Raw genomic sequence first — 102,299 nt, 5'->3', positions numbered from 1 at the left:
TGGGTCCACGCCACGGACCTGCGGTCGGGGCAGTGGTTGCGGACCAGCGCCGGGACTCACGTGCAGGTCACCGCCGTCGAGCGGTGGACCGTCCTACAGGCCAGAGTCCACAACCTGACCGTCGCCAACTCCCACACGTACTATGTGCTGGCCGGTACAACGCCGGTGCTCGTACACAACTGCACGCCAAAGCAGGTGGCGGCTGACTATCGGGCCGATGCTGCTAATGGAGTCGGCGGTCGGAGGAACGTTGCCGTAGCACAGCATGATATTGACGGTGTACCTGGACAGCACATCGGTGTTAGCGGGCAGCACACCAATCCTGGCTCGGTGGCGGCACCTACAAATCGAGTGTTCGATCCGGGTGAGCGACCGTTCGACTCGGAAAACAAGATATTCGAACATTACGCAGCGAACCTTGGGTCAGACGCAAGAGGAACTATCAACCTGTACTCCGAGAGGGTCCCCTGCCCGAGTTGCTCGTCAGTTATCGATCAATTTCGGGAGAGGTTCCCCGGTGTTCAAGTAAATGTGAGTTGGGGGTAGTGGTGGGGTCGCTCGTAGAGGATCTTGGCATGTCGGCATCTGCCGAACTCATCGGCATATCGGCTGCGGAGGTAGATGAGGTCGCAGAAGACCAATCGGTTGCCTCAATGCCGAGTCGGTACGTTGAGTTCCTTCGAGTGATGGGCAGGACGGCTGGCCCTCTTCTTGTCGGAACGGACGCATTCTATCCCGACATTCTCGGCATCAAGCGGGATGGACTCGAGTTGCTTACTGATAACGGCGTTTCCGGATTCGCGCCACCTGATGCGATAGTTTTTGCAATGCATCAGGGCTATCAGATTTATTGGATGTCGAGCTCATTGTCGGATGACCCTCCAGTTTATATGTATCAGGAAGGCGACAAGGATGTGACTAGAGAGTGGAAATCATTTACTGAGTTCTTACGTCACGAGCTGTCGAAGACCGCGTAGAAGAGCAGCTGGACCCAGCGGGACGGTTGCACTACGTGGCGTCTGTCCGGCCAGATGCATGGTTGGTCGCCCGGGTTGCCGTCAGTCGGGTATTGGCATCGATACCTGCACATTCTTGCCTTGGGGCGCGAAACGTACGCGTGCGGGTGGCGTACCGCTTGGCGGTGCCTCGTCGATCCCCGGGACCGCTTCCACTGGGGTGGTTGGAGCGGTGTGCCAGGTGATGGCTCGGCCTCGCGCGGTCGGAAGGCCGGTGTTAGTCGGCGTGCGCGCGGGGCCGTAGGCCGTAGCGCGTGCGTGCGGCCCGGCGGTAGCCGGGCCGCCTTGATCCTGTTGAGCAGTTTTGGGCCAGTCGGATCTTGGTCGGATCTTGGTTGAGGGTCTTGGTCCGGCTGGCCTACTGCTTCGGTGCGCGGTCGCGGCTGCTGCGGGGACGCTTGGCGGGCGGCGAGGGCTGGTCGCCGTCGCCGGCCTGTTGGAGGCGTTCGGGTTGTGGGCGAAGTTGCCTCCGTCGGTCTGGTAGTCGATCACTTCGCATGCGCTACCTCGCCCGAGTCACCGCCGGCACGCTGATTGTCAGTGACGAGTCCACGGAGGTCCGCTTCATCCACCCCACCGAGTTCGACCACATCCCCATCCACGACACCGTCCGACTCCGCCTCCACCACCATGCCGAGCACCGCGACACCCCCTACCTCGGATAGCGCCGCCCATCGATGCCATGACACTGAAGGGCGTGGAGGTCTCCCCAGGTTGCCGTCAACACCGATAGATTTCGATGCGGCGAGTTCGTGCCACGCGCGAAAGGCCAGGTGAAACGCCATGAACGCGTAAGTCACACTGCGTGACGGGGTGAAAATCCCCCACGTATTATATGGTCGCCGGCAACACACCGGTCCTCGCCCACAACTGTGAGGGTCGGGAAAGCCTTAGCGATAACGGCTACGAATGGGATCACGACGAGACTGGCAGTCTTCTTTATGGTGAGGTTGATGCCCGATGGTGGATTAACTCGACTGGCCGACATGAAGAACGGTCCGGTGAGGGGGGCAAGTGATCTTCGGGCGGATGGTGGGTTCTCCAGGCAGCATGGTGCGGACAATCAATGGGGACCTTGCGGATGAGAGCAAGGCATCGTTCGCCGCAGCGCTTGCGGGCGGTACTCACCTTTGCGTGTGGATCGAGAGGTATCTGGTGGGGCGCCTGTTCGGCTAAAGTTCGGTAGGCCGTGATGCCCGCTGTAGGAGAGTGGCGCCACATGTTCCGTGTGTCGGTCGATTCTGGTGGCGAACTAGTTGATATTGCTCGCTTAATCAGACTTCACGGAGAGCCTAGTCAATACGTTCAGGCGGCAGCGGCATTGCGGAAAGAGTTCGGATTCAAGATCGTTGAAGCCTTGGCTGTTGTGGGATGGGCTGAAGGGGGCGACAACAGCGAAGCATCTCTGTTGGAAATGTGCCGCACGATACAAACGGGAATCAAGTAGCTGGGTCGGCGTCACGGCCCCGACATTCTCCTTCTATGTCAAGTGATTTTGTGACGACTCGTATAGCTTCGACGGGGTGGTTCCACCGAGCACTGCCAAGGTTGGCGTTGTGGCTGCAATCCTGGCTGTCGATCGCCATGATATTGATTCATCTTGGGGGCGTACTGGTTGCTTAGCTCGCGGCGGCAGCTGTCGTCTCGACTCGCCGGCTAGTGAGTTGCCGGTCGTGCTGAGGCCTGAGGCTCTGCCGCTTAAGCACTGGAAATATTCCGTCACTGCGGGGTTGAGAGGCCCTGTTATCCGCGCTGCCGTGGATTGTCGTCATCGCGGCTGACTCTCCATGGGGCCGACTGGAGGTATCGCTGGCTCAGTTCCATTGGTCCGCCGCGTGATCTTCGTCCTCTCTGGTGCCTTCGCGTACTCATTACGATCCCGGGGCATGACCGTGCTCACCACCACCAGGCTGACCATCCGAAACTGGACCGACAGCCCAGTCGACCTGGCCCGGATCTTCGACATCTACTCCCGCAACGAGGTGGTGCGCTGGCTGGGCGCGGTCCCCGGCCTGCCGTTGACCGACCCCAGGCAGGCGGCCGACCGGCTGGCGCTCTGGCGGGCCCGGCACGCCGACCACGGTGACCGGTACGGCACCTGGGCGGTGCAGACGCGCGACACCGGCCTGGTGGTGGGCACGATCCTGCTCAAACCGCTGCCCGGCCGGGACGAGGGCGTGCCCACCGATGACATCGAGGTGGGCTGGCACCTGCACCCCGACTCGTGGGGCCGCGGCTACGCCACCGAGGCGGCCCGCGCCCTGGTCGACCGGGAACTCGCCACCGGCGCCCCGCAGGTGTACGCGGTGGTGGCCCCCGGCAACGTGGCGTCGATGGCGGTGGCCCGCCGGCTCGGCATGACCCACCTGGGCCGCCGCACCGACTGGTACGGCGGCGAGGAGTTGGAGACCTTCGTCCGTCGGGCGTCGTTGCCGGCCTGATCAGCCGCCACCCCGCGCACCCGTACCTCAGGCGGTCATTAGCCGCAATCCGGACGACGCCTTGCGGTATCGATAGACGCCACCCTATTCTCGCTTGTGGAAAGCGCTTTCCAGATGCTCAGTGCGGGTGCCTCGGCGAGTTCCACCACCGCCGGAGGCGCCAGTTCGCCGTGCGCGGCAGCACGGCGAGCGGGTCGATCCGGTACACCGGCGCAGGCACCCCTGGCCGACCGGCGACTCCGCCTGACGGCCGCGAAGGCCCGGCCCGTCCCCGGCGCGCAGAGGTCCAACAGGATCACACCATCACCGCTGTCCGACCGGGCATCACACCACCCGGCAGCGGCACCACCACCAGGTAATGAGAAAGGTGACGTGAGGATGAGACGACCAGTTGCACGACGAGTCCAGGCGGGGCTGGCCACGGCGGCCGTCGGTGCCGCGATCTGCGTGGCCCTGCCGGTGCACCAGGCGTCGGCGGCGGCCGGCAGTGCCAGCGGCTACGCGACCCAGAACGGCGGCACCACCGGCGGCGCGGGCGGTCAGACGGTACGGGCCACCACCGGGACCGCGATCCACGCGGCCCTGTGTAACCGGGCCAGCAGCAGCACCCCGATCATCATCGAGGTGCAGGGCACCATCAACCACGGCAACACCACGAAGGTGTCCGGCAGTAGCTGCAACACCGCCGCCGACAAGATCGAGCTGAAGGAGATCAGCAACGTCACGATCATCGGGGTCGGCAGCGGTGCGGTCTTCGACCAGCTCGGCATCCACATCCGCGACTCCAGCAACATCATCATCCGGAACGTCACCGTCCGGAACGTCAAGAAGTCGGGGTCGCCCATCTCCAACGGCGGGGACGCCATCGGCATGGAGAGCACCGTCCGCAACGTCTGGGTCGACCACGCCACGCTGGAGGCGTCGGGCGGGGAGTCGGAGGGTTACGACGGACTCTTCGACATGAAGGACAACACCCAGTACGTGACGCTGTCGTACAGCATCCTGCGCAACTCCGGGCGGGGCGGCCTGATCGGGTCCAGTGAGAGCGACCGCTCGAACGGCTTCGTGACCTTCCACCACAACCTGTACGAGAACATCGACTCCCGTACGCCGTTGCTGCGGGGCGGGATCGCGCACATCTACAACAACTCGTACGTCAGCCTGAACGAGTCGGGGATCAACTCCCGGGCCGGTGCCAAGGCCAAGGTGGAGAACAACTACTTCAAGAACTCCAAGGACGTGCTGGGCACCTTCTACACCAGTGAGGCCGGCTACTGGCAGGCCAGCGGCAACATCCTGGACAACGTGACCTGGTCCAGCCCCGGCAGCGAGACCAACCCGGCCGGGCCGAGCATGCCGTCGACCACCAGCGTCAGCATTCCGTACTCGTACCGTCTCGACGGGGCGAGCTGCGTGCCGGACATCGTCCGGCAGACGGCCGGCGCGAACACCGGCCTGAAGGAGTCGAACGGGAGCTGCTCGCCGCAGACCCCGACGCCGACCACCCCCGGACCGACCACGCCCGCGCCGACCACCCCGGCCCCGACCACGCCGCCGCCGACCAGCAACCCCGGCGGGACCAACCTCAGCATCGGGGCCGGCTCCGACGGCTCCAGCAAGGCCAGCGGTACGAGCTATGGCGACGTAAGAGACGGCAACCTGAGCACCTTCTGGTCGCCGGCCGGAGCGACCGGTGACATCTCGATCAAGTGGAGCACCGCGACCAGCGTCTCCTCGATCAACATCCGGGAGGCGTCCGGTTCGGCCGGCAGCGTCACCTCCTGGCAGGTGCTCAACGGCGACACCGGTGCGGTGCTGGCCTCCGGCAGCCGGGCCGGCGTCATCACCTTCGCCCGGACCTCGCTGAAGAAGGTCACCTTCCGGATCAACAGCTCCACCGCCACCCCGAAGGTCGCCGAGTTCGAGACCTACGCCTGACCGTCGTTCCCCAGCGGTCCTGGGCGGTGATCGCCTTCCCCAGCCGTCCCGGGGGCGGTGATCGCCTTCCCCGGCTGGCGCGGGTCCAAGCCCGACCCGTCGAAGCGGTGATCAACTCAATGGGGTCGATGTGGGGGGTGTCCGATCGGCGTGGACACCCCCACATCGGCCCCGTTGTGATGATCAACCCTCTCCTGCACGTGGTGCCGGCGGATGCGGGGATGCACGCCGGGCTGGCCGGCCCGTTCATCCTGGTCCGCGTGCCCGACGGCGGAGAGGTGGCGCATCTGGACAGCGCGCTGCGCGCTCACATCACGGACCGGCCGGATGACGTTGATAGCCTTCAGCGCAGATGGGAGAGCCTTCGCGGCGAAGCACTGCCACGCAGGGCGTCCCGGGATCTCATACGGGAGTTGGCGAAGTCATGGACTTGAGCGGCGCAGTCTGGCGCAAGTCGACCCGCAGCGACAACGGTGGCTCCACCTGCGTGGAGGTGGCGACGAACCTGCCGCAGGTGGTGGGGGTGCGGGACAGCAAGGATCGGCGCGGCCCGGTGTTGACCTTCCAGCCCGTCGCCTGGGTCGACTTCGTCGCCGCGACCAGGGCGGGCACCCTCGGCTCCCGCAGGTGATCGACCCGGCGGGGCCCGGTGTTGACCTTCGCACCTGCCGCCTGGGTCGGCTTCGTCGCCGCGACCAGGTCGGGTGACCTGACCTCCGCCAGCAACTGATCCCCACGCCCAGCCCGACGGCCTGTGGCCTGGTGGCCCGATGGCCTGCGGCTCGGTGGCCGGGCGGTCTGCGGCGTTCATCTTCTCCCGGGTGCTGCGCCGTTGCGGGCGGCTCCGCGCCGTATCGGTCGGTTGATCGACTCAGTGGGGCCGATGTAGGGGTGTCCGGTCGGCGTGGACACCCCTACATCGGCTCCGTGGTGTTGATCAAGCGGGCGGGGCGGGCGTCCGACGCCGCTGGCCGGGGAGGAGCCGGGCGGGGAGGGTGACGTCGGGGGGTGAGGCTCCCAGCGGGGGCACAGCGTGCTCGGGGCAGAATGGCCGCGTGACAACTCCCCGCGACCTAGTCCTGCTCGGCTCGACCGGTTCGATCGGCACCCAGGCGATCGACATCGTCAAGCGCAACCCGGACCGGTTCCGGGTGGTGGCGCTCGGTGCCGGCGGCGGCAACGTCGCGCTGCTCGCCACGCAGGCCCTCGAACTGGGCGTGGACGCGGTCGGGGTGGCGAAGGCGTCCGCCGCGCAGGATCTCCAGCTCGCCTTCTACGCCGAGGCGAGCCGACGCGGCTGGGCCACCGGGGACTTCAAGCTGCCGAAGATCGTCGCCGGCCCGGACGCGATGACCGAGCTGGCGCAGTGGCCCGGCGACGTCGTCCTCAACGGGGTGGTCGGGTCGCTCGGGCTCGCGCCGACGCTGGCCGCGCTGGGCTGTGGTCGTACCCTCGCGTTGGCCAACAAGGAGTCGTTGGTGGCCGGCGGCCCGCTGGTCAAGGCTGCGGTGACGCGGCCGGGGCAGATCGTGCCGGTGGACTCGGAGCATTCGGCGCTGGCCCAGTGCCTGCGCGGCGGCACCCGCGGCGAGGTGCGGCGGCTGGTCGTCACCGCCAGCGGCGGGCCGTTCCGGGGGCGGCGGCGCGACGAGCTGACCGGGGTCACCCCGGAGCAGGCGCTGGCCCATCCGACCTGGAACATGGGGCCGGTCGTCACGATCAACTCGGCCACCATGGTCAACAAGGCGCTGGAGGTGATCGAGGCGCACGAGCTGTTCGACGTGCCCTACGCCGACATCACCGTGATGGTGCACCCCCAGTCGGTGATCCACTCGATGGTCGAGTTCGTCGACGGCTCCACCCTCGCCCAGGCCAGCCCGCCGGACATGCGGCTGCCCATCGCGCTCGGCATCGGCTGGCCCGACCGGGTGCCCGGGGCCGCCGCCGCGGTGGACTGGACGACCGCCCACACCTGGGAGTTCGCCCCGCTCGACGACGAGGCGTTCCCGGCGGTGGCGCTGGCCAAGGCGGCCGGCGAGGCCGGCTGCTGCCGCCCGGCGGTCTACAACGCGGCCAACGAGGAGTGCGTCGCGGCGTTCGTCGCCGGCCGGTTACCGTTCCTCGGCATCGTCGACACCCTGGAGCGGGTGTTGGAGGAGGCCCCCGATTTCGGTGAACCAGGTACCGTCGAGGACGTGCTCGCCGCCGAGTCGTGGGCGCGCGCGCATGCGCAGGAGATCATCTCGGGGTCGGGGAAGGAAGCCTGATGCTCTATCTGCTCGGGGTGGTGGTGATCGCCCTGGCGATCCTCGTCTCGGTGAGCCTGCACGAGGCCGGTCACATGCTGACCGCCAAGGCCTTCGGGATGAAGGTCACCCGCTACTTCGTCGGCTTCGGGCCGACGATCTGGTCGTTCCGCCGGGGTGAGACGGAGTACGGCCTCAAGGCCATCCCGCTCGGCGGCTTCTGCAAGATCGTTGGCATGACGCCGCAGGACGACGACGTCGAGCCGGGCGACGAGCAGCGGGCGATGTGGCGCTACCCGGTCTGGAAGCGGACGATCGTGATGTCCGCCGGCTCGGTCACCCACTTCGCGCTGGCCGTCATCGCGATCTGGCTGGCCGCCATGTTCATGGGCCTGCCCAACAAGGACATCCCCGACCCGCTGCCGGCGCACGTCAAGGTCGTCGACTGCGTCGTACCCACCGACGAGCAGCGCGAGTGCGCACCGGGCGACCCGGTCAGCCCCGCCAAGCAGGCCGGCCTGCGCGACGACGACAAGATCGTCGCGGTGAACGGGGTCTCGATCGCCGACTACACCGCGCTGGTCAAGACCATCCGGGAGCTGCCCCCGGGCCAGCCGGCGACGATCAGCTACGAGCGCGACGGCGTGCCGGGCCAGGTCCGGGCCGCGCTCACCGGCGTGCAGCGCAAGCCGTTGGACGACCCGAACGGCGCTCCGGTCACCGTCTCCGCGCTCGGTGTCGCCGGCCCGATGCTCCCGCCCGGCGTCCCGGCGAACGTCACCTACGGCCCGGTCGAGGCGATCCCGGCGACCGCCGGCTACACCAAGGACCTGGCCGTCGGCACCTACCAGGCGATCAAGCGGATTCCCGACAAGGTCCCCGCCCTGTGGACCGCCATCACCGGCGGCGAGCGGGACAAGGACACCCCGATCAGCGTGGTCGGCGCCAGCCGGCTCGGCGGTGAGGCGCTGGAGAACGGCGTCTGGCAGATGCTGGTCCTGCTGTTCATCTCGCTGAACTTCTTCGTCGGCGTGTTCAACCTGCTGCCGCTGCTGCCCCTCGACGGCGGCCACATCGCCATCGCCTGGTTCGAACGGGCCCGCTCGTGGCTGTATGCCAAGATCGGGCGGCGCGACCCGGGCCGGGTCGACTACCTCAAGCTGATGCCCCTCACGTACGTGGTGATCCTGATCGGTGGCGCGTTCACGCTGCTCACCGCCACCGCGGACATCATCAACCCGATCACGCTCTTCACAAGGTGAGTGCCTGAAGTGACCGCTGTCAGTCTCGGTATGCCCGCCGTACCGCCCCCGCCGCTCGCCCCGCGCCGGGCCAGCCGCCAGATCATGGTCGGCTCGGTGCCGGTCGGTGGGGGTGCCCCGGTCTCGGTGCAGTCGATGACCACCACCCTCACCTCCGACGTCAACGCCACCCTCCAGCAGATCGCCGAGCTGACCGCGTCCGGCTGCCAGATCGTCCGGGTCGCCGTGCCCAGCCAGGACGACGTGGAGGCGCTGCCGGCGATCGCCCGCAAGTCGCAGATCCCGGTGATCGCCGACATCCACTTCCAACCGAAGTACGTCTTCGCCGCGATCGACGCCGGCTGCGCGGCGGTCCGGGTCAACCCGGGCAACATCCGGCAGTTCGACGACAAGGTCCGGGAGATCGCGGCAGCCGCCTCCGCCGCCGGTACGCCGATCCGGATCGGCGTCAACGCCGGCTCGCTCGACAAGCGGCTGCTCGCCAAGTACGGCAAGGCCACCGCCGAGGCGCTCGTCGAGTCGGCGCTCTGGGAGTGCTCGCTGTTCGAGGAGCACGGCTTCCGGGACATCAAGATCTCGGTCAAGCACAACGACCCGGTGGTGATGATCCGGGCCTACCGGCAGCTCGCCGAGCAGTGCGACTACCCGCTGCACCTGGGCGTGACCGAGGCCGGCCCGGCGTTCCAGGGCACCATCAAGTCGGCGGTCGCCTTCGGCGCGCTGCTCGCCGAGGGGATCGGCGACACCATCCGGGTGTCGCTGTCCGCCCCGCCGGTCGAGGAGATCAAGGTCGGCAACCAGATCCTGGAGTCGTTGGGCCTGCGCGAGCGGGGCCTGGAGATCGTCTCCTGCCCGTCCTGCGGCCGGGCCCAGGTGGACGTCTACAAGCTCGCCGAGGAGGTCACCGCCGGCCTGGAAGGGCTGCCGGTGCCGCTGCGGGTCGCCGTGATGGGCTGCGTGGTGAACGGTCCCGGGGAGGCCCGCGAGGCCGACCTGGGGGTCGCCTCCGGCAACGGCAAGGGGCAGATCTTCGTCAAGGGGAAGGTCGTCAAGACCGTCCCCGAGGGGCAGATCGTGGAGACCCTGATCGAGGAGGCGCTGCGGATCGCCGACGAGATGGGCGCGGAGATCCCCGAGGAGCTGCGCGACCTGGTACCCGGCGCCACCGTCACCGTGCACTGACCCGGTCACCGTCGGAAGGGGCGGCCATCCCCGCTGGGGGACGGCCGCCCTTTCCGCGTACGCGTCGTGCCGTTGCCGGGGGTGCCTCCGGCCAGGCCGCGGCGGGAGGCGTATCCGTTGCCGGGGTCGCCTCCGTCCGGGCCGGCGGCGGGGGCGTACCCGGTGGTCATTCGGATTCGGCGAGGATGGCGTACAACTTGCGCCGGGTCTCGTCGAGCACCTGGGCGGCGCGTTCCCGCTGGTCGTCGGTGCCGGTCGTCATCACCTGCCGCAGCGCGTGCATGGCCTGCGCTCCGGCGTCCCGGATGTCGTGCCAACTGTTGACGGTGTCCTCGGCGAACTCCGCCCAGGGCGGGGTCTGCGCGGCCGTGGTGGCCTCCTCCCGGCCGGCGTCGGTCAGGCCGAACCGCTTGCGCCCGCCGCCGGCCGGATCGGTGCTGGCGGCGATGACGCCCTCGTCCTCCAGCAGTTGCAGGGTCGGGTAGATCGAACCCGGGCTGGGCCGCCAGGCCCCGCCGGTGCGGGAGTCGATCTCCTGGATCATCTCGTAGCCGTGCATCGGCCGCTCGGTGAGCAGGGCCAGCACGGCGTGCCGGACGTTCGGTCGCGGTCGACCCCGGCCCCGCCCGCGACCGCCCCGGCCGCCGCCCCAACCCCCGTGCCCGTGCGGGCCGGGTGGTACGGGCGGGAAGCCGAAGCCGCGTCGCCGGGCCTCGTGCAGCGCGTGGATCTGTTGGTGGAATCCCATCGTGTCGTCCTCCCTTGGACTGTCGGTGATGCATCAACGATATATCGCCAACGTGTCGCCGACAACTCCTCGGGCGGCTGCGCCGGTCGCCCGGCGAAGCACCGCCCGCATCTGGCAGGCTGGTAACCGTGCTGACGGTGCCGGTACGCCAACTGGGAGAGTCGGAGCGCCGCGCGGTCGAGCGGTTGCTCGACCTCGACCCGATCGCGGGCGCGCAGGTCGCCGAGCGGGTCGCGGCCCGTGGGCTGGCCTGGTGGCGTGCCGAGGGGCGGATCCTCGGCTACGGCACCCGCCGCAACCTGGAATCGATCTGCTGGCTCGGCGGCAACCTCACCCCGGTGCTCGCCACCGACTCGGCCGTCGCCGCCTTCGCCGAGCAGCTCTGCGCCGAGGAGCGGCTCTGCTCCTCCATCGTCGGGCGGGCCGACGCGGTGCTCGGCCTCTGGGACCGGCTCGCCGACCACTGGGGCCCGGCCCGCGACGTACGCCCCAACCAACCGCTACTGGCCACCGACGCCCTGCCCCGGGTACCGGTCGACCCCGAGGTACGTCGGGTCCGGCTCAGCGAGGTGCACCGGCTCTTCCCGGCGGCGGTCGCCATGTACGCCGAGGAGGTCGGCGTCTCACCGCTGGCCGACGACGACGGCCGGGCCTACCGCCGGCGGGTCGAGGACCTGGTCCGGGCCGGCCGGGCGTACGCCCGCCTGGTCGACGGGGAGGTCGTCTTCAAGGCCGAGCTGGCAGTGGTGACCCGCCGGACCGCCCAGATCCAGGGCGTCTGGGTGGCGCCGCAGTGGCGCGGACGCGGCATCGCCACTGCCGCGATGGCCGCCGTGGTACGCGACGCGTTGCTCCGGGTCGCCCCCACGGTCAGCCTCTACGTCAACGACTTCAACCTGCCCGCCCGCCGGGTCTACGAACGCTGCGGCTTCCACCCCATAGGCACCCTAGCCACCATCCTCTTCTAACACCCCCACCCCCACCCCACCCCCCTCCCACCCCCCTGCCTGTCGGCGGTGATCAAGAGGTTTCTGTCACCGATGAGGTGTTCCCGTGACAGAAACCTCTTGATCACCGTTTAGAGCGGGTGGGGTGGGGTGGGGGTGGGGGTGGGGTGGGGTAAATGTGTTGAGTGGGGGCGGGGGAGAGGTAAGGCTGGGGGGACCGCCACCCGAGTCCGGAGGGAATCTCCATGCGTCTGCTCCGTGATCTCTGGGCCTCTGCGCCGCGCCGCGTGTCGGCCGTGATCGTCCTCGTCGTGCTCGGCGCCGCCGGTCAGGCCGCCGCCTCGGCGGTGGCCGGTCCGGTGCTGGTGCACCGCTCCACCGGCTGGTTCGTCGCGCTGGTCGTCGCGCTGGTCGTCGCCGTCTTCACCGAGCTGGTGATCGCGCTGCTGATGGCCGGCCTCACCGCCGACTGGTCCGCCGACGTGCGCCGCCGGCTCTGCCGGGTCGCCCTCGGGCAGGACCTGCCCACTCTGGAGGGCACCCCCGTCGGCGAGCTGCTCGACCGGATCGACAACGACGTCTACCAGGTCGCCGCCGAGCTGCGCAACACCGGCGTACGGCTGCTCCAGGGGTTGGTGCTCTGCCTGCTCGCCACGGTCAGCGCGCTGTTCGTCTGGTGGCCGGCCGGCGTCGCCATGCTGCTGCTCACCGCGCTGCTCGGGGTGCTGCTGCACCGCCCCACCGCCGCCATCGCGCCGGCCCGAATGGCCGAGGAGGAAGCCTGGTCCGACCTGGCCGCCGTGATGGAGGAGGCGGTGCACGGCCAGGACGACGTACGCACCAGCCTCGCCCAGCCGTACGTGCTGCGTCTCTACGCCCGGCGGGCCGCCGAGGTGCTCACCCGCTGTCGCCGGGTCTTCCTGATGTCGGCACGGGTCACCGCCGTCGCCGCCGGCACCGTCCGGGTCGGGATCGCCGGGGTGGTGCTCGCCGGGGCCTGGGCGCTGGTCACCGGTCGGGTCGACGGGGCCCGGTTGACCGCGATCTGGCTGCTCGCGCTGAGCTTCGGCGCCACCGTCGAACACCTCGCCCGCTGGGTGCCGCACCTCCAGTACGCGCTCGGAGCCTGGGCCCGGGTGCTGCTGCTCTCCGACGCCCGGCAGGAACCGTCCGGCGGGGTCGTCCCCACCGACGGCGACCTGACCCTGCGGGGGCTCACCTTCCGCTACCCGACCACCGGGGAGGGGGAGCGGGGGCCCGCGTTGCGCGACCTCCGGCTCACCTTCGTCCGGGGCCGGTCGTACGCGCTGGTGGGGCGCACCGGGTCGGGCAAGTCCACCCTGGCCAAGGTGCTCACCCGGGCGGTCGAGGTGCCGCGCGGGACCGTCCTGCTCGGTGACACCGACCTGTGTGACCTGGACGTCGAGGAACTGCGCCGGTGGATCGCCGTGGTGCCGCAGCGTACCGAGATCCTGGCCGGCACCCTGGCCGAGAACGTCGCCCTGTTCGACCCGGACCTGCTCGACGACGCCCCCCGGGCGCTGGCCGAGCTGGGCCTCACCGGCTGGGTCGCGGAGCTGCCGGACGGCATCCGGACCCGGCTCGGCGAGGGCGGGTACGTGCTCTCCGCCGGCCAGGAACAGCTGGTGGCGTTCGCCCGGATCCTGGTCCGCGACCCGCACGTGGTGGTCCTCGACGAGGCCACCGCGCGGCTCGACCCGGTCACCGAGATCCGGGTACGCGAAGCCACCGAACGGCTGCTCACCGACCGGATCGGCATCATCATCGCGCACCGGCTCTCCTCCGTGCGGCGCTGTGACGAGGTGGTGGTGATGGCCGACGGGGCGGTCCTGGAAGCCGGGCCGCTGCGCTCCTCGGCCCGCTTCGCCGAGCTGCTCGCCACCAGCCATGCCGCTGCGTACACCTCGATCGGCATGGCCCCGGCCGGGGGCGGGGTGGGCCTGCTCGACGGGCCGGGCGAGAGGTGGCCGGCAGTCGACGACCCGGCCGGCACCTGGCCGGAGGCCGACGGGCCGGCCCGAGGTGGGCCGGGTGGTGCCTGGCCGGGGGCCGACGGGCCGGCCCGAGGTGGATCGGTCGGCACCTGGGCGGAGGCCGACGGGCCGGCCGGCGCGTGGCCGGGGGCCGACGGATCGTCCCGGGGCGAGCCGGCCGGCTCCGGGCCGGAGGTCGACGGTCCGGTCCGGGACGGAGCTGCCGATGGAGCTGCCGATGGAGCCGGGGCGTCCCGGCGGGCGGCGGTGGCCGTACCGAAGGGGGAGCCGCCGCCGCTGCCACCGGCCGCCCCCGCGCGGACCATGCGGGAGATCCTGCGGCTGGGCACCAACGACCCGCGCTACGGTCTGCTGTCGATCGCGATGTTCATGGTGATGATGGTGTTCGGCCTGGACGGCACGGTGCTGCCCTGGCTCTGGGCGGACGTCGTCGACGGCGGCAGCCCGTGGCTGCCGGCGATCGGCATCGCGGGTGCGCTGGTGATCGTCCTGCCGCTGCCCTACTGGACCAACGCGTGGTTCCCGCAGTGGTGGGTACGGCAGATGCTGCGGATGAGCCTGCGGCTGGTGCACGGGCAGACCGGCCCGCGCCGGACCAGTACGCACACCCCGGCCGAGGTGGTGGCCCAGAGCGGCGACACCGAACGGGTCGTGCAGCTCGCCGACAACCTGATGGACCAGTTCATCGCCCTGGTGACCATGGTGGTCATGACCCTGGTGACGGGCAGCCTCGTACCGGCGTTGTTCTTCCTCGGCACGATGGTCGTCTCCGGGCTCGCCGCCACCCTGTTCGGCCCCCGGCTGGAACGCTCCGCCCGGGACACCGTCGCCGCGCGGGCGGCCTTCGCCACCGCGCTGGTCTCCTCGCTGTCGGCGGCCCGGACGGTCAAGCTGGCCGGCGCTACCCGGCCCGTGCTGGCCCACCTCTCCGCACTGGACCTGGTCCGCAGTGACCGGCAGCGGCGGGAGATCGCCGCGCAGGTGTGGGCCCGGTCCACCCCGTCGGTGGCCAGCGGACTGCTGCCGATCGGCGCGTGGGCGCTCTTCCTGGCCGGTGGGCTCTCCGCCGGTGCCACCCTGGTCGCCGTCTCCACCCTCGGGGCGGCCCGCTGGTTCGCCTGGACCACTGCTTCACTGGTCTCGCAGTACCCGTCGGCGCGGGTCTGGACCCGTCGGACGGTGTCGATGACCGGGATCGGGGCGTACTCGGCGCAGGTGCCCGGGGTGGATCTCGCCGCCGGCACCGCCCCCGCGCCGGAGCCGCCGCCCCGCCGGCCACTGCGTCGGCTGGAACTGGCCGGCTTCGGGGCGCTGCACTCCGACGGCACCCTCGCCGTCCGGGACGTCGACCTGACCATGGACCGGGGCCAACTGGTGCTGGTGGTCGGACCGGTCGGCGCCGGCAAGTCGTCGCTGCTGCGGGCGCTGGCCGGGATCGTGCACCACGTCGGCGAGCTGCGCTGGAACGGCGAACCGGTGACCGAGCCGGAGCTGTTCCTCCGCCCCCAGCAGGTCGGCTACGTCGGTCAGCTGCCCCGGGTGCTCTCCGGCACGGTCGCCGACAACATCGCCCTCGGGCACGACGTGGACGCCGCCGGGGCGGTGAGCACCGCCCAGCTGGAGCACGACCTGGCCGCTGCCGGGGGCGGGTTGGGGCTGCTCATCGGCCACAAGGGCACCCGGCTCTCCGGTGGGCAGTTGCAGCGGCTGGCGTTGGCGCGGGCGCTCGCGCCGCGTACCGAGCTGCTGGTCGCCGACGACGTGTCGTCCGCCCTGGACGTCACCACCGAGCTGGCGCTCTGGGCGGCGCTGCGCGAGCACGGGGTGACCGTGGTCGGCTCCACCTCCAAACGGGCGGCGCTGGTCCGCGCCGACCATGTGGTGGTGCTGGTCGACGGCACGGTCGCCGCCCAGGGCCCGTGGCGTGACCTGGAGGACGACTGGGGTCACCTGGCCGGCTGACCCAGCCGGGCGAGGTGGTCGTGGCGGGGGCGGTTGCGCGGGTTCGGGGAGAGTTGTTGTCGCTCCAGCGACAACAACTCTCCCCAATGCGGTAACCCGGCGTGGGTCAGAAGGCGCGGGCGTACGGGGCGGGCCAGTCGGGGGTCGCGCCGAGCTTGGCGGCGGCGCGGCGCGGCCAGTACGGGTCGCGGAGCAGCTCCCGACCGAGCAGCACCAGGTCGGCCTCGCCGGCGGCGACGATCTGCTCGGCCTGCTCCGGCTCGACGATCAGGCCGACCGCACCCGTCGGTACGCCCGCCTCGCGGCGGATCTGCGCCGCCAACGGCACCTGGTAACCCGGCCCGACCGGAATGGCCGCACTGGTCGCCGCCCCGCCGGACGAGGCGTCCACCAGGTCCACCCCGGTCGCGGCCAGTTCGGCGGCGAGGGCCACGCTGTCGTCCACCGTCCAACCGCCGTCGACCCAGTCGGTGGCGGAGATCCGGGTGAGCACCGGCACCTGCTCGCCGACGGCGGCGCGGACCGCGCGGGCCACCTCCAGGGTGAGCCGCATCCGGGCGGCCCGGTCGCCGCCGTAGCCGTCGGTACGGTGGTTGGTCAGCGGGGACAGGAACTCGTGCAGCAGGTAGCCGTGCGCGGCGTGGATCTCCACGGCGGCGAAGCCGGCATCCACGGCCCGGCCGGCGGCGGTGGCGAAGGCCGACACCACCCCGGCGATCCCGGCCTCGTTCAGCGCGGTCGGCTGTCGGTAGTCGGGCAGGAACGGCTCGGTGCCGGGCCCGACCGGCGTCCAACCGCCCTCGGCGTCCGGCACCCCGCCGCGAGCCTCGGCCCAGGGCCGGTACGTGCTGGCCTTGAACCCGGCGTGCGCGAGCTGTACGGCGGGCACCGCCCCCTGGCCGGCGACGAACGCGGTGACCGGCCGCCACGCGTCGACGTGCGCGTCGGACCAGATGCCGGTGTCCTGGGGGCTGATCCGCCCCTCGGGGACGACCGCGGTGGCCTCGGTGACGACCAGGCCGGCGCCGCCGACGGCCCGGGAGCCGAGGTGCACCCGGTGCCAGTCGGTGGGCAGGCCGTCCGGGCCGGCGCTGTACTGGCACATCGGTGCCAGGGCGATCCGGTTGGGCAGGGTGACGCCGCGCAGGGCGAGCGGGGTGAACAAGGCACTCATGCGGTGATCCTCCGGTACCGGCGAGCAGGGGGTGTGTCGAAGGGGGACCGGAGGGGTCAGGCGGGTGCCGGCGTCAGCTCGTCCCTCCGGGCCGGTCGGTCGGCCTCGTCGGCGTCGGTCAGGTCGCGCCGGCCGGCGGTGGCGTAGGCGTCCCGGTCCAGGGTGCCCTCGCGGGCGGCCACGATGGTCGGTACGACGGCCTGCCCGGCCACGTTGGTGGCGGTGCGGATCATGTCCAGGATCGGGTCGATCGCCAGCAGCAGACCGGCGCCGGCCAGCGGCAGGCCCAGCGTGCTCAGGGTCAGGGTGAGCATCACGATCGCGCCGGTGAGGCCGGCGGTGGCGGCCGAGCCGACCACCGAGACGAAGGCGATCAGCAGGTAGTCACCGACGCCGAGGTCCACCCCGAAGACCTGCGCCACGAAGATCGCGGCGAGCGCCGGGTAGATCGCGGCGCAGCCGTCCATCTTGGTGGTGGCGCCGAACGGCACCGCGAAGGAGGCGTACTCGCGGGGGACGCCGAGCCGCTCGACGGAGCGCTGGGTCACCGGCATGGTGCCCACCGAGGAGCGGGAGACGAAGGCCAGCTCGATCGCCGGCCAGGCGCCGGCGAAGAAGCGCAGCGGGTTGAGCCGGCCGGCGGTCACCAGCAGCAGCGGATAGACCACGAACAGGACGATCGCGCAGCCGACGTAGACGGCGGTGGTGAACTTGGCCAGCGGGGCCAGCAGGTCCCAGCCGTACGAGGCGACCGCGTGACCGATCAGGCCGAGGGTGCCGATCGGGGCGAGCCGGATCACCCACCACAGCGCCTTCTGCACGATGCTCAGCACCGCGCGGTTGACCTCGACGAACGGTTCGGCGGCTGCGCCGACCAGCAGCGCGGCTGCGCCGACCACCAGGGCGAGGAAGACGATCTGGAGCACGTTGCCCTCGACGAACGCGCCGACCGGGTTGGTCGGCACGATGCCGGTGAGGAAGTCCGTCCACGAGCCGGTGGTCTTGGGCGGAGCGGCGCTGCCGACATCCAGGGTCACCCCCCGGCCAGGGTCGGTGAGCAGGCCGATGCCGATGCCGATGCTGACCGCGATCAACGCGGTGACGCCGAACCAGAGCAGCGTCTTCAGCGCCAGCCGGGCGGCGTTGGCCACCCCGCGCAGGCTGACCACGCTGACCACGATCGCGGTGAAGACCAGCGGCGGGACGGCCAGCTTGAGCAGCTGAACGAAGAGACCGCCGACGGTGTCGAGGGTGCTGGCCAGCCAACTCAGGTCGTTGGCGCGGGCGAGGAAGCCCAGCATCACCCCGAGTACGAGGCCGAGCAGGATCTGTGCGGAGAAGGGGAACTTGCGCAGGGTGGAAGCCATCAGGATGTGTCCAAGGTCGGTAGGGGTCGTCAACGGGCAGCGTCAGGAGCGCGGCTGCGCCGGACAGACTCCACTGGCCTGACGTCGGAGATCGACGTACAGGCGCACGGTGAGGTGCCAGACATTGGTCATCGCCTGCCGACGCTACTCCCGCCGGATCGGCAGATGGAAGGAGCGGTAGGCGTGAGGCTCCTTACATCAGCCGTTCACGACCGGGCGACCCGTTCGTCACTTCCGGCAGAACCGCCACCGCCACCGCCACGGCCACCGCCACGGCCACCGCCACCGGTGGTGGCGGCGGTGCAGGTGGGGTGGGTGGGCCGCCGGGCCGCCAGCAGCGTCGCGGTGGCCAGGCCCCAGCCGGTGCAGGCCAGCAACACCAGCCGTTCCAGCCCGCCCACCAGGCCACCCCGCCCCACCGTCAGCAGACCCAGGGCGATCACCACGGCCAGCGGCAACGCCACCGCCGCACCCATCCGGGCCACCCACCGCAGGGCCGGCGTCGCGGGCGCGGTGAACCCGATCGCCAGCATCGCGAGCACGGTCACCCCGACCGCCGCGATGCTCGCCCCGCCGTGCACCAGGTCCGCCACCGTCGTCGCCTCGAACGGCGGCAGCGGGCAGCCGGCGCTGCACGTCACCGCGCCCGAGAGCACCGTGCAGACCGCGCCGGCCGCCAGCAGCCAGGCCGCGACGCGCAGCGCCGCCGGCAGCGCCGCGGCCAGCAACAGCAGCGCCGCCGCCAGGGCGAAGACCCCTATCCGGTACGTCGGCGCGTACGCGCTGTCGACGATGCCGGCCTCACTGACGTACCCGGTCGGACCCGGACCCGGACCGGCGACCACGGCGACCGTCACCGCGACGGCGCCGGCCAGCACGCAGCCGGCGGCGGCCGACGCGGCGGCGGCGCGGAGCGGGCCGACGACCTGGTCAGCCACGGCCGTGCGGCGCGGTCCAACCGGAGAGGTCGGGGCCCAGCGGCACCAGACCGGTCGGGTTGATCTCGCGGTGGGTGGCGTAGTAGTGCCGCTTGATGTGGTCGAAGTCCACCGTCCCGCCGAAGCCCGGGGTCTGGAACAGGTCCCGGGCGTACGCCCACAGCACCGGCATCTCGGTCAGCTTCTGCCGGTTGCACTTGAAGTGCCCGTGGTACGCCACGTCGAAGCGGACCAGCGTGGTGAACAGCCGCACGTCCGCCTCGGTGATCGTGTCACCCATCAGGTAGCGCTGCCCGGACAGCCGTCGCGACAACGCGTCCAGCCGGTCGAACAGCGCCGTGTAAGCCTCGTCGTACGCCTGCTGGGAGGTGGCGAAGCCGCACCGGTACACGCCGTTGTTGACGTCGGCGTGGATCTCGGCCATCAGCGCGTCCAGTTCCGGCCGCAGCCGCACCGGGTAGAGGTCGGGCGCGTCCGGGGCGTGCAAGCGTCGCCACTCGGTCGACAGGTCGAGGGTGAGCTGCGGATAGTCGTTGGTGACCACCCGACCGGTGACGGTGTCCACCAGCGCCGGCACGGTCACCCGGCCGGTGTAGTCCGGATCGGTGGCCAGGTACGCCTCGGAGAGGAAGCCGATGCCCAAGGCCGGGTCGAAACCGTCCGGGTCGAGGGTGAACCGCCAGCCCCGCTCGTCGCGGATCGGGTCGACCGTGCCCAGCGAGATCACCTCGTCCAGGCCGAGCAGACCGCGCACGATCCGGGCCCGGTGTGCCCACGGGCAGGCCCGGCACCAGATCAACCGGTAGCGCCCGGCCTCCAGCGGCCAGCGACCCTGATCGTCCGGGCCGCCGCCCTCGGGGGAGGTGGAGTGCGGGGTGACCCGGCCGGTGAACCGGTTGGGCTGGCGGACGAACTCCCCGCCGCCGGAGGTCTCTGCGCTGAACTGGGCCCGGACCATACCGTCAACCTATCCGGCACGGGCGCGGATATCCTGACGCCGGCGTCCCCCGTGACCCGGATGACGCCGGCACCGCCAGCCCCTTCCACCCCCCGAAGGACGTGCGTCGATGACCGTGGCATACCTCGTGGCCGGAGTCCGTACCCCGATCGGCCGGTACGCCGGCGCCCTCGCCGGGGTCCGCCCGGACGACCTGGCCGCCCATGTGCTGCGTGAACTCGTCGCCCGGCACCCGACGGTGGACTGGGCCCGGGTCGACGACGTGGTGCTCGGCTGCGCCAACCAGGCCGGTGAGGACAACCGCAACGTGGCCCGGATGGCGGCGCTGCTGGCCGGCCTGCCGCAGGAGGTCCCCGGCAGCACCGTCAACCGGCTCTGCGGCTCCGGCCTGGACGCGCTGGCCACCGCCGCCCGTGCCGTGGTGGCCGGGGAGGCCGACCTGGTGCTCGCCGGTGGGGTGGAGAGCATGAGCCGGGCCCCCTTCGTCATGCCGAAGGCCGCCACCCCGTACTCCCGCGCCGCCGAGGTGTACGACACCACCCTCGGCTGGCGGCTGGTCAACCCTCTGATGGAGGCGGGCTGGGGCATCGACTCGATGCCGGAGACCGCCGAGAACGTGGCCGCCGAGTTCGGCGTGGACCGGAGGGCGCAGGACGAGTTCGCCCTGCGCTCCCAGCAGCGGGCCGCCAAGGCGCAGGCCGACGGCCGGTTCGCCGAGGAGATCGTGCCGGTGACCGTGCCGGCCGGCCGCCGGGAGACGAAGCTGGTCGAGGCCGACGAGCATCCCCGGGAGACCTCGCTGGAGAAGCTGGCCGCGCTGCCCACCCCGTTCCGGGCCGGCGGCACGGTCACCGCCGGCAACTCCTCCGGCGTCAACGACGGCGCGGTCGCCCTGCTGGTCGCCTCCGCAGCGGCGGTCGCCCGGTACGGCCTCACCCCGCTCGCCCGGATCAGCGGCGCGGCGGCGGCCGGCGTACCACCCCGGATCATGGGGATCGGGCCGGTGCCGGCCACCCGCCGGCTGCTGGACCGGCTCGGCGTCGGCCTGGCCGACGTCGACGTGATCGAGCTGAACGAGGCGTTCGCCGCGCAGGGTGTCGCGGTGCTCCGCGAGCTGGGCCTGCCGGAGGACGCCGAGCACGTCAACCCCAACGGCGGGGCGATCGCCCTGGGGCACCCGCTGGGGGCCAGCGGGGCCCGGCTGGCGTTGACTGCGGCCCTGGAGTTGCGCCGCCGGGGCGGCCGGCGGGCCCTGGCCACCATGTGCGTCGGTGTGGGGCAGGGCATCTCGCTGATGCTGGAATCGGCCGACTGAACCGCCCCTCGACCGCGAGCCCCGACCCTCGACTACCGACCGCCTATCCCGACCCCCGCCCCGGCCCCCGGCCGCCGCGCGCCTGTCGGCGGTGGCACCTGGTGTCCGGGTGGTGGCCCTGCGTGGACCGCAGGTCGGCCGGGGTCGCCCGACCGTCGGTACGGCCGCAGATCGGGGTCGGCTGATCTCCCCGTACCTGGACGGGCGGGCCTAGAGTGGTCAGCACCACACGATCCGCGGGTCGGCCGGTGCGGCTCCGCGTGCCCGCGCACGCCCGCCGACACCGGTGCCCTCCCGCACCGCGGCGACGAACTGGGGGCCAGGCAGGATGCAGACGCCGGACGGACTTCCCGCCGAGATCGACCTGAGTCGGCCCAGCGCCGCCCGGGTCTACGACTACTTCCTCGGCGGCGCGCACAACTTCGAGATCGACCGGCGGCTCGCCGAGCAGATCGCCAGCATGACCCCGAACCTCGCCGCCACCATGCGATCCGGCCGGGAGTTCCTGCGTCGCGCGGTCCGGGTGCTGCTCGACGCCGGTGTCGACCAGTTCCTCGACATCGGCTCGGGCATCCCCACCGTCGGCAACGTCCACGAGGTCGCCCAGGCCGCCAACCCGCGGGCCCGGATCGTGTACGTCGACATCGACCCGGTCGCCGTGGCGCACAGCCGGGAACTGCTCGCCGGCAACGACGGGGCCGTCGCCGTCCACGCCGACCTGCGCGAGCCGAAGCTGATCCTGGACGAGGCCCGGTCCAGCGGTCTGATCGACTTCGACCGCCCGGTCGGCATCCTGCTCGCCGGCGTCGTGCACTTCGTCCCCGACGCCGACCGGCCGGCCGACATCCTGGCCACCCTGCGGGCCGCCGCCGTGCCCGGCAGCTTCCTGGTGCTCTCCCACTCGACCTTCGAGGACCAGCCACAGGAGATGCTGGACGCGCAGCGCCTCTCGGCGCGTACCGACACCGAGATCACCCTCCGGTCCCGCGCCGAGGTCACCGGCTACTTCGGCGACTGGACGGTGCTGGAGCCCGGTGTGGTGCACATGCCGTTGTGGCGGCCCGACTCCCCGTCCGACGTGGACGAGCATCCCGAGCGGTTCGGGGCGTTCGGCGGCGTCGCCCGGTACGACCGTCCCGCCGGCTGAGCCCGACATGTCGGCCGTTCCGGCTTCCGGCGGCACCGACGCGGGCCGCCCGGGGGCCCAGGGCTACGCCGCCGACTGGGCCCGAGCGGTCCGCCGGCTCGGGTTCGTGCCGATGAGCGCGGACGAGACCGAACGGCTGCTGCTCGTGCACACCGTACGGCTGGCGCAGGCCCTGCTCGCCGACGACTTCTCCACCGCCCCGGCGGAGGAGGTCGGTCGGGCACTGGTGGAGGCCCATCTGACCGAACCGAGAATCCTGGACTGGTCGGTACGGGCGCTCGGCGAGCAGTTGCCGCAGCGGGTCCTGCCCCCGGTCGGCCAGCCGCCCGACCTGGCCGCCCGGGTGGCCGGGTTGCAGGGCGGGCTGGCTGCCGGGTTCGGCCGCGCCCTGCGGGACCGTACCTTCAGCCAGCAGGAGCGGATCGCCAGGTCCGCCTGGCAGGCCCGGGACGCGGTGGAGCGGGCGCTGCGGGACAGCGAGGCGCGGTTCCGGGCGGTCTTCACCGGCGCGGCGATCGGCATCGGCATCGCGGGTATCGACGGTCAGATCATCGACGTCAACCAGTCCTTCGCCGACATGCTCGGGTACACCCCCGAGGAGCTGCGGCAGACCAACGTCGCGTCGCTCTTCCACGCCGAGGACGTGGCCGGCATGTGGGAGCTGTACCAGGAGCTGATCGAGGGCAAGCACGACAGCGTCCGGGTGGAGAAGCGCTACTACCGCAAGGACGGCAGCGTCGTCTGGACCGACCTGGCCGTCTCGCTGATCCGGCACGACGACGGCCGGCCCCGGTTCACGGTCGCGATGATCGAGGACATCACCCAGCGGTACGAACTCCAGCAGCGGCTGCGCTTCCAGGCGTTGCACGACCCGCTCACCGGCCTGCCCAACCGGACGCTGTTCTTCGAGACCCTCGGTCAGCTCTTCGCCGACGCCGAGCCGGAGCAGCGGATCGGCATCTGCTTCCTCGACCTGGACGGCTTCAAGGCGGTCAACGACAGCCTCGGCCACGACCTCGGCGACCGGCTGCTGGTCACCATCGCCCGACGGCTCTCCGACTGTGTCAACGGTCAGGGGCACCTGGTGGCCCGGATGGGCGGTGACGAGTTCGTCATCCTGGTCAACGGCGGCGAGGGGATCGACGACGCGGTCGGCGTCGCCGAACTGGCCCTCGCCGCGGTGGCCGCGCCGGTGCTCGTCGGCGACCACCAGCTCGCCGTCTCCGCCAGCGTCGGGGTGGTCGAGTGCCCGGCCAGCGAGACCAGCGTCTCCGAGCTGATGAAGGCCGCCGACACCACGCTGTACTGGGCGAAGGCGGAGGGCCGGGGCCGGTGGGCGGTGTACGACCCGGAGCGCAGCGCCGCCGACATCGCCCGGTCCGCGCTCGCCGCCGGTCTGCCGGCGGCCCTGGACCGGGACGAGTTCGTGGTCCACTACCAACCGATCGTCTCCCTGCTGGACGGCTCGATGCTCGCGGTGGAGGCCCTGGTCCGCTGGCGTCACCCGGAGCTGGGCCTGGTCGGCCCGGACCGGTTCATCGGGCTGGCCGAGGAGACCGGGTTGATCGTCCGGCTGGGCGAATGGGTGCTCCGGCAGGCGTGCCGCGACGCCCGCGCCTGGCACCGCGAGTTCCCGGAGGCGAAGCTGGTGGTCAGCGTCAACCTGGCCGCCCGGCAGGCCGACGACCCGGACATCGTGGACACCGTGGCCAGCGCGCTGAGCCGGACGGGCCTGCCGGCGGAGCTGTTGCAGCTGGAGCTGACCGAGAGCGCCGTGATGGGCACCGCCGGGGAGCCGTTGCGGTCGTTGTACCGGTTGGCCGAGCTCGGCGTACGGCTGGCCATCGACGACTTCGGCACCGGGTACTCCAACCTGGTGTACCTGCGGCGGCTGCCGATCCACTGTCTGAAGCTGGCCGGCCCGTTCGTGGAGGGCATCCGTGGTGACGGTGGCGACTCCCCGCCCGACCACCGCGACGAACGGATCGTGGACGCCCTGGTCCGGTTGGCGCACGCATTGGAGCTGTGGGTGACCGCCGAGGCGGTGGAGACCGAGGAGCAGGCCGAACGGTTGCGGGCGCTGCGCTGCGACACCGGGCAGGGCCGCTGGTTCGGCGCGCCCGCCCCGGCGGACCAGATCACCGCCCGGCTGCGCGGCGAGCCGCTGGGGTGACCTGGCCGGGCCACGTCGGTCGGGTGTGCTGGTCGGTCGGTGCGGGTGCCAGCGGGCTGGCATGGTGACGGTGTGACCGGGGTCCGACCCGGCGGGGGAGAGGTGGCGGGGTGAGCCTGACCGACGGCGGGGCGGCGGTCTCGGTGGTCGCGGCGATCGCGATCGTCGCGGGGCTGGCCGGGGTGGTGGTGCCCGGCCTGCCGGCGCTGCCGCTGTGCTGGGGCGGGGTGCTGGTCTGGGCGGTCTTCGGCGGTGCCGGGCCGGGCCGCTGGGCGGTGCTCGGCGTGGCCACCGTGGTCGCCGCCGGCGGTACGGTGATCAAGTACGCCTGGCCGGGGCGCAACCTCAAGCGCACCGGCGTGCCCACGTCGTCGCTGCTCGTCGGGGGTCTGCTCGGGCTGGTCGGGTTCTTCGTCATCCCGGTGATCGGCCTGGTGATCGGCTTCGTCGGCGGGGTGTGGGGGGCCGAACGGCTGCGGCTGGGCAGCAACCAGCTCGCCTGGCCGGCGACCGTGCAGGCGTTGAAGGCGGCCGGCCTGTCGATGATGGTGGAGTTCCTGGCCGGCCTGGTCATCGCCGCCATCTGGGTGGCCGGCCTCCTGCTCACCTGAAGCGGGCGGTCCGCAGCACGTCGATGCAGGTCGGTCCGCCGGTGTGCTCTTCGTCGACGACTTCCACCACGAGCGACAGGCGGTGTGGTCCATCGGTCACGCCCCAGTGCAGCAGGGCGAGTCCGGCGGTCCGGCCGAGGATGGCCGGCGGGACCAGCAGGGGGGCCGGTGACCGTCATGGGGGCCACCCTAGCCACCTGCTGGTGCCCGGGTGGTCACATTGAGCAGCGCGGGACTGGGTGTAGGGGCCGATGTAGATGTTGCGGGCGTACCCGTCGGCGACGTTGCGGTACTTGCGGCGGTTGGTGTTGTCGCAGCCCAGGCCACCGGAGGCGGACACGACCCGCGGAGAAGCGAGTGGTGTGACGGGTTGAGTTGGCTCCAGCTGGGCGATTCCTGGGCCCGGACTATGTCGCTCTGCATGCCTGCCAGGCTTGCCACCGGTCAGGCGTGCGGGAGGTTCACCGCGTGGTGGCGGACATCTCCACCATGCCCGACCGACCCGCCAGGCGGTAGCTCAGGATGGACAGGGAGGTCGCCCCCGCGAGGGCGGTGGGCTATCGCGGCGGCGAGAGCAGTGATCGCCAGTCCGATCAGGAGCGTTCGCAGGCCGGGGACGACGGTGTCCGGGAACGTGGCCGGATCGCGCAACGGCCAGGGCATCCAGGCGAGCGCGTCGTGCACTGGTGCGTCGACGCCTGCGCCGATGTCCCTACGCAGGAAGCCGTTGTCCTTGCGTAGAAAGAGGAGCAGCCCTTGATAGAGCCTCCCGGTCGGCGCGGCGAGGATCGCCACGCCGACGGCACCAACGACCACGGCCGGCACGCGATGGCGGGAAGCCGTCAGCCGGTGTGCCATCGCGGCACCCACCAGCCAGCCGGCGAGCAGCCCGACCAAAAGGCCACCGAAGACCAGGGGCAGGTAGGTGGCCGGGCGTACCGGATAGCCCAGGACCTCGATGGGACGGTTGGGGTCGGCGTACCCGGTGACCGAGACTCGCAGACCATGGGACCGCGCCGAGAAGCTCCATTGGTCGAGGCTGCGGTAGCGCTCGACGGCGGTGACGTCCCAGCCTGTCGCGGCCAGCCGGTCGTGGACGGCGTGCACCTGCTGTTCAAGCGTGCTGGAAGTGGTGGCTGCGCCGAGGTTCTGGGTGATCTCTAGGTAGAAGCGGTCGCGATGGAGCCGGTCGGGCTGGGCCTGCGGACCCAGGATCTGTGCGGCCAGCGGGGCTGTCGCCGGCATCGACGGGTACGTCTGCTCGCCGGCCAGCGAGCCGGCGGCGAGGCCGATCGCCCCGCCGACCAGTACGGCTGCCGCCATGGTGAGTACATCCAGTGGCCGTCGGGCCGGCAGCCGGAACCGCTCACGTACGCCGTCGGCGATCAACCGCAGGCGATCGGTGTGGGACGGGCGGCCGTCGGTCATCTCGGCCAGGGTGGTGATCAGTTCGGCCCCGTGGCGACGGCGGATGCGGGCCGGGAACGCGGCCAGGAGCACACGATGTGGCACCGTCACGCGGCACCACCCGAGAACTGCGGCCGGCGTCGCAGTTGCGCCTCTGCCGCGGCGCCCCGCTTGCGCAGCCTTTCGGCCTGCTCGGCGAGGGCGTCCACTCCAGAGTGACTGAGCTGGTAGTAGCGGCGCAGCCGCCCGTCGACGATCTCTTCGCGTTCGACGGCGATCAGTCCCTGGCTGGCGAGACGGTCGAGTGCGCCGTAGAGCGTGCCTGGCCGCAGCTTCACTTCGCCTTCGGAGAGAGCCTCGACCGACTGGATGATCCCGTATCCGTGCCGCGGCTGCGCTGCGAGCGCGGTGAGGATGAGGAAGGTGGCTTCTTGCATGACGGGCATAGTAAGTCGAGCGATGTATAACGTCAAACATGGCATCGTCCCGCCAGCGCAGATACTCCTGCAGATCACGAGCCGGTGTCCTCGTGCGCGGCGACCAGGCGAGCGATCGCCGGCACCGGCGTCCCGGACGCCGACGCCATGATGATCAACGCCCGACGCACCCGCACCGACTCGTGTCTTCCTCGGCGGACGAGTTGTTGCAGCTTGCGACCCTCGTCCTGCGTCAACCGCCGCGCCCGTACCGGCTCGGCCACAACCCGCCACCCCCGTTCAGCGGCCAACATGGCACCGTCGAGCGTGAGCCGTCACCGGCGACTAGGCGGGGACACCGGGTAGCAGGCGCTGACGTGGCCTGGTGCCGGGGCGGACTCGACGTGCCAGGTGCCCGTCGCGTCAACGGTGAGGCGCAGGCTGGCGGCAGGGGCCTCTGCACTGGTGGTGGCGGTGACGGTGGCGGAGGTCTGTGGGGTGGCCGTGTGGGCCGGAGCGGCGACGAGCAGGGCGGCGGCGGGGCCCTTCAGCAGCGCGCTGAGGGCCCAGTCGTGGTGTGAGGAGGTCAGGCAACCGGGCCGATCTGCTTGGCCAGGTCGACGAACGACTGCCAGGTGCCCGGCGCGAAGGTGAGGGTGCCGCCGTCACGGTCCTTGGTGTCGCGGACGAGGACGACGCCGGGCAGGTTGTCGGCGACCTCCACGCAGTCACCGCCGTTGTTGCCGCTCTTGGTGCTCTTGCGCCACTGCGCGCCGGTCATGTCCATGACGTTGCCGCTTCTCTGATGAGTTCCAGGGACTGCGCTCGTGACAGGGCCTCACCGCGAACACATTCCCATCGTCGGTCAAGGGTAGCAATGTCCTCTGTCTGCTGAAGGATCTGCGCCGGGGCCTGGCTATCGACGTGTGCGAGTCGTCCGCCGTCCGGCATCTCAGCGATGATGAAGGGTCCGCCGAGGCCGGGGTAGATCCCGGCGGAGGAGGGCACCACGTAGAGCTGAATCGATGGCATCGCTGCGCACTTGGCAAGGTGGTTGAGCTGTTCCGCCATCATGGCGCGGTCATTGGCAGCGGTGCGGCGTAGCGCGGACTCGTCCACAACCGCGATAAGCAGGGGTGCGCGTTCACGGGTCAGGATCGCTTGCCGGGCGATGCGAGCGGATACCAGCTCGTCAACCTCGGAGGGTGTCAGGGCTTCCCATGCGAGCGTGGCTCGCGCGTACGCCTCGGTCTGAAGCAGGCCGGGTACCCAGGCGAGTTGGAACGCCCGCAACGCGACGGCTTCTCGCTCGACGTCGACCCACCGACGGAACCACGCTGGTTCCCGCCGCTTGAGTACGTCCGGCCAAAGGTGTTCCACCTCGCGCCCGAGGATCGATGCGACCTGAGCGCGGTGGCGCGTCTGCGGGATGCGTCCAGGGTTCGCCCACTTGGCCGCTGTCTTCGGGTCGACGCCGATCTGAGCTGCAAGGCTGTCTGCTGTCTGACCCGTTGTCGCCATCGCTTCGACTACCGCGTGGTTCATCCGCTGCCTTCCTGAAACGTCCTGTACGTCTACAGAAGATAGTGCAACGCTGTGTGATCGTTCCGCAACCCACAGCAGGGTAGGTGAAGAGCGGCGCGGTCGGTGGAGGCGAGAGCCCGGCGACCGCGTACGTAGCGGCTCGCTCCACACAAGGGGGTGTGGGGCGAGCTTCGCAGGGGGCCGCTCCCCTTCTCCCCCGGAGGGAGCGGCCCCCTTCCCAGTCACGCGAGGAGGTCGACATGATGAGCCCGGTCACGTGGTCGAGGATCCGGCGGACACCGCCCTACCGGGTGGCCGGCGGCGTCCCTCTGCTCTGGGCTGCCGCCCTGACGGTGCGGTGATGGTGGTGGTCCGCCCGCCCGTCCCGCACGTCGCCATGCGCCCGCTCTGGCGCTGCCGGAACTGTGGCAGGGAGTGGCCCTGCCAGCCGGCCAAGCTCGCGCTCCTCACCGAGTACCGGGAGAACCGGATGTCCCTGCTGATCTACCTCGGCACCCTGATGCACGAGGCGACGAACCAGCTCGCCCAGCTCCACCCGGGCCACCCGCCGACGAAGATGACCGAGCGCTTCCTGTCCTGGGCCAGGGCCCGAGGCTGACCTACCTCCGCCCGGACGAAGAGGGCCTCCGCGTCGCTGGCGGCAACCAGCAGCACGGGGCCTCTTCATCTCCGCAGGTACCGGTACCGTCCCGTCCGGCTGGGGCCGGAGAGGACCGCCGTCCCGTTGCTGGTCCTGGCCCTTGACCTGGCCGCGCAACCTGGAGGGCAGGGATTTCACCTTCGGAGGCGAACATGCGCTGGCTCGTCATCCTCATCGTCGTACTGCTGGCCCTCGTGGCCCTGGCACTGTGGCGCCGCAGCCGGCGGACGGCGATCGACGGGGACCACCAGGTCCGAAACCTGGCGGCGTCGGCGGAGGCCCGCCGCCGTCTGGACGACCACCGGAACCCGACGGACGGCAGCAATCTCCGCAGCTCCGGTGGGAGCTTGTGACTGGACGGTTGACCCTTACCCGACAGCGACGGAAATGACGTCCGTCGGGTGCCTTCGACCTGCGGCGAGGGTGTGTCGTGCGGTGCGCGTGGTCGCCAGGCCGGCCGGCCCGGTGTCGATCGGGGATGGCGGGGCGGGACGCCCGTCGGGTACGGCAGCACGCCGTACGTGAGAGAGAGGTGGGCGTCCCGCGCCGCCGTGGGCCGGGCTCCTGCCGAGCGCCCGGCGTCGGCCCGTCGCGATCGGGCCTGGTCACAGGCACCAGCATGCGGCCCGGTGGGTCTCCCGGGCAACGCCATTTCTGCTTAACGAGTTCGGTACCCGCAACGTATTGACCATGGTGATCGGCGGGACGAGACTCGGGCGCACTCGCACCGGGATCACCCGGGAGTACCGGGTACCCCCTCAGGGAGGTGTGCTGTGGCCACGACGCCCCCGTCGACCGCCGGGCAACCGCCGGACGACGACGCCCGACGACTCGCCGAACTCGGCTACCAGCAGGAGCTGCACCGCAAGTGGAGCGGCTTCTCCAACTTCGCCATCTCGTTCTCGATCATCTCGATCCTGGCCGGCTGTTTCACCACCTTCGGCCAGGCGTGGAACAACGGCGGCCCGGTCGCCATCTCCTGGGGCTGGCCGCTGATCTCGCTGTTCATCCTGATCATCGGCTTCTGCCTGGCCGAGCTGGTCTCGGCGTACCCGACCGCCGGGGGGATCTACTGGTGGGCGGCGAAGATGGGCCGGCCGGTGCACGGCTGGTTCACCGGCTGGCTCAACCTGATCGGCCTGGTCGCGGTCACCGCGTCGGTGGACTACGGCTGCGCCACCTTCCTCAACCTCACCCTGTCGGCGCTCTTCGACGGGTGGGCGGGGACGCTGAGCCAGGCGTTCGTGCTCTTCGTGATCATCCTGGCCCTGCACGGGTTGATCAACATCTTCGGGCACCGGATCATCGACGTACTCCAGAACGTCTCGGTCTGGTGGCACGTGGCCGGCGCCGCCGTCGTGGTGGCCATCCTGCTGCTGGTGCCCGACGAGCACCAGAGCTTCCAGTTCGTCTTCACCGAACGGTTCAACAACTCCGGGTTCGGCGACGGCGACACCGGCGGGTTGACCTTCTGGTTCTACGTGCTGCCGCTGGGCTTCCTGCTCACCCAGTACACGATCACCGGCTTCGACGCCTGCGCGCACGTCTCCGAGGAGACCCGGGGCGCGTCGCAGGCCGCCGCCCAGGGGCTGTGGCGGTCGATCTTCTACTCGGCGGTGGGCGGCTGGATCCTGCTGCTGGCGTTCCTGTTCGCCGCCACCGACGTGGACGCCATCAATGCCGCCGGGGGATTCTCCGGGGCGATCTTCGAGACCGCGTTGACCCCGTTCTTCTTCAAGACGGTCATCATCATCTCCACCATCGGGCAGTTCTTCTGCGGAATGAGCTGCGTGACCTCGATGAGCCGGATGGCGTACGCGTTCAGTCGGGACCGCGCGGTGCCGGGCTGGCGGGCATGGTCGAAGGTCGACCGCAACGGCACCCCGGTCAACGCGATCATCGGGGCGACGTTCGCCGGCCTGGTGCTCACCCTGCCGGCGCTCTACCAGAACGACGGTGTCCCGGTCGCCTTCTACGCGGTGGTGTCGGTGGCGGTGATCGGGCTCTACCTGTCCTTCGTCATCCCGATCGCGCTGCGGCTGCGGATGGGGGACCGGTTCCAGCCGGGGCCGTGGACGCTCGGGCGCAAGTACAAGGTGTTCGGCTGGATCGCGGTGGTCGAGATCGCGATCATCGCGGTCTACTTCGTGCTGCCGATCGTGCCGGCCGGGGTGCCCGGCAATGCCGGGTTCAGCTGGTCGGCGGTGAACTACGCGCCGCTCGCCGTCGGCGGGGTGCTGCTCGGGGTGGGTATCTGGTGGTACGCCTCGGCCCGGAAGTGGTTCACCGGCCCGCGCCGTACCGTGGACGTACCGGAGCAGGTGCCGCGCGAGGCGGCGGACGACGCGCGGGCCGACGGACCGGCCTGACCCCGGACGTCCGGGGTCGCGCAGGCTACCGGGCAACCCCTGGTGGGGACCTCCGGGAGGAGGGCACTCGGCCAGGGCTGCCCAGTAGCCGGGCGGTGGTTCCGCCGGTGTGGGTCAGGGCACTGTCAGAGGTAGACGCTGTTGCTGAAGGTCAGCGGGATGAAGCTGGTGGAGCCGCCGTAGCTCCAGGTGATGTAGGCGTCCGCGCCCGTCTTGTATTCGCCCGAGGTCCGGGGGTACTCGGTGTCGACGGTCGCGAGGGTGGTGCTGTAAGCCGTACGGGTGTTGTAGGTGATCTGGGTGCCGTAGCGGAACAGGGCGACCTCGACCTGGATCGCGTAGACGGGATAGGTGCACTGCACTGACGCCAGGCCCTCCTCGCCGCCGCCGTACGGGCCGCCGTAGTAGACGAACGGGGTGCTCGGAGTCAGGGTGCAGGTGACGCTGATGGACCCGACGGTTCCCGTCACCGAGGTCGAGGCGAGCGTGCCGTAGGCGTTCGACGATCGGGGTGCGGTCCCCGGAGACAGGGGGGACAGGCGATCCGCCGTCGCGCCGCCGGCCGAGGGCTTCGATTCGGTGGCGTTCGCGGTGCGGGGTGCTGCCTGAGTCGGACTGGCCACGGTGAGCACCGCGGCGGAGACGGCAATCGCCAGCATCGCGGCGAATGCACGGGATTTCCCGCGCAGACTTACTTTCGTCATTGTGTGCCCTTCTGTGTGTCGAGATTGGGCAGTTCGGGCATTCCTGGATCCAGTCGGGTCCGACCAATATCGCCGATCGGCTGCTCTCCGCTGGGGCACAGGCGCATTGCATGCGTATGCGCAGGTGGTCATGCGAAGAGTGGGGGTGCGGATCAATCGGTGGAACTTCCGGCGGCGAACCCTATTGGTCAGATTCTGGCAAGGGGCCTGACTTCCGCGCAAGGCGACTGCGCGATTACTGATCCGCGTCGCGCTTTCTGTCCGAACGGATGATTTGGGTGTCGGATAATATCTGTCCCGTTCTCGGGAAGAATTGCTCGCCGATATTGCGCCTATTGCGAATCCCGCTGGATGCCACGGTGGCGGTCCGGGGGTGCCGGGGCGAAGCCGGGGACCGTGGTCGCCGGGTCCGGGCTGTCGTGGACGCCGACCACGCCGGGTTACGCTGTCGGGCCACCTCCACACACTCGACGTGCCGGGTCAGCCGGGTCGGGCCATGCCGGGTCGGCGGTGGCAGTGGCGGGTCGGCGGTGGCAGGTGGGCGGTGGCGGGTTTGCCGGGACGCCCGAACGGGGCATTGACGATGATCCGCTAGGCCGGTAGACCATTGGTGATGGAGGCGCGTGCCCGATGAAAAAAGCCCCGCTCACCCTGGAACAGCTCCGGGTCGCCGTCGCCGAGGGCGAGATCGACACGGTGGTGCTCGCCCTGACCGACATGCAGGGCCGCCTCCAGGGCAAACGGTTCCACGCCCCGTTCTTCCTCGACCAGGTGGTGGCCAACGGCAGCGAGGGCTGCAACTACCTGCTCGCCGTCGACGTCGACATGAACACCGTCGACGGGTACGCGATGTCGAGCTGGGAACGCGGCTACGGCGACTTCGCCATGCGGCCCGACCTGTCCACCCTGCGCCGGACCCCGTGGCAGCCGGGCAGCGTCATGCTCCTGGCCGACCTCGAGTGGCTGGACGGCTCCGGCCCGGTGGTCGCCTCGCCCCGGCAGATCCTGCGCCGGCAGCTCGACCGGCTGGCCGACCACGGGCTCACCGCGTACGCCGGCACCGAACTGGAGTTCGTCCTCTACCGCGACTCGTACGAGGACGCCTGGCGGCGCGGCTACCGCGACCTCACCCCGGCCAACCAGTACAACGTGGACTACTCGCTGCTCGGCACCGCCCGGGTCGAGCCGCTGCTGCGCCGCATCCGCACCGAGATGGCCGGCGCGGGGCTGACCCCGGAGAGCGCCAAGGGCGAGTGCAACCTCGGCCAGCACGAGATCGCCTTCCGGTACGACGAGGCGGTGACCTGCGCCGACCATCACGTGATCTACAAGAACGGGGCCAAGGAGATCGCTGCCCAGGAGGGCATGGCGATCACCTTCATGGCCAAGCCGAACGCCCGGGAGGGCAACTCCTGCCACATCCACTTCTCGCTGCGGGACGTCGACGGCCGCTCGGCGATGCTCGGTGACGGGCCGGCGCAGCTGAGCGTGACCGGGCAGCGGGTGCTGGCCGGGCTGCTCGCCACGATGCGGGAGATGAGCCTGCTGTTCGCCCCGAACATCAACTCCTACAAGCGCTACCAGCCCGGCTCGTTCGCGCCGACCGCGCTGCGCTGGGGCACCGACAACCGCACCTGCGCGTTGCGGCTGGTCGGCCACGGGCAGGGCATGCGGGTGGAGAACCGGGTGCCCGGCGCGGACGTCAACCCGTACCTGGCGATCGCCGCCCTGGTCGCCGGCGCGGTGCACGGCATCGAGCAGGAACTCGACCTGCCCGACGAGTGCACCGGCAACGCCTACGACGACCCCCACGCCGACCGCGTCCCCACCACCCTCCAGGACGCCCTCACCCTCTGGCACACCAGCGAGATCGCCCAGACAGCCTTCACCCCCGAAGTCCACGCCCACTACGCCAACATGGCGAAGATCGAACTGGCGGCCTTCCACGCCGCCGTAACCGACTGGGAACTGACCCGTGGCTTCGAACGCCTCTGACCCCACCCCACCCCGCGCCGATCATGGAGTGGTGGTGGGCGGGATGTGGCTGTTCGCGCGTTATGAGGGGCACCACAACTCCATGATCGACGGGGAAAGGGGTGGGGCGTGACGAGGGTGGTCGATCCGGCCAGCGGGGCGGTGGTGGCGGAGGTGGCGGCTAGCGGGGTGGGGGAGGTGGATGCGGCGATCGGGCGGGCGGGTGGCGCGTTTGAGACGTGGCGGCGGGTTGCGCCGGGGGAGCGGGGGCGGATCCTGCGGCGGTTCGCTGCGGAGGTGGACGCGCATCTGGAGGAGTTGGCGCGGCTGGAGGTGCGCAACTCGGGGCACACCATCGGCAACGCGCGGTGGGAGGCCGGCAACGTCCGCGACGTGCTCGACTACTACGCGGGGGCGCCGGAGCGGCTGACCGGGCAGCAGATCCCGGTGCCCGGCGGCTGGGACGTCACCTTCCACGAACCGCTCGGCGTGGTCGGGGTGATCGTGCCGTGGAACTTCCCGATGCCGATCGCCGGCTGGGGCTTCGCCCCGGCGCTGGCCGCCGGCAACACGGTGGTGCTCAAGCCCGCCGAGCTGACCCCGTTGACCGCGCTGCGCCTGGCCGAGCTGGGATCGGCCGCCGGCCTGCCGGAGGGGGTGTTCACCGTGCTGCCCGGTCGGGGCGACGTGGTCGGCGAACGGTTCGTCACCCACCCGGCCGTCCGCAAGGTCTGCTTCACCGGCTCCACCGAGGTCGGCACCCGGATCATGGCCGGCTGCGCCGCGCAGGTGAAGCGGGTCACCCTGGAGCTGGGCGGCAAGAGCGCCAACATCGTCTTCGCCGACGCCGACCTGGCGAAGGCGGCGGCAACCGCGCCGTACGCCGTCTTCGACAACGCCGGCCAGGACTGCTGCGCCCGCTCCCGGATCCTGGTCCAGCGGCCGGTCTACGACCGGTTCCTGGAGCTGCTCGAACCGGCGGTGAAGGGGCTGCGGGTGGAGGACCCGGCCGCCGAGACCGCCGAGATGGGTCCGCTGATCTCCGCCGCCCACCGCGACCGGGTCGCCGGGTACGTCGACGGGGCGAAGGTCGCGTTCACCGGCTCCCGCCCCGACGGCCCCGGCTTCTGGCACGCCCCGACGGTGCTGCTCGCCGACTCCCCGGCCGACCGGCACTGGCGGGAGGAGGTCTTCGGGCCGGTCGTCTCGGTGCTCCCCTTCGACGACGAGGCCGATGCGGTCCGGCTCGCCAACGACACCGAGTACGGCCTGTCCGGCTCGATCTGGACCCGCGACGTCGGCCGGGCGCTGCGGCTGGCCCGCGCGGTGGAGTCGGGCAACCTGAGCGTCAACTCGCACTCCTCGGTGCGCTACTGGACCCCGTTCGGTGGGATGAAGCGCTCCGGGCTCGGCCGTGAGCTGGGCCCGGACGCGCTGCACGCCTTCACCGACGTCAAGAACGTCTTCATCAGTACGGAGGAGTGACTCGTGCAGGGTCGGCTACAGGACCGGATCGCGGTGGTGACCGGGGCGGGCAGCGGGATCGGGTTGGCCACCGTGCGGCGGTTCGCCGCCGAGGGGGCCCAGGTGGTCTGCGTGGACATCGACGCGGAGGCCGGCGGGCGGGCCGCCGAGGAGGTCGGCGGGGAGTTCGTCGCCACCGACGTCGCCGACGAGTCGGCCGTCCGGGACCTCTTCGACGGGGTGGCGCAGCGACACGGCCGGGTCGACGTGGCGTTCAACAACGCCGGGATCTCCCCGCCCGACGACGACTCGATCCTCGACACCGGGCTGGACGCCTGGGAGCGGGTGCTGCGGGTCAACACCACGAGCGTCTACCTGTGCTGCAAGTACGCGATCCCGCACATGCGCCGGCAGGGCAAGGGCTCGATCATCAACACCGCTTCCTTCGTGGCGCTGATGGGGGCGGCCACCTCGCAGATCGCGTACACCGCGAGCAAGGGCGGGGTGCTGGCGATGACCCGGGAGCTGGGTGTGCAGTTCGCCCGGGAGGGCATCCGGGTCAACGCGCTCTGCCCCGGCCCGGTCGCCACTCCGCTGCTGCTGGAGCTGTTCGCCGCCGACCCGGAGCGGGCCGCCCGCCGGCTGGTGCACGTGCCGATGGGCCGGTTCGGCACCCCGGAGGAGATCGCCGCCGCGGTGGCCTTCCTGGCCAGCGACGACTCGTCGTTCATGACCGCCGCCCAGTTCGTGGTCGACGGCGGCATCACCGGCGCGTACGTCACCCCGCTGTGAGCCGGTCCGCCGCGCGCCGGGAGACCGGCCGGCGGGCCCGGCCGCTGATCGGGATCACCGGGTACGTCGAGCCGGCGAGCTGGGCGGTGTGGCGGGACGTCCCGGCGTCGCTGGTGCCGCAGGCGTACGTCCGTTCGGTGACCGCCGCCGGTGGCCGGGCCGTGGTGCTACCCCCGGACGACCTGGACGCCGACGTGGTCGACGTGCTCGACGGGCTGCTGCTGGCCGGCGGCGCGGACGTCGGCCCGGAGCGCTACGGCCGGCCGGTCGACCCGCGTACCGAGCCCCGACCGGACCGGGACGCCGGGGAGTCGACCCTGCTGGCCGCCGCGCTCGCCGTCGACCTGCCGGTGCTCGGGGTGTGCCGGGGGATGCAGTTGCTGGCCGTTGCGCACGGCGGGACGCTGCACCAGCACCTGCCGGACGTGGTCGGCCACGACCGGCACCGCCCGGCCCCCGGGGTGTACGGCGCACACCCGGTGCGGTTCGCCGCGGGGAGCCGGACGGCGGCGGTGCTGGCCGGGGTGGACCGGGTCAACTCGTACCACCATCAGGGGGTGGCCGATCCGGGGCGGCTCACCGTCACCGGCTGGGCGGACGACGGGGTGGTGGAGGCGGTGGAGGACCCGGCCCGGCGGTTCCTGCTGGGGGTGCAGTGGCATCCGGAGAACGACGACGACCCGCGCCCGGTGACCGCCCTGGTCCGGGCGGCCCGCGCCGGCTGAGCGCCGGCCTGGGCGGGGTGAGTGCCGGGTCGTGGCGGCTGGGTTGCCGGGCCGGGCGGGCTGGGCGCGCCGGGTCGGGGCGTCCTGTCTCTTGGGAAGTCCTTCCCGTATCGTGGTATACGGCGGGAGGATGGCGGCATGGGGACCGTGTATCCGGCGCTCGACGGGCGGCTGCGGGAGTTCGTCGAGGCGCAGCCGATGTTCTTCGTGGCCACCGCGCCCAGCGGCGCGGACGGGCACGTCAACGTCTCACCCAAGGGGATGCGGGGCACCTTCGTGGTGCTCGGCCCGCACCGGGTGGCCTGGCTCGACTACCACGGCAGCGGTGCGGAGACGATCGCCCACCTGCGGGACAACGGCCGGATCACGCTGATGTTCTGCGCCTTCGACGGCCCGCCGAAGATCCTCCGGCTGCACGGCCGGGGCGTCGCCACCCCGGTCACCGACCCGGGCTTCGGGGCGCTGCTGGCCGACTTTCCCGATCCGCCCGACGTGCACGCCGTCCGGGCCGTGATCGAGGTGGCGGTGGAGCGGGTCAGCGACTCCTGCGGCTTCGCGGTGCCCCTGATGGACTATCGGGGCGACCGGGACCTGTTACTCACCTCACACTCGCGGCGTACCGCCGACGACCTGGTCACCTACCGGGCGACGAAGAATGCCGCCAGCATCGACGGTCTGCCGGTTTTCTGAGCCCTGCCCGGCTCCGCACCACCCGACCTCACCGCGCGCCGTCCGGGGAACGACGGCAGGATGAAGCACGGGTTACCAGCGTCTGCCGGAACCCATGCGTTACGTTCCTGATCCGTCGGGGTAGAAGACGGGGCGCGGCCGGCATCTGCCGAGGCGTCGGGGGGAATGAACGGCCGGAGCGGGGGCGCGGATGAGCTCGGCCCAGGGGGGCGAGGCCGGACGAGGGCTGTCCGCCAAGCCGGCCACCGGCACCAAGCCGGCCACCGGCACCAAGCCGGTCGACGACGTCAAACTGCCGCCGGCGTTGGCCGCGTCCTTCGCGGCGGGTGGCGAGATGGGCCGCCGACTGCGCGAGTACGACTGGGCGGCCAGCCCGCTGGGCACCCCCGACACCTGGCCCACGGCGCTCGGCCACTCGATCGGCCTGATGCTCTCCTCGCGGGCCCAGATCGCGATGTTCTGGGGCCCCGACCACCTGGCCTTCTACAACGACGCCTACCGGCCCACCATCGGGGACAAGCACCCGTACGCGCTCGGCCAGCCGGCCCGGGAGCACTGGGCGGAGACCTGGGACGTGCTCGGCCCGCTGCTGGACGGGGTACGCCGCACCGGCGAGTCGTACGGCGGTGAGGACCATCCGTTCCTCATCGACCGGCACGGCTTCGCCGAACAGGTCTACTTCGACGTCTCCTACGACCCGGTCCGGGACGCCGACGGCAGCGTCAACGGCATCTTCTGTTTCGTCAACGAGACCACCGGCCGGGTCCTCGGAGAGCGCCGGCTGCGGGCGTTGGCCGCACTCGGCTCCCAGCTCGGCGCGGCGGGCAGCATGGCGGAGCTGGGGCGGGCTGCGGGGGTCGTGCTGGACGGGCACCGGGCGGACGTCCCCTTCGCCCTGATCCACCTGACCGACGAGACGGGCCGCTCGACGCTGGCCGGGGTCAGCGGCGTCGACCCGGCCCGGGTGCCGGCCGAACTGCCGAGCGTGCTGTCCCGGGTCGCCGCCGGTGGGGTCGCCGCCGAGATCGACGTGGCCGAGCTGCTGGGGGAGGTGCCGGCGGGCGTCGCCGAGCGGGCCATGGTGCTGCCGCTCACCGCCACCAGCGAGCCGGCCGGGGTGCTGGTGGCCGGCCTCTCCGCCCGGCTGCCGCTCAACGACGAGTACCGCGACTTCGTCGGCCTGATCGCCGCCCAGCTGTCCCGGGTGGTCGGCCAGCAGCGGGTGTACGAGCAGGAGCGGACCCGCGCCGCCGAGCTGGCCGCGCTGGACCGGGCCAAGACCAACTTCTTCGCGAACGTCAGCCACGAGTTCCGTACCCCGCTGACCCTGGTGCTCGGTCCGCTGGAGGACCTGCTGGCCGACCCGACGCTGTCCGCGTCGCACCTCGACCGGCTGACCGTGATGCACCGCAACGCGCTGCGCCTGCTCAAGCTGGTCAACACGGTGCTCGACTTCTCCCGGCTGGAGTCCGGTCGGCTGGCCGCCCACTACCAGCCCACCGACCTCGCCGTGTACACCTCCCGGCTGGCCAGCACCTTCCGCTCCGCGACGGAGCGGGCCGGGCTGCGGCTCGTGGTGGACTGTCCGCCGCTGCCCGCACCGGTCTTCCTGGACCGGGACATGTGGGAGAAGATCGTTCTCAACCTGCTCTCCAACGCGCTGAAGTTCACCTTCGACGGTGAGATCCGGGTCCGGGTGGCCGCGGTGGACGGCGCGGCCCGGCTGGAGGTGTCCGACACCGGGGTGGGCATCGTCGCCGAGGAGCTGCCGCACGTCTTCGAGCGGTTCCACCGGGTGCCGGGGGTGCGCTCGCGGACCCATGAGGGCACCGGGATCGGCCTGGCCCTGGTCCGCGAGCTGGTCGAGATGCACGGCGGCACCGTCGCGGCCGAGAGCCGGATCGACCACGGAACCACCTTCACGGTGACCGTCCCGTTCGGCTCCACGCACCTACCCGCCGACCGGGTCGCCGTCGCCGCGCCGTTGCCCACCGCCGAGTCGCAGCAGGCGCCGCTCTACGTCGCGGAGACCGCGCTGTGGACCGACGGCGGTCAGTCCGCACCGGCCAACGGCGGCACCGGCCGGGCGGGCCGGGTCCTGCTCGCCGACGACAACGCCGACCTGCGCGAACACGTCACCCGCCTGCTCGGCTCCGAATACGAGGTGGTGGCCGTGCCGGACGGCGCGGTGGCCCTCCAGGAGGCCACCACGAGCACCTTCGATCTGGTGCTCACCGACGTGATGATGCCCCGACTGGACGGATTCGGCCTGGTCACCGCGTTGCGGTCGAACCCGCGTACCCGGCACGTGCCGATCGTGCTGCTCTCCGCGCGGGCCGGCTCCGCCGAGGCGGTCGCCGGCCTCTCGGTGGGCGCCGACGACTACCTGACCAAGCCCTTCTCCGGTACGGAGCTGATCGCCCGGGTCCGGGCCAACGTCGAGCTGGGCCAGCTCCGCGGGCAGATCATCCGACGGCTCCGGGCGCTCGCCGACGCCGCCGTGGCGGTGAACACCGCGAAGTCGACCGCCGAGGTGGTCCAGGTCGCCGCCCGACACGCCCTGCACCTCGCCGAGGCGGCCCGGGTGGTGGTCACCACCGTCACCGGCGCGCGTCACGAGGCCGACGGCGGTGGCACCGCCCCCGACGAGCCATCCCATGCGCTGCCGCTGACCGGCACCTCCGGCGGGCAGCTCGGCGAGCTGCGGGTCTGGCGTCGCGAGGGCGACGGCACCGAGCAGGCAGCCGTCGGCGAACTGGCCCGCCTGGTCGGGGTACGGCTGGAGAACGCCCAGCTCGACGAGGCCGAACACCGCATCGCCACCACCCTCCAGCACAGCCTGCTGCCCCGCTCGCTGCCCCAGCTGCCCGGGGCGGTGGTGGCCAGCCGCTACCTGCCCGGCAGCACCGACGTCGAGGTCGGCGGCGACTGGTACGACGTGATCGGAATCGGTGACGACGAGGTGGTGCTGGTCATCGGTGACGTGGTCGGTAAGGGTGTCCGGGCCGCCGCCGCGATGGGCCAGCTCCGCAACGGCCTGCGGGCGTACCTGCTGGAGGGGTACGACCCGGGCCAGTCGTTGAGCCGGCTCAACCGGCTGGTCGGCTCGACCGAGCGGCAGTCGTTCGCCACCGTGTTCTGCCTCTCCTTCTCTCCGCGCACCGGCCGGTTGCGGTACGCCAGCGCCGGTCATCCGTCCCCCCTGCTGATCCGAGGAGACGACGTGGCCTTCCTGCACGAGCGGGCACTCGGACCGCTCATCGGTGCGATCTCCGGCACCAGCTACCGCACCGTGGAGGGTGAACTCGCCCCCGGTGGTCGGCTGCTGCTCTACACCGACGGGCTGATCGAGGACCGGCAGGCCGGCATCGACGCGGCGCTCGCCCAGCTCAGGGCGGACGCCGGCGCCGGCGGTGAGCACATCACCGACCTGGTGGACGCGGTGGTCGCGCGGGTCGACGGGCGCAATCGGCACGACGACGTCGCGGTGCTGGCCCTGGAGGCCGCCGAGCTGAACCGGTTCGCGCTGCGGCTGCCCGCCGACCCGACCCGACTCAGCGTGCTGCGCAAACGGCTGGAGGACTTCCTGGTCGCCCACGGCGTCGGCGAGAACGACCTGTTCGACCTGATCGTCGCCGTCTCCGAGGCCGCCGCCAACGCCATCGAGCACCCGGTCGCGCCGGTCCAGCCGACGATCGCCGTCGAGGTCTGGATCGCCGATCGCACCGTGGTGGCGACGGTGCGCGACAGCGGTCGGTGGCGGGAGTCGACCGGGCCGGGCTTCCGGGGCCGGGGGCTCGCGCTGATCGAGGCGCTGGGCGAGCTGACGGTACGTCGTACCGAGGAAGGGACCGAGGTGTCGCTGCGCCGCCGGCTGACCGACTGAGCCGGCCCGGTGGGAGCCGGCCGGGTGCCGGTGCGGCGGTGCCGGCCGGTCTGGGGCCGCGGCGGCGCGGTGCCGGCCCGGCCCGGTGCCGGGCTCCGGGTCAGGCAGGGCGGAGCCACTCCTGACCGCCGAGGCCGGAGATCTCCAGCACCCGGCTGACCTGCCGGGAGGGCAGGACGGTCAACGCGCCCGGGAACCGCTGGGCGAGCTGGACCACCGCGTGGATGGCGGCCGAGTCGAAGAAGGTCACCGCCCGCAGGTCCAGGGTGACCTGCCGGGCCGGCTCCCGCAGCGTGGTCTGGATCATGGTGTCGGCGGTGGCCATGTCGACCTCACCGGTCACCGTGACGTGAACGTGATCACCGGCGAACTCCGCGCTCGCGGAGAAAACGGGAGGTACGCCCCCTAGATCCACGCAGCCACAATGACACAGCCTGGTTGGCGCGGCAACAACCGTCGGGCCGGGCCGCGCCGAGGGTCGCCCGGGGTCCGGAGATAGTCTGTCGTCATGACCGTTCGTGCCCCGCTCACCCCAGGCACGCTCTCCCCGTGGCGAGCGGTCCCTGACCACATCGCCCGACCGGAGTACGTGGGCAGGAAGCAGCCGCAGCAGTGGCGCGGCTCGCACGTGCAGACCCCGGAGACCATCGAGAAGATGCGGGTCGCCGGCCGGTTGGCGGCCCAGGCCACCCAGCTCGCCGGAGAGCACTGCAAGCCCGGGGTGACCACCGACGAGATCGACCGGGTGGTGCACGAGTTCCTGGTCGACCACGGCGCCTACCCGTCGACGCTGGGTTACCGGGGCTTCCCCAAGTCCTGCTGCACCAGCCTCAACGAGGTCATCTGTCACGGCATCCCCGACTCCACCGTGCTCGCCGACGGCGACATCATCAACGTCGACGTCACGGCCTACCTCGACGGGGTGCACGGCGACACCGACGCCACCTTCTGCGTGGGCGAGGTGAGCGAGGAGGCCCGGGTGCTGGTCGAGCGCACCCACGAGGCGATGATGCGGGGCATCCGGGCGGTCCGCCCCGGTCGGCAGATCAACGTGATCGGCCGGGTCATCGAGTCGTACGCCAAGCGCTTCGGCTACGGGGTGGTCCGCGACTTCACCGGTCACGGCATCGGTGAGGCGTTCCACAGCGGCCTCTACGTGCCGCACTACGACAGTCCCCGGCCGACGGACATCATGGAACCGGGCATGACCTTCACCATCGAGCCGATGATCACTCTCGGCACCTACCAGTACGACACCTGGGACGACGGCTGGACGGTCGTCACCAAGGACCGGAAGTGGACGGCCCAGTTCGAGCACACCATCGTCGTCACCGACGACGGTCACGAGATCCTGACCCTGCCGTGACCGAGACCCCGGCCGCGCTGCGGGAGGCGCACCACGCGGACGTGTCCGGCGGCTGGCTCCGGCCGGCCGTGTTCGGCGCGATGGACGGTCTGGTCACCAACATCGCCCTGATCGCCGGGGTCGGTGGCGGCGGGGTGTCGCCGCACAGCATCGTGCTGACCGGCACCGCCGGCCTGGTCGCCGGGGCCATCTCGATGGGCCTGGGCGAGTACACCAGCGTCCGCTCGGCCAACGAGCAGGTCGCCGCCGAGGTGGCCAAGGAGCGCCGTGAGCTGGAACGGCACCCGGAGGCGGAGGCCCGGGAGCTGGCCGACGCCTGGGTGGCCCGGGGCCTGCCCCGCGACCTGGCCAACCAGGTCGCCGAGGCGGTACGACGCAACCCGGAGGAGGCGCTGCGGGTGCACGTACGGGAGGAGTTGGGTGTCGACCCCGACGAGCAGCCCAGCCCCTGGGCGGCGGCGATCTCGTCGTTCCTCTGCTTCTCGGTCGGCGCGCTGATCCCGCTGCTGAGCTACCTGCTCGGCTTCACCAGCCTCGCGTTGGCGCTCGCCGTCGGCGGGGTGGGGCTCTTCGTGGCCGGGGCGATCGTGGCCCGGTTCACCCACCGCCCGTGGTGGTCCGGCGGGCTGCGTCAGCTGCTGCTCGGCGCGGCGGCGGCCGGTGCGACGTACCTCGTCGGCATGCTGATCGGCGTCCAGGGCGGTCTCGGCTGACGCTCAGCCGGTGAGTGCCCCGGCCGAAGGCCCGGTCACGGTCGGCCGGGGTCGGTCGGGACCAGGCGGAAGATGTGGATCTCCCGGCCCCCGGCCCGCCGCACGTACGTCCGGTACGCCGGCCACTCGGTGACCAGCAGCTGCCAGAGCCGGTCCCGCTCGGCCCCGGTGGCCAGGTCGGCCCGGACGGCGATCCGGCGACCCCTGACGGCCACCTCCGCCTGCGGCCGGGCGAGCAGGTTCAGCACCCAGCCCGGCTGGTGCGGTTGGCCCCAGTTGGACCCGATCACCACGAAACCCGCACCGTCCGGCACGAACAACAGGGGATTGCTGCGCGGCAACCCGGAACGGTGCCCGGTGGTGGTGATGACCAGCGACGGGACCAGCCCCAGCGCGACCACCCGGCCCCGGGTGAGCCGCCCGACCAACCGGTCGGCGGGGACCAGCAGACGCATGGTGGCACCGAACCACTCGTGGTGACCGAGCCGGCGGGTGAGGGTTCCGAGTACGGGCACCCGGCCAGTGTGCCTGGTCGACACGACGTCCGCACCCACCGCCCGGGGCGGATCGGGTGCGCTCAGTCCAAGCGGCGCTCGACCGCGAGGCGGGAGCGGGTGAACAGGCCGGCGCCGAGCATCGCCACCAGCGGCACGACCACCAGCACGCCGAGGGTCTGCCAGGGCACCACCACCGGGTACGGCGTCTCGACCGGCCACGCCTGGGCGTACTGGCGGTTCACCGAGGTCAGGATGATCAACGCGGAGCCGAGGCCGGCCGCGATGCCGAGCACCGAGCCCACCCCGGCGATCACCCCCGCCTGGCAGAGCGAGAGCACCCGGCGTACCCGGGGACTGGCACCCACCGCGGCCAGCGTGGAGAGGTCCCGGCGGCCCTCCGCCGCGGCGAGGCCGGTGGCCACCCCGGCGGCACCCACCGTGATCACCCCGGCGCCGGCGGCCAACAGGAGCAGCACGGGCCGTTGCTCGGAGGCGGGCGGGCCACGCTCCACCTCCACCGATACCGGCAGCACCGGCCGCAGCGCGGTGACGACCCGGTCGAGGTGCCCGGAGGCGGGCGCGGTGGGGGTGTCGACGGCGTAGCCGATCGGCTGCGCGGTCAGGCCAGCCCGGCCGGCGGCGGCCGGGGAGAGCACCAGCCGGTCGACCGGCACCCCACCGCGCAGCAGGTGTCCGGGAAGGGACACGGTGGCCGCCGTCGGCCGTGGGGATCCGTCGGCCGATCGGTCGATCTGGACCGTGACCCGGCCGTCGACCAGGTACCGGGGGTCGGTCACCACCACGCCACCGGCGCGCAGCACGGCGGTCGCCGCCGCCAGCTCGGCCGGCGGGGCACCGCTGACCACCCCGAGGGCGGCACCGTCGTCGACCAGGACGGGCAGGGTGGACCCGTAGATCGTGCGCACCGACGAGATGCAGCGCGGGTCGGCCAGGGCCTGCCGGCGCAACTCGGCCGAATCGTAGGACTGCTCGTCGTACGGGCAGGTCCGTTCCGGGGGCAGCACCGGCGTGACCGTGCAGTAGTCGTCCGGGCTCTCGTCGCCGCAGGCCGGCACCGCCAGGGGCCGCACCGCGTCGGTCCCCAACTCGGCCCGGACCTGCTCGGTCACCAGCGGCAGCGGGGGTAGCGGACCGGTACCGTCCCGGTCCGCCCGCAACAGCAGCACCCGACCCGGTGGCAGGGTCGGTTCCCAGTCGGCCCGGTTCCGGGCGTCGTCGCTGGCCACGTAGACACCGAGGGCGACGCTGCCGGCGACGGCGGCCATCACCGCCGAGATGGCCGGGGCGGCCGAGGAACGGTTACGGCTGGCGTCGCGCAACGCGATCCGGGGCGCGGGCGGCAGCAGCCGGCCCAACTGGGCGAGCAGCCCGATCAGCGTGGGGGTGCCGAAGACCAGGCCCAGCTCACCCAGGATCAGCCCGGTGAGGACCACCGGGGTGTTGCTCCGGCCGGCCCCGAGGGCGGCGGCCCCGGTGCCCAGCACGGTGAGCACCACCCCGAGGACCAGCCAGCGGCGGCGGTGCGGCGGCACGGACCGCCGACCGGCCAACCCGGCCACCACGTCCTGCCGGGCGGCGGTCAGCGCCGGGTTGAGCGCGGCCAGCACCCCGGCCAGCACCGCGACCGCCGCGATCGCGGCGAGCGCCGCCGGGAAGACCCGGTAACCGCCGCTGCGCGAGCCCAGCACGTACTCCTCGACCAGCGGCCGACCGGCGATCGCGGCGGTGACCCCGAGCAGCAGTCCGAGCGCCGCCCCGAGTCCACCGAGGACCACCCCGTCGGCGAGCACGATCCGACGCAGGTGTACCGGGTCGCCGCCGGCCACCGCGACCAGCGCCAGGTCCCGGCGTCGACGGCGGACCCCGACCGCGAAGGCCGGACCGACCAGCAGGACGACCTCCAGCAGGCCGAGCCCACCGACCAGCACCGAGTTGCTCGCCAGCACCGGGTCGGGCAGGTCGACGCCCGATCCCTGCCTGCCGAGGGACCGGCCGCCGGGCACCGGTGTCCGGGCGCTGACCGTGATGCCGTGCGTGGTGAGCCGGTCCACCAGGGCGGCGTCCACCGGGCCGGGGAGGTCGACCAGCCAGCTCTGGTCGTAGCCCTGACCGGTCCGGGGCAGCCCGCCGGGGGCCAGCGCGACCACCTCACCCAGTTGGTCGGGGAACTCCACCAGCCCGACCACCCGCCAGCGGGTGGTGCCGTCGGCCGAGGCGACCGTCCCACCGACCCGGACGCCCAGCCGTCCACCGGCCCGCGAGCTGACCGCGACCTCGTCGGAGGCGGTGGGTACCCGGCCGGCCCGCAGCCGCACCATCGACCGGGGCAGCGGGTCCGTGAGGTCCAGCGCCCGCCCGTCCAGCGTCCTGGTCCGATCGCCGATCCGAACCTCGAAGGGTACCCACCGGCTGACCTGACTGACCCGGCTTCCGGGAGGCAGCAGGGCCTCGACCTCCGCCCGGTTCACCGGCCGCCGCCGGCTCACCTGTTCACCCTGCCGGGCCCAGTTCGACTCACCCCAGGCGTCCTGGTACAGCGGGTTCTCCGTGGCCCAGCGCAGCACGACGTCGGCGGCACCGTACTGCTGGTCGAAGCGTTCCGCCCGGGTGAGGTCGGCCATGTCGTACGTGGCCGCCACGAAGCTCAACGCCAGCACCGGCAGCGCGATCATCGCCAGCACCAACGCGGTACGCCCACGCGCCCGGCGGGCCTCCCGCCGGGCGATCCGCAGTGCCGCCCGCCAGGACCCGACCGCCGCGCCGAGCCGACCGGGTCGTTCGGGCCGTAGCCACCCGGCGGGCCGGTCGGGCGGTAGCGGAGCAGCGGGGCGTTCCACCCGGCGGGACCGGTCGAGCCGGCCGGGGCGGTGCGGTCGGTTCACCGTCCGCTGCCGGAGAGCAGGTGCTCGACCCCGGCCAGCGGCGCGGTGGAGTCGACCATGACACCGTCGCGGAGGAAGACCACCCGGTCCGCCCAGCCCGCGTGCCGGGCCTCGTGGGTCACCAGCACCCCGGCCGCGCCCGCGTCGACCCGACGGCGCAGCAGGTGCAGCACCGCCTCCCCGGTCTGCGAGTCCAACGCCCCGGTCGGCTCGTCGGCCAGCACCAGCCGCCGCTCGCCGACCAGCGCGCGGGCGATCGCCACCCGCTGCTGCTGTCCCCCGGACATCTGGTCCGGAAAGCGTCCGCCGAGCCCGGTGAGGCCCACCTCCTCCAGGGCCGCCAGGGCCGCCCGCCGGGACTGCCGTACCCCGACGCCGTCGAGTTCGAGGGGGAGGGCGACGTTCTCCGCGGCGGTGAGGCTGCCGAGCAGGTTCAGATCCTGGAAGACGTAACCGATCCGCCGACGGCGCAGTTGGGCCAGCCGCCGCCCGTTCAACGCCCCGAGCGGCTCCCCCTCGACCAGCACCTCCCCGGCGGTCGGCCGGTCGAGCCCGCCGGCCAGGGTGAGCAGGGTCGACTTGCCCGATCCGGAGGGGCCCATCACGGCCACCAGCTCACCCGGTCGTACGGTGAGGCTCACCCCGCGCAGCGCGTGGACCGCGGCCTCCCCATCGCCGTGGGTGCGATGGACGTCGCGCAGGTCGAGCACCGCGGGGCCGGTCACCGGCGTGCCTCCTCGTCGGCCCGGTCCACCACCTCCGGTGGTGACCCGCTGCGGGCGGTGGGCGCCGCCGGTCGGTGCCGGACCAGGCTCGTCTCGCAGTGGTCGAGCCAGCGGATCTCCGCCTCGGCCTGGAACATCATGGCGTCCAGCACCAGCCGCCAGGGCAGGTCCTCCGGCCGGTCGCTGGTGTACTTCAGCCGGGTCAACTCCTGGAGGGTGCGCATGGTCGCGGTGCGCTGGGTCTGCACCACGGCCCGGACGTCCACCCCGGGGGTGGTCAGCGCCAGGGCCAGCTTGATGGAGAGTTCGTCGCGGGGGCGGTCGTTGCGGCTGATCGGGGTGACGAACCACAGCGCCAGGTCCGCCCGTCCGGCATCGGTGATCTCGTACGGCCGCTGGCCGCCCTCGTGCTCGGGCAACGAGCGGACCAGACCGTCACGTTCCAGCCGGTTGAGGGTGGTGTAGACCTGCCCGATGTTCAGCGGCCAGGTCGAGCCGGTCGACTCCTCGAACGCGGCCCGGAGCTGGTAGCCGTACATCTGGCCGCGCTCGAGCAGGGCGAGCAGGCCGTGACGGATGGACATGGCAACGGAGTATGCATACCCCGTATGCGGAGCGCAACCGCAGCTCCTGCGGGACCGGCCGGCCGGCATCCCGAACCGGTCGACTCCGGTCGATCCGTGTCGTCACCGCCGGGAGGTGTCGTCACCGCCGATCCGTCTCGTCCACCATCGGGACGTGTCGGCACCGTCGGGGCGGGCCTGCCCGGGGGGTCCGGCGTGGGACGGGCGACCGGTGTCGGTCAATGTGGGTGCGCCGGTGGTGCCGGTCAGGTGGGCCGTCCGGGGAACGGGACGGTCAGCGGGGTGATGCCGGCGCTGCGCCGCCACCGGGTGGCCCGTAGCGCGCAGTCGGTCAGCGCGTTGAGTGCCCGGGTGCGGTCCGCGCCGGTGGTGACCGGCAGCGCCGCCCGCCAGAACGCCGCGGTGCGCTCCTCCACCTGCACCGCCAGCCGCAGCGCGCTGGCCCGGTCGGTGACCGGGAACGGCAGCGCGTAGCCGGCCTGGTCGGCGGGGAACGTGCCACCTGCGGCGCTGAGCTGGAGCACCAGCGCGTCGCGGCGGGACCGGTGGGCCGCCTCGGCGGCGCGGGCCGCGCGCCGCTCGGCCTCGCCGAGTCGTACCCCGATCGGGCCGTAGGCGTAGATCGCGGCGTACTCGGCGGTCAGCGCGTCGGCGAGCGCCTCGCCGGAGTTGGCCGGGGCGGTACGACGGTTCACTTGAGCGCCTCCAGGTGGGTGGCCCGCGCGGCGGCGATCGAACCGAGCAGCGCGGCCCGGTCGCCCGGTGCGTCGGCGCACGCCTTCGTCGCGTTGTCCCGACCGCTCTGCTCGGCGGTCCGCAGCTCGGTCAGGAGGGCGGCCCGGCCGCCGCCGGCGACGGTCGGGCTCGGCGTGGCCGAACCGGTGGGTTCGGGGCGGCCGATCAACCGGCGCAGCTCGTCGGCGTGCGCGGTGTGCGCGTCGGCGATCGGGGTGAGCCGGTCGGTCAGCCCCGGGTCGGCGGCGATCGCGGCGCGGTACCGGGCGGCCAGCGCCCGGGACTCGCCCACGAGGGGTTCCAGCGGGTCGGGCGGTGGGCTGGGTTCGTCGCGGTCGAGAAGACCACAGCCGGTCAACGGTACGGCGGCGGCACCGACCGCCAGGAGCGCGCCGGTGCGCAGTACCATGCGCCGGGATTGCCCCGTTCCGTCGTGGTGCGTTGTCGTTCTGCCGGTGGCCACCGGACAAGTCAACACCATGCGCGCCGACCGGCGGTCGACCGCCGTCGGTGCGCCGCCGGGGCCGCCGTGCCGACGGCGCGTTACGCTCTGCGCAGCCGCCGGTGCTGTCGCCCCGGTGGCGTCCCGGCATGCCGGTCCGACGACCGCCGCCGACCAGGAGAAGGGTGCTCAGATGACGCAGCGTGGCCGTGCTACCAGGCCGACGGCGCCGGCGGGACGATCCCGTCGCACCGACGGCCCCCGGGGCGGGGACCGCGCGGGCGCACCCCGGGGCGACCTGGCCGCCCGCCGCGCCAGGTTGCGCGACGTGATCGCGCCGGTGGTCGCCGAGGCGGGCTACGACCTGGAGGACGTCTCCGTCTCCCGAGCCGGTCGCCGGCACGTGGTCCGGGTGATCGTGGATGCCGACGGCGGGATCAACCTGGACGCCGTCGCGGACGTCTCCCGGGTGGTCTCGGCGGCGCTGGACGCGGCCGAGGAGTCCGGCGGGGACATCGTGGCGGGGGAGTACCAGCTGGAGGTCAGCTCCCCGGGGGTGGACCGCCCGTTGACCCTGCCCCGGCACTGGCGGCGCAACGCCGGCCGGCTGGTCAAGGTGACCGTCCGGGCCGAGCGGCCCGATGCGCAGCCCGCCGTGGACCGTCAGGTCACCGGCCGGGTGGTGACTGCCGACGACGAGCGCGTGGTGTTGGAGACCGAGTCCGGCCGGGTGGAGCACCGCTACGCCGAACTCGGCCCCGGCCGGGTGCAGGTCGAGTTCCACCGCCTCGACGAGATCGACGAGGCGGACGAGGTCGGCGAGTACGACGAGGCCGGCGACGACCCCGACGACGAAGATGACGACGACGATGATGTGGAGGACGAGGAGAGGTGAACATCGACCTCGCGGCGCTGCGCGCACTGGAGCGCGAGCGGGAGATCCCGTTCGACACGATCCTCGCGGCGATCGAGACCGCGTTGCTGACCGCCTACCGGCACACCGACGGTGCCGAGTCGCACGCCCGGGTGGAGATCGACCGTAAGAACGGGGCCGCCCTGGTCTACGCCCAGGAGCTGGACGACGACGGCAGCGTGGTGCGGGAGTGGGACGACACCCCGCACGACTTCGGCCGGATCGCGGCGATGACCGCCAAGCAGGTGATCCTCCAGCGGTTGCGGGAGGCCACCGACGAGGTGCACTTCGGCGAGTACGTCGGCCGCGACGGTGATCTGGTCACCGGCGTGGTGCAGGCGCACGAGGCCCGCAGTGAGAAGGGCATCGTCAGCGTCGACCTCGGCAAGCTGGAGGGCGTGCTGCCGCAGTCCGAGCAGGTGCCGGGCGAGCGTTACCACCACGGCGAGCGGGTCCGCTGCGTGGTGGTGCACGTGACCAAGGGGATGCGTGGTCCGCAGATCACCCTGTCCCGGTCCCACCCCGCACTGGTGAAGAAGCTCTTCGCGCTGGAGGTGCCGGAGATCGCCGACGGCACGGTGGAGATCGGGGCGATCGCCCGTGAGGCAGGTCACCGCACCAAGATCGCCGTACGCTCCACCACCCCGGGCGTGAACGCCAAGGGTGCCTGCATCGGCCCGATGGGCCAGCGGGTCCGCGCGGTGATGAGCGAGCTGCACGGCGAGAAGATCGACATCATCGACTGGTCGGACGATCCGGCGACCTTCGTCGGCAACGCGCTCTCGCCGGCCAAGGCGCTCCGGGTCGAGGTGGTCGACCTGGCCACCCGGACGGCCCGGGTGACCGTCCCGGACTTCCAGCTCTCCCTCGCCATCGGGCGGGAGGGGCAGAATGCCCGGCTTGCCGCGCGATTGACCGGTTGGCGGATCGACATCCGGTCCGATGCGGAGCAGGCGGGCACCGGCGGTCGGGGTGGGGCCGAGCCCGTCCCGGAGCCGGGCGGAGCGATCTCGGGCGGCTAGGGGTAGACTTCTTCCAGTGGTACGACGCGCGCAGCCGGAGCGCACCTGTGTGGGTTGCCGGAAACGTGCGCCGGCCAGCGAATTGCTGCGGATCGTCGCGGTCGGTGACGAGGATGGTCACAGTCTCCGACCTGATCCGAGCCGCAGTCTGCCGGGTCGGGGGGCGAACATGCACCCAGATCCGGCCTGCTTCGCGCTGGCGGTGCGGCGTCGCGCCTTCGGGCGGGCGCTGCGACTCACCGAGGTCCCTGACCACGGTGCCGTCGCGGAGCACGTCGATGCGCCAACCACTACGTCCGGTCAACCCGATCGGGCGAGGGTCGCTAGCAAGGTAGGACGACCGACATGAGCACACGATGAAGTCCCTGAAATGACCAGGCTTCAAGTGCACGAGTGAGGTCGCTGCGGGTACTGCCCGCACGACCTCGGAGTGAGGAGTGCAGTGGCAGGTAAGGCCCGCGTACACGAGCTTGCTAAGGAGCTCGGGGTCGAGAGCAAGACAGTACTCGCCAAGCTGAAGGAAATGGGCGAGTTCGTGAAGTCCGCGTCCAGCACCGTCGAGGCGCCCGTCGCCCGACGACTGCGTGGCGCATTCGTCGCGTCCGCCGGTGGTTCGTCGGCACCGACCGCTCCGGCGGCGGCCCCGAGCCCGGCACCGACCCCGACGCCGTCCCCGACCCCAGGTGCCCCCCGGGTCTCGGCCCGGCCGATGCCGCCCCGGCGGCCGACCGCGCCGACCCCTGGACCGAAGCCCAAGGGCCCGGTCCCCGGCCCGCCGCAGCCGGTGACTCCGGTCGCCAAGCCGGCGAGCGCACACGACATCGAGGTGGCGGCCGCGGAGGCGCGCGCCGCCGCGCTGAAGGCCGAGCAGGAGGCGGCGGTCAAGGCCGCCCAGGCTGCCCGGCAGCAGCAGCGGGACAACGTCCGACGGGAGCCCCCGACCGAGGGTGGTCCCCGTCCGGGTCCGCGTCCCGGTCCGAACGCCGTACCGCCGCGTCCGGGTACCCCGGCCGCCGGTCGTCCCGGTGGTGCCCCGGCAGGTCCGGGTGCCCGGCCCGGTGGTCGTCCGCCGGCGCGCGGTGCCGGTAACAACCCGTTCGGCATCCAGGGTGGCCAGCCGCAGCGGCCTCCGGCCGCGGGTGCCGGTGGTCCCCGACCGGGCAATCCGGCCGGCATGCCGCCGCGTCCGAGCCCGGCCTCCATGCCGCCCCGCCCCAGCCCGGCCTCCATGCCGAGCCAGCGGCCCACCACCGGTCGTCCCGGTGGCCCGGGTGCCGGCCGTGGTGGTCCCGGTGGCGGCGCCGGTCGTCCCGGTGGCGGCGGCGGTGGCTTCCGTCCCGGTGGCGCCGGTGGCGGTGGCTTCCGTGGTGGTCCCGGTGGCGGCGGTGGCGCCGGTGGCGGTGGCTACCGTGGTGGCCCCGGTGGCGGCGGTGGTGGTGCTCCCGGCGGCGGTTTCCGTCCGGGTGCCCCGGCCGGTGGCGGTGGTCGTCCCGGTGGCGGCGGTCGTGGCCGTGGCGGTGGCGCCGCGGGTGCCTTCGGGCGTCCGGGTGGCCGGCCGACCCGTGGCCGCAAGTCCAAGAAGCAGCGCAGACAGGAGTTCGACAACCTGTCGGCCCCGACCATGAGCTCGGGTGCTCCCCGGGGTCAGGGTCAGGTCGTCCGGCTCTCCCGTGGCGCCTCGCTGTCGGACTTCGCCGACAAGATCAACGCCAACCCGGGTTCGCTGGTCCAGGAGATGTTCAACCTGGGCGAGATGGTCACCGCGACCCAGTCCTGCTCCGACGAGACCCTGTTGCTGCTGGGTGAGCACCTCGGCTTCGACGTGCAGATCGTCAGCCCGGAGGACGAGGACCGCGAGCTGCTCGCGCAGTTCAACATCGACCTCGACGCCGAGGTCGCGGCGGACCGCCTGGTCAGCCGTGCGCCGGTGGTGACCGTCATGGGTCACGTCGACCACGGTAAGACCAAGCTGCTCGACGCGATCCGCAAGGCGAACGTCGTGGCCGGCGAAGCGGGCGGCATCACCCAGCACATCGGCGCGTACCAGGTCCACGTCCCGCACGAGGGCGAGGACCGGGCGGTCACCTTCATCGACACCCCGGGTCACGAGGCGTTCACCGCCATGCGTGCCCGTGGTGCCCAGGTCACCGACGTCGTGGTGCTGGTGGTGGCGGCCGACGACGGTGTCATGCCGCAGACCATCGAGGCGCTCAACCACGCCAAGGCGGCCGACGTGCCGATCGTGGTGGCGGTCAACAAGGTCGACAAGCCGGAGGCCAACCCGGACAAGGTCCGCCAGCAGCTGACCGAGTACGGCCTGGTCGCCGAGGAGTACGGCGGCGACACCATGTTCGTCAACGTGGCGGCCAAGCCCGGTATCGGCATCGACGAACTGCTGGACGCGGTCCTGCTGACCGCCGACGCGTCCCTGGAGCTGACCGCCGCGATCGACGGGCCGGCTCAGGGTGTGGCCATCGAGGCGCACCTGGACAAGGGTCGCGGTGCGGTGGCCACGGTGCTGGTGCAGAAGGGCACCCTGCGGGCCGGCGACTCGATCGTCGCCGGTGGGGCCCACGGCCGGGTCCGGGCCATGCTCGACGAGAACGGCAACCACGTGTCCGAGGCGGGTCCGGCCCGTCCGGTGCTGGTTCTCGGTCTGACGGCGGTGCCGGGCGCAGGCGACACCTTCCTCGCCGCGGCGGACGACCGCACGGTGCGGCAGATCGCCGAGCAGCGGCAGGCACGGCGGCGGGCGGCGTCCTTCGCCAACTCCCGTGGCCGGGCCACCCTCGAGACGCTCATGGAGCAGCTCAAGGAGGGCGAGAAGACCTCGCTCAACCTGGTGCTCAAGGGCGATGTCTCCGGTTCCGTGGAGGCCCTCGAGGACGCGTTGTTCAACCTCGACATCCCGGAAGAGGTCCAGCTCAGGATCATCCACCGGGGCGTGGGCGCGATCACCGAGAGCGACGTCATGCTCGCGAGCGCCTCGTCCGAGGCGGTCACGATCATCGGCTTCAACGTGCGGGCCGCCAACAAGGTCCGCGAGATCGCCGACCGCGAGGGCGTGGAGATCCGGTACTACACGGTCATCTACCAGGCCATCGAGGAGATCGACGCCGCGCTCAAGGGGCTGCTCAAGCCGGAGTTCGAGGAGGTCGAGCTGGGCACCGCGGAGATCCGCGACGTCTTCCGCTCGTCCAAGATCGGCAACATCTCCGGTTGTATCGTCCGGTCCGGCATCATCCGCCGCAACGCCAAGGCGCGGCTGCTGCGGGACGGGGCGGTCGTGGCGGACAACCTCACGATCAGCTCGCTCAAGCGGTTCAAGGACGACGCGACGGAGGTCCGCGAGGGCTTCGAGTGTGGTCTGACGCTGGCCGGTTTCAACAACGTCCAGGTCGGCGACACCATCGAGACCTTCGAGATGCGGGAGAAGCCGCGCGCCTGATCCGAGGCTGACACAGTGCTCAAGGGGTTTACGCCGACCGGCGTAAACCCCTTGAGCATGTCCGGGGCGGTTCCGTAACGTCCGGGGCGATGTTCACCGGAACCGCACTCTTCGACCTGCTCCTGCCGGGCGACTCCCGTTCGCTCAAGGCAAAGAGATCCTATGTACGGCCGATCGTGGCGGCGCTGCGCCGCTTCGAGGTGTCGGCCGCCGAGGTGGGCGCGCTCGACCTGCACGGCCGGGCCGAGATCGGGGTGGCCGTGGTGGCCGCCGAGGCGGCCCACGTCCGCGAGGTGCTCGACTCCTGCGAGCGCCTGGTCGCCGCCCGCCCGGAGGTCGACCTCCTCTCGGTCCGCCGCCACCTCCACCTCCACACCGACGACGACTGATCCCCACCCGCCGCCGGCCCGCCAGGTCCACCCGACCATGTTGATCAAGAGGTTTGCGTCATCGACACGCCGGGTGCGTGACGCAAACCTCTTGATCAACGGTGCGGGGCGTCATGGGGTGGGGCGTGGGGGTGGTGGGGGGTGGGGGTGGTGGGGGGGCGGGTGGGGGTGGGGCGCGGGTAGGGTTCGGGGTGTTGGGCGGTCGGTCCCGGTGGCGCTCGGCGTCGCCGCTCCGGCTGCGGGAGGAACGCCCTGGAGGTGGGGGACATGACTGATCCGGCCAAGGTTCGCCGGCACGCGGAGCGGATTCGCGAACTGGTCGCTTCGGTGGTGCGGAGCCAGATCAAGGACCCCCGGCTCGGGATGATCACCATCACCGACGCCCGGATCACCGCCGACCTGCGTGACGCCACCGTCTTCTACACCGTGCTCGGTGACGCGGCGGCCCAGGCCAGCACCGCCGCCGCCCTGGAGAGCGCCAAGGGGCTGCTGCGCAGCACGGTCGGCAAAGCCCTCGGGTTGCGCCACTCGCCCTCGTTGACCTTCGCCCTGGACGACGTGCAGGACCAGGTCAAGCAGATCGACGACCTGCTCGCCCAGGCCCGGAACGCCGACGCCGAGGTGCAGCGGCTGGCCGCCCAGGCGAAGTACGCGGGCGACGCCCAGCCGTACCGGGTCGACGACGAGGACGGTGACGCGGACGACGAAGCCATCGACACCGACACGCCCGCGACGGACCGGCGGTGACCGCCACCCCGGGCGCGGCCGGTGGGCTCCGTGTCGGGTCGCCGCCCACCGGGCCCGGTGAGGACGACTGGGCTGCCGCCGTGGCGGCGGTACGTGGCCTGCCGGCAGACGCCCGGGTGCTGCTGATCTGTCACGTCAACCCGGACGGCGACGCGCTGGGCAGCATGCTCGGCTTCGGGCTGGGCCTGCGCCGGCTCGGCGTACGCCGGTTGCAGGCCACCTTCCCGGGGCCGCCCGAGGTGCCGGAGCCGTTCCGCTGGCTGCCGGGGCTCGACCTGCTGGTGCCGGCGGCCGAGGCGTACCCGGATCCGGATCTGGTCGTCTGCTTCGACGCCGCGAGTGAGTCGCGGCTCGGTGACCTGGTCGACCGGCTCGACACCGCCGGCACCGCGCTGGTCCTCGACCACCACGCCTCGAACACCGGCTTCGGCGCGGTGCACCTGGTGGATCCGGGCGCGGCGGCCACCTCGGTCGTCGCCGAACAGTTGCTCGCCCGGCTCGACGTGCCGTTGGACGCGGAGATCGCGGCGGGCCTCTACGTCGCGCTGACCACCGACACCGGCTCGTTCCGGTTCGCGGCGACCACGCCCGAGGTGCACCGGCTCGCCGCCCGGCTGCTCGCCACCGGCCTGTCCCCTGGGGACATCTCCCGCGAGGTCTTCGACACCCGGCCGTTCGGCGCGGTCCGGCTCTTCGGTGAGGTGCTGGGCCGGGCCCGGCTCGAGCCGGAGGCCGCCGCCGGTCACGGTCTGGTCTGGACCGACGCCACCCTCGACGACCTGGCCCGGCACGACCAGCAGCCGTACGTGCTGGAGTCGTTGATCGACTCGGTGCGCTGCACCGCCGAGGCGGACGTCGCGTGCGTGCTCAAGCAGGTCGGGCCGGACGAGTGGGCGGTGTCGATGCGGAGCAAGGGCGCCGTCGACGTCAGCGCGGTCGCGGTGGCTCTGGGTGGCGGAGGTCACCGCTTCGCCGCCGGCTTCACCGGGCGCGGCGACGCCAACCAGGTCATCGCCCGGATCAGGGCGGAGTTGGACGGTGCGCTGACTGCCGGCCGCGCCGATGCCGGCGGGTGTCGGTCTTCCCGCACACGGTGAGCCCGGGGAGAATCGGACGATGGAGCAACCGCACGAGATCGCCGTGGACGTCTCCCGCACCTGGGACAGGCCGGTGGTCACCGTGCCGGTGCTGGCCTGCCTCTCCCTGGTCGGTGGGCAGTTTCCGTCGTTCTCTGCCCAGGCCAACCTCTGGACGTTGAGCACCGGCGGTGTGCTGATCTGGCTCGGCCTCGGCAACCGGATGCAGCGTCGCCCGGCTCCGCGCCGGCTGGGCCGGGGCACCGCCTGGTGGCTGCTCCCGGCGGCGCTGTTCGGCGTCCTCGAAGGCGCCACCTTCGTCATGTCGGTCGGGGACGACTTCCCCACCTTCTCCCGCCTGGCCGACCCACTGCTGGAGGACGGCCTGGTCCGCTCGGCGGCCTGGTTCGCCTGGTTGGCCGCGTTCTGGGGGCTGGTGCGGCGGTGATGCGTACCCTCGCCATCAGCGGCTTCCTCGCCTCGCTGGTGCTCTTCGCGGCGGTCGAGTGGGCTGCGCGCCGGGAGGGCTCCCGGATTCCGTCGCTGGGCGACGTCTGCGCCTATGTGATGCGGTACGAGGTCGGCCCGGTGCCGGTCGGCCGGATCGGGCTGTTCGGTTTCTGGTGGTGGCTGGGCTGGCACTTCCTGGCCCGCTGAGCACCGTCCGTTCGGTCCCGGGCCGGCCGTCCCGCTGATCGTCCCGTCCGTCGGACCATCGCGGCCCCGCTCGCCGACACGTCGAGGCTGCCCCCGGTCTCCGGGTGCCAGGCGGCCCTGCCGGCCGGCACCGGCCGGCCGGTGCGGCTTGCCGCGCCCGTGCGCCGCCCGCGCCCGGCGTCGAACATCCCTGTCTGCCTCGTGAGGGCCTTCCCTGCCCGTCGTCGGGTGCCCTGGCGGGCGGCTGCCGCTACCGGTCCAGATGGCGAGAAGAGTGGACAACATGTGGAAAGTAAACGTTAACTTGGGAAAGGCCGACGTCGCGTTGCGACGCAGGTCGTGGGCGGTGGTGCCACACCCGGTGCCGCCTCCCTCCAGGGTCTGACCGACCCGGGCTCACGCTGCCAGGCGAGCCGCTCCGGTGATCCCGGGCCGCCTTCCCGGCGCTCAGCAGGACCGCCCGTAGGGCCACCTGTTCCGGTGGTCCACACCCTGGAAGGACACCGCCATGGCGACCAAGCCCAAGCCCGAGACCACCGACGAGGCCCGCGAGCAGATGCGTCGCGCGTTGCAGACCTCGATGGACACCCGTCAGTGACGCCGGCCCGCCGGCGGTGATGCCGCCGCCCGGCTGACTCGTCGCCGGTGGGGCGCCGCCGGTGTCGGCCGCGCCGACCGCGCCACCCGCTGCTGGTAAGTGCCGCTGAGGATTGCATTCCTTACCTCCTGCATGCCAGGATCGGCGGCTATGAGCCGGCCCAGCACCGTCGACACCTCGCTCGCCACACCGCGCCGGATCGCCGCGCTCGCCCTGCCCGCCCTGGTGGTGCTCGCCGCCGAGCCGCTCTACGTGCTGGTCGACACCGCAGTGGTGGGGCACCTGGGCCGGGTGCCGCTGGCCGCGCTCGCCGTCGGTGGCACGGTGCTGACCCTCACCGCCTGGCTCGGCACCGTGCTGGCGTACGGCATCACCGGGCGGGTGGCCCGTCGGTTCGGTTCCGGTGACCGGGCCGCCGCACTGGCCGAGGGCGTCCAGGCGTCCTGGCTCGCGTTCGGGGTGGGGCTGCTGGTGGCCGCCGGCATGCAGTTCGGCGGTGACGCGCTGGCGCGTACCCTCGCCGGAGGTGGTGGCGACGTGGCCGGCGCGGCCGGGCAGTGGCTGCGGATCGCGGCCCTCGGCGCCCCCGGCCTGCTGCTGGCCGCCGCCGGCAACGGCTGGCTGCGCGGCATCCAGGACACTCGTCGTCCGCTGCTGTTCGTGCTCGGGCCGAACCTGCTCTCCGCGCTGCTCTGCCCACTGCTGGTCTACCCCGCCGGCCTCGGCCTGAACGGTTCGGCGGTGGCCAACGCGGTCGCGCAGACCATCTCGGGCGGGCTCTTCGTCGGGGCGCTGCTGCGGGAGCGGGTGGGCCTGCGGCCCCGGCCGGGGCTGATCCGCCAGCAACTGGTGCTCAGTCGGGACCTGCTCATCCGGGGCCTCGCCTTCCAGGCCAGCTTCCTCTCCGCCACCGCGGTCGCCGCCCGGTTCGGCGCCGCCGCCGTGGGCGCCCACCAGATCGTCCTGCAACTGTGGTTCTTCACCGCGCTGCTGCTCGACGCGCTGGCGATCGCCGCGCAGGCCCTGATCGGCGCCGCGCTGGGCGCGGGCGACGCCGCCGGGGCGCGCGTCCTGGCCCGCCGGTTCGCGGTGCTCGGCGGGGTGTGCGGGGTGGGATTCGCGGTGCTGATCGCCGCCGGGGCCGGCGTCGTCCCGTCCCTGTTCAGCGCCGATCCCGAGGTACGCGACCAGGCGGCGGTGGCCTGGCCCTGGTTCGTGGCGATGCAGCCGCTCGCCGGCGTGGTGTTCGCCCTCGACGGCGTGCTGATCGGCGCCGGGGACGTCCGTTACCTGCGAAACCTGACCATCGTCGCGTCGCTCGGCGGTTTCCTGCCGGCGATCTGGCTCTCCTACGGGCTGCGCCTCGGCCTGGGTGGGATCTGGGCGGGTCTCACCCTGCTCGTCGTGATCCGGCTCGTCGGGGTGTTGCTGCGGCTGCGTTCCGGCAGGTGGGCGGTGGTCGGCGCGGTCCGCTGACGGGTACGCCGCGACGCGCCGCTCCGCCGGTCCCCGACGACGCACCGGGCGTCGAGGAGCGATGTGCCGTGCGGTGGCGGACGAGGTGAACCCGTCTGGCAGGCTTGGCGGTCGTGAACGGTGACGGTCTGATCGTGGTCGACAAGCCCGGCGGCATGACGTCGCACGACGTGGTGGCGCGGATCCGCCGGCTGGCCCGTACCCGCCGGGTCGGGCACGGCGGCACCCTCGACCCGATGGCCACCGGCGTGCTGGTGATCGGGGTGGGCCGGGCCACCCGGCTGCTGACGTACGTGATCGGGGCGGGCAAGAGCTACACCGCGACGATCCGGCTCGGGCAGGCCACCGTCACCGACGACGCCGAGGGGGACGTGATCGCCAGCACGCCGGCCGGCGAGCTGACCGACGCCGCGATCCGGGCCGCGTTCGGGCCGCTGACCGGCGAGATCGACCAGGTGCCCAGCGCGGTCAGCGCCATCAAGATCAATGGGGAGCGGGCGTACAAGCGGGTCCGGGACGGGGAGAGCGTCGAACTGCCCGCCCGCCGGGTCACGGTCTCCCGGCTGGACGTGCTGGCGATCCGCCGGGACACCCCGGACGTGGTCGACGTCGACGTCGACGTCACCTGCTCCTCGGGGACGTACATCCGGGCGCTGGCCCGTGACGCCGGCCTGTCGCTCGGCGTCGGCGGGCACCTCACCGCGCTGCGGCGTACCGCTGTGGGCAGTTTCACCCTGGCCGAGGCGGCCACCCTCGCCGAGCTTGAGGAGCGGGTGCCCGAGGTGGTCAATCTGCCCCTCGACACCGCCGCTGACCGGTACTTCCCGCGCCGGGAGGCCACCGCCGACGAGGCGAAGGTGCTCTCCCACGGGGGTCCGCTCGACCCGGTGGGCATCGCCGGGCCGTACGCCGTCTTCGGACCGGACGGCGGCCTGATCGCTATCGTCAGCGAGCGGGACGGCCGGGCCCGCGCGGAGATCGTGCTCGCCCCGGCCTGACCGGGCCGCCGACCAGCGCGGACAGCGGTCGGCGGTACGGGCGGTACGGCGGGGTGGGCGTGGACGACGGCCGGGACGGACCGGCGGCGGTAGGCACGGGTGGAGCCGGTCAGCGGTGGAGCAGGGGAGGAGCGGCATGCAGCGGTGGCGGGGGTACGAGGCGACGCCCGGTGGTTGGGGGCGGTCGGTCGTCACCATCGGCGTCTTCGACGGTGTGCACCGGGGGCACCAGGCGACCATCGGGCACGCCGTGGCGCGGGCCCGGGAGCTGGGCGTCCAGTCGGTGGTGGTGACCTTCGACCCGCACCCCGCCGAGGTGGTCCGCCCCGGCTCGCACCCGGCCGTGCTCACCGAGCCGATCCGCAAGGCCGAGCTGATCGAGGCGCTCGGCGTCGACGTGCTCTGTGTGGTGCCGTTCACCGCCGACTTCTCCCGACTGCCGGCCGAGGCGTTCGTGCACGACATCCTGGTCGAACACCTGCACGCCGCGCTGGTCGTGGTGGGGGACAACTTCCGGTTCGGGCACCGGGCCGTGGGAAACGTGGCGCTGCTGGAACGGCTCGGCCGCACCTTCGGCTTCGAGGTGGAGGACGCCCCGCTGGTCGCCGCCGCCGGAACGGTCTTCTCCTCGACGTACATCCGCTCCTGCGTCGACTCGGGCGACGTGGCGGCGGCGGCGGCCGTGCTCGGCCGCCCGCACCGGCTCGAAGGGGTGGTGGTCCTGGGCGACCAGCGCGGCCGGGAACTGGGCTTCCCCACCGCCAACCTGCTCTGCCAGCCGCACGCGGCGGTGCCCGCCGACGGTGTCTACGCCGGCTGGCTGGTGCGCCGGGGGACCGAGCGGCTCCCGGCGGCCATCTCGATCGGCACCAACCCGACGTTCGCCGGCCGGGAGCGCCGGGTCGAGGCGCACGTCCTGGACTTCTCCGGCGACCTGTACGGCGAGCGGGTCGCCCTGGACTTCGCCGCCCACCTGCGTGGCCAGATCCGGTACGACGCGATCGAGCCGCTGCTCGCCCAGATGGCCGAGGACGTCGAGCGGACCCGCCGGGCGGTCGGCTGAGCTGTCGGCCGGGGAACCCTTCGTCGCCCGTCGCATGGCCCTTGACCGGGCGGTCCCGCGACGGGCTGGTAGTGTGGCGGTGACGTCGGATGACCGACGTGGGGCCTCGCGTGCCTGCACGACGCCGCGGGTGCGAGGTTCGTCCGTCCCCGGTCCCATCGGACCCGAACGACGGACACCAGTTGTCACACCACCGAAACAGGGAGAACATGGCGCTCGACCAGGAAGCCAAGGCCAAGATCCGCTCGGAGTACGCGACCGCCGAGGGCGACACCGGTTCGCCGGAGGTGCAGGTCGCGGTCCTCACCAAGCGGATCGCGGAGCTGACCGAGCACCTGAAGGTGCACAAGCACGACCACCACAGCCGCCGTGGGCTGCTGCTGCTGGTCGGCCGGCGCCGTCGGCTGCTCAACTACGTCCAGAAGAAGGACATCAACCGCTACCGGTCGCTGATCGAGCGGCTCGGCCTGCGCCGATGACGTGACGGGGGAGTGGCCGCTGTGCCGCTCCCCCGTTTCCGCACCACCAGAAGAAGAGGGCCGCGCGATCACCCGAGAGGGAGCCGGTCAGCGTACCGGTCTCCGGTAGTGGCCCCCGGGCATCCCGGCATCATGCCGGCCACCCGGGCGCTTCGATCGAAGACCGGCCGTCTGAGCAGCTCCGGTGTCGTGGGCCCACGACGCGAAGGAGTACCGCCGCACATGACCGAGACCAACCTCGGCACCGAATCCCGTACCGCCGTGATCGACAACGGGTCCTTCGGCACCCGTGAGATCACCTTCTCCACCGGCCGGCTGGCCCGCCAGGCCGCCGGCTCCGTCGTCGCCCAGCTGGGCGAGACGGTCGTCCTCTCCGCCACCACCGCCGGTAAGCACCCGAAGGAGCAGTTCGACTTCTTCCCGCTGACCGTCGACGTCGAGGAGCGGATGTACGCCGCGGGCCGCATCCCCGGCTCGTTCTTCCGTCGTGAGGGCCGGCCCAGCGAGGACGCCATCCTCACCTGCCGGCTGATCGACCGGCCGCTGCGCCCGTCGTTCGTCAAGGGCCTGCGCAACGAGGTCCAGGTCGTCGAGACCATTCTCGCGCTCGACCCGCAGCACCCGTACGACGTGGTCGCGATCAACGCGGCCTCGATGTCGACGAAGCTGTCCGGCCTGCCGTTCTCCGGCCCGATCGGGGCGACCCGGGTCGCGCACGTCGACGGCCAGTGGGTGGCCTTCCCGACCCTGGAGGAGCTGGCCCGCGCCACCTTCGACATGGTCGTGGCCGGTCGGGCCCTCGACGACGGCGACGTCGCGATCATGATGGTCGAGGCCGAGGCGACGCCGAACGCCGTGGCCCTGATCGCGGGCGGCGCGACCGCCCCGACCGAGGAGATCGTCGCCAGCGGCCTGGAGGCCGCCAAGCCGGCGATCCGTGAGCTGTGCCGCGCGCAGAGCGAGCTGGCCGAGGTGGCCGCCAAGCCGGTCACCGAGTTCCCGGTCTTCCTGGACTACCAGGACGACGTCTACGGCGCGGTGGCCGACCTGGCCCGCGCCGAGGTGGCCGAGGCCCTCCAGATCGCCGGCAAGGCCGATCGCGAGGAGGCCCTGGACCGGATCAAGGCCAAGGTCGCCGAGGAACTCGGCGGTCGGTTCGAGGGCCGGGAGAAGGAGCTGTCCGCCGCCTTCCGGTCGCTGACCAAGTCCGAGGTCCGCAACCGGGTGCTGCGTGAGCAGGTCCGGATCGACGGCCGGGGGCCGCGCGACATCCGGGCGCTGACCGCCGAGGTCGGCGTGCTGCCCCGGGTGCACGGTTCCGCGCTGTTCGAGCGGGGCGAGACCCAGATCCTCGGTGTCACCACGCTGAACATGCTCCGGATGGAGCAGATGGTCGACACCCTCTCGCCGGAGAACCGCAAGCGTTACATGCACAACTACAACTTCCCGCCGTACTCGACCGGTGAGACGGGCCGGGTCGGCTCGCCGAAGCGGCGCGAGATCGGCCACGGCGCGCTGGCCGAGCGGGCGCTGCTGCCGGTGCTGCCGTCGCGCGAGGAGTTCCCGTACGCGATCCGGCAGGTCTCCGAGGCGCTCGGCTCGAACGGCTCGACCTCGATGGGTTCGGTCTGCGCCTCGACGCTGGCGCTGCTGTCGGCCGGTGTGCCGCTCAAGGCGCCGGTGGCCGGCATCGCGATGGGCCTCATCTCCGACGAGGTGGACGGCAAGACCCGGTACGTGACGCTGACCGACATCCTCGGTGCCGAGGACGCGTTCGGTGACATGGACTTCAAGGTCGCCGGCACGCCGGAGTTCGTCACCGCGCTCCAGCTCGACACCAAGCTCAACGGCATCCCGTCCGACGTGCTCGCCGCCGCGCTCCAGCAGGCGAACGAGGCGCGGCAGACCATCCTCGGCGTGATGCTCGCGGCGATCGAGTCCCCGGCTGAGATGTCGGAGTACGCCCCGCGGGTCACCACCGTCAAGATCCCGGTGGACAAGATCGGCATGGTGATCGGCCCGAAGGGGCAGACCATCAACGCCATCCAGGACGAGACCGGCGCCGAGATCTCCATCGAGGACGACGGCACGATCTACGTCGGCGCGACCAACGGCCCGTCGGCGCAGGCCGCGGTGGACCGGATCAACGGGATCGCCAACCCGACCCTGCCCAAGGCCGGCGAGCGGTTCCTCGGCACGGTGGTCAAGACCGCCGCGTTCGGCGCGTTCATCTCGCTGCTGCCCGGCCGGGACGGCCTGCTGCACATCTCCAAGGTGGGCGACGGCAAGCGGGTCGAGCGGGTCGAGGACTTCCTCAACGTCGGCGACAAGGTCGAGGTGGAGATCGCGGACATCGACGCCCGCGGCAAGATCTACCTGGACAAGGTCCGCCCGGAGGGCGCCGAGGCGCCGGCCGCCGGCGAGGCCGGTGAGGCCGCCGGTGGCGACCGTCCGGCTGGCCGTGGCGGTGACCGGGGTCCGCGGGACCGTGGTGACCGGGAGCGCGGCGGCGACCGGGGCGGTCGTGGCCCGGGTGGCGGCGAGCGCGGCCCGGGTGGCGGCGGCGAGGGTGGCGACGGCGGCGAGCGTCCGCGTCGGCGTACCCGGCACAGCTGAGCAGTGACCGGCCGGGTGACGACGACGTCGTCACCCGGCCGGTGTGTTTCCCCCACCCCTCGTCGCACTGAGAGCAGGTTTGCGTGAGTCGGGCCCACCGTTCGTCGTTCCCCACGGGTCGACGGGGAGTGTCGTCGTCCGACGTCGTACGGCACGCCAGCGGGGCACAGCCCGGCCGCGCCGGTGGGGCGTCCCGGGCGGTCACCCGCACGATCAGCGACGACCCGTTGGGCGGCACGGTCCGCCGCACCGTCCTGCCGACCGGGTTGCGGGTGCTCACCGAGGCGATCCCCGCGATGCGCAGCGTGTCGTTCGGCATCTGGGTGGCGGTCGGTTCGCGGGACGAGACCCGCCCGCAGGCCGGTGCCGCGCACTTCCTGGAACACCTGCTGTTCAAGGGCACCCACAAGCGCACCGCGCTGGAGATCTCCTCGGAGATCGAGGCGGTGGGTGGTGAGACCAACGCCTTCACCACCAAGGAATACACCTGCTACTACGCCCGCGTGCTGGACGAGGACCTGCCGCTGGCGATCGACGTGATGTGCGACGCGGTCGCCGACTCGGTGCTGGAGCCGGCCGACGTGGAGACCGAGCGCGGCGTCATCCTCGAAGAGATCGCCATGCACGACGACGAGCCCGGTGACGAGGTGCACGACCTCTTCGCCCGCGCCGTCTACGGTGACCACCCCCTCGGTCGGCTGATCTCCGGCACCGAGGAGACGGTCACCCCGATGACCCGCCGGCAGATCCAGGGCTTCTACCGCCGCCGCTACACCGCGCCGCAGATCGTCGTCGCCGCCGCCGGCAACCTCGACCACGCCACCGTGGTCAGGCTGGTCCGCCAGGCGCTGCGCGGCACGCCGCTGGACGCCGACCCGGCCGAGCCGGGCCCGCACCGGTCGGCCACTCCGGCGGTACGCACCAGGCCGGCCACCGTCCTGGTCGAGCCGAAGGAGACCGAGCAGGCGCACGTCATCCTCGGCTGCCCCGGCATCGACCGGGTCGACGAGCGGCGGTTCGCCCTCGGGGTGCTCAACAACGTCCTCGGCGGCGGGATGTCCAGCCGGCTGTTCCAGGAGATCCGCGAACGGCGTGGCCTGGCCTACTCGGTCTACTCCTACGCCAGCCAGTACGCCGACAGCGGCCTGTTCGCCGTCTACGCCGGTTGCGCGCCGGGCAAGGTGGACGAGGTGCTCCAGCTGACCCGCACCGAGCTGGCCCGGGTGGCCGCCGACGGGCTCACCGAGGCGGAGGTGGCCCGGGGCAAGGGGATGAGCAAGGGCTCGTTCGTGCTGGGCCTGGAGGACACCGGTTCCCGGATGAGCCGGCTGGCCAAGGGTGAGCTGCTCTACGGCGACCTGATGCCGGTGGACGAGCTGCTCGCCCGGGTCGACGCGGTCACCGTGGCCGAGGTGAACACCCTCGCCGCCGAGCTGCTGAGCCGGCCGATGTCGCTGGCGGTGGTCGGCCCGTTCGGGGAGCACGACTTCACCGGCTGACCGTGCGCTGCCCAGTGGGACGTTTGCGGTCCCGGGGATGGGCCGCGTCCCGATTGGGATAGGTTGTGCCCCGTGACTGACGAGCAGGAGAAGGGCCGGGACGGGGCGATCCGGGTCGGTGTGCTGGGGGCCCGGGGCCGGATGGGCGTCGAGGTGTGCCGGGCGGTCGACGCCGCCGGCGACCTGGACCTGGTGACGGCGGTCGACCAGGGCGACGACCTGTCCGCGGCCGCCGGTGCCGAGGTGGTCGTCGACTTCACCACCCCGGACGTCGTCATGGACAATCTGCGCTGGTGCATCGACCAGGGCGTCCACGCGGTGGTCGGCACCACCGGTTTCACCGAACAGCGGCTGGAGCAGGTCCGCGGCTGGTTGGCCGACCGGCCCGACGTCGGGGTGGTGATCGCCCCCAACTTCGGCATCGGCGCGGTGCTGATGATGCAGTTCGCCGTCCGGGCGGCCCGGCACTTCGAGTCGGTGGAGATCATCGAGCAGCACCACCCGCGCAAGCTCGACGCCCCGAGCGGCACCGCCACCCATACCGCCCGCCAGATCGCGCAGGCCCGCGCCGAGGCCGGTCTCGGCCCGGTCCCGGACGCCACGAAGGACGAGGTGCCGGGCGGGCGGGGCGCCGACATCGACGGGGTACGCGTGCACGCGGTCCGTGCCACCGGCCTGCTCGCCCACCAGGAGGTGCTGTTCGGCACCCTGGGCGAGACGCTGACCATCCGGCACGACTCGTACGACCGGGTCTCGTTCATGCCCGGGGTGCTGCTGGCCGTGCGGTCGGTCCGGCAGCGGCCGGGCCTGACCGTGGGCCTGGACGCCCTGCTGGACTAGGGCTCGGGCCGACGCGTGGGAACGCGGCAGCCATCCCACCGCTGTTCTGAGAGACGAGTATGCCCGGCTGGCATATTCCGGCCAGCCGGGCATACTCCCTCCACCGCAGGCTCACTCCCCACCGCGAGGCGGCCCGACGCGGGTTGACGACCGGGGTCGGGTCCGCCCAGCGACGACCGGGGTCGGGTTCGCCCAGCGACGACCGGTCGCCAGGTCAGCGGCGGTGACGCCCGGTGTGGGTACCCAGGTCAGCCGACCGGGTGACGGGTCGGGACGGCGCGGGGAGCGGGGATGCCGGGGGTGACGGTGAGGCCGGCGGGTAGGCCGGTGACCGTGGGGTGGCCGGCGTGGTCGACCTGGACGTCGACCGGGGCACCCGCCACCCGCAGGCCGCGTACGGTCAGCGCGCCGAACTCCGGGCCGGCGAGCGGGCGTACGGTGACCCGCCCGTTCGGCACGTCCGGGTGCAGGCCCACGCCGGCCTGGAGCAGCAGCACCGCCGACGCCGCCGACCAGGCCTGCGGCCGGCAGGCCGCCGGGTACGGCACCGGCCGGCCGAGCAGCTCGCGGTCGTCGCCGCCGTGCAGTTCGGGCAGCCGGTAGTCGAACGCCTCGGCGGCACCGAGCAGCCCCTCGGCCAGGCCGAGCGCGGCCCGGTGGAACCCGCCCCGGGCCAGCCCGGCCAGCACGATCGCGGTGTCGTGGGTCCAGATCGACCCGCAGTGGTACGACAGCGGGCTGAACCCGGCGTCGTCGGTGGACATGGTCCGCAGCCCGTACCCGCCGCCGAGGGCGTCGCCGGTGAGCAGGTCGGCCACCCGGGCCTCCTCGTCGGCGGAGAGCAGGCCGGTGCCGAGCAGGTGGCCGATGTTGCTGGTCAGTGAGTCGACGGGGTGCTTGTCCCGGTCCAGCGCGAGCGCCGGGCGGGGGCCGTCGGGGCCGCCGTCGACCCAGAACCTGGCCCGGAAGGTCTCGGCCAGCCGGGCGGCGTGGCCGCGCCAGCGGTCGGCGTCGGGCCGGCCGAAGGCGTCGAGCAGGTCGGCACCGTTCATCGCGGCCTGGTAGGCGTATCCCTGCACCTCGGCCAGCACGATGGGCGGCGCGGCGAGTCGGCCGTCGCGGAACCGGATCGAGTCGCCGGAGTCCTTCCAGCCCTGGTTGGCCAGGCCGTGCCCGGTGGTGTCGACGTACTCGACGAGACCGTCGCCGTCGGCGTCGGCGTGTTCGCCGAGCCAGTGCAGCGCCGCCTCCAGGTGGGGCAGCAGCGGCTCGACCTGGTCGGCGGGGAGCCCCCAGCGCCAGGCGTCGTGCAGCAGCGCCACCCAGAGCATGGTGGCGTCGACGGTGCCGTAGTAGGCCGGCGGCAGCCGGACCCCCTCGCCGGGCAGGGTGAACTCGTCGCGCCGCAGCTCGTGCAGGATCTTGCCGGGGGCCTCGCCGGTGGCCGGGTCGACCCGGGCACCCTGCCGGCGGGCCAGGACGCGCAGCGTGCCGGCGGCCAGGTCGGTGCCGAGCGGTAGCAGCATCCGGGCCGCCCAGAGGCTGTCCCGGCCGAAGAGGGTGAGGAACCAGGGCACCCCCGCGCCGAGGAAGACGTCCCGGGGCTGTGCCGGGTCGGTGAGCCGCAGCGCGTGCAGGTCGTCCAGGGAGCGGTCGAGCAGCCGGGCCAGCCGCCGGTCGTCGGCACGTACCTCGGGGCGGGACCAGCTCGGCTCGTCGGTGGGGGCGGCGACCACGGCACGCGGGTCGTGCACCCGCAGCCGCCAGCGCAGCGTCGTCCGGCCCCGGGCGGGCAGCTCGACGGGCCAGGCGAGCCGGGGCGCGGTGGCCCGTTCCCCGTCGGCGTCGACCCGCGCGTCGTCACCGGTGACGGTGACGGTGACGTCGTCGGCCGTCCAGCTCAGCTCGCCGGACGGATGGACCCGCGCGGTCAGCGCGGTGGTGTCGGTGCCGGACTTGACCACCGAGACCGGGGCCAGGTCGCAGCCGAGGTCGACGCTGACGGTGGCGCGGACCGGGCCGGCGGCGGTGGAGACCACCCGCAGCTCCTCGTCGATCCCGTGCGGGCCGGCCCGCCGGACCCGTTCGACCCGGACGGTCGGGTCGGGACCGGGGTCGCCCAGCCAGCGGGTGAGCCCGACGAACCGGACGCCGTGCGGGCCGTCGACGCCGTGGGTGAGGGCTTCCGGCTCACGGTCGTCGACGCGCAGCTCGGCGCGGGAGAGCACCCGGGCGTCGGCGTGGAAGACGCCCTGGACGCCGGCCGGGCGGATCTGCCCGGCCCGGTCACCCAGCGCGCTGGTGGGGGCGAGGACCACCCCGACCAGGTCGTGCAGCAGGGGTTGCAGGTGGCGTTCGGTCACGACTTCGACTCCAGACCAGGTCGGGGGGCGGACGACGTCTTGACAAGCCGTCCGGGGCGGTGCAAAGTGCGAAACAATCCAGAAACTTGAACGATCTAATCCTGCACTATCCGAATTGGATCGTTCAAGACCGTGAGAGGGGTCAAGTGCCAGAAAAGGTAACCATCGCCACGGTGGCCCGGCACGCCCGGGTGAGCCGGCAGACCGTCTCCAACGTCATCAACGCGCCGCACATCGTCCGCGAGGAGACCCGCCAGCGGGTCCAGGAGGCCATCGCCGCCCTCGGCTACCGCGCCAACCAGGCCGCCCGGCAGATGCGTACCGGCCGGTCCCGGCTGATCGCGGTCCGGATCGAGCCCACCCGGGACGGGATCAACGGCTCGGTGCTCGACCGCTTCCTGCACGGCCTCACCGAGACCGCCGAGGTGGCCGGCTACCGCACCCTGCTCTACACCGCCACCGATCCGCAGCGGGAGATCGCCACCTACGACGACCTGCTCGGCTCCTACGACCTGGACGGCTTCGTGCTCACCGGCACCGACCACGGCGACCCGCGTACCGCCTGGCTGGCCGCCCGGGACGTGCCGTTCGTGACCTTCGGCCGTCCCTGGGACGACCTCGACGCGTACTGCTGGGTCGACGTGGACGGCGCCGCCGGCACCGCGCAGGCCACCCGGCACCTGCTCGCCGCCGGCCACCGGCGGATCGGTTGGATCGGCTGGCCGGCCGGCTCCGGCGTCGGTGACGACCGGCGGGCCGGCTGGCGGGACACCCTGCGCGAGGTCGACCTGGACCCGACCGGCCTGGACCGGGAGACCCCCGACGGCATCGCCGAGGGCGAGCGTGCCGCCCACGACCTGCTCGCCGCCCCCGCACCGCCGACCGCGCTGGTCTGCGCCAGCGACTCCCTCGCCCTGGGCGCCCTGCAGGCCGTCCGGGCGGCCGACCCGGTCGTGCCGGTGATCGGCTTCGACGACACCCCGGTCGCCGGCGCGATCGGCCTGACCAGCGTCGGCCAGCCGCTCGGCGAGGCCGCCGCCCGCTGTGTCGACCTGCTCACCGCCGTGCTCGACGGGCCCCGGCCGACCCCTGCCCCCGTACTGCTCCAGCCCGCCCTGGTCCTGCGACACACCGCTTGACACCATCCCCAACCAGGAGAAACCGATGGCATCTCGCTCCCTCACCCGCGCGGCGGTGGCCGGCCTCGCCGCCGTCGCGCTACTCGGCTCCGCCGCCTGCGGCAGCGGCTTCGACGACGACAGTTCCGACACCGCGCAGTCCAGCGGCCCGGCCAACCTCCAGATCCTGATCGGCTCCTCCGGGGACGCCGAGACGAAGGCGGTGCAGGACGCCGCCGCGAAGTGGGCGACCAGTTCCGGCAACCAGGCCACCGTCACCCCGGCCCAGGACCTCACCCAGCAGCTCGGCCAGGCGCTCGCCGGCGGCAGCCCGCCGGACGTCTTCTACGTCGACGCGGCCCGGTTCGCCGACTACGCCAGCGTCGGCGCGCTGGAGCCGTACGGCGACAAGATCGCCGACTCCGCCGACTTCTACCAGAGCCTGCGCACCGCGTTCAGCTACGACGGCAAGCTCTACTGCGCGCCGAAGGACTTCTCCACCCTGGCGCTACAGATCAACACCGACCTGTGGGCGGAGGCCGGGCTGACCGACGCGGACATCCCGACCACCTGGGACCAGCTCACCGCCACCGCCAAGAAGATCAAGGCGAAGGGGCGGGTGCCGCTGGCGCTCGGCGACACCCGGGACCGGATCGGCGCGTTCCTGGTGCAGAACGGTGGCTGGCTGCTCAGCGACGACGGCAAGCAGCCCACCGCCGACACCCCGGAGAACCTGGCCGCCCTCACGTACGTCAGGTCGCTGCTCACCGACGGGCTGGCCCGGTACCCCAAGCAGCTCGACGCCGGCTGGTCCGGTGAGGCGTTCGGCAAGGGCAAGGCCGTGATGACCATCGAGGGCAACTGGATCAAGGGCGCGATGCAGAACGACTTCCCGACCGTGAAGTACAAGGTCGTCGCGCTGCCCGCCGGCCCGGAGGGCAACGGGACGCTCTCGTTCACCCAGTGCTGGGGCATCGCCGCGAAGTCGAAGTACAAGGAGCAGGCGATCAGGTTCGTCGAGGCGATGACCGCCGGTGACCAGCAGATGACCTTCGCCAAGGCGTTCGGCGTGATGCCGTCCCGGCAGTCCGTCCGGGAGCAGTACACCGCCGCGTTCCCCGCCGACAAGCCGTTCATCGACGGTGCCGAGCACGCCCAGGGCCCGGTGAACGCCCCGAAGCTGGACAGCGTCCTCAGTGACTTCGACACCGCCCTCCAGGGGCTGGCCAACGGCGACCCGAAGACCATCCTCGGCACCTTCGACAAGAACGCCCGCGCGGCGCTCGGCGGCAGCTGACCTGACCACGGGGCGTCGCCGACCGGCGACGCCCCACCGGCCGGCCCGAGTCGAAGGAGGGGAGATGGCCACCGAAACACTGCGCGCCCCGGCCACCGCCGGCGGGCGGTCACCGCGTCGCCCGGGAGGCGGCATCCGGGGCAACGAGAACCTCGCCGGCTGGCTCTTCGTCGCCCCGGTGATCGTGATCCTCGGGCTGTTCCTGCTGCTGCCGATCCTGATGGCGCTCTGGGTGAGCCTGACCGACTGGAACGGCCAGGGCAGCCCGTTCACCGGCCGGGTGCCGTTCGTCGGGGTGGACAACTACAGCCGGCTGTTCACCGAGGACGGGCTGGCCCGCCGGGACTTCATGACCAGCATCCGCAACAACGCCTACTACGTGGCGATCGTGGTGCCGGCGCAGACCGCGCTCGCCCTCGGTCTCGCCCTGGTGGTCAACAACCGGATGCTCAGGGGGAAGGCGTTCTTCCGCAGCGCCTTCTACTTCCCGTCGGTGACCAGCTCGGTGGCGATCAGCGTGGTCTTCCTGTTCCTGTTCGCCAACTCCGGTGCGGTCAACCAGCTCCTGGCCATGTTCGGCATCTCCGGGCCGCAGTGGTTCGCCGACTCCCGGGGGGTGCTGCACCTGCTGCTCGGCGCGGTCGGGGTGGACACCGCACCGGCCGCCCTCGCCGACGGCGGGCCGTTCGGGTTGAGCTGGTGGGAGTGGTTCTCCGGGCCGAGCGTCGCGATGGTCTCGATCATCACGTTGGTGGTCTGGACCACCTCCGGCACGTTCATGCTGATGTTCCTGGCCGCCCTCCAGAACGTCCCGGTGGCCCTGGAGGAGGCGAGCACCCTCGACGGCGCGACCCGCTGGCAGCAGTTCCGGCACGTCACCCTGCCGATGATCAGACCCACCATGTTCCTGGTGCTCACCCTCGGCCTGATCGGCTCCTGGCAGGTCTTCGACCAGGTGTACGTGATGAGCCAGGGCGACCCGGCCAAGACCACGCTCACCCCGGCGTACCTGTCGTACCGGACCGCGTTCCGTGACTTCGAGTACGGCTCCGGCGCGGCCATCTCGTTCGTGCTGTTCCTGATCATCATCGTGCTGACGCTGGTGCAGCGGCGGGTGTTGGCCGACCGGGACACCGGGACGCGTCGCCCCGGCCGGTGGCGTCGGCTGCTCGGAAGGTCGTCGTCATGACCGCGCTCACCGACCGACCGCCGGCCGCCGACCGCCCCCGGACCCCGGCCCGGTCGCGCGCCGACCACGCGGCCCGCACCCTGGCCAGCCGCTTCCTCGGGTACGCCATCCTGATCTTCTTCGGGCTGGTCTTCCTCTACCCGTTCGTCATCCAGCTCGGCAACTCGTTCAAGACCGAGCCGGACGCGGCGGCCAACCCGCTCTCCCCGCTGCCCGACCCGGTGACCCTCGCCGGGTTCGAACGGATCTTCGCGGGCACCAACTTCCCGCTCTGGCTCGGCAACTCGCTGCTGGTGACCGTGCTGGTCACCCTCGGCCGGGTCTTCTTCGACTCGCTCGCCGGCTACGCCCTGGCCCGGCTGCGGTTCCGGGGCCGCTCCGGGCTCTTCGCCGCCGTCATCGCGGTGATGGCCGTGCCCGGCGTGGTGCTGCTGATCCCGAAGTTCCTGGTCCTCAACCAGCTCGGCATCTACGACAGCTACGCCGGGCTGATCGTGCCGCTGCTCGCCGACGCGGCCGGCGTGTTCATCATGAAACAGTTCTTCGAATCGATCCCGGTCAGCGTGGAGGAGGCGGCCCGGATCGACGGCGCCGGGGTGTTCCGCACCTTCTGGTCGGTGGTGCTGCCGATGGCGAAGCCGGCCCTGATCACGCTGACCATCCTGTCGTTCCAGGGCTCCTGGAACGAGTTCCCGCACAGCCTGGTCGCGGTGCAGGACCCGGGGCTGTTCACCCTGCCGCGCGGGCTGGCCGACCTGGTCAGCGGCTCGCTCGGCAAGGGCACCCAGTACCCGCTGAAGCTGGGCGCGGCGCTGCTGGCCACCATCCCGGTGGGGATCATCTTCGTGATCTTCCAGCGGTACTTCGTCCGGGACGCCAACGACGGCGCCGACAAGGGCTGAGCCGGGTGGCCGGTTCCCGGCCGACGTCGGGAACCACCCCGGCGCGGCGTCACTCCTCGGCGATGACCGACAGGATGTTGCCGGCCGGGTCGGTGAACCAGGCGATCGTCGGCCCGTTGTCGCGCATGACCCCCCGGTCGTCCTGCGGCAACCCCGGGTAGCGCGCGAACCGCACCCCCCGGGCGGTCAGCTCGTCGACCGCCCGGTCGACGTCCGGCACCGGGAAGTTGAGCACCGTGAAGGTCGCCGGCACGTGGTCGGCCTTGGGGTAGACCACCACGTCCCGGTCCCCGGCGAGGTGCAGCGTCAGCAGGCCGCCGAGGCCGCCGTGCTGCGACACCCGCAGGTCGAGGGTGTCGGCGTAGAACTCCCGGGCCCGGTCGGTGTCGTCGGCGGAGAACCCGCTGAACGCCTTCGTGTGCCTGAACACGTCGTCTCCTCGCCGTCGGTGGTGCGCCGGCGTCCCTCGAGCGCCGACCTTCCCGGTCTACCAGGGTGGGCCGACAGAACCGGTCAGGACGCGTCGGTCGGCTCGGCGGGGACCGCGTCGGTCGGCTCGGTGGGGACCGCGTCGGTCGGCTCGGCGGGGACCGCCACGTGCAGCCGTACCTGGGGGACGAGCATGTCGTCGACGTCCAGCGCGCGGGCCGCGCCGTCCGGCTCCCAACCGGTGCTGGTGAGGAACTTGCGGGTGGCCTCGTCGCCGTCGAACGCCCAGGCCACCGCGTGGGTGAACCCGTCGGCCCGCCACAGGTCGACCGCTGCGGCGAGCAGCCGGCTGCCGTGCCCGCGCCGACCCCAGCGCGGCTCGACCAGCAGGTCGGTCACCGCCGCCACCCCGCTGCCCAGCGCCTGCTCCGGCTCGCCCGGGGCGAGCGCCTCGGCGTCCGCCGGCCCGGAAGCGGCGAAACCCACCAGATAGGATTGCTCGGCCTGTTCCACGGCGACGAGCACCCGGTGCGCGGCCGAGGGCGGCTCCTGCACCGCCGCGCTCCACCGCCGGGCGAGCCACGCCTCGTCCAGGTTGTCGAGCACGTGCCGGGGCAGCAGCCGACGGTACGCGACCCGCCAGGTCGCGAGCTGCACACGGGCGATCTCGGCGGCGTCCTCCGGACGCGCCGGGCGGACGTACCCCAGAGCCATGGCACGAAAGCCTAGGCCACAGCGAGGGAGACGACGGTGGCGCAGGGTGCCAGGCGGACGACCGGGCAGGTCGTCGCGGTGGCGGTGCTCGCCGTCGCGGTGACCGCCTTCCTCTCCGTGGCGGCCGTCCGGCACGGCTTCTTCGACCTGAAGGTCTACTACGGCGCGCTCAACTTCTGGGTCCACGACCACGGCGAGATCTACGACTACCTCAAGCCCGGCACCCAGTACGGCTTCACCTACCCGCCCTTCGCGGCGCTGGTGATGCTGCCGATGGCGTACCTGCCGTGGCCGGTCGCGATCACCACCAGCGTGGCCGCCACCGTGCTGGTCAGCGCGGTGCTGGTCTGGTGGTTGCTCGACCCGGTCGCCCGGCGGGCCGGCTGGACCCGCTGGTTCGTCCTGGCGGTGGCGCTCTGCCTGGCCGCCGCGTTCGAGCCGATGCGCGAGACGGTCAACTTCGGCCAGGTCAACATGCTGCTGCTCTTCCTGGTGGCGGTGGACCTGCTGCGGCTGCTGCCAACCGGTAACCGGTGGGCCGGGGTCGGCATCGGGCTGGCCACCGCGATCAAGCTGACCCCGGGCGTCTTCATCGTCTACCTGCTGATCACCGGGCGGTTCAGGGCGGCCGGCACCGCCGTCGCCGCCTCGGCCGCCGCGACGCTGCTCGCCGCCGCGCTCTTCCCCGACGCCGCCCGGGAGTTCTGGACCTCGGCGCTGTGGAACACCGACCGGGTGGGCGAGTTGGCGTTCGTGTCCAACCAGTCGCTGCGCGGGATGGTGGCCCGGCTGAACCCCGAGCATCCGAGCACCGTGGCCTGGCTGGCGCTGGTGCTGGTCACCCTGGCCTGCTGGGGCTGGCGTTGCCGGGCCGCGGTGGCGGTCGGCGACGAGGCCACCGGGCTGGCCCTGACCGGCGTGCTGATGTGCCTGGTCAGCCCGGTCACCTGGGTGCACCACCTGGTCTGGTTGATCCCGGCGCTGATCCTGCTGGTCGACAACGCCGTCGCCGCGCCCGCCGGCAGCCTGCGGCGGCGGGCGTTGCTGGCCCTCGCGGTGGTCGGCTACGGGCTGCTGTGCAGCCGGATCGTCTGGGCCTGGGAGAAGGACTTCACCGGGCTCTCCGGCTTCCTGGGCAGCAACACCTACGTCTGGATCAGCCTCGCGCTGCTGGTGCTGCTGCCGATCCGCACCTGGGCCGTGCCGGTCGGGGGCGGGCCAGGCAGCCCGGTGCCGCCCGCCGGGCCCGGCAGCCCGGTGCCTGCCGACCCGGCCGGACCGGTGCGGCCTGCCGACCGGCCGGGTGGCCCGGTGCGGCCGGCCGGGTCAACCGGTGAGCCGGCCGACGTAGCGCAGTTCGTCGAGGTGGACCGGGGGCGCGCCGCCGGCCAGCGGCACCCGGTAGCGGGACCGCTGGCCGTCGGCTGACAGGCCGGCCCGCTCGTAGAACCGGCGGGCGCGGGCGTTGTCGGCCAGCACCCAGAGCCGGTACTCCCGCCAGCCGTGCGCCGCCAGCCCGTCCCGGGCGGCGGCGAGTAGGGCCCGCGCGGTCCCGTCGCCCCAGTGCGCCGGCTCCACGTACATCGCCAGCACCTCGCCGTGCCCGAGGTCCAGGTCACCCCGGTCCTGGTCGTTGCGGTACGGGCCGAAGGTGGTGAACCCGGCCGGCATCCCGTCGATCTCGGCGAGCAGGGTGGTGAACGGGTGCTCCGGGTCGGCGGTGCCCAGGTCCCGCCGGCGTTGGGCCCAGGCCACCGGGTTGAGCCGGGCCAGCACCTCGGCCGGCATGATGCCGGCGTAGCCGGCCTGCCAGCCGTGGATGTGCACCCGGGCGATCGCCTCGGCGTCGTCCGGCTCCTCGCGGCGGATGGTGAGCATGTGTCCGTTCTATGCCCCGCCGGGCGGTCGGTCCAGTGTCCGCTCCGGTGTCGTACCGCTGGTCTAGGGTCGTCGTCGATGGTCGCACCGGAATCGCTCTCCCTCGCCCAGGCCCGGCGGATGACGCTCGCCGCCCAGGGCTTCGCCGACCCGGCGCCCACCGGGACGCCCACCCGCCGGCACCTGCGCCGGGTGCTCGACCGGGTCGGGCTGATCCAGATGGACTCGGTCAACGTGCTGCAGCGCGCGCACTACCTGCCGCTCTACAGCCGGCTCGGGCCCTACCCGACGAGCCTGCTCGACACCGCCGCCTACCGCCACCCCCGGGAGCTGTTCGAATACTGGGGGCACGAGGCGTCCCTGGTGCCGGTGGGGCTGCACGCCGCGTTGCGCTGGCGGATGGCCAAGGCCCGCGACGACGCCTGGGGTGGGATGCGGCGGATCGCCGAGGAGCAGCCCGAGCTGATCGCCTGGGTACGCGACGAGGTGGCCGCCGCCGGGCCGCTGACCGCCGCCGAGATCGAGCACGACGCGCCCCGGGAGACCGGCAACTGGGGGTGGAACTGGTCGGCGGTGAAGCGGGCGCTGGAGTTCCTGTTCTGGGCCGGCGAGGTCACCGCCGCCGACCGGACCCCCTCCTTCGCCCGCCGCTACGACCTGCCCGAGCGGGTGCTGCCGGCGGCCGTGCTCGACGCGCCCACACCGACCGACGCCGAGGCATACCGCACCCTGGTCGCGCGGGCCGCCCGGTCGCTCGGGGTGGCCGCCGAGCCGGAGCTGCGGGACTACTTCCGGCTCCCGCTGGCCGGTGCCCGACAGGCCGTCGCCGAGCTGGTCGAGGCCGGCGAGCTGGTGCCGGTGACGGTGCAGGGTTGGCGGCAGCCGGCCTGGCGGCACGTCGACGCCCGGCTGCCCCGTTGGTTCCGGGGCAACACCCTGGTCAGCCCGTTCGACCCGCTGGTCTGGGAACGGGCCCGCACCGAGCGGCTGTTCGGCTTCGGCTACCGGATCGAGATCTACGTGCCGGCCCCGCAGCGGGTGTACGGCTACTACGTGCTGCCGTTCCTCCAGGGGGAACGCTTCACCGCCCGGGTCGACCTCAAGGCCGACCGCAAGGCCGGGGTGCTGCTGGTGCCGGCGGCCTGGCAGGAGCCCGGCGTCGACCCGGGGGAGACCGCCGTCGCGCTCGCCGCCGAGCTGCGCCGGCTCGCCGGCTGGCTCGGCCTGGACGCGGTCGCCCCGCCCCCGGCGGGTGACCTGGCGGTCCCGCTGACCGCCGCGTTGCGGAGCCTCACCGGTGTACCGTGAGCCCGTGACGAGCGTTGACGGGCCGACCGGACCGACCGGGTTGAGCGGGTCGACCGGGCTGACCGAGGCGGCCGAGCCGGGCCGGCCGGGGCCGGGTGCCGATCCGAATTCGGTGCCGCCCGGGTCCTGGTCGGCATCGGGTGACGGGGTCGCCGAGGCGGTGCCGCCCGGGTCCTGGTCGGCGGGGCCGCCGGTGGCCTGGCAACCGCCCGAGCCGGACCGCCTCACCCGCTTCGTGCTACGGATCTACGACCGCTCGCCGCGCTGGGCGGTGCCGCTGGCCGCGCTCGGCTGCGTCGCTGCGGGAATGGCGTACGCGCTGGTCAGCGACCCGACCGCCAGTGACCCGGACGCCGCCCCGAGCTGCCTGCTCAAGCTCACCACCGGGCTGGACTGTCCGGGCTGCGGGGGCACCCGCGCGCTGTGGTACCTGCTGCACGCCGACCTGCCGGCCGCCGCCCGGCACCACGTCGTGTTCGTCTTCGCGGTGCCCTTCCTGGCGTACCTCTTCGTCGCCTGGGCCGGTAAGCAGGCGTTCGGCTGGCGGCTGCCGGAGCTGCGGCTCAGCACCCCGGTGATCGGCGGGTTCCTCGCCGTCTGGCTCGCCTTCTCGGTGCTGCGCAACCTGCCCTGGGCCCCGTTGACCGCCCTGTACGTCTGACCCGCCGCAAACCCCGTCCGGCCCGGCACCACACCACCCGGCCCGGCCACCACACCGCCGACCCGGCGCAACCCGCTCCCGCCCGGCTCCCGACCCAGCCGTCCCCGCCCGGCTCCCACCGTGTGGGAAGGCGGGCTGCGAGATCTTGGACACTTGCGGTTCGCCGGGAACGGTAGGTGTCCATGATCTCGCTGGTCAGGGCGGTGGCCCAAGTTTCCCCGCAGCCCACCTGGCCACTACAGTCGCAGGAATGCCGGAGATGGTGCAGCCCCAGGCCCAGCTGATCGCGTGGACCCAGTTCCAGGCCCCGGACGACGTGCCGTGGTCGACCGACGCCGAGGGCGGCCAGGCGCTCGCCGAGTTCGCCGGTCGGGCCTGCTACCAGAGCTGGAAGAAGCCGAACCCGGCGACCGCCACCAACGCCGGCTACCTGGCGCACATCCTGGAGGTCGGGCACCTGTCGGTGCTGGAGCACGGCACCGTGACCTTCTACTTCACCGGGGTGTCCCGCTCGTTCACCCACGAGCTGATCCGGCACCGGCACTTCTCCTACTCCCAGCTCTCCCAGCGGTACGTCCCCGAGCGGGACGCCGCGATGGTCGAGCCGGCGGTGATCGCCGACGACCCGGAGCTGCACAAGAAGTTCGTCGAGGCCGCCGAGGCGAGCGTCCGGGCGTACACCGAGCTGCTGGAGGGGCTGGAGCAGCGGTTCGCCGACGAGCCCAACCCGACACTGCGCCGCAAGCAGGCCCGGCAGGCGGCGCGGGCGGTGCTGCCCAACGCCACCGAGACCCGGATCGTGGTCACCGGCAACTACCGCGCCTGGCGGCACTTCATCGCGATGCGGGCCACCGAGCACGCCGACGTGGAGATCCGTGAGCTGGCCGTGGAGTGCCTGCGGCAGCTCCAGCGGGTCGCCCCGAACGTGTTCGCCGACTTCGTCGTCACCACCCTGCCCGACGGCACCGAAGTGGCGACGAGCCCGCACGCACAGCTGTCCTGAGCCCTTCCCCACCGGACGTCCGGTGCTCGTCCGCTAGGTTGTGAGCATGACGCACGACCACCCTGCCGCCCCCGACCGGGGCATCCCCCGCCCGTTCGGGCGACTGCTCACGGCGATGGCGACCCCGTTCACCACCGACGGCTCCCTCGACGTCGACGGCGCGGTGCGGCTGGCGACATACCTCGTCGACGCGCAGGGCAACGACGCGCTGGTGATCAACGGCACCACCGGCGAGTCGCCGACCACCACGGACGCGGAGAAGGAGACCCTGATCCGGGCCGTGGTGGAGGCGATCGGCGACCGGGCGCAGGTCGTGGCCGGGGTCGGCACCAACGACACCCGGCACACCATCGAGCTGGCCGCCTCGGCGGAGAAGGCCGGCGCGCACGGCCTGCTGGTGGTGACGCCGTACTACAGCAAGCCGCCGCAGCGCGGCCTGGTGCGACACTTCACCGCCATCGCCGACGGCACCGGCCTGCCGATCATGATGTACGACATCCCGCACCGCGCCGGGGTGCCGATCGAGACCGAGACGCTGGTGCGGCTCGCCGCGCACGAGCGGATCGTCGCGGTCAAGGACGCCAAGGGTGACCTGACCGCCACCAGTTGGGTGACCAGCCGTACCGACCTGGCCTTCTACAGCGGCGAGGACTCGCTCACCCTGGCCACCCTGGCGGTCGGCGGTGTCGGCCTGGTGGGCACCTCGACCCACTTCACCGGCGCGCTCGCCAAGCGGATGATCGAGGCGTACGACGCGGGGGAGACCGGCGTCGCGCTGGCCCTGCACCGGCGGCTGCTGCCGCTGTTCACCGGGATCTTCCGCAGCCCGGGCACCATCCTGGTGAAGGCGGGCCTGAACGCGAAGGGCCTGCCGGCCGGCCCGGTGCGTCCACCGCTGGTGGACGCCACCGACGACGAACTGGCCCTGCTGCGCGCGGACTGCGCGGCGGCGGGCCTGGACCTGCCCGAATGATCGAACGACACGACGGACGCCGGGTTACGGCGTCGCAGAATGAGGTGGACGCGTGACCGAGGCGCAATTCGAGGGTGAACTGCCCCCGCCGCTGCCCGAGGGCGGCCTGCGGATCATCCCGCTCGGCGGACTCGGTGCCATCGGTCGGAACATGACCGTCTTCGAGTACGGCGGCAAGCTGCTGATCGTCGACTGCGGGGTGCTCTTCCCCGACGTCGAGCAGCCCGGCGTGGACCTGATCCTGCCCGACTTCGGGCCGATCCTGGACCGGCTGGCCGACGTGCAGGCGATCGTGCTGACCCACGGCCACGAGGACCACATCGGCGCGGTGCCGTACCTGCTCGCCCACAAGCCGGACATCCCCCTGGTCGGCTCCCAGTTCACGCTCGCCCTGGTCGAGGCGAAGCTGGCCGAGCGGCGGATCCAGCCGTACACGCTGACCGTGCGGGAGGGCGGCCGGGAGCGGCTGGGCCCGTTCGAGTGCGAGTTCTTCGCGGTCAACCACTCGATCCCGGACGCGCTCGCGGTGGCCATCCGTACCCCGGCCGGCCTGGTGCTGCACACCGGTGACTTCAAGATGGACCAGCTCCCGCTGGACGGCCGGATCACCGACCTGGCCGGCTTCGCCCGGCTCGGGGCCGAGGGCGTCGACCTGCTCCTGTCGGACTCCACCAACGCCGAGATCCCCGGCTTCGTCACCCCGGAGCGCGAGATCGGGCCGGTGCTCGACTCGATCTTCGCCAAGGCGAAGGGGCGGATCATCGTCGCCTCGTTCGCCTCGCACGTGCACCGGGTGCAGCAGGTCTTCGACTCGGCGTTGGAGCACGACCGCAAGGTGGCGCTGATCGGCCGGTCGATGGTCCGCAACATGGGCATCGCCCGCGATCTCGGCCTGCTCAACATCCCGGCCGGCCTGGTGATCGGGATCGAGGAGGCCACCACCCTGCCGCCCGACCAGATCGTGCTGATGTCGACCGGTTCGCAGGGCGAGCCGATGAGCGCGCTGGGCCGGATGGCCAGCGGTGACCACCGGCACATCACCATCGCCCCCGGCGACACCGTCGTGCTCGCCTCGTCGCTGGTCCCCGGCAACGAGACCTCGGTCTACCGGGTGATCAACCGGCTGGCCCGGGCCGGCGCGGTGGTGGTGCACAAGGACGTGGCCAAGGTGCACGTCTCCGGCCACGCCCCGGCCGGTGAGCTGCTCTACCTGCTCAACGTCGTCCGGCCGAGCAACCTGATGCCGGTGCACGGTGAATGGCGGCACCTGCGGGCGCACGCCCGGCTCGGCATCGAGTCCGGCGTCGCCCCGGACCGGGTGGTGATCTGCGAGGACGGCGACGTGGTCGACCTGGTCGAGGGCCGCGCCAGCGTGGTCGGGCACGTGAAGAGCCGGTACGTCTACGTCGACGGCCTGGCCGTGGGCGACGTCAGCGAGTCCCTGCTCACCGAGCGGCGGATCCTCGGCGACGGCGGTTTCATCGCCACCACCGTGGTGGTCGACTCGGTCACCGGCAAGGTGGTCGCCGGTCCGACCCTGTCGGCGAAGGGCTTCTCCGAGGACCCGGCGGCGTTCAACCCGGTGATCCCGCTGGTCACCGAGGCGTTGAACCGGGCCGCCGCGGACGGCATCACCGATCCGCACCAGCTCCAGCAGATCGTCCGGCGCACCGTGGGGCGCTGGGTCAACGACGCGTACCGCCGCCGTCCGATGATCGTCCCGACCGTCGTCGAGGTCTGACGGGGGTCGTCGTACCGGTAGGAACAGGGTGAACGGACCGGCCGCCGTCAGCACGACGGCGGCCGGCCCGTCATCGGGCGTCGATCGGCGGGATCAACGGTGGCGCAGGGTGGCCACGATCAGGTTGGGGTCGGTCGAGGTGGTGTAGGCGGCACTGGCGACGAGGACCGTGTGCCCGGCCACCGCCACCGAGGTCGGGTTCTGTAGCCCGTCGGCGGCGGTCAGCAGGGTCCGGGTGTGCCCGGTGCCGTCGATGCCCACCACCGTGTTCGGTGCGTTGAGAGCGGCGATCACCTGACCGTCGCCGGTGAAGGCGAAGTCGTCGATGCCGACGAGTCCGGTCGCCCTGACCTCGATGCTCCCCGGGTGGCCCTGGCGCAGCGGGATCCGCAGCAGCGTGCCCTGGTCCAGGTTGGTCGCCCAGACCGCACCGCCGCGTACCTTGACGCCGTTGACGCCGAGGAACCCCGTCGGGGCCAGCGCGGACGCCGACGACCAGACCCTGGCCGGGCCGCCGGCCAGCGGAATGGTCGAGATGGTGCCGAGCACCGAGTCGGTGACGTAGAACGTCCTGCTCGTCGGGTCGAGCGTTCCGCGTCGTCGAGGCGCAGCGCCCGGGCGAGCGCGTCCAGCACCTCGGGCGAGGCGTTCGTCGCCTGCCCCTGCTCCAGCCGTGAGTAGTAGGAGGCGCTCACCCCGGCCAGCAGGGCCAACTCCTCCCGGCGCAGCCCGGGGACGCGCCGTCGCTCACCGTAGGTGACCACCCCGGCGTCCTCCGGACGAAGCCGGGAACGTCGGGAACGCAGGAACTCGCCGAGCTGTCGTTGCGCTTGCATGGCTACGAGTATTGGCGGCCGAGGTGGGACGAACCACACCCTGCCAGGGATGGGCAGGGCGGTGGGCAGCCCGGCGTACGGAGGTCGGGGGCGTGACCGGTCGGACACGATCCGTCGATAAGTGCGGATTTCCTCAACCGATCGGTGGCCGTCTCCGTACCTCCGTCCGGCAGGCGTACCCCGCGTCGGCCGGGAGGAGCATGGCGGATGGACCGCAGACGGATGACAGCGATCGGCGTCGTGCTGGCGGCGGCGGGACTGACGGCGGCGGTGACCCTGCCGTCGTTCGCCGGTGACCAGGGCGCGTCGGGCGCAGGTGGGACCGGGGCCAGGGTCACCGGCGGAGTCGCCCCCGAGGTGGTGGACGCGCTGAGCCGGGACCTGCGGCTCAGCCGGGACCAGGCGGTCCGGCGGCTGGCCGCCGAGCGACAGGCCACCAGCACGTTGACCCGGCTGCGGGCCGCCCTCGGCAACGACTACGGCGGCGCCTGGCTCAGCGACGACGGGACGACCCTCAACGTGGCGGTCGCCGACCCCGCCCAGGCGGACCGGGTCCGGGCCGCCGGTGCGGTGCCGAAGCAGGTGGACCGCGCGGTCGGGGAGTTGGACGCGGCGAAGAGCCGGCTCGACTCCGTGGGCCGGCAGGCGTCCCCGGACATCGCCGGCTGGTACGTCGACGTCGCCACCAACTCCGTGGTGGTGCTCGCCCAGCCGGGTGCCGAGGAGCGCACCCGTCGGTGGGCGGCGGGCAGCGGCGCCCCGGCCGAGGCGCTGCGGATCACCACCTCCCGTGAGCAGCCGCGTCCGCTGTTCGACCTGGTCGGTGGCGACCCGTTCTTCATCAACAACGCGGGTCGCTGCTCGATCGGCTTCTCCGTCGTGGGCGGGTTCGTCACCGCCGGGCACTGCGGTCAGGTCGGTGCCCGTACCACCGGTGCCAACCAGGCCCAGCAGGGCACCTTCGCGGCGTCGTCGTTCCCCGGCGACGACTGGGCGTTCGTCCGCACCAACGACCAGTGGACCCCGCAGGGCGTGGTGAACGACTTCAACGGCGGCGTGGTGCCGGTCAACGGCTCCACCGAGGTGCCGGCCGGCGCGTCGATCTGCCGCTCCGGCTCCACCACGGGCACCCGCTGCGGTGTGGTCCAGGCCAAGAACGCCACCGTGAACTATCCGGAGGGGACGGTCACCGGGCTGACCCGCACCGACGTCTGCGCCGAGCCGGGCGACTCCGGTGGCTCGTGGATCTCCGGCGACCAGGCGCAGGGCGTCACCTCCGGCGGCTCCGGTGACTGCACCGTCGGCGGCATCACCTTCTTCCAGCCGGTCAACGAGATCCTCCAGCGCAACAACCTGACCCTGGTGACCGCGAACGACGGCCAGCAGGAGGCGGAGCCGCAGACCGGCGCCACCCAGCCGCCGGCCGACGCCGGTGGGCAGGCCCCGCCGGCCGCCGGTGACACCGCCTGCGCCGGCGACGTGCGCCGGACCGGCACCGTCGCCGCCGGCCGCTCCCAGGCCCAGCCGGACGGCCGCTTCTACGTGGCCCAGGCCGGTGCGCAGAGCGCCTGCCTGGAGGCGACCGGGGACGGCCGGCTGGTGCTGGAACTCCAGCGCTTCAGCAACGGCACCTTCCGCACCGTCGCCCGCGCCAGCACCGTGGACGGCGTGGCGAAGCTGGCGGCGAACGGCGCGGCCGGCGCCTACCGCTACCGGGTCTCCGCGCTGAGCGGCGCCACCGGCTACACCCTGGCGTTCTCGGCGAACTGAGCCGAGGCCACCGGTACCGCGGCCCCCGACCCCCACCGCCCGGTGGTCGGGGGCCGCTCCACGTCCGGACCCCGGTCGCGCCGCCCGGTCGGCCGGATCGGCAGCCGCGGCACGACGCCGGGTCGGTAGCCCGGTCGCGCCGCCCGGTCGGCCGGATCGTTCCGGCAGCTCCGGGGCCGGCGGGGTAACGCCGTCGGCCGCGCCGGGCTCGGCCGGCGGCGGGTCGGTCAGGGCAGCGCGGCGACCGCCCCGGCGTACGCGACGCCGGTCGTGACCGCCGCGTCGACCAGGATGCCGAGCTGCGCCGGGGCCACCCCGTGCGCCAGGTCGGTGGTGACGTCGCCGGCCAGCACCAACTCGCCGCCGGGCAGCTCGTGCACGTACGCCTTCGGCAGCAGCCGGTCGTGGTTCCAGGCGTTGCAGAACTCGTACGCCTCGGTGAGTCGTCCCGCCGGCAGCCGCCGGGCCGCCACCACCCGGGCGTGCAGGATCTCCCCGTGCCGGCCCAGCAGGCGGAACTGGACGACCGCCTCGTCCCAGCGACCGACCACCACCCCACCGGCGTCCACCGCGTACACGTCACCCCGGGTGTCCAGCACGGCGGTGAGCAGCGCCAGGCTCAGCGGGGTCGGCTCCTCGGCCGAGGGCAGGAACGGTTCGTCGGCCGGATCGGTGACGCTCTCCTGCGCCGGCAGCGGCACCGGGTCGCCGACCGGCCGTTCGGCCAGCCAGGCGGCGATCCGGCCGGTGTGGTGGCCGGTGCCGTTGCGCGCGTCGAAGCTGCCCGCCAGCCCGTTGGCCTGTGCCAACAGGTCGGCGCCGAGGGCCGCCACGGCCAGCTCGGCGGCGGGCCGGTCGGCGTGCCCGGGGCGGCGCACCCGTCGATCGTCCCGCCCGGACTCGACGGCGAGCGCGCAGACCAGCGCCCCGGCGGCGGCGAACTCCATCGCCGACAGGTCGTCGTACGGGTGGTCCAGCCGGGGCAGCTGCTCGGCGAGGATGTCCAGCGCCCGATCCGGGTGCCCGGCCAGCGCGCAGAACCGCAGCTGCGCGGCCAGGTACGGGAACGCCGTCCGCTCGCGCCGGTGTCGCCGGTACGCCCGCAGGTGCGCCGCCCCGGCCTGCTCCGCCGCCCCGGCCCGCAGCCACGGCAGCAGCGCCACCGCGAGGGCCCGTTCCGGCTGGTCGGTGCAGTCGACCACGGCGTCGAGCGCGGGTCGCAGCGCGTCCAGCGCGGCCCGGTCGTCCCCCCAGCCGGCCAGCAGTTCGGCCCGACGGACCGGCAGGCAGCCGGGGCAGCCGGCCTCCGGGTCCGGGTCGGCGGTCGTCCAGCGGTCGTACCACTGGCGGGCTGTCGGCTCGTCGCCCTGGTGGTCGGCGAGCCGGCAGCGCAGCTGGGCGACCACCCCGGCGTCCTCGCCGACCCGCCGGGCCAGCGCGTCGAGGAGCGCCTGGGCCTGGTCCAGCCCGATCCGGGGGGTGCCGATCGCGGCTTCCACCGCGTGCCGCAGGTGCCGCCGCACCAGCTCCGCGTCGCCGGGGCGGGCGTCGAGCAGGTCGGGCGTCCGGTCCACGGCGGCCAGCAGGCGGCGTACCGGCTCGACTATCCGCCATCGCCCGCCGTGCCGCAGGTACGCCTCGACCAGCGCGAACCTGGCGTCCAGGGCGGAGTGCGGGTCGCCGAGCGCGTCGGCGCGGGCGGCGATCCGGTCGAGTTCGGCCAGCCGGGCCTCGCCGTCGGGCAGGTCCTCGGCGTCGGTGAGCGCAGCCGCCAGGCCGGGATCGCGGTGGGCAACGGCCGGTCTGCCCGCCCGGGGGCGGAACTCGGCGGTCATCCGGGCGTCCCGCCGGGCAGCAGGCCGACGGCGGCAGCGAGCTGACAGCCGGCGGTGATGCCGCAGTCGAGCAACTGGTCGAGCTGGTGCGGGGTGACCCCGCGTTCCAGGTCGGTGATCACCTCACCGCAGACCCGGGCCCGGCCGTCGTCGTCGACGTGCACGAACGCCTTGGGCCAGAGCTGGTCGTGGTTCCACGAGTTGCAGAAGGCGTAGAGCGGGGGCACGTGTTCGATGCCGAAGGTCGGTGCCGTCAGGGTGCGGACCTGGAGCAGCTCACCGAGGGTGCCCTGGCGGAGGAACCAGATCAGGCTGTCGTCCCACCGGCCGACGAGGTCGCCGTCGTCGTCGGCGACGACGTCGTACCCCCGGTTGCCCAGCACGGCGGCGACCAGGTCGGCGGTCAGCGGACGCAGGGCCTGCGGGTGACCCGCCAGAGGGTCCGGACGGTCCGCGAAAGCAGGCGACGCCATCGGGCATCCCTTCTGAGGCGAATAACACGTCTGCGGGCGTGGTCCGTGCTGCGACGCGCGGACACGACCCGGAAAAGCGGCGATCTGCCGGGCAACGCCGTTACGGTGACTCTATGGCGGGCCGTACCTCTCAGGCGAGCCGGCGACGCGGCGCGTCGCCGCGTGGCACCACGAACACTCGTGCCCGTCAGCCGGCGAAGAAGACCACCCGGGCGGCGCCCCGGCGGCGGCCGGCCGCCCGGCCCGCTCCGGCGGCGTACGTCGGTCGCGCCATCGGGGCACTGTGGATGGGGATGGCGCACGGGGTCGGCTGGGGGTTCCGGGCCGCCGGTCGACAGGCCGCCTCCGCCCGCGACCTGAACCCGGAACACCGCCGCGACGGCGCCGGCCTGCTGCTGTTCGGCCTGGCCATCCTCAGCGCGGTGGGTATCTGGTTCTCCGGCGCCGGTCCCCTCGGGGCGCGACTCGCCGACACCGTACGGCTCTTCCTGGGCGCGATCGCGGTGGTGGTGCCGGTGCTGTTGATGATCGGCGCCTGGCGGCTGATGCGTACCCCGGTGGATCCGGAGCACCGGGGGCGGGGCCTGGTCGGCTGGGGTTCCATGCTGGTCGCCACGGCGGCGATGCTGCACATCGGACAGAACCCGGTCGACCCGGTGCAGCGCGACTACGCCGGTGGCCTGGTCGGCGCCGGGGTCGGCGGGCTCCTGGAGCGGGCGATGACCGCCTGGGTGGCCATGCCGCTGCTGATCCTGCTGCTCGTCTTCGGTCTGCTGGTGGTGACCGCCACCCCGATCAACAAGATCCCGGAGCGACTCGGTCTGCTCACCGGCACGCTGGTCGCCCCGCCCGAGGCCCCCGCGGAGGAGGCGGCGGAGCCGACGGAGGCCGCCGGGAAGCCGGCCCGCCGCCGTCCGGCCCGCAAGGCCGCGCCACCGCCGCCCGACCCGGGCGACTTCGACGACGTCGGTCCGGAGGTCGACCTCCAGGAGACCATCGTGCTGCCGCGCCGGCCGTCGAGCCGGGTGCCCGCCAGCCGCAAGCCGGCGGAGCCGCCGGAGCACTCGGCTCCGCCCACCCGGGCCGAGCAGCTCGCGCTGACCGGGCTGGCCGGCGACTACACCCTGCCGCCGGCGAACATGCTCACCGGCGGTGCCGCCCCGAAGACCCGCAGCAAGGCCAACGACGAGGTGATCGCCGCGCTGACCGGCGTGTTCGACCAGTTCGGGGTGGACGCCGAGGTCACCGGCTTCACCCGGGGCCCGACCGTCACCCGGTACGAGGTCGAGCTGGGGCACGGCGTCAAGGTCGAGCGGATCACCCAGCTCTCCCGCAACATCGCGTACGCGGTGAAGTCGCCGGACGTCCGGATTCTGAGCCCCATCCCGGGCAAGAGCGCGGTCGGGGTGGAGATCCCCAACACCGACCCGGAGAACGTCGCTCTCGGTGACGTGCTGCGCTCGCGCGCCGCCACCAGCGACCACCACCCGATGGTGGTCGCCCTCGGCAAGGACATCGAGGGCGGCTTCGTGGTGGCCAACCTCGCGAAGATGCCGCACATCCTGATCGCGGGCGCCACCGGAGCCGGCAAGTCCAGTTGTCTCAATACGCTACTTATGTCCATTTTAACCCGGGCCACCCCGGACGAGGTGCGGCTGCTGCTGATCGACCCGAAGCGGGTCGAGATGACCGGCTACGAGGGCATCCCGCACCTGGTCACCCCGATCGTGACCAACCCCAAGAAGGCGGCCGACTCGCTGGAGTGGGTCGTCCGCGAGATGGACATGCGTTACGACGACCTCGCCGCCAACGGGGTCCGGCACGTCGACGACTTCAACCGCAAGGTGCGCAACGGCGAGATCAAGGCCCCGCCGGGCAGCGAGCGGGAGATGCGGCCGTACCCGTACCTGCTGGTGATCGTGGACGAGTTGGCCGACCTGATGATGGTCGCCCCGCGTGACGTGGAGGACTCGATCGTCCGGATCACCCAGCTCGCCCGCGCCGCCGGCATCCACCTGGTGCTGGCCACCCAACGGCCGAGCGTCGACGTGGTGACCGGCCTGATCAAGGCGAACGTGCCGTCCCGGCTGGCGTTCGCCACCTCGTCGCTGGCCGACTCCCGGGTCATCCTCGACCAGCCGGGCGCGGAGAAGCTGCTCGGCCGGGGCGACGGGCTGTTCCTGCCGATGGGCGCGTCGAAGCCGGTCCGCATCCAGGGCGCCTGGGTGACCGAGCGCGAGATCGCCGACGTGGTGAAGTTCTGCAAGGACCAGCGGGAGCCGGAGTTCCGTCCGGACGTGCTGGCCCCGGCGCAGGACAACAAGAAGAAGATCGACGAGGACATCGGCGACGACCTGGACCTGTTGGTGCAGGCGGTCGAGCTGGTGGTCACCTCGCAGTTCGGCTCGACCTCGATGCTCCAGCGCAAGCTGCGGGTCGGCTTCGCCAAGGCGGGTCGGCTGATGGACCTGATGGAGACCCGTGGGGTGGTCGGCCCGTCCGAGGGTTCCAAGGCCCGCGACGTGCTGGTCAAGCCGGACGAGCTGGAAGAGGTGCTGACCGGCCTGCGGGGCGACGTCGACTGAGCCGGCTCGCGCCGACCGGCATCGGTCCGGCCCGTTTCGGGACCGTTCCGGTATGGACGTCGCTGGGCGGCGGCCCGAGGGGTGGACGTGCGACGGGCCCGCCGGGATGCCGGCGGGCCCGTTCGCGGGGGAGCGTCAGGTCAGCTGTTGACCATGGCGCTGACGATCACGAGGCTGAGGATGATGGCGACGACGTTCGCCGCGGCGGCGTACCACCCCAGCGGCTTGTCGCCGAGCACCGCGCCGACGATGCCGAGCACCAGGCCGATGATGCCGAAGATGACCGGGGCGATCAGCAACGCGACGACGGCGAAGACGAACGCCAGGATGGTGCAGATCCGGGCGGCGTTGGTGCGCGGGCGAGCGGTGACGTGGGTGTCGGCCATGACGTCCTCCGTGATCGAGAGCCTGAGTGCTGCGGTTGGCCGATCACTACCCACAGGGGACGAGAACTACGCACCGGGCGGCAACATCCCACCGGGCCCGCTCCGGTGACAGGGTGAGAAACCCGATCGCCCCGGGACATGCCGGTGTGGCACGGTCACCCGATGCCGGTATCCCGCCGTGACCTGCTCCGTTGGCAGTTCGACCTGACCTGGTCCCTGTTCGAGTACCACCTGGAACGCCTGGAGCCGGCGGACCTCCTCTGGGAACCCGTGACGCATTGCTGGACAGTGCGCCCGGATGCCGACGGCGGGTGGGTGCCGGACTGGGCGGATGTCGAGCCCGAACCGATCCCCGTCCCGACGATCGGGTGGATCACCTGGCACATCGGTTGGTGGTGGACGGTCGCCGTCGACCATGCCCGGGGGCGCACGCCACGGGAGCGTACCGAGATCGGCTGGCCCGGTGACGGCGACCAGACGGTGGCCTGGCTTGGTGGCCTCCGTACCGAATGGTTGGCGGTGCTCGACCAGCTCAGCGACGCCGACCTCGACGCGACCGCGCCGTTCCCCTGGCGGGACGACCCTGCACACACCGTCGCCCACACGATCGCTTGGGTGAACGCCGAGCTGATGAAGAACGTCGCCGAGGTCGGCCAACTCCGGTTGCTGCGGCACGCGCGCGGATAGCCTGCCCAGGCCCGTCGCCCGGTGCCCAGGGTGGTCCTGTCAGCGCTCAGCCGGGCGCATCAGGTCGGCTCGGTGGCAGCGCGGGTCGGCCTGGCAGCGCCCGTGGGTCGGTTCAGTGGAAGAGTTTGAGGCCGACCACGCCGGCCACCACCAGCAGCAGGCTGAGCAGCCGGGGCAGGCTCGCCGACTCACCCAGCGCGACCATGCCGACAAGTGCGGTGCCGACCGCCCCGATGCCGACCCAGACCGCGTACCCGGTGCCGACGGGGATGTCGCGTAGGGCGTACGCCAGGCCCAGCATGCTGGCGATCAGGGTGACCGCGAAGACGATCGAGGGCAGTGGCCGGGTGAACCCGGCGCTGCGGTCGAGGGAGACCGCCCACGCGGTCTCCAGCAGTCCGGAGAGCACCAGCACGATCCAGGCCATCGTTCACCTCGGGGTGGTCGGTCCCGGGCCGGTCGGCCGGGGACGAGTCGGGTCGTCACGGGGCGTCTTGGCCTGACCGGGTACGCCCACGACTCGTCCGGGGTGGCCACGCGGGCCACCACCGCCGACGCTAGCACCGCCCGGGAGCAGGTCGGGGTGATCCTGCCCACCAGAGCTTGAGCTGAAGTCAGCTTCAGGTCGCAGTATGACGACATGACGCTGCTCTTCACCGACCGGCAGGTCGCCGCCGCCCTGGACGCGCCGACCACCGTCGCGGCGATGCGGGACGCGCTGCTGGCCGCCCACGCCGGCCGGCTCGTCGCCCCACCCCGGGCGTCCGCCCCGCTCGACGGTGGGCGGATGGTGCTCACCGCCGGTCAGCTCACCGACGAGTGGTACGGCTTCCGCTCCTACGACACCCTCGGCCACCCGGCCGGCGAGCAGCTGGTGGTGCTGCACGACGCCCGGACCGGGGCGGTCCGGGCGATCGCCGTCGGTGCCGAGCTGGGCTCCCGGCGGACCGGCGGGCTGGGCGGGGTGGCGGTCGACGCCCTGGCCCGCCCGGACGCCACCACCCTGGGCGTGATCGGCTCGGGCGGGCAGGCGTGGACCCAGGTCTGGGCGACCGCCGCCGTCCGGCCACTGCGCGAGGTGACCGTGCACAGTCGTTCGGCGGCCCGCCGGGAGACGTTCGCCGCCCGGGTCCGCGCCGAGCTGGGGGTGCCGGCCCGCGCCGTCGGCTCGGCCCCCGAGGCGGTCCGCGACCGGGACGTGGTGGTGCTCGCGACCACCAGCGGCACCCCGGTGCTGGACGCCGCCGACCTCGCCCCGGGCACCCATGTCAACGCCATCGGCTTCAAGCAGGTCCACCGGCACGAGTTCGACACCGACCTGCTCGACGCCGCCGACCTGCTGGTCACCGACTCGCCGGCCCAGGCGGCGACGTACGACCCGCCGCTGTTGACCGCCGTCGGGCCGTACCCGGGGAGGTTGCGGGACCTGGGGGCGGTGCTGGCCGGCGCGGCACCCGGGCGGACCGGCGCGGAGCAGATCTCGGTGTTCTGCTCCACCGGCCTGTCCGGCACCGAGGTCGCCCTGTTGGACCGGCTGGTCCGGGTGGGTGTGGCGGCGGTCTGACCGCCGCCCGCCGCCCGCCGGGACGGCCCGGGGACGGCGGCCGGGACGGCCGGGGAAGGGTGAACCGGCCGACACCGTAGGCCGCCGTTGGTCGGGCCCGCCGTATCGCCCGGTACCCTCGGATGGTGTCTGCCACCCCCACCCCCGACAACGCCGGTTCGGCGCGTCCGACGCCGCTCCGCGACCCGGAACAGCCGCCCGCCGACGGCCGCCGGGTCGCCCTGCTGACCCTGGGCTGCGCCCGCAACGAGGTCGACTCGGAGGAGTTGGCCGCCCGGCTGCACGCCGACGGCTGGCAGGTGACCACCGACGGTGAGGGCGCCGACGTGGTGGTCGTCAACACCTGCGGTTTCGTGGAGAAGGCCAAGCAGGACTCGATCCAGACCCTGCTCGCCGCCGCCGACACCGGCGCCAAGGTGGTCGCCGCCGGTTGCATGGCCGAGCGGTACGGGCGGGAGCTGGCCGACAGCCTCCCCGAGGCGCAGGCGGTGCTCAGCTTCGACGACTACCCGGACATCGCCGCCCGACTGGGCGCGGTGCTGGCCGGTGAGACGGTCGACGCGCACACCCCCCGCGACCGACGCGAACTGCTCCCGCTCACCCCGGTCAACCGGCGGGCGGCGGCGGTGTCGCTGCCCGGCCACGGCACCCCGACCCGGGTGACGGTGGAGACCGACGCGCACACCCCGGCGCACCTGCGGCAGGTGTTGCGTCGCCGGCTCGACACCGGCCCGGTGGCCTCGCTGAAGCTGGCCAGCGGCTGCGACCGGCGGTGCGCGTTCTGCGCCATCCCCGCGTTCCGGGGCGCGTTCGTCTCGCGTACCCCCGACGAGCTGCTCGCCGAGGCGGAGTGGCTGGCCAAGACCGGCGTCCGCGAGCTGGTGCTGGTCAGCGAGAACTCCACCTCGTACGGCAAGGACCTGGGTGACCCGCGGGCGCTGGAGAAGCTGCTGCCGCAGCTCGCCGCGATCGACGGCATCGTCCGGGTGCGGGCCAGCTACCTCCAGCCCGCCGAGACCCGCCCCGGCCTGGTCGAGGCGATCGCCACCACCCCGGGCGTCGCGCCCTACTTCGACCTGTCGTTCCAGCACTCCAGCGAGCCGGTGCTGCGCCGGATGCGCCGGTTCGGTTCCACCGACCGGTTCCTGGAGCTGCTGGCCAGCGCCCGCACCCTGGCCCCGGAGGCGGGCGCGCGGAGCAACTTCATCGTCGGCTTCCCGGGGGAGACCCGGCAGGACGTGGCCGAGCTGGTCCGGTTCCTGACCGAGGCGCGGCTCGACGCGATCGGCGTGTTCGACTACAGCGACGAGGACGGCACCGAGGCCGCCGGCCTGCCCGGCAAGCTCTCCGCCGCCACCGTCAAGCGCCGGTACGACCGGCTCGCCGCGCTCGCCGACGAGCTGTGCTCGCAGCGGGCCGAGGAGCGGCTCGGCAGCACGGTCGAGGTGCTGGTGGACACGGTCGACGACGGCGTGGTGGAGGGCCGGGCGGCGCACCAGGCCCCCGAGGTCGACGGCTCGACCACCCTGGTCGCCCCGGTCGGCGGCGGGGTCGACCTGACCGCGTTGCGCCCCGGCGACCTGGTCCGGGCGACGGTCACTGCGACGGAGGGCGTCGACCTGGTGGCGGTGCCGGATGAGATGATCTCGGCGGCGCCCGGCGCGGAACGGTGACGGTGGGCCCGGACGGAGCGGGGGAGCCAGGTGGGGCGGTGCCAGGTACGCCACGGCGGCCCGAGCGGGGCGCGGCGGTGACCGGGGCGGCGGAGTCCGCGCCGCCGGTCCGCCGGGTGCCGGTGCTCAACGCGGCGAACGGGCTGACCCTGCTGCGGCTGGTGCTGGTGCCCGTCTTCGCGGCCTCGGTGATCACCTCGGGGATGACCCACGCCGGGTGGCGGATCGCCGCCTGCCTGATCTTCGCGTTCGCCTCGATGACCGACCTGCTGGACGGTTGGATCGCCCGCCGGTTCGGGCTGGTCACCTCGGTCGGCAAGGTGGCCGACCCGATCGCCGACAAGGCGCTCACCGGCGCGGCCCTGGTGCTGCTCTCCGTCTACGACCGGCTGTCCTGGTGGGTGACGGCGCTGATCCTCGTCCGGGAGCTGGGCATCACCGGGCTGCGGTTCTGGGTGATCCGGCACGGCGTGATCGCCGCCAGCCGGGGCGGCAAGCTCAAGACGACGCTCCAGATCCTGGCCATCGCCTGGTACCTCTGGCCGATGCCGGCCGCCCTCGCCGCCGTCGGCCCCTGGATCATGGCCGCCGCCGTGGTGGTCACCGTGGTCACCGGCTTCGACTACATCGTCCAGGCGGTCCGCCTGCGCCGCCCCCGCCCCTGACCGGGCGGCTTCGGCCGGTACCGGACGGGCCGATCCTCGGCCTGCGCCGGGCCCTGCCCCGGTCGGCCTCGCCGCCCACCGCCGCTACTTCACCCGGGACCGGACCGCCCTGACCCTGGCGCACCCCCTGGGCCCACCCGCCCTCCCGGCGTCGGAGTCCCGCGCCGACGGGACGGCTGTCACTGCCGGACGGGACGGTCCGACCCACAGAGTCGACACCGCACCGACCCCTGCGGTCCGGTGCGGTGTCGGCCCGGTCGGGTCGACGCCCGGCGACAGCGGGCGGGTTGCGCCCGGTGGCGGGAGGAGCAGCGGTGGGGACAGCGACGAGACGTGCCGGGGGCCGGGGTCGGTCCCGGGGCGGCGGATGGAACGCCCGACGGTGGTGTGCGACCGGAGTGGCCGTGGTACTGGCGGTCACCATGCACCAGACGCCGGCCCGCGCCACCGACCCGGTGGCGTACGACGAGCAGGCGGTGCACGGGGCGCTCTTCGCAGCGGTGGTGCAGCTGCGCGACGCCGGGGCGGTCGGCCTGAAGGACGCCCTGCTCACCGCCGAGCTGCTGGACTGGCGTGCCGCCCACCCGGCCGCCGATGCCGGGCAGCTGACCGCGCATGTGGTCGCCACCCGGGCGGTCGCCGACGCGGCGGTGCCCGACGCCCGCAGTGAGGACCGGTCCCGGTTCGCCGTGGCGACGGCGGTGCTGGCCCGGCTCGGCGAGTCCACCAGCGCGGTGACCACCGGCCCGGCGGTACGCGCCTTCCTGACCAGCACGGTCGGCGCGGAGGGCGCCAACGTGGTGCCGGACGCGTTGAACCTGGTCCGCGGCGGATACCAGGACGCGGCGTGGAACACCCGTTCCCGGGAGCTGGTCCAGGAGACCTGGCGGGAGCTGCACCGCCGGGCCGCCACCGACGACACCCTGGCCACCGGCTGGGACGCCGCCTTCGGCGAGCGCACCCACACCGCGGCGCGTACCCCGGTCGACACGCTGTTGGCCGTCAAGATCCACAATCCGCGCGTCGACAGCAACGGTAACGTCAGCAACCCCGGGACCGTCGGCTACTACGTGCCGCTGGCCGCGATCCGCGACGCGCGCGGCGACCAGGCCGCCTACCGGGCGCTGGTGCAGGAGCGGGCGTACGCCACGCTGAAGGTGCTCGACGCCGACGGCAACGACCGGCTCACCGAGGTGATCGACTTCTCCACCAGCTACCCGCTCAACCAGGACCCGAAGCCGAGCGACCCGGTGGTCACCGCCGAAAAGGCGAAGACCGAGGCGAACCAGATGATATTCGAGGGGCTCGGGTCCACCGTCTCGGTGCTCTCCACCCTGGTCGGCTTCGCCGACAAGAAGTTCGGCAAGCAGTTGGAGACGATCGGCAGGGCCGTGGTGACCTCGGTGACCGCGATCAACACGTACGTGACGACGGTGCTCGGGCAGGGCCTGACCATGGCCGCGACGGCGATGGGCACGGCGGTGCTGACCGGCAACCTGCTCGGCGCGGCGGTCAGCCTGATCGGCCTCTTCGCCGGCGGCGGTGACCCGAACGCCGCCATCCAGGCGGAGATCGGCAAGCTGCGTCAGCAGATCGACCGGCTGGCCAGGGGGATGGACAAGCGGTTCGACCGGATCGAGTCGGCGCTCAAGGAGATGTACACCGGGCTGGTCGCCCAGCTCGACGCGCTCACCAAGGCGATCGACGAGGTGCGCGCCAACCTCGGCCGGATCGCCACCCAGTTGCAGACCATCGAGCGCAAGGTCGACTCGATGGCGCTCGCCACCCACGTGGCCCTGGAGAACATCGCCAAGAGCCAGCTCAACTCGGTGATCACCACGTACGTGCACCACAAGGAGATCACCGGGCAGCCGATCACGGACTACCTCGGCACGTACTACCCGAAGGCCGAGTCACCGACCTTCGGCTTCGCCACGGTCGACGCGGCAGCCGAGGGCACCTTCACCGTTCCCGCCGGCACCAGCCTGACCGACCCGGTCAGCGTGCTCGACACCCACCTGCCGGCGGGCTCGATCAACTATCTCGCACAGTGGGCCCGCAACCGGGTCGGCGGCGACTGGACCACCGGCCCGGTCGCCAACGCCGCCGCCTGGGCCACCGCCGCCCGGGTCTACAACATTCTGCAGCTGGAGAACCCGCAGTTCGCCGGCCAGGTCGCCGCCGGGCGGGGCGAGGCCGTCGCCGAGGTCGGGCGGAACATCAACGAGCGGGTCCGCCAGTTCAGCCGGCCGGCCGCCGACGGCAGCACCAACGCGCTGTTCACCGCCCTGATGGCCGACTACCGTACGGCGGTCGCCGGGTGGAACGCCCAGGTGGAGAACGTCCGCCGGGCGGTGGTCTGGAACGGCAGTGACGCCCTGCCGGTGCACGACATGTGGGGCAGCCCGGACCAGGAGCTCCCGGAGGCGAACCGGATTCCCGAGTCCGACGCGATCACGGGGTGCTCGGCGAGCCGGGTCAGCCGGCCGGTGCCGTCGACCGTGCGCCGCAGCAACCTGCCGAACCCCTTCCACCTGACCCACCACGCCATGCCGCCGGGCCACGCGCCGACCTTCTCCACCTGCTACGACGCCAATTTCGTCAACGTCGAGCAGCACGAGGGGCCCCGGTTCGAGACCACCACCGGCGACCTCCAGATCACCCTGCGGTCGCGGGTGAAGTGGCCGAACGGGCAGTGGCAGGAGGTGCAGACCGCCACCCGGACGTTCCCGATCGGCACGTTCTGCTCGTGGGACGTCCGCTCGCCCACCCCGCAGGGCTACTGCTACGACGAGAACAAGTACCTCACCGACCGGTGGGCCGGGACGTACCGGCCGGCGTTCGAGTCGGCGGCGATCCCGGTCGACGCCAACCAGACGGCGACCGCCCGCAGCAAGGCCGGCGCGATGCTGTCCGGCCGGCAGAAGTACTTCTACCGGGTGATGCGGGCCGGCACCGGCCCGACCGCGCCGAGCAGCGACACCTGGGAGGTGTCCCGGGTGCTCTGGCAGAAGGGCAAGGCGGTCTCCGACGCGCTGCGGCTGTTGCAGGCGTACACCGAACTCGGTTGGGGCACCGCGCTGGAGCTCGACGACAGCCTGAGCGGCCTGCTCTTCGGCGGCAACGGCCTGCCCGCCGACTACGCCCGCCCGCGCAGCGACGCCGACCAGTCGGCCCACCAGCACCTGCGCAACGCGATGACGCAGGCGGTGGTCAACTACGCCGACTGCGTCCAGGGGTTCGACTGGGATCCGTGCACCGGGGACCGCTCGGGCTTCGACCCGCTGCGCGACCAGGGCCAGTACGGCGCAGGCTGCGCGCAGGCCACCGTGCCGGACAAGCCGCGTGACCCGCTCAGCGCCTGCCTGGCCAGCGCGGCCTTCGTCCGGGTCGGGCAGCTCGGGCAACGGTACGACCACTGGTCGTCCCGGGTGCGCTCCGGTGGGTACGCCGAGGGGCTGCCCGAGGTGACCGCGACGACCGACATGACCCGGGCGACCACCACCAACCTCCACCCCGCACCCTGATCCAGGGTGGGGCCCCTTCCTCGCCCGAGGCGGAGAAGGGGCCCCGCCCGACATTCCGCGGTGCCGGCCGATCGATCCCGCCGGCCCGGGACATCCGACCCGGGTCGGCGGGACAGTCCGCGGGCGACGATGGCTCGGCCGTTCGCCGACGACCGCCGGTCCTCCCGGCGGTGCCACTGTGGACGGTCCACCACCTACGCTGCGGCGGACGGGTGCCGGGGAGCCGGTCCCGCCGTGCGCGCACCGGCATCCGAGGAGTGATCATGACCCTGAGCGCTGGCGACGACCGACGGATTCTGCTGATCGCCACCAACGACACGTTCTGCCACGTCTACCAGAACCTCGCCGAACTGCTGGCGACCGTCGATCACGACGAGAAGCTCGCCGGCGCCGTCGAGTTCTTCGACGCCACCGGTCGCCGGCTGCACCCGGTCTTCGCCGCCGGCTGGCGGCTGGAGGCGCTCGACGCCGGTGCCGCACCGGCGCAACCGCAGGCGGTCCGGCAACGGCTGACGGCGGTCGTCGCACACGTGGCGCAGTACGCCCGCAGCCACCCGGACGTGCTCGCCCGGTCCCGGATCTCGCTGGAGCAGGCCTTGGCCGAGCTGCCCCGCCTCGACGGCCCGGAGCTGGCCCGCGACCTCGACGCCCTGCCGGAACACCTCGAGCACGACAGCGGCAACTGGCTGCACAACCTCGCGCACTCCGCCGGCTGGGCGGACTGAACCACCCGACACCCACGACCGACGACCACCCGGAGGGCCTGCCGTGCCGTCGACCACCGGACCACTGTCCGCCCCCCGTCGGGTCCTGGCGGCGGTGGGCCTGGTCGTCGCCGTGCTCGTCCTGATCGGGCAGTGGCGTGACCCGTACCCGGCGTCGGCCGGGCCGGCGGCGTTGACCGGCGCGATCGCGATCTCGTTCACCGCGCTCGGCGGTCTGGTGCTCGCCGGGGTGCCCCGCCACCCGGTCGGTCGGCTGATGGTGGCGGCCGGTCTCGTCGCGGGTGTGGCGGTGCTGGCGCTGAGCTGGTGGACGGTCACCCCGTTGGCCTGGTTGAGCCAGTGGCTCTGGTGGCCGCCGTACGGCCTGATCTTCCTGGCCCTGCTGGTCTTCCCGGACGGCCGGCTGCCCGGCCGGCGGTGGCGTCCGGTCGCCGTCGGGCTGGTGGTCACGACCGGGGTGGCGGCCGTCGCGCTGGCGGTGGCCGCGACCAGCGACCCCCGGGGCCTGCTGTTGTCCGCCACGCCGGCCGCCGACCCGACCGCGCGGCTGCTGGTCCGGGTCGCGCTGTTGACCATCGCGGTCGAAGTGCTGCTGGTGGCCGCCGTGCTGGTGTCGCTGGCCCGGCGTTGGCGGCGGGCCGCCGGCGAGGCCCGCCAGCAACTGGCCTGCCTGCTGGCCGCCGGTGCGCTGTTCCTGCTCGGTCTCCTGCTGGACTGGCTCAACCTCTCCGGCTCGTGGCTGCTGATGGTGATCGCGATTCCGGGTGCGATGACCCTGGCGGTGCTCCGCTACCGGCTATACGGGCTGGAACAGGTGATCAACCGGTCCCTGGTCTGGCTGGTGATGAGCCTGTTGGTGATCGCCGCCTTCGTCGGGGCGGTCGCGCTGCTGCGGGACCTCGTGCTGCGCGGGAACACCTCGAACGCCTCCCTGGTGGCGACCGGCCTGATCGCGGTGACCTTCGAACCGCTGCGGCACCGGGTGCAGCGCGGGGTCAACCGGCTGCTCTACGGCGACCGCGACGAGCCGTACGCGGTGCTGGCCCGCCTCGGTGACCTGTTGGAGCGGACGGTGCAGCCGCAGGCGGTGCTGCCGCTGCTCACCGGCACCATCGCCCGCTCGCTCCAGGTGCCGTACGTGGCGGTGGAGCTCGGTGGGGACGACGCCGACGACGGGCCGCCCCGGCCGGTGCACGCCGCGCACGGCCAGGCCACCACCTCGGTGGAGAGGTTCGACATGGTGACCCACGGCGAGCGGGTCGGCCGGCTGGTGGTGGCCCACCGGGCGCCCGGCACCCGGTTCACCTCGGTCGAGCGACGACTGCTCAGCGACGTGGCGCTGCACGCCTCGGTGGCCGCCGCGACCGCCCGGCTGATCCGCGACCTGCGCGACTCGCGGGAGCGGCTGGTCACGGCGCGGGAGGAGGAGCGCCGCCGGCTGCGCCGGGACCTGCACGACGGTCTCGGTCCCACCTTCGCCGGGATGTCCATGCAGGTACGCGCGGCCCGCAAGCTGGCCGCCGCCGACCAGGACCGGTTGGTCCGCATCCTCGACGGGCTCGCCGACGACCTGCTCACCTGCACCGGGGAGGTGCGTCAGCTGGTCGACCAGCTGCGTCCGGCGGCCCTGGACCGGGGGCTGGAGTCGGCGCTGCGTTCGGAGTGCCAGCGCTTCGACGGCCCGAACCTGACGGTCCTGCTGAGCGCGGAGGACGAACTGCACCGGTTGCCGGCCGCCGTCGAGGTGGCGGCGTACCGGATCGTCGGCGAGGCGCTGGCCAACGCGGCCCGGCACGCCGGGGCGACCCGCTGCGACGTGGTGGTGCGCCGGGGGCGGGCGCTGGTCGTGGAGGTGTCCGACGACGGCACCGGAATCGTCGCCCGCCGACCCGGTGGGGTCGGCCTGGACTCGATCCGGGAACGCGCCGCCGAGCTGGGTGGCGACTGCGAGATCGTCGACCGCTCGCCGCACGGCACCCTGGTCCGGGTCCGGCTCCCCCTCCCGCCGCCCGGCGACGCGTCGGTCCCGCCGGCTGCCGGCGACGCGCCGGTCCTGCCGGCCGACGACGCGCCGGCGCTGTCGGGTGACGACACGCCGGTCCGGCTGTCGCCGGACGGTCCGGTCGGCCGGGAGGATGGCGGCGTGGCACAGGAACGGG

At 72.5% G+C, this 102,299-nt stretch carries 89 protein-coding genes, 4 pseudogenes and 1 riboswitch (1 of these 94 running past the window's edge); of the genes and pseudogenes, 64 read left to right on the top strand and 29 right to left on the bottom strand.

Annotated features, from left to right (window positions below; genetic code table 11):
• The 12 genes and pseudogenes from ACIG87_RS24020 to ispG form a co-directional block, all read left to right on the top strand.
• Positions 1 to 186 (top strand): annotated as a pseudogene (locus ACIG87_RS24020) (polymorphic toxin-type HINT domain-containing protein); the annotation flags it as partial.
• Entirely contained in the window at positions 166 to 546 is a 381-nt protein-coding gene (locus tag ACIG87_RS24015; protein ID WP_396853383.1) for a deaminase domain-containing protein, read from the top strand. The pseudogene ACIG87_RS24020 and the gene ACIG87_RS24015, both read left to right, overlap by 21 nt.
• Before the next feature lie 29 nt (positions 547 to 575).
• A complete protein-coding gene (locus tag ACIG87_RS24010; protein ID WP_396853366.1) occupies positions 576 to 977 on the top strand; it encodes an SMI1/KNR4 family protein in 402 nt (133 codons plus the stop codon).
• A gap of 542 nt (positions 978 to 1,519) precedes the next feature.
• A pseudogene (locus tag ACIG87_RS24005) lies at positions 1,520 to 1,681 on the top strand (NUDIX hydrolase); the annotation flags it as partial.
• Positions 1,682 to 2,235: 554 nt separating this feature from the next.
• The gene (locus ACIG87_RS24000) at positions 2,236 to 2,463 is read left to right on the top strand and encodes a hypothetical protein (protein WP_396853364.1); all 228 of its coding nucleotides are present in this window, start codon (positions 2,236 to 2,238) and stop codon (positions 2,461 to 2,463) included.
• Between the two features lie 439 nt (positions 2,464 to 2,902).
• Positions 2,903 to 3,457, top strand: coding sequence for a GNAT family N-acetyltransferase (locus ACIG87_RS23995; RefSeq protein WP_396853362.1), 555 nt, complete (start codon positions 2,903 to 2,905; stop codon positions 3,455 to 3,457).
• 378 nt (positions 3,458 to 3,835) lie between these two features.
• On the top strand, positions 3,836 to 5,395 hold the full coding sequence (locus ACIG87_RS23990) for a polysaccharide lyase family 1 protein (protein WP_396853360.1): 1,560 nt from the start codon (positions 3,836 to 3,838) through the stop codon (positions 5,393 to 5,395).
• Between the two features lie 119 nt (positions 5,396 to 5,514).
• Complete coding sequence (locus tag ACIG87_RS23985) at positions 5,515 to 5,829, top strand: Scr1 family TA system antitoxin-like transcriptional regulator (protein ID WP_396853381.1); 315 nt, start codon at positions 5,515 to 5,517, stop codon at positions 5,827 to 5,829.
• Complete coding sequence (locus ACIG87_RS23980) at positions 5,820 to 6,026, top strand: DUF397 domain-containing protein (protein WP_396853358.1); 207 nt, start codon at positions 5,820 to 5,822, stop codon at positions 6,024 to 6,026. Before ACIG87_RS23985 ends, ACIG87_RS23980 begins: the two co-directional genes overlap by 10 nt.
• A 424-nt stretch (positions 6,027 to 6,450) precedes the next feature.
• Entirely contained in the window at positions 6,451 to 7,662 is a 1,212-nt protein-coding gene (gene dxr, locus ACIG87_RS23975; RefSeq protein ID WP_396853356.1) for a 1-deoxy-D-xylulose-5-phosphate reductoisomerase, read from the top strand.
• The gene (locus tag ACIG87_RS23970; RefSeq protein ID WP_396853354.1) at positions 7,662 to 8,903 is read left to right on the top strand and encodes a M50 family metallopeptidase; all 1,242 of its coding nucleotides are present in this window, start codon (positions 7,662 to 7,664) and stop codon (positions 8,901 to 8,903) included. The genes dxr and ACIG87_RS23970 overlap by 1 nt, the downstream gene beginning before the upstream one ends.
• 9 nt (positions 8,904 to 8,912) lie before the next feature.
• The gene (ispG, locus tag ACIG87_RS23965) at positions 8,913 to 10,085 is read left to right on the top strand and encodes a flavodoxin-dependent (E)-4-hydroxy-3-methylbut-2-enyl-diphosphate synthase (protein WP_396853352.1); all 1,173 of its coding nucleotides are present in this window, start codon (positions 8,913 to 8,915) and stop codon (positions 10,083 to 10,085) included.
• 166 nt (positions 10,086 to 10,251) lie between these two features.
• Here ispG and ACIG87_RS23960 read toward each other — a convergent pair whose 3' ends face one another.
• On the bottom strand, positions 10,252 to 10,833 hold the full coding sequence (locus ACIG87_RS23960) for a PadR family transcriptional regulator (RefSeq protein WP_396853350.1): 582 nt from the start codon (positions 10,831 to 10,833) through the stop codon (positions 10,252 to 10,254).
• 128 nt (positions 10,834 to 10,961) lie between these two features.
• Here ACIG87_RS23960 and ACIG87_RS23955 point away from each other — a divergent pair, with 128 nt between their 5' ends.
• Together ACIG87_RS23955 and ACIG87_RS23950 are read left to right on the top strand one after the other, a co-directional pair.
• Positions 10,962 to 11,801, top strand: a complete 840-nt coding sequence (locus tag ACIG87_RS23955; protein ID WP_396853348.1) for a GNAT family N-acetyltransferase — start codon at positions 10,962 to 10,964, stop codon at positions 11,799 to 11,801.
• 224 nt (positions 11,802 to 12,025) lie between these two features.
• Complete coding sequence (locus ACIG87_RS23950; protein WP_396853347.1) at positions 12,026 to 15,757, top strand: ATP-binding cassette domain-containing protein; 3,732 nt, start codon at positions 12,026 to 12,028, stop codon at positions 15,755 to 15,757.
• Between the two features lie 106 nt (positions 15,758 to 15,863).
• Here the strand turns inward: ACIG87_RS23950 and ACIG87_RS23945 are convergent, their stop codons facing one another.
• The 4 genes from ACIG87_RS23945 to ACIG87_RS23930 all read right to left on the bottom strand — a co-directional run bounded on the left by ACIG87_RS23945 (position 15,864) and on the right by ACIG87_RS23930 (position 20,194).
• The gene (locus ACIG87_RS23945) at positions 15,864 to 16,931 is read right to left on the bottom strand and encodes an NADH:flavin oxidoreductase/NADH oxidase (protein ID WP_396853345.1); all 1,068 of its coding nucleotides are present in this window, start codon (positions 16,929 to 16,931) and stop codon (positions 15,864 to 15,866) included.
• 56 nt (positions 16,932 to 16,987) lie between these two features.
• Positions 16,988 to 18,286, bottom strand: coding sequence for a dicarboxylate/amino acid:cation symporter (locus ACIG87_RS23940; protein ID WP_396853379.1), 1,299 nt, complete (start codon positions 18,284 to 18,286; stop codon positions 16,988 to 16,990).
• 218 nt (positions 18,287 to 18,504) lie between these two features.
• Positions 18,505 to 19,236: a DUF998 domain-containing protein gene (locus ACIG87_RS23935; RefSeq protein WP_396853344.1), complete on the bottom strand. Its 732-nt coding sequence runs from the start codon at positions 19,234 to 19,236 to the stop codon at positions 18,505 to 18,507.
• A complete protein-coding gene (locus tag ACIG87_RS23930; protein ID WP_396853343.1) occupies positions 19,229 to 20,194 on the bottom strand; it encodes a glutathione S-transferase family protein in 966 nt (321 codons plus the stop codon). Before ACIG87_RS23930 ends, ACIG87_RS23935 begins: the two co-directional genes overlap by 8 nt.
• A 109-nt stretch (positions 20,195 to 20,303) precedes the next feature.
• Between ACIG87_RS23930 and pcaF the strand changes: the two genes are divergently transcribed.
• From pcaF to ACIG87_RS23910, 4 genes are all read left to right on the top strand, one after another.
• Entirely contained in the window at positions 20,304 to 21,509 is a 1,206-nt protein-coding gene (gene pcaF, locus ACIG87_RS23925) for a 3-oxoadipyl-CoA thiolase (protein WP_396853341.1), read from the top strand.
• Positions 21,510 to 21,837: 328 nt separating this feature from the next.
• Positions 21,838 to 22,656: an SAM-dependent methyltransferase gene (locus ACIG87_RS23920; protein ID WP_396853340.1), complete on the top strand. Its 819-nt coding sequence runs from the start codon at positions 21,838 to 21,840 to the stop codon at positions 22,654 to 22,656.
• A gap of 7 nt (positions 22,657 to 22,663) precedes the next feature.
• Positions 22,664 to 24,829, top strand: coding sequence for a putative bifunctional diguanylate cyclase/phosphodiesterase (locus ACIG87_RS23915; RefSeq protein ID WP_396853338.1), 2,166 nt, complete (start codon positions 22,664 to 22,666; stop codon positions 24,827 to 24,829).
• Positions 24,830 to 24,939: 110 nt separating this feature from the next.
• Entirely contained in the window at positions 24,940 to 25,440 is a 501-nt protein-coding gene (locus ACIG87_RS23910; protein WP_396853336.1) for a DUF456 domain-containing protein, read from the top strand.
• A gap of 175 nt (positions 25,441 to 25,615) precedes the next feature.
• On the opposite strand, the gene ACIG87_RS23905 is transcribed toward ACIG87_RS23910, so the two are convergent.
• The 6 genes and pseudogenes from ACIG87_RS23905 to ACIG87_RS23880 form a co-directional block, all read right to left on the bottom strand.
• Positions 25,616 to 25,780, bottom strand: a complete 165-nt coding sequence (locus ACIG87_RS23905) for a hypothetical protein (protein ID WP_396853335.1) — start codon at positions 25,778 to 25,780, stop codon at positions 25,616 to 25,618.
• Positions 25,781 to 25,884: 104 nt separating this feature from the next.
• Positions 25,885 to 26,952: a hypothetical protein gene (locus ACIG87_RS23900; protein WP_396853334.1), complete on the bottom strand. Its 1,068-nt coding sequence runs from the start codon at positions 26,950 to 26,952 to the stop codon at positions 25,885 to 25,887.
• Positions 26,953 to 26,954: 2 nt separating this feature from the next.
• Positions 26,955 to 27,284 carry a PadR family transcriptional regulator gene (locus tag ACIG87_RS23895; protein ID WP_396853332.1) on the bottom strand — a complete coding sequence of 110 codons (330 nt, stop codon included), beginning with the start codon at positions 27,282 to 27,284 and terminating at the stop codon, positions 26,955 to 26,957.
• 83 nt (positions 27,285 to 27,367) lie between these two features.
• A pseudogene (locus ACIG87_RS23890) lies at positions 27,368 to 27,547 on the bottom strand (IS630 family transposase); the annotation flags it as partial.
• A gap of 302 nt (positions 27,548 to 27,849) precedes the next feature.
• Positions 27,850 to 28,044, bottom strand: coding sequence for a DUF397 domain-containing protein (locus tag ACIG87_RS23885; protein WP_396853330.1), 195 nt, complete (start codon positions 28,042 to 28,044; stop codon positions 27,850 to 27,852).
• Positions 28,041 to 28,808, bottom strand: coding sequence for a DUF5753 domain-containing protein (locus ACIG87_RS23880; RefSeq protein ID WP_396853328.1), 768 nt, complete (start codon positions 28,806 to 28,808; stop codon positions 28,041 to 28,043). Before ACIG87_RS23880 ends, ACIG87_RS23885 begins: the two co-directional genes overlap by 4 nt.
• Positions 28,809 to 29,148: 340 nt before the next feature.
• Between ACIG87_RS23880 and ACIG87_RS23875 the strand changes: the two genes are divergently transcribed.
• The 3 genes from ACIG87_RS23875 to ACIG87_RS23865 all read left to right on the top strand — a co-directional run bounded on the left by ACIG87_RS23875 (position 29,149) and on the right by ACIG87_RS23865 (position 31,817).
• Complete coding sequence (locus tag ACIG87_RS23875) at positions 29,149 to 29,406, top strand: flavin reductase (protein WP_396853326.1); 258 nt, start codon at positions 29,149 to 29,151, stop codon at positions 29,404 to 29,406.
• Positions 29,407 to 29,600: 194 nt separating this feature from the next.
• A complete protein-coding gene (locus ACIG87_RS23870) occupies positions 29,601 to 29,801 on the top strand; it encodes a hypothetical protein (RefSeq protein ID WP_396853325.1) in 201 nt (66 codons plus the stop codon).
• A 420-nt stretch (positions 29,802 to 30,221) separates the two neighbouring features.
• On the top strand, positions 30,222 to 31,817 hold the full coding sequence (locus tag ACIG87_RS23865) for an amino acid permease (protein ID WP_396853323.1): 1,596 nt from the start codon (positions 30,222 to 30,224) through the stop codon (positions 31,815 to 31,817).
• A gap of 125 nt (positions 31,818 to 31,942) precedes the next feature.
• Here the strand turns inward: ACIG87_RS23865 and ACIG87_RS23860 are convergent, their stop codons facing one another.
• Positions 31,943 to 32,476, bottom strand: a complete 534-nt coding sequence (locus tag ACIG87_RS23860; RefSeq protein WP_396853322.1) for a hypothetical protein — start codon at positions 32,474 to 32,476, stop codon at positions 31,943 to 31,945.
• Positions 32,477 to 33,151: 675 nt separating this feature from the next.
• On the opposite strand from ACIG87_RS23860, the gene ACIG87_RS23855 reads away from it, so the two are divergent.
• From ACIG87_RS23855 to ACIG87_RS23830, 6 genes are all read left to right on the top strand, one after another.
• On the top strand, positions 33,152 to 34,516 hold the full coding sequence (locus ACIG87_RS23855) for a glutamine synthetase family protein (protein ID WP_396853321.1): 1,365 nt from the start codon (positions 33,152 to 33,154) through the stop codon (positions 34,514 to 34,516).
• Positions 34,517 to 34,624: 108 nt separating this feature from the next.
• A complete protein-coding gene (locus ACIG87_RS23850; protein WP_396853319.1) occupies positions 34,625 to 35,980 on the top strand; it encodes an aldehyde dehydrogenase family protein in 1,356 nt (451 codons plus the stop codon).
• A gap of 3 nt (positions 35,981 to 35,983) precedes the next feature.
• Positions 35,984 to 36,751 (top strand): 3-oxoacyl-ACP reductase, encoded by a 768-nt coding sequence (locus ACIG87_RS23845; RefSeq protein WP_396853317.1) that lies wholly within the window; start codon positions 35,984 to 35,986, stop codon positions 36,749 to 36,751.
• Positions 36,748 to 37,476: a gamma-glutamyl-gamma-aminobutyrate hydrolase family protein gene (locus tag ACIG87_RS23840; protein WP_396853315.1), complete on the top strand. Its 729-nt coding sequence runs from the start codon at positions 36,748 to 36,750 to the stop codon at positions 37,474 to 37,476. The genes ACIG87_RS23845 and ACIG87_RS23840 overlap by 4 nt, the downstream gene beginning before the upstream one ends.
• A gap of 138 nt (positions 37,477 to 37,614) precedes the next feature.
• Positions 37,615 to 38,166 carry a pyridoxamine 5'-phosphate oxidase family protein gene (locus tag ACIG87_RS23835; RefSeq protein WP_396853313.1) on the top strand — a complete coding sequence of 184 codons (552 nt, stop codon included), beginning with the start codon at positions 37,615 to 37,617 and terminating at the stop codon, positions 38,164 to 38,166.
• Positions 38,167 to 38,356: 190 nt separating this feature from the next.
• Positions 38,357 to 42,052, top strand: a complete 3,696-nt coding sequence (locus tag ACIG87_RS23830; protein WP_396853311.1) for a SpoIIE family protein phosphatase — start codon at positions 38,357 to 38,359, stop codon at positions 42,050 to 42,052.
• A 100-nt stretch (positions 42,053 to 42,152) separates the two neighbouring features.
• Here the strand turns inward: ACIG87_RS23830 and ACIG87_RS23825 are convergent, their stop codons facing one another.
• Positions 42,153 to 42,395, bottom strand: coding sequence for an STAS domain-containing protein (locus ACIG87_RS23825; protein ID WP_396853310.1), 243 nt, complete (start codon positions 42,393 to 42,395; stop codon positions 42,153 to 42,155).
• 165 nt (positions 42,396 to 42,560) lie between these two features.
• Between ACIG87_RS23825 and map the strand changes: the two genes are divergently transcribed.
• Together map and ACIG87_RS23815 are read left to right on the top strand one after the other, a co-directional pair.
• Positions 42,561 to 43,418 carry a type I methionyl aminopeptidase gene (gene map, locus ACIG87_RS23820; protein ID WP_396853309.1) on the top strand — a complete coding sequence of 286 codons (858 nt, stop codon included), beginning with the start codon at positions 42,561 to 42,563 and terminating at the stop codon, positions 43,416 to 43,418.
• Complete coding sequence (locus ACIG87_RS23815) at positions 43,415 to 44,131, top strand: VIT1/CCC1 transporter family protein (protein WP_396853308.1); 717 nt, start codon at positions 43,415 to 43,417, stop codon at positions 44,129 to 44,131. The genes map and ACIG87_RS23815 overlap by 4 nt, the downstream gene beginning before the upstream one ends.
• A gap of 35 nt (positions 44,132 to 44,166) precedes the next feature.
• On the opposite strand, the gene ACIG87_RS23810 is transcribed toward ACIG87_RS23815, so the two are convergent.
• The 6 genes from ACIG87_RS23810 to ACIG87_RS23785 form a co-directional block, all read right to left on the bottom strand.
• Positions 44,167 to 44,646: a nitroreductase family deazaflavin-dependent oxidoreductase gene (locus tag ACIG87_RS23810; RefSeq protein ID WP_396853307.1), complete on the bottom strand. Its 480-nt coding sequence runs from the start codon at positions 44,644 to 44,646 to the stop codon at positions 44,167 to 44,169.
• A gap of 62 nt (positions 44,647 to 44,708) precedes the next feature.
• Positions 44,709 to 47,531 (bottom strand): FtsX-like permease family protein, encoded by a 2,823-nt coding sequence (locus ACIG87_RS23805; RefSeq protein ID WP_396853305.1) that lies wholly within the window; start codon positions 47,529 to 47,531, stop codon positions 44,709 to 44,711.
• Complete coding sequence (locus tag ACIG87_RS23800) at positions 47,528 to 48,256, bottom strand: ABC transporter ATP-binding protein (RefSeq protein WP_396853303.1); 729 nt, start codon at positions 48,254 to 48,256, stop codon at positions 47,528 to 47,530. Before ACIG87_RS23800 ends, ACIG87_RS23805 begins: the two co-directional genes overlap by 4 nt.
• Complete coding sequence (locus tag ACIG87_RS23795) at positions 48,253 to 48,840, bottom strand: PadR family transcriptional regulator (protein WP_396853301.1); 588 nt, start codon at positions 48,838 to 48,840, stop codon at positions 48,253 to 48,255. Before ACIG87_RS23795 ends, ACIG87_RS23800 begins: the two co-directional genes overlap by 4 nt.
• A 245-nt stretch (positions 48,841 to 49,085) precedes the next feature.
• Entirely contained in the window at positions 49,086 to 49,535 is a 450-nt protein-coding gene (locus tag ACIG87_RS23790) for a ferritin-like domain-containing protein (protein WP_396853300.1), read from the bottom strand.
• Complete coding sequence (locus tag ACIG87_RS23785) at positions 49,532 to 49,984, bottom strand: hypothetical protein (protein ID WP_396853299.1); 453 nt, start codon at positions 49,982 to 49,984, stop codon at positions 49,532 to 49,534. Before ACIG87_RS23785 ends, ACIG87_RS23790 begins: the two co-directional genes overlap by 4 nt.
• A 226-nt stretch (positions 49,985 to 50,210) precedes the next feature.
• On the opposite strand from ACIG87_RS23785, the gene rimP reads away from it, so the two are divergent.
• From rimP to dapB, 16 genes are all read left to right on the top strand, one after another.
• Positions 50,211 to 50,912, top strand: coding sequence for a ribosome maturation factor RimP (rimP, locus tag ACIG87_RS23780; RefSeq protein WP_396853298.1), 702 nt, complete (start codon positions 50,211 to 50,213; stop codon positions 50,910 to 50,912).
• The gene (gene nusA / locus ACIG87_RS23775; protein ID WP_396853297.1) at positions 50,909 to 51,952 is read left to right on the top strand and encodes a transcription termination factor NusA; all 1,044 of its coding nucleotides are present in this window, start codon (positions 50,909 to 50,911) and stop codon (positions 51,950 to 51,952) included. Before rimP ends, nusA begins: the two co-directional genes overlap by 4 nt.
• A gap of 16 nt (positions 51,953 to 51,968) precedes the next feature.
• A complete protein-coding gene (locus ACIG87_RS23770; RefSeq protein WP_396853295.1) occupies positions 51,969 to 52,301 on the top strand; it encodes a YlxR family protein in 333 nt (110 codons plus the stop codon).
• Positions 52,302 to 52,394: 93 nt separating this feature from the next.
• On the top strand, positions 52,395 to 55,400 hold the full coding sequence (infB, locus tag ACIG87_RS23765; protein WP_396853293.1) for a translation initiation factor IF-2: 3,006 nt from the start codon (positions 52,395 to 52,397) through the stop codon (positions 55,398 to 55,400).
• Between the two features lie 89 nt (positions 55,401 to 55,489).
• Entirely contained in the window at positions 55,490 to 55,789 is a 300-nt protein-coding gene (locus tag ACIG87_RS23760) for a DUF503 domain-containing protein (RefSeq protein WP_396853292.1), read from the top strand.
• A 267-nt stretch (positions 55,790 to 56,056) separates the two neighbouring features.
• Positions 56,057 to 56,536, top strand: coding sequence for a 30S ribosome-binding factor RbfA (gene rbfA, locus ACIG87_RS23755; protein ID WP_396853290.1), 480 nt, complete (start codon positions 56,057 to 56,059; stop codon positions 56,534 to 56,536).
• A complete protein-coding gene (locus ACIG87_RS23750) occupies positions 56,533 to 57,633 on the top strand; it encodes a bifunctional oligoribonuclease/PAP phosphatase NrnA (protein WP_396853288.1) in 1,101 nt (366 codons plus the stop codon). Before rbfA ends, ACIG87_RS23750 begins: the two co-directional genes overlap by 4 nt.
• Before the next feature lie 19 nt (positions 57,634 to 57,652).
• Positions 57,653 to 58,060 carry a hypothetical protein gene (locus ACIG87_RS23745; protein ID WP_396853286.1) on the top strand — a complete coding sequence of 136 codons (408 nt, stop codon included), beginning with the start codon at positions 57,653 to 57,655 and terminating at the stop codon, positions 58,058 to 58,060.
• Positions 58,060 to 58,269, top strand: coding sequence for a DUF6186 family protein (locus ACIG87_RS23740; protein ID WP_176738974.1), 210 nt, complete (start codon positions 58,060 to 58,062; stop codon positions 58,267 to 58,269). Before ACIG87_RS23745 ends, ACIG87_RS23740 begins: the two co-directional genes overlap by 1 nt.
• Positions 58,270 to 59,017: 748 nt before the next feature.
• Complete coding sequence (locus tag ACIG87_RS23735; protein ID WP_396853284.1) at positions 59,018 to 60,343, top strand: MATE family efflux transporter; 1,326 nt, start codon at positions 59,018 to 59,020, stop codon at positions 60,341 to 60,343.
• A 113-nt stretch (positions 60,344 to 60,456) separates the two neighbouring features.
• Positions 60,457 to 61,341, top strand: a complete 885-nt coding sequence (truB, locus tag ACIG87_RS23730) for a tRNA pseudouridine(55) synthase TruB (RefSeq protein ID WP_396853282.1) — start codon at positions 60,457 to 60,459, stop codon at positions 61,339 to 61,341.
• Positions 61,342 to 61,477: 136 nt separating this feature from the next.
• Positions 61,478 to 62,404, top strand: a complete 927-nt coding sequence (locus ACIG87_RS23725; protein WP_396853377.1) for a bifunctional riboflavin kinase/FAD synthetase — start codon at positions 61,478 to 61,480, stop codon at positions 62,402 to 62,404.
• A gap of 209 nt (positions 62,405 to 62,613) precedes the next feature.
• Complete coding sequence (gene rpsO / locus ACIG87_RS23720; RefSeq protein ID WP_067302624.1) at positions 62,614 to 62,883, top strand: 30S ribosomal protein S15; 270 nt, start codon at positions 62,614 to 62,616, stop codon at positions 62,881 to 62,883.
• Between the two features lie 222 nt (positions 62,884 to 63,105).
• The gene (locus ACIG87_RS23715) at positions 63,106 to 65,499 is read left to right on the top strand and encodes a polyribonucleotide nucleotidyltransferase (RefSeq protein ID WP_396853280.1); all 2,394 of its coding nucleotides are present in this window, start codon (positions 63,106 to 63,108) and stop codon (positions 65,497 to 65,499) included.
• Between the two features lie 128 nt (positions 65,500 to 65,627).
• Positions 65,628 to 66,998, top strand: a complete 1,371-nt coding sequence (locus ACIG87_RS23710; RefSeq protein ID WP_396853278.1) for a M16 family metallopeptidase — start codon at positions 65,628 to 65,630, stop codon at positions 66,996 to 66,998.
• Positions 66,999 to 67,070: 72 nt separating this feature from the next.
• Positions 67,071 to 67,838, top strand: a complete 768-nt coding sequence (gene dapB / locus ACIG87_RS23705) for a 4-hydroxy-tetrahydrodipicolinate reductase (RefSeq protein ID WP_396853276.1) — start codon at positions 67,071 to 67,073, stop codon at positions 67,836 to 67,838.
• Positions 67,839 to 68,086: 248 nt separating this feature from the next.
• Here dapB and ACIG87_RS23700 read toward each other — a convergent pair whose 3' ends face one another.
• Positions 68,087 to 70,201, bottom strand: a complete 2,115-nt coding sequence (locus ACIG87_RS23700; RefSeq protein ID WP_396853274.1) for a glycogen debranching N-terminal domain-containing protein — start codon at positions 70,199 to 70,201, stop codon at positions 68,087 to 68,089.
• A gap of 146 nt (positions 70,202 to 70,347) precedes the next feature.
• Between ACIG87_RS23700 and ACIG87_RS23695 the strand changes: the two genes are divergently transcribed.
• From ACIG87_RS23695 to ACIG87_RS23680, 4 genes are all read left to right on the top strand, one after another.
• Complete coding sequence (locus ACIG87_RS23695; RefSeq protein WP_396853273.1) at positions 70,348 to 71,340, top strand: LacI family DNA-binding transcriptional regulator; 993 nt, start codon at positions 70,348 to 70,350, stop codon at positions 71,338 to 71,340.
• 25 nt (positions 71,341 to 71,365) lie between these two features.
• Positions 71,366 to 72,616 (top strand): extracellular solute-binding protein, encoded by a 1,251-nt coding sequence (locus ACIG87_RS23690; protein ID WP_396853271.1) that lies wholly within the window; start codon positions 71,366 to 71,368, stop codon positions 72,614 to 72,616.
• Between the two features lie 64 nt (positions 72,617 to 72,680).
• Positions 72,681 to 73,805 carry a carbohydrate ABC transporter permease gene (locus tag ACIG87_RS23685; protein WP_396853269.1) on the top strand — a complete coding sequence of 375 codons (1,125 nt, stop codon included), beginning with the start codon at positions 72,681 to 72,683 and terminating at the stop codon, positions 73,803 to 73,805.
• Positions 73,802 to 74,707 (top strand): carbohydrate ABC transporter permease, encoded by a 906-nt coding sequence (locus tag ACIG87_RS23680; protein WP_396853268.1) that lies wholly within the window; start codon positions 73,802 to 73,804, stop codon positions 74,705 to 74,707. The genes ACIG87_RS23685 and ACIG87_RS23680 overlap by 4 nt, the downstream gene beginning before the upstream one ends.
• A 49-nt stretch (positions 74,708 to 74,756) precedes the next feature.
• Here the strand turns inward: ACIG87_RS23680 and ACIG87_RS23675 are convergent, their stop codons facing one another.
• On the bottom strand, positions 74,757 to 75,137 hold the full coding sequence (locus tag ACIG87_RS23675) for a VOC family protein (protein WP_396853266.1): 381 nt from the start codon (positions 75,135 to 75,137) through the stop codon (positions 74,757 to 74,759).
• An 83-nt stretch (positions 75,138 to 75,220) separates the two neighbouring features.
• On the bottom strand, positions 75,221 to 75,850 hold the full coding sequence (locus ACIG87_RS23670; RefSeq protein ID WP_396853265.1) for a GNAT family N-acetyltransferase: 630 nt from the start codon (positions 75,848 to 75,850) through the stop codon (positions 75,221 to 75,223).
• 36 nt (positions 75,851 to 75,886) lie between these two features.
• Here ACIG87_RS23670 and ACIG87_RS23665 point away from each other — a divergent pair, with 36 nt between their 5' ends.
• Positions 75,887 to 77,278, top strand: a complete 1,392-nt coding sequence (locus ACIG87_RS23665; protein ID WP_396853264.1) for a glycosyltransferase family 87 protein — start codon at positions 75,887 to 75,889, stop codon at positions 77,276 to 77,278.
• Here the strand turns inward: ACIG87_RS23665 and ACIG87_RS23660 are convergent.
• The gene (locus tag ACIG87_RS23660) at positions 77,177 to 77,728 is read right to left on the bottom strand and encodes a GNAT family N-acetyltransferase (protein ID WP_396853262.1); all 552 of its coding nucleotides are present in this window, start codon (positions 77,726 to 77,728) and stop codon (positions 77,177 to 77,179) included. The genes ACIG87_RS23665 and ACIG87_RS23660 overlap by 102 nt on opposite strands.
• 78 nt (positions 77,729 to 77,806) lie before the next feature.
• On the opposite strand from ACIG87_RS23660, the gene ACIG87_RS23655 reads away from it, so the two are divergent.
• The 5 genes from ACIG87_RS23655 (at position 77,807) to ACIG87_RS23635 (ending at position 83,414) form a co-directional block, all read left to right on the top strand.
• Positions 77,807 to 79,036, top strand: a complete 1,230-nt coding sequence (locus ACIG87_RS23655; protein WP_396853260.1) for a winged helix-turn-helix domain-containing protein — start codon at positions 77,807 to 77,809, stop codon at positions 79,034 to 79,036.
• 160 nt (positions 79,037 to 79,196) lie between these two features.
• Positions 79,197 to 79,697 carry a DUF2752 domain-containing protein gene (locus ACIG87_RS23650; RefSeq protein WP_396853376.1) on the top strand — a complete coding sequence of 167 codons (501 nt, stop codon included), beginning with the start codon at positions 79,197 to 79,199 and terminating at the stop codon, positions 79,695 to 79,697.
• 259 nt (positions 79,698 to 79,956) lie between these two features.
• Positions 79,957 to 80,700 carry an FAD-dependent thymidylate synthase gene (gene thyX, locus ACIG87_RS23645; RefSeq protein ID WP_396853374.1) on the top strand — a complete coding sequence of 248 codons (744 nt, stop codon included), beginning with the start codon at positions 79,957 to 79,959 and terminating at the stop codon, positions 80,698 to 80,700.
• 46 nt (positions 80,701 to 80,746) lie between these two features.
• Positions 80,747 to 81,673: a 4-hydroxy-tetrahydrodipicolinate synthase gene (gene dapA / locus ACIG87_RS23640; RefSeq protein WP_396853258.1), complete on the top strand. Its 927-nt coding sequence runs from the start codon at positions 80,747 to 80,749 to the stop codon at positions 81,671 to 81,673.
• A 52-nt stretch (positions 81,674 to 81,725) separates the two neighbouring features.
• Entirely contained in the window at positions 81,726 to 83,414 is a 1,689-nt protein-coding gene (locus ACIG87_RS23635) for a ribonuclease J (RefSeq protein ID WP_396853256.1), read from the top strand.
• 93 nt (positions 83,415 to 83,507) lie between these two features.
• Here ACIG87_RS23635 and ACIG87_RS23630 read toward each other — a convergent pair whose 3' ends face one another.
• Together ACIG87_RS23630 and ACIG87_RS23625 are read right to left on the bottom strand one after the other, a co-directional pair.
• Positions 83,508 to 83,963, bottom strand: a complete 456-nt coding sequence (locus ACIG87_RS23630) for a hypothetical protein (RefSeq protein ID WP_396853384.1) — start codon at positions 83,961 to 83,963, stop codon at positions 83,508 to 83,510.
• Positions 83,963 to 84,250 (bottom strand): annotated as a pseudogene (locus tag ACIG87_RS23625) (helix-turn-helix domain-containing protein); the annotation flags it as partial. The pseudogene ACIG87_RS23625 and the gene ACIG87_RS23630, both read right to left, overlap by 1 nt.
• Before the next feature lie 207 nt (positions 84,251 to 84,457).
• On the opposite strand from ACIG87_RS23625, the gene ACIG87_RS23620 reads away from it, so the two are divergent.
• Positions 84,458 to 86,020 carry a S1 family peptidase gene (locus ACIG87_RS23620; protein WP_396853254.1) on the top strand — a complete coding sequence of 521 codons (1,563 nt, stop codon included), beginning with the start codon at positions 84,458 to 84,460 and terminating at the stop codon, positions 86,018 to 86,020.
• 227 nt (positions 86,021 to 86,247) lie between these two features.
• Here ACIG87_RS23620 and ACIG87_RS23615 read toward each other — a convergent pair whose 3' ends face one another.
• Together ACIG87_RS23615 and ACIG87_RS23610 are read right to left on the bottom strand one after the other, a co-directional pair.
• Positions 86,248 to 87,855 (bottom strand): YbjN domain-containing protein, encoded by a 1,608-nt coding sequence (locus ACIG87_RS23615; RefSeq protein WP_396853253.1) that lies wholly within the window; start codon positions 87,853 to 87,855, stop codon positions 86,248 to 86,250.
• Positions 87,852 to 88,328 (bottom strand): YbjN domain-containing protein, encoded by a 477-nt coding sequence (locus ACIG87_RS23610; protein WP_396853251.1) that lies wholly within the window; start codon positions 88,326 to 88,328, stop codon positions 87,852 to 87,854. Before ACIG87_RS23610 ends, ACIG87_RS23615 begins: the two co-directional genes overlap by 4 nt.
• 113 nt (positions 88,329 to 88,441) lie before the next feature.
• Here ACIG87_RS23610 and ACIG87_RS23605 point away from each other — a divergent pair, with 113 nt between their 5' ends.
• Entirely contained in the window at positions 88,442 to 90,913 is a 2,472-nt protein-coding gene (locus ACIG87_RS23605) for a DNA translocase FtsK (RefSeq protein WP_396853250.1), read from the top strand.
• A gap of 140 nt (positions 90,914 to 91,053) precedes the next feature.
• Here ACIG87_RS23605 and ACIG87_RS23600 read toward each other — a convergent pair whose 3' ends face one another.
• Positions 91,054 to 91,299, bottom strand: a complete 246-nt coding sequence (locus ACIG87_RS23600) for a hypothetical protein (protein ID WP_396853248.1) — start codon at positions 91,297 to 91,299, stop codon at positions 91,054 to 91,056.
• A gap of 162 nt (positions 91,300 to 91,461) precedes the next feature.
• On the opposite strand from ACIG87_RS23600, the gene ACIG87_RS23595 reads away from it, so the two are divergent.
• Complete coding sequence (locus ACIG87_RS23595; protein ID WP_396853247.1) at positions 91,462 to 91,986, top strand: DinB family protein; 525 nt, start codon at positions 91,462 to 91,464, stop codon at positions 91,984 to 91,986.
• Positions 91,987 to 92,098: 112 nt separating this feature from the next.
• On the opposite strand, the gene ACIG87_RS23590 is transcribed toward ACIG87_RS23595, so the two are convergent.
• Positions 92,099 to 92,413 carry a DMT family transporter gene (locus ACIG87_RS23590; RefSeq protein WP_396853245.1) on the bottom strand — a complete coding sequence of 105 codons (315 nt, stop codon included), beginning with the start codon at positions 92,411 to 92,413 and terminating at the stop codon, positions 92,099 to 92,101.
• Positions 92,414 to 92,469: 56 nt separating this feature from the next.
• Positions 92,470 to 92,536: riboswitch (guanidine-III (ykkC-III) riboswitch) on the bottom strand.
• A gap of 90 nt (positions 92,537 to 92,626) precedes the next feature.
• Between ACIG87_RS23590 and ACIG87_RS23585 the strand changes: the two genes are divergently transcribed.
• From ACIG87_RS23585 to ACIG87_RS23560, 6 genes are all read left to right on the top strand, one after another.
• The gene (locus tag ACIG87_RS23585; protein WP_396853243.1) at positions 92,627 to 93,550 is read left to right on the top strand and encodes an ornithine cyclodeaminase family protein; all 924 of its coding nucleotides are present in this window, start codon (positions 92,627 to 92,629) and stop codon (positions 93,548 to 93,550) included.
• Positions 93,551 to 93,672: 122 nt separating this feature from the next.
• Positions 93,673 to 95,223, top strand: a complete 1,551-nt coding sequence (gene rimO, locus ACIG87_RS23580) for a 30S ribosomal protein S12 methylthiotransferase RimO (protein ID WP_396853242.1) — start codon at positions 93,673 to 93,675, stop codon at positions 95,221 to 95,223.
• 77 nt (positions 95,224 to 95,300) lie between these two features.
• A complete protein-coding gene (gene pgsA / locus ACIG87_RS23575) occupies positions 95,301 to 95,888 on the top strand; it encodes a CDP-diacylglycerol--glycerol-3-phosphate 3-phosphatidyltransferase (protein WP_396853373.1) in 588 nt (195 codons plus the stop codon).
• Positions 95,889 to 96,286: 398 nt separating this feature from the next.
• Complete coding sequence (locus tag ACIG87_RS23570) at positions 96,287 to 99,415, top strand: hypothetical protein (RefSeq protein WP_396853241.1); 3,129 nt, start codon at positions 96,287 to 96,289, stop codon at positions 99,413 to 99,415.
• Between the two features lie 263 nt (positions 99,416 to 99,678).
• Positions 99,679 to 100,140, top strand: a complete 462-nt coding sequence (locus ACIG87_RS23565) for a hypothetical protein (protein WP_396853239.1) — start codon at positions 99,679 to 99,681, stop codon at positions 100,138 to 100,140.
• 43 nt (positions 100,141 to 100,183) lie between these two features.
• On the top strand, positions 100,184 to 102,299 hold the 5' portion of the coding sequence (locus tag ACIG87_RS23560; RefSeq protein WP_396853238.1) for a sensor histidine kinase. It continues 11 nt past the right edge of the window; 2,116 of the gene's 2,127 nt are visible here — the first part of the coding sequence; it begins with the start codon at positions 100,184 to 100,186; the stop codon falls past the right edge of the window.

The sequence above is a fragment of the Micromonospora sp. NPDC051925 genome (genome assembly GCF_044548625.1).
Taxonomy (GTDB): Bacteria; Actinomycetota; Actinomycetes; order Mycobacteriales; family Micromonosporaceae; genus Micromonospora.
Note: the sequence above shows the minus strand (reverse complement) of the source record. Positions and strands in the feature narration are given on the sequence as shown.

What these genes read in the sequence shown, in the direction of transcription:
- ACIG87_RS23945 (WP_396853345.1), bottom strand. Translation starts at nt 16,931, where the DNA reads ATGAGTGCCTTGTTCACCCCGCTCGCCCTGCGCGGCGTCACCCTGCCC.
- ACIG87_RS23740 (WP_176738974.1), top strand. Translation starts at nt 58,060, where the DNA reads ATGCGTACCCTCGCCATCAGCGGCTTCCTCGCCTCGCTGGTGCTCTTC.
- ACIG87_RS23660 (WP_396853262.1), bottom strand. Translation starts at nt 77,728, where the DNA reads ATGCTCACCATCCGCCGCGAGGAGCCGGACGACGCCGAGGCGATCGCC.
- pcaF (WP_396853341.1), top strand. Translation starts at nt 20,304, where the DNA reads ATGACCGTGGCATACCTCGTGGCCGGAGTCCGTACCCCGATCGGCCGG.
- ACIG87_RS23685 (WP_396853269.1), top strand. Translation starts at nt 72,681, where the DNA reads ATGGCCACCGAAACACTGCGCGCCCCGGCCACCGCCGGCGGGCGGTCA.
- ACIG87_RS23620 (WP_396853254.1), top strand. Translation starts at nt 84,458, where the DNA reads ATGGACCGCAGACGGATGACAGCGATCGGCGTCGTGCTGGCGGCGGCG.
- ACIG87_RS23605 (WP_396853250.1), top strand. Translation starts at nt 88,442, where the DNA reads ATGGCGGGCCGTACCTCTCAGGCGAGCCGGCGACGCGGCGCGTCGCCG.
- ACIG87_RS23690 (WP_396853271.1), top strand. Translation starts at nt 71,366, where the DNA reads ATGGCATCTCGCTCCCTCACCCGCGCGGCGGTGGCCGGCCTCGCCGCC.
- ACIG87_RS23915 (WP_396853338.1), top strand. Translation starts at nt 22,664, where the DNA reads ATGTCGGCCGTTCCGGCTTCCGGCGGCACCGACGCGGGCCGCCCGGGG.
- ACIG87_RS23760 (WP_396853292.1), top strand. Translation starts at nt 55,490, where the DNA reads ATGTTCACCGGAACCGCACTCTTCGACCTGCTCCTGCCGGGCGACTCC.
- ACIG87_RS23715 (WP_396853280.1), top strand. Translation starts at nt 63,106, where the DNA reads ATGACCGAGACCAACCTCGGCACCGAATCCCGTACCGCCGTGATCGAC.
- rpsO (WP_067302624.1), top strand. Translation starts at nt 62,614, where the DNA reads ATGGCGCTCGACCAGGAAGCCAAGGCCAAGATCCGCTCGGAGTACGCG.
- ACIG87_RS23725 (WP_396853377.1), top strand. Translation starts at nt 61,478, where the DNA reads ATGCAGCGGTGGCGGGGGTACGAGGCGACGCCCGGTGGTTGGGGGCGG.
- ACIG87_RS23995 (WP_396853362.1), top strand. Translation starts at nt 2,903, where the DNA reads ATGACCGTGCTCACCACCACCAGGCTGACCATCCGAAACTGGACCGAC.
- map (WP_396853309.1), top strand. Translation starts at nt 42,561, where the DNA reads ATGACCGTTCGTGCCCCGCTCACCCCAGGCACGCTCTCCCCGTGGCGA.
- ACIG87_RS23595 (WP_396853247.1), top strand. Translation starts at nt 91,462, where the DNA reads ATGCCGGTATCCCGCCGTGACCTGCTCCGTTGGCAGTTCGACCTGACC.
- ACIG87_RS23830 (WP_396853311.1), top strand. Translation starts at nt 38,357, where the DNA reads ATGAGCTCGGCCCAGGGGGGCGAGGCCGGACGAGGGCTGTCCGCCAAG.
- ACIG87_RS23860 (WP_396853322.1), bottom strand. Translation starts at nt 32,476, where the DNA reads ATGCTGGCGATTGCCGTCTCCGCCGCGGTGCTCACCGTGGCCAGTCCG.
- dapA (WP_396853258.1), top strand. Translation starts at nt 80,747, where the DNA reads ATGACGCACGACCACCCTGCCGCCCCCGACCGGGGCATCCCCCGCCCG.
- ACIG87_RS23880 (WP_396853328.1), bottom strand. Translation starts at nt 28,808, where the DNA reads ATGAACCACGCGGTAGTCGAAGCGATGGCGACAACGGGTCAGACAGCA.
- rbfA (WP_396853290.1), top strand. Translation starts at nt 56,057, where the DNA reads ATGACTGATCCGGCCAAGGTTCGCCGGCACGCGGAGCGGATTCGCGAA.
- ACIG87_RS23835 (WP_396853313.1), top strand. Translation starts at nt 37,615, where the DNA reads ATGGGGACCGTGTATCCGGCGCTCGACGGGCGGCTGCGGGAGTTCGTC.
- ACIG87_RS23870 (WP_396853325.1), top strand. Translation starts at nt 29,601, where the DNA reads ATGCGCTGGCTCGTCATCCTCATCGTCGTACTGCTGGCCCTCGTGGCC.
- ACIG87_RS23990 (WP_396853360.1), top strand. Translation starts at nt 3,836, where the DNA reads ATGAGACGACCAGTTGCACGACGAGTCCAGGCGGGGCTGGCCACGGCG.
- ACIG87_RS23615 (WP_396853253.1), bottom strand. Translation starts at nt 87,855, where the DNA reads ATGACCGCCGAGTTCCGCCCCCGGGCGGGCAGACCGGCCGTTGCCCAC.
- ACIG87_RS24010 (WP_396853366.1), top strand. Translation starts at nt 576, where the DNA reads ATGTCGGCATCTGCCGAACTCATCGGCATATCGGCTGCGGAGGTAGAT.
- ACIG87_RS23895 (WP_396853332.1), bottom strand. Translation starts at nt 27,284, where the DNA reads ATGCAAGAAGCCACCTTCCTCATCCTCACCGCGCTCGCAGCGCAGCCG.
- ACIG87_RS23875 (WP_396853326.1), top strand. Translation starts at nt 29,149, where the DNA reads ATGGTGGTGGTCCGCCCGCCCGTCCCGCACGTCGCCATGCGCCCGCTC.
- ACIG87_RS23785 (WP_396853299.1), bottom strand. Translation starts at nt 49,984, where the DNA reads ATGGTACTGCGCACCGGCGCGCTCCTGGCGGTCGGTGCCGCCGCCGTA.
- ACIG87_RS23735 (WP_396853284.1), top strand. Translation starts at nt 59,018, where the DNA reads ATGAGCCGGCCCAGCACCGTCGACACCTCGCTCGCCACACCGCGCCGG.
- ACIG87_RS23950 (WP_396853347.1), top strand. Translation starts at nt 12,026, where the DNA reads ATGCGTCTGCTCCGTGATCTCTGGGCCTCTGCGCCGCGCCGCGTGTCG.
- ACIG87_RS23585 (WP_396853243.1), top strand. Translation starts at nt 92,627, where the DNA reads ATGACGCTGCTCTTCACCGACCGGCAGGTCGCCGCCGCCCTGGACGCG.
- ACIG87_RS23980 (WP_396853358.1), top strand. Translation starts at nt 5,820, where the DNA reads ATGGACTTGAGCGGCGCAGTCTGGCGCAAGTCGACCCGCAGCGACAAC.
- ACIG87_RS23985 (WP_396853381.1), top strand. Translation starts at nt 5,515, where the DNA reads ATGGGGTCGATGTGGGGGGTGTCCGATCGGCGTGGACACCCCCACATC.
- ACIG87_RS23600 (WP_396853248.1), bottom strand. Translation starts at nt 91,299, where the DNA reads ATGGCCGACACCCACGTCACCGCTCGCCCGCGCACCAACGCCGCCCGG.
- ACIG87_RS23795 (WP_396853301.1), bottom strand. Translation starts at nt 48,840, where the DNA reads ATGTCCATCCGTCACGGCCTGCTCGCCCTGCTCGAGCGCGGCCAGATG.
- ACIG87_RS23885 (WP_396853330.1), bottom strand. Translation starts at nt 28,044, where the DNA reads ATGACCGGCGCGCAGTGGCGCAAGAGCACCAAGAGCGGCAACAACGGC.
- thyX (WP_396853374.1), top strand. Translation starts at nt 79,957, where the DNA reads ATGGTGCAGCCCCAGGCCCAGCTGATCGCGTGGACCCAGTTCCAGGCC.
- ACIG87_RS23920 (WP_396853340.1), top strand. Translation starts at nt 21,838, where the DNA reads ATGCAGACGCCGGACGGACTTCCCGCCGAGATCGACCTGAGTCGGCCC.
- ACIG87_RS23745 (WP_396853286.1), top strand. Translation starts at nt 57,653, where the DNA reads ATGGAGCAACCGCACGAGATCGCCGTGGACGTCTCCCGCACCTGGGAC.
- ACIG87_RS23655 (WP_396853260.1), top strand. Translation starts at nt 77,807, where the DNA reads ATGGTCGCACCGGAATCGCTCTCCCTCGCCCAGGCCCGGCGGATGACG.
- ACIG87_RS23680 (WP_396853268.1), top strand. Translation starts at nt 73,802, where the DNA reads ATGACCGCGCTCACCGACCGACCGCCGGCCGCCGACCGCCCCCGGACC.
- ACIG87_RS24000 (WP_396853364.1), top strand. Translation starts at nt 2,236, where the DNA reads ATGTTCCGTGTGTCGGTCGATTCTGGTGGCGAACTAGTTGATATTGCT.
- rimO (WP_396853242.1), top strand. Translation starts at nt 93,673, where the DNA reads ATGGTGTCTGCCACCCCCACCCCCGACAACGCCGGTTCGGCGCGTCCG.
- ACIG87_RS23930 (WP_396853343.1), bottom strand. Translation starts at nt 20,194, where the DNA reads ATGGTCCGGGCCCAGTTCAGCGCAGAGACCTCCGGCGGCGGGGAGTTC.
- ACIG87_RS23670 (WP_396853265.1), bottom strand. Translation starts at nt 75,850, where the DNA reads ATGGCTCTGGGGTACGTCCGCCCGGCGCGTCCGGAGGACGCCGCCGAG.
- ACIG87_RS23960 (WP_396853350.1), bottom strand. Translation starts at nt 10,833, where the DNA reads ATGGGATTCCACCAACAGATCCACGCGCTGCACGAGGCCCGGCGACGC.
- ACIG87_RS23590 (WP_396853245.1), bottom strand. Translation starts at nt 92,413, where the DNA reads ATGGCCTGGATCGTGCTGGTGCTCTCCGGACTGCTGGAGACCGCGTGG.
- ACIG87_RS23610 (WP_396853251.1), bottom strand. Translation starts at nt 88,328, where the DNA reads ATGGCGTCGCCTGCTTTCGCGGACCGTCCGGACCCTCTGGCGGGTCAC.
- ACIG87_RS23970 (WP_396853354.1), top strand. Translation starts at nt 7,662, where the DNA reads ATGCTCTATCTGCTCGGGGTGGTGGTGATCGCCCTGGCGATCCTCGTC.
- ACIG87_RS23565 (WP_396853239.1), top strand. Translation starts at nt 99,679, where the DNA reads ATGACCCTGAGCGCTGGCGACGACCGACGGATTCTGCTGATCGCCACC.
- ACIG87_RS23855 (WP_396853321.1), top strand. Translation starts at nt 33,152, where the DNA reads ATGAAAAAAGCCCCGCTCACCCTGGAACAGCTCCGGGTCGCCGTCGCC.
- rimP (WP_396853298.1), top strand. Translation starts at nt 50,211, where the DNA reads ATGACGCAGCGTGGCCGTGCTACCAGGCCGACGGCGCCGGCGGGACGA.